The sequence below is a fragment of the Micropruina sp. genome (assembly GCF_047606365.1).
Lineage (GTDB): Bacteria > Actinomycetota > Actinomycetes > Propionibacteriales > Propionibacteriaceae > Micropruina.
The window spans coordinates 1-94,421 of sequence record NZ_JASGEN010000164.1; the positions used below are offsets into that span (position 1 = coordinate 1).

At 69.7% G+C, this 94,421-nt stretch carries 92 protein-coding genes and 1 pseudogene; 55 read left to right on the top strand and 38 right to left on the bottom strand.

Annotation, left to right across the window (positions count from 1 at the left end):
• Positions 1 to 204 precede the first annotated feature (204 nt).
• The 3 genes from QM624_RS18350 to QM624_RS18360 form a co-directional block, all read right to left on the bottom strand.
• The gene (locus tag QM624_RS18350; RefSeq protein ID WP_415094500.1) at positions 205 to 960 is read right to left on the bottom strand and encodes a PIG-L family deacetylase; all 756 of its coding nucleotides are present in this window, start codon (positions 958 to 960) and stop codon (positions 205 to 207) included.
• Positions 957 to 2,177, bottom strand: a complete 1,221-nt coding sequence (locus tag QM624_RS18355) for a glycosyltransferase (RefSeq protein WP_415094502.1) — start codon at positions 2,175 to 2,177, stop codon at positions 957 to 959. Before QM624_RS18355 ends, QM624_RS18350 begins: the two co-directional genes overlap by 4 nt.
• 68 nt (positions 2,178 to 2,245) lie before the next feature.
• Entirely contained in the window at positions 2,246 to 2,836 is a 591-nt protein-coding gene (locus tag QM624_RS18360) for a TetR/AcrR family transcriptional regulator (protein ID WP_415094504.1), read from the bottom strand.
• A gap of 68 nt (positions 2,837 to 2,904) precedes the next feature.
• On the opposite strand from QM624_RS18360, the gene QM624_RS18365 reads away from it, so the two are divergent.
• Positions 2,905 to 4,329, top strand: a complete 1,425-nt coding sequence (locus tag QM624_RS18365; RefSeq protein WP_415094506.1) for an MDR family MFS transporter — start codon at positions 2,905 to 2,907, stop codon at positions 4,327 to 4,329.
• On the opposite strand, the gene pdxT is transcribed toward QM624_RS18365, so the two are convergent.
• From pdxT to QM624_RS18380, 3 genes are all read right to left on the bottom strand, one after another.
• A complete protein-coding gene (gene pdxT / locus QM624_RS18370) occupies positions 4,310 to 4,864 on the bottom strand; it encodes a pyridoxal 5'-phosphate synthase glutaminase subunit PdxT (RefSeq protein WP_415094667.1) in 555 nt (184 codons plus the stop codon). The two genes, QM624_RS18365 and pdxT, sit on opposite strands and share 20 nt — an antisense overlap.
• A gap of 89 nt (positions 4,865 to 4,953) precedes the next feature.
• A complete protein-coding gene (pdxS, locus tag QM624_RS18375; RefSeq protein ID WP_415094508.1) occupies positions 4,954 to 5,850 on the bottom strand; it encodes a pyridoxal 5'-phosphate synthase lyase subunit PdxS in 897 nt (298 codons plus the stop codon).
• Between the two features lie 122 nt (positions 5,851 to 5,972).
• Positions 5,973 to 6,284, bottom strand: a complete 312-nt coding sequence (locus QM624_RS18380; protein WP_415094510.1) for a hypothetical protein — start codon at positions 6,282 to 6,284, stop codon at positions 5,973 to 5,975.
• A gap of 117 nt (positions 6,285 to 6,401) precedes the next feature.
• On the opposite strand from QM624_RS18380, the gene QM624_RS18385 reads away from it, so the two are divergent.
• A complete protein-coding gene (locus tag QM624_RS18385; protein WP_415094512.1) occupies positions 6,402 to 6,821 on the top strand; it encodes an HIT family protein in 420 nt (139 codons plus the stop codon).
• Here the strand turns inward: QM624_RS18385 and QM624_RS18390 are convergent.
• On the bottom strand, positions 6,814 to 8,535 hold the full coding sequence (locus tag QM624_RS18390) for a glycerol-3-phosphate dehydrogenase/oxidase (RefSeq protein ID WP_415094514.1): 1,722 nt from the start codon (positions 8,533 to 8,535) through the stop codon (positions 6,814 to 6,816). The two genes, QM624_RS18385 and QM624_RS18390, sit on opposite strands and share 8 nt — an antisense overlap.
• 214 nt (positions 8,536 to 8,749) lie before the next feature.
• Between QM624_RS18390 and QM624_RS18395 the strand changes: the two genes are divergently transcribed.
• Both QM624_RS18395 and QM624_RS18400 read left to right on the top strand, forming a co-directional pair.
• Positions 8,750 to 11,077 carry a sodium-translocating pyrophosphatase gene (locus QM624_RS18395; protein ID WP_415094516.1) on the top strand — a complete coding sequence of 776 codons (2,328 nt, stop codon included), beginning with the start codon at positions 8,750 to 8,752 and terminating at the stop codon, positions 11,075 to 11,077.
• Positions 11,078 to 11,151: 74 nt separating this feature from the next.
• Positions 11,152 to 11,313 carry a hypothetical protein gene (locus QM624_RS18400; RefSeq protein ID WP_415094518.1) on the top strand — a complete coding sequence of 54 codons (162 nt, stop codon included), beginning with the start codon at positions 11,152 to 11,154 and terminating at the stop codon, positions 11,311 to 11,313.
• A 15-nt stretch (positions 11,314 to 11,328) separates the two neighbouring features.
• Here the strand turns inward: QM624_RS18400 and QM624_RS18405 are convergent, their stop codons facing one another.
• A complete protein-coding gene (locus QM624_RS18405; protein ID WP_415094520.1) occupies positions 11,329 to 11,694 on the bottom strand; it encodes a DUF1992 domain-containing protein in 366 nt (121 codons plus the stop codon).
• Between the two features lie 144 nt (positions 11,695 to 11,838).
• Here QM624_RS18405 and QM624_RS18410 point away from each other — a divergent pair, with 144 nt between their 5' ends.
• The 4 genes and pseudogenes from QM624_RS18410 to QM624_RS18425 all read left to right on the top strand — a co-directional run bounded on the left by QM624_RS18410 (position 11,839) and on the right by QM624_RS18425 (position 15,721).
• Positions 11,839 to 12,681, top strand: coding sequence for a transporter substrate-binding domain-containing protein (locus tag QM624_RS18410; RefSeq protein WP_415094522.1), 843 nt, complete (start codon positions 11,839 to 11,841; stop codon positions 12,679 to 12,681).
• Between the two features lie 73 nt (positions 12,682 to 12,754).
• Positions 12,755 to 13,576: an amino acid ABC transporter permease gene (locus QM624_RS18415; protein WP_415094524.1), complete on the top strand. Its 822-nt coding sequence runs from the start codon at positions 12,755 to 12,757 to the stop codon at positions 13,574 to 13,576.
• A pseudogene (locus QM624_RS18420) lies at positions 13,573 to 14,331 on the top strand (amino acid ABC transporter ATP-binding protein); the annotation flags it as partial. The gene QM624_RS18415 and the pseudogene QM624_RS18420, both read left to right, overlap by 4 nt.
• A gap of 232 nt (positions 14,332 to 14,563) precedes the next feature.
• Positions 14,564 to 15,721: an MGDG synthase family glycosyltransferase gene (locus QM624_RS18425; protein WP_415094526.1), complete on the top strand. Its 1,158-nt coding sequence runs from the start codon at positions 14,564 to 14,566 to the stop codon at positions 15,719 to 15,721.
• On the opposite strand, the gene QM624_RS18430 is transcribed toward QM624_RS18425, so the two are convergent.
• Positions 15,694 to 16,191, bottom strand: coding sequence for a GbsR/MarR family transcriptional regulator (locus QM624_RS18430; protein WP_415094528.1), 498 nt, complete (start codon positions 16,189 to 16,191; stop codon positions 15,694 to 15,696). The two genes, QM624_RS18425 and QM624_RS18430, sit on opposite strands and share 28 nt — an antisense overlap.
• Positions 16,192 to 16,301: 110 nt before the next feature.
• On the opposite strand from QM624_RS18430, the gene rph reads away from it, so the two are divergent.
• Positions 16,302 to 18,926 (top strand): rifamycin-inactivating phosphotransferase, encoded by a 2,625-nt coding sequence (gene rph / locus QM624_RS18435; RefSeq protein WP_415094530.1) that lies wholly within the window; start codon positions 16,302 to 16,304, stop codon positions 18,924 to 18,926.
• A gap of 2 nt (positions 18,927 to 18,928) precedes the next feature.
• Here rph and QM624_RS18440 read toward each other — a convergent pair whose 3' ends face one another.
• Positions 18,929 to 19,318, bottom strand: coding sequence for a globin (locus QM624_RS18440; protein ID WP_415094532.1), 390 nt, complete (start codon positions 19,316 to 19,318; stop codon positions 18,929 to 18,931).
• A gap of 101 nt (positions 19,319 to 19,419) precedes the next feature.
• Here QM624_RS18440 and QM624_RS18445 point away from each other — a divergent pair, with 101 nt between their 5' ends.
• Entirely contained in the window at positions 19,420 to 20,142 is a 723-nt protein-coding gene (locus QM624_RS18445) for a hypothetical protein (protein ID WP_415094534.1), read from the top strand.
• A 12-nt stretch (positions 20,143 to 20,154) separates the two neighbouring features.
• A complete protein-coding gene (locus QM624_RS18450) occupies positions 20,155 to 20,664 on the top strand; it encodes a flavin reductase family protein (protein WP_415094536.1) in 510 nt (169 codons plus the stop codon).
• A gap of 342 nt (positions 20,665 to 21,006) precedes the next feature.
• Here the strand turns inward: QM624_RS18450 and QM624_RS18455 are convergent, their stop codons facing one another.
• Complete coding sequence (locus QM624_RS18455; protein ID WP_415094538.1) at positions 21,007 to 22,068, bottom strand: DUF1353 domain-containing protein; 1,062 nt, start codon at positions 22,066 to 22,068, stop codon at positions 21,007 to 21,009.
• Between the two features lie 67 nt (positions 22,069 to 22,135).
• Between QM624_RS18455 and tdh the strand changes: the two genes are divergently transcribed.
• The 7 genes from tdh (at position 22,136) to QM624_RS18490 (ending at position 28,256) form a co-directional block, all read left to right on the top strand.
• Positions 22,136 to 23,173, top strand: a complete 1,038-nt coding sequence (gene tdh, locus QM624_RS18460) for an L-threonine 3-dehydrogenase (protein WP_415094669.1) — start codon at positions 22,136 to 22,138, stop codon at positions 23,171 to 23,173.
• A 47-nt stretch (positions 23,174 to 23,220) separates the two neighbouring features.
• Complete coding sequence (locus tag QM624_RS18465; protein WP_415094540.1) at positions 23,221 to 23,808, top strand: sugar O-acetyltransferase; 588 nt, start codon at positions 23,221 to 23,223, stop codon at positions 23,806 to 23,808.
• The gene (locus QM624_RS18470; protein ID WP_415094542.1) at positions 23,805 to 24,341 is read left to right on the top strand and encodes a TetR/AcrR family transcriptional regulator; all 537 of its coding nucleotides are present in this window, start codon (positions 23,805 to 23,807) and stop codon (positions 24,339 to 24,341) included. Before QM624_RS18465 ends, QM624_RS18470 begins: the two co-directional genes overlap by 4 nt.
• Positions 24,342 to 24,362: 21 nt before the next feature.
• Entirely contained in the window at positions 24,363 to 25,160 is a 798-nt protein-coding gene (locus QM624_RS18475; RefSeq protein WP_415094544.1) for an aminoglycoside N(3)-acetyltransferase, read from the top strand.
• Between the two features lie 22 nt (positions 25,161 to 25,182).
• Positions 25,183 to 26,115 (top strand): ABC transporter ATP-binding protein, encoded by a 933-nt coding sequence (locus tag QM624_RS18480; protein WP_415094546.1) that lies wholly within the window; start codon positions 25,183 to 25,185, stop codon positions 26,113 to 26,115.
• Positions 26,112 to 26,912: a hypothetical protein gene (locus QM624_RS18485; RefSeq protein ID WP_415094548.1), complete on the top strand. Its 801-nt coding sequence runs from the start codon at positions 26,112 to 26,114 to the stop codon at positions 26,910 to 26,912. The genes QM624_RS18480 and QM624_RS18485 overlap by 4 nt, the downstream gene beginning before the upstream one ends.
• Before the next feature lie 168 nt (positions 26,913 to 27,080).
• The gene (locus tag QM624_RS18490) at positions 27,081 to 28,256 is read left to right on the top strand and encodes a glycine C-acetyltransferase (RefSeq protein WP_415094671.1); all 1,176 of its coding nucleotides are present in this window, start codon (positions 27,081 to 27,083) and stop codon (positions 28,254 to 28,256) included.
• Here the strand turns inward: QM624_RS18490 and QM624_RS18495 are convergent.
• From QM624_RS18495 to QM624_RS18505, 3 genes are all read right to left on the bottom strand, one after another.
• The gene (locus tag QM624_RS18495) at positions 28,231 to 28,953 is read right to left on the bottom strand and encodes an EI24 domain-containing protein (protein ID WP_415094550.1); all 723 of its coding nucleotides are present in this window, start codon (positions 28,951 to 28,953) and stop codon (positions 28,231 to 28,233) included. The genes QM624_RS18490 and QM624_RS18495 overlap by 26 nt on opposite strands.
• A 133-nt stretch (positions 28,954 to 29,086) precedes the next feature.
• Positions 29,087 to 29,926 carry an NAD-dependent protein deacetylase gene (locus tag QM624_RS18500; protein ID WP_415094552.1) on the bottom strand — a complete coding sequence of 280 codons (840 nt, stop codon included), beginning with the start codon at positions 29,924 to 29,926 and terminating at the stop codon, positions 29,087 to 29,089.
• Positions 29,923 to 30,849, bottom strand: coding sequence for a rhomboid family intramembrane serine protease (locus QM624_RS18505; protein ID WP_415094554.1), 927 nt, complete (start codon positions 30,847 to 30,849; stop codon positions 29,923 to 29,925). The genes QM624_RS18500 and QM624_RS18505 overlap by 4 nt, the downstream gene beginning before the upstream one ends.
• Positions 30,850 to 30,891: 42 nt before the next feature.
• On the opposite strand from QM624_RS18505, the gene QM624_RS18510 reads away from it, so the two are divergent.
• Together QM624_RS18510 and QM624_RS18515 are read left to right on the top strand one after the other, a co-directional pair.
• Positions 30,892 to 31,395, top strand: coding sequence for an NUDIX hydrolase (locus tag QM624_RS18510; protein WP_415094556.1), 504 nt, complete (start codon positions 30,892 to 30,894; stop codon positions 31,393 to 31,395).
• Entirely contained in the window at positions 31,392 to 31,793 is a 402-nt protein-coding gene (locus tag QM624_RS18515) for a hypothetical protein (RefSeq protein WP_415094558.1), read from the top strand. Before QM624_RS18510 ends, QM624_RS18515 begins: the two co-directional genes overlap by 4 nt.
• Before the next feature lie 18 nt (positions 31,794 to 31,811).
• On the opposite strand, the gene QM624_RS18520 is transcribed toward QM624_RS18515, so the two are convergent.
• A complete protein-coding gene (locus QM624_RS18520) occupies positions 31,812 to 32,732 on the bottom strand; it encodes a hypothetical protein (protein ID WP_415094560.1) in 921 nt (306 codons plus the stop codon).
• A 189-nt stretch (positions 32,733 to 32,921) separates the two neighbouring features.
• Here QM624_RS18520 and QM624_RS18525 point away from each other — a divergent pair, with 189 nt between their 5' ends.
• On the top strand, positions 32,922 to 33,083 hold the full coding sequence (locus QM624_RS18525; protein WP_415094562.1) for a hypothetical protein: 162 nt from the start codon (positions 32,922 to 32,924) through the stop codon (positions 33,081 to 33,083).
• 133 nt (positions 33,084 to 33,216) lie between these two features.
• On the opposite strand, the gene QM624_RS18530 is transcribed toward QM624_RS18525, so the two are convergent.
• Positions 33,217 to 33,657, bottom strand: a complete 441-nt coding sequence (locus QM624_RS18530) for a hypothetical protein (protein ID WP_415094564.1) — start codon at positions 33,655 to 33,657, stop codon at positions 33,217 to 33,219.
• 60 nt (positions 33,658 to 33,717) lie between these two features.
• Here QM624_RS18530 and QM624_RS18535 point away from each other — a divergent pair, with 60 nt between their 5' ends.
• The gene (locus QM624_RS18535) at positions 33,718 to 34,272 is read left to right on the top strand and encodes a TetR/AcrR family transcriptional regulator (protein WP_415094566.1); all 555 of its coding nucleotides are present in this window, start codon (positions 33,718 to 33,720) and stop codon (positions 34,270 to 34,272) included.
• Here the strand turns inward: QM624_RS18535 and QM624_RS18540 are convergent.
• The 4 genes from QM624_RS18540 to QM624_RS18555 all read right to left on the bottom strand — a co-directional run bounded on the left by QM624_RS18540 (position 34,241) and on the right by QM624_RS18555 (position 36,388).
• The gene (locus QM624_RS18540) at positions 34,241 to 34,993 is read right to left on the bottom strand and encodes an alpha/beta hydrolase (RefSeq protein WP_415094568.1); all 753 of its coding nucleotides are present in this window, start codon (positions 34,991 to 34,993) and stop codon (positions 34,241 to 34,243) included. The two genes, QM624_RS18535 and QM624_RS18540, sit on opposite strands and share 32 nt — an antisense overlap.
• Before the next feature lie 43 nt (positions 34,994 to 35,036).
• Positions 35,037 to 35,465: an OsmC family peroxiredoxin gene (locus QM624_RS18545; RefSeq protein WP_298132716.1), complete on the bottom strand. Its 429-nt coding sequence runs from the start codon at positions 35,463 to 35,465 to the stop codon at positions 35,037 to 35,039.
• Between the two features lie 102 nt (positions 35,466 to 35,567).
• Positions 35,568 to 36,053: an SRPBCC family protein gene (locus tag QM624_RS18550; protein WP_415094570.1), complete on the bottom strand. Its 486-nt coding sequence runs from the start codon at positions 36,051 to 36,053 to the stop codon at positions 35,568 to 35,570.
• 2 nt (positions 36,054 to 36,055) lie between these two features.
• Entirely contained in the window at positions 36,056 to 36,388 is a 333-nt protein-coding gene (locus QM624_RS18555) for an ArsR/SmtB family transcription factor (RefSeq protein WP_415094572.1), read from the bottom strand.
• 257 nt (positions 36,389 to 36,645) lie between these two features.
• Here QM624_RS18555 and QM624_RS18560 point away from each other — a divergent pair, with 257 nt between their 5' ends.
• The 3 genes from QM624_RS18560 to QM624_RS18570 all read left to right on the top strand — a co-directional run bounded on the left by QM624_RS18560 (position 36,646) and on the right by QM624_RS18570 (position 41,684).
• Positions 36,646 to 37,899 (top strand): MFS transporter, encoded by a 1,254-nt coding sequence (locus QM624_RS18560; RefSeq protein WP_415094574.1) that lies wholly within the window; start codon positions 36,646 to 36,648, stop codon positions 37,897 to 37,899.
• A gap of 274 nt (positions 37,900 to 38,173) precedes the next feature.
• Positions 38,174 to 41,308 (top strand): BTAD domain-containing putative transcriptional regulator, encoded by a 3,135-nt coding sequence (locus QM624_RS18565; protein ID WP_415094576.1) that lies wholly within the window; start codon positions 38,174 to 38,176, stop codon positions 41,306 to 41,308.
• Positions 41,286 to 41,684 carry a hypothetical protein gene (locus tag QM624_RS18570; protein WP_298132725.1) on the top strand — a complete coding sequence of 133 codons (399 nt, stop codon included), beginning with the start codon at positions 41,286 to 41,288 and terminating at the stop codon, positions 41,682 to 41,684. The genes QM624_RS18565 and QM624_RS18570 overlap by 23 nt, the downstream gene beginning before the upstream one ends.
• Positions 41,685 to 41,766: 82 nt before the next feature.
• Here the strand turns inward: QM624_RS18570 and QM624_RS18575 are convergent, their stop codons facing one another.
• A complete protein-coding gene (locus tag QM624_RS18575; protein ID WP_298132727.1) occupies positions 41,767 to 41,940 on the bottom strand; it encodes a DUF5302 domain-containing protein in 174 nt (57 codons plus the stop codon).
• 101 nt (positions 41,941 to 42,041) lie between these two features.
• On the opposite strand from QM624_RS18575, the gene dcd reads away from it, so the two are divergent.
• Complete coding sequence (gene dcd / locus QM624_RS18580) at positions 42,042 to 42,617, top strand: dCTP deaminase (protein ID WP_415094578.1); 576 nt, start codon at positions 42,042 to 42,044, stop codon at positions 42,615 to 42,617.
• 239 nt (positions 42,618 to 42,856) lie between these two features.
• Here the strand turns inward: dcd and ald are convergent, their stop codons facing one another.
• Positions 42,857 to 43,975, bottom strand: a complete 1,119-nt coding sequence (gene ald / locus QM624_RS18585; RefSeq protein WP_415094580.1) for an alanine dehydrogenase — start codon at positions 43,973 to 43,975, stop codon at positions 42,857 to 42,859.
• Positions 43,976 to 44,050: 75 nt separating this feature from the next.
• On the opposite strand from ald, the gene QM624_RS18590 reads away from it, so the two are divergent.
• Positions 44,051 to 45,157, top strand: a complete 1,107-nt coding sequence (locus QM624_RS18590) for a DNA glycosylase AlkZ-like family protein (protein WP_415094583.1) — start codon at positions 44,051 to 44,053, stop codon at positions 45,155 to 45,157.
• Between the two features lie 276 nt (positions 45,158 to 45,433).
• Here QM624_RS18590 and QM624_RS18595 read toward each other — a convergent pair whose 3' ends face one another.
• Positions 45,434 to 47,095: a glycoside hydrolase family 13 protein gene (locus tag QM624_RS18595; protein WP_415094585.1), complete on the bottom strand. Its 1,662-nt coding sequence runs from the start codon at positions 47,093 to 47,095 to the stop codon at positions 45,434 to 45,436.
• 104 nt (positions 47,096 to 47,199) lie between these two features.
• Here QM624_RS18595 and QM624_RS18600 point away from each other — a divergent pair, with 104 nt between their 5' ends.
• From QM624_RS18600 to QM624_RS18610, 3 genes are read left to right on the top strand one after another with little or no spacing between them, the layout of a single operon-like run.
• Complete coding sequence (locus QM624_RS18600) at positions 47,200 to 48,186, top strand: LacI family DNA-binding transcriptional regulator (RefSeq protein WP_415094587.1); 987 nt, start codon at positions 47,200 to 47,202, stop codon at positions 48,184 to 48,186.
• A gap of 9 nt (positions 48,187 to 48,195) precedes the next feature.
• Complete coding sequence (locus tag QM624_RS18605) at positions 48,196 to 49,839, top strand: hypothetical protein (protein WP_415094589.1); 1,644 nt, start codon at positions 48,196 to 48,198, stop codon at positions 49,837 to 49,839.
• Between the two features lie 22 nt (positions 49,840 to 49,861).
• The gene (locus QM624_RS18610) at positions 49,862 to 50,299 is read left to right on the top strand and encodes a hypothetical protein (protein WP_415094591.1); all 438 of its coding nucleotides are present in this window, start codon (positions 49,862 to 49,864) and stop codon (positions 50,297 to 50,299) included.
• A gap of 64 nt (positions 50,300 to 50,363) precedes the next feature.
• Here QM624_RS18610 and QM624_RS18615 read toward each other — a convergent pair whose 3' ends face one another.
• Both QM624_RS18615 and QM624_RS18620 read right to left on the bottom strand, forming a co-directional pair.
• Positions 50,364 to 53,552 (bottom strand): S8 family serine peptidase, encoded by a 3,189-nt coding sequence (locus QM624_RS18615; RefSeq protein WP_415094593.1) that lies wholly within the window; start codon positions 53,550 to 53,552, stop codon positions 50,364 to 50,366.
• Positions 53,553 to 53,697: 145 nt separating this feature from the next.
• Positions 53,698 to 54,753 (bottom strand): VanZ family protein, encoded by a 1,056-nt coding sequence (locus QM624_RS18620; RefSeq protein ID WP_415094595.1) that lies wholly within the window; start codon positions 54,751 to 54,753, stop codon positions 53,698 to 53,700.
• 158 nt (positions 54,754 to 54,911) lie between these two features.
• Between QM624_RS18620 and QM624_RS18625 the strand changes: the two genes are divergently transcribed.
• The 3 genes from QM624_RS18625 to QM624_RS18635 all read left to right on the top strand — a co-directional run bounded on the left by QM624_RS18625 (position 54,912) and on the right by QM624_RS18635 (position 63,810).
• Positions 54,912 to 57,383, top strand: coding sequence for a hypothetical protein (locus tag QM624_RS18625; RefSeq protein ID WP_415094597.1), 2,472 nt, complete (start codon positions 54,912 to 54,914; stop codon positions 57,381 to 57,383).
• 212 nt (positions 57,384 to 57,595) lie between these two features.
• Positions 57,596 to 63,088, top strand: a complete 5,493-nt coding sequence (locus tag QM624_RS18630) for a carboxyl transferase domain-containing protein (RefSeq protein ID WP_415094599.1) — start codon at positions 57,596 to 57,598, stop codon at positions 63,086 to 63,088.
• 209 nt (positions 63,089 to 63,297) lie between these two features.
• On the top strand, positions 63,298 to 63,810 hold the full coding sequence (locus QM624_RS18635) for a glycine cleavage system protein R (protein ID WP_415094601.1): 513 nt from the start codon (positions 63,298 to 63,300) through the stop codon (positions 63,808 to 63,810).
• A gap of 1 nt (position 63,811) precedes the next feature.
• Here the strand turns inward: QM624_RS18635 and QM624_RS18640 are convergent, their stop codons facing one another.
• From QM624_RS18640 to QM624_RS18650, 3 genes are read right to left on the bottom strand one after another with little or no spacing between them, the layout of a single operon-like run.
• Positions 63,812 to 64,903 carry an ABC transporter substrate-binding protein gene (locus tag QM624_RS18640; protein ID WP_415094603.1) on the bottom strand — a complete coding sequence of 364 codons (1,092 nt, stop codon included), beginning with the start codon at positions 64,901 to 64,903 and terminating at the stop codon, positions 63,812 to 63,814.
• The gene (locus tag QM624_RS18645; protein ID WP_415094605.1) at positions 64,900 to 65,736 is read right to left on the bottom strand and encodes an ABC transporter ATP-binding protein; all 837 of its coding nucleotides are present in this window, start codon (positions 65,734 to 65,736) and stop codon (positions 64,900 to 64,902) included. Before QM624_RS18645 ends, QM624_RS18640 begins: the two co-directional genes overlap by 4 nt.
• Complete coding sequence (locus QM624_RS18650) at positions 65,733 to 66,788, bottom strand: FecCD family ABC transporter permease (RefSeq protein ID WP_415094607.1); 1,056 nt, start codon at positions 66,786 to 66,788, stop codon at positions 65,733 to 65,735. Before QM624_RS18650 ends, QM624_RS18645 begins: the two co-directional genes overlap by 4 nt.
• A 137-nt stretch (positions 66,789 to 66,925) precedes the next feature.
• On the opposite strand from QM624_RS18650, the gene yaaA reads away from it, so the two are divergent.
• The gene (gene yaaA / locus QM624_RS18655) at positions 66,926 to 67,729 is read left to right on the top strand and encodes a peroxide stress protein YaaA (RefSeq protein ID WP_415094609.1); all 804 of its coding nucleotides are present in this window, start codon (positions 66,926 to 66,928) and stop codon (positions 67,727 to 67,729) included.
• Between the two features lie 4 nt (positions 67,730 to 67,733).
• Here the strand turns inward: yaaA and QM624_RS18660 are convergent, their stop codons facing one another.
• The gene (locus QM624_RS18660; RefSeq protein ID WP_415094611.1) at positions 67,734 to 68,099 is read right to left on the bottom strand and encodes a VOC family protein; all 366 of its coding nucleotides are present in this window, start codon (positions 68,097 to 68,099) and stop codon (positions 67,734 to 67,736) included.
• A 93-nt stretch (positions 68,100 to 68,192) separates the two neighbouring features.
• Between QM624_RS18660 and QM624_RS18665 the strand changes: the two genes are divergently transcribed.
• The 5 genes from QM624_RS18665 (at position 68,193) to QM624_RS18685 (ending at position 72,402) form a co-directional block, all read left to right on the top strand.
• Positions 68,193 to 68,501, top strand: a complete 309-nt coding sequence (locus QM624_RS18665; RefSeq protein ID WP_298130123.1) for an ArsR/SmtB family transcription factor — start codon at positions 68,193 to 68,195, stop codon at positions 68,499 to 68,501.
• Positions 68,498 to 69,022, top strand: coding sequence for an SRPBCC domain-containing protein (locus tag QM624_RS18670; protein ID WP_415094614.1), 525 nt, complete (start codon positions 68,498 to 68,500; stop codon positions 69,020 to 69,022). The genes QM624_RS18665 and QM624_RS18670 overlap by 4 nt, the downstream gene beginning before the upstream one ends.
• An 87-nt stretch (positions 69,023 to 69,109) precedes the next feature.
• Positions 69,110 to 69,724: a ClpP family protease gene (locus tag QM624_RS18675; protein ID WP_415094616.1), complete on the top strand. Its 615-nt coding sequence runs from the start codon at positions 69,110 to 69,112 to the stop codon at positions 69,722 to 69,724.
• Positions 69,721 to 70,329, top strand: coding sequence for a ClpP family protease (locus tag QM624_RS18680; RefSeq protein ID WP_415094618.1), 609 nt, complete (start codon positions 69,721 to 69,723; stop codon positions 70,327 to 70,329). The genes QM624_RS18675 and QM624_RS18680 overlap by 4 nt, the downstream gene beginning before the upstream one ends.
• Positions 70,330 to 70,470: 141 nt before the next feature.
• Positions 70,471 to 72,402 (top strand): OPT family oligopeptide transporter, encoded by a 1,932-nt coding sequence (locus QM624_RS18685; RefSeq protein WP_415094673.1) that lies wholly within the window; start codon positions 70,471 to 70,473, stop codon positions 72,400 to 72,402.
• 12 nt (positions 72,403 to 72,414) lie between these two features.
• On the opposite strand, the gene QM624_RS18690 is transcribed toward QM624_RS18685, so the two are convergent.
• Positions 72,415 to 72,726, bottom strand: a complete 312-nt coding sequence (locus tag QM624_RS18690) for a helix-turn-helix domain-containing protein (protein WP_415094620.1) — start codon at positions 72,724 to 72,726, stop codon at positions 72,415 to 72,417.
• A 34-nt stretch (positions 72,727 to 72,760) separates the two neighbouring features.
• On the opposite strand from QM624_RS18690, the gene ilvD reads away from it, so the two are divergent.
• On the top strand, positions 72,761 to 74,461 hold the full coding sequence (gene ilvD / locus QM624_RS18695) for a dihydroxy-acid dehydratase (RefSeq protein WP_415094622.1): 1,701 nt from the start codon (positions 72,761 to 72,763) through the stop codon (positions 74,459 to 74,461).
• 186 nt (positions 74,462 to 74,647) lie between these two features.
• On the opposite strand, the gene QM624_RS18700 is transcribed toward ilvD, so the two are convergent.
• The 4 genes from QM624_RS18700 to QM624_RS18715 form a co-directional block, all read right to left on the bottom strand.
• The gene (locus QM624_RS18700) at positions 74,648 to 75,085 is read right to left on the bottom strand and encodes a MarR family winged helix-turn-helix transcriptional regulator (protein WP_415094624.1); all 438 of its coding nucleotides are present in this window, start codon (positions 75,083 to 75,085) and stop codon (positions 74,648 to 74,650) included.
• Positions 75,082 to 75,744: an NAD(P)-dependent oxidoreductase gene (locus QM624_RS18705; protein WP_415094626.1), complete on the bottom strand. Its 663-nt coding sequence runs from the start codon at positions 75,742 to 75,744 to the stop codon at positions 75,082 to 75,084. Before QM624_RS18705 ends, QM624_RS18700 begins: the two co-directional genes overlap by 4 nt.
• Positions 75,745 to 75,948: 204 nt before the next feature.
• Positions 75,949 to 76,728 (bottom strand): uracil-DNA glycosylase, encoded by a 780-nt coding sequence (locus tag QM624_RS18710; RefSeq protein WP_415094628.1) that lies wholly within the window; start codon positions 76,726 to 76,728, stop codon positions 75,949 to 75,951.
• A 41-nt stretch (positions 76,729 to 76,769) separates the two neighbouring features.
• Positions 76,770 to 77,138 (bottom strand): hypothetical protein, encoded by a 369-nt coding sequence (locus tag QM624_RS18715; protein ID WP_415094630.1) that lies wholly within the window; start codon positions 77,136 to 77,138, stop codon positions 76,770 to 76,772.
• An 85-nt stretch (positions 77,139 to 77,223) separates the two neighbouring features.
• Between QM624_RS18715 and QM624_RS18720 the strand changes: the two genes are divergently transcribed.
• Together QM624_RS18720 and QM624_RS18725 are read left to right on the top strand one after the other, a co-directional pair.
• Positions 77,224 to 78,090 (top strand): exodeoxyribonuclease III, encoded by an 867-nt coding sequence (locus QM624_RS18720; RefSeq protein ID WP_415094632.1) that lies wholly within the window; start codon positions 77,224 to 77,226, stop codon positions 78,088 to 78,090.
• A gap of 135 nt (positions 78,091 to 78,225) precedes the next feature.
• Positions 78,226 to 78,828: a hypothetical protein gene (locus tag QM624_RS18725; RefSeq protein ID WP_415094634.1), complete on the top strand. Its 603-nt coding sequence runs from the start codon at positions 78,226 to 78,228 to the stop codon at positions 78,826 to 78,828.
• A 10-nt stretch (positions 78,829 to 78,838) separates the two neighbouring features.
• Here QM624_RS18725 and QM624_RS18730 read toward each other — a convergent pair whose 3' ends face one another.
• On the bottom strand, positions 78,839 to 79,333 hold the full coding sequence (locus QM624_RS18730) for a SixA phosphatase family protein (protein ID WP_415094636.1): 495 nt from the start codon (positions 79,331 to 79,333) through the stop codon (positions 78,839 to 78,841).
• Positions 79,334 to 79,337: 4 nt separating this feature from the next.
• A complete protein-coding gene (locus QM624_RS18735; protein WP_415094638.1) occupies positions 79,338 to 79,901 on the bottom strand; it encodes an inorganic diphosphatase in 564 nt (187 codons plus the stop codon).
• Positions 79,902 to 79,978: 77 nt separating this feature from the next.
• On the opposite strand from QM624_RS18735, the gene dacB reads away from it, so the two are divergent.
• The 6 genes from dacB to folE all read left to right on the top strand — a co-directional run bounded on the left by dacB (position 79,979) and on the right by folE (position 86,651).
• Positions 79,979 to 81,364, top strand: a complete 1,386-nt coding sequence (gene dacB, locus QM624_RS18740) for a D-alanyl-D-alanine carboxypeptidase/D-alanyl-D-alanine-endopeptidase (protein WP_415094640.1) — start codon at positions 79,979 to 79,981, stop codon at positions 81,362 to 81,364.
• Positions 81,357 to 82,334, top strand: a complete 978-nt coding sequence (locus QM624_RS18745; protein WP_415094642.1) for a zinc-dependent metalloprotease — start codon at positions 81,357 to 81,359, stop codon at positions 82,332 to 82,334. The genes dacB and QM624_RS18745 overlap by 8 nt, the downstream gene beginning before the upstream one ends.
• The gene (gene tilS, locus QM624_RS18750) at positions 82,301 to 83,284 is read left to right on the top strand and encodes a tRNA lysidine(34) synthetase TilS (RefSeq protein WP_415094644.1); all 984 of its coding nucleotides are present in this window, start codon (positions 82,301 to 82,303) and stop codon (positions 83,282 to 83,284) included. The genes QM624_RS18745 and tilS overlap by 34 nt, the downstream gene beginning before the upstream one ends.
• A 39-nt stretch (positions 83,285 to 83,323) precedes the next feature.
• Positions 83,324 to 83,875: a hypoxanthine phosphoribosyltransferase gene (hpt, locus tag QM624_RS18755; protein WP_415094646.1), complete on the top strand. Its 552-nt coding sequence runs from the start codon at positions 83,324 to 83,326 to the stop codon at positions 83,873 to 83,875.
• An 84-nt stretch (positions 83,876 to 83,959) separates the two neighbouring features.
• A complete protein-coding gene (gene ftsH, locus QM624_RS18760) occupies positions 83,960 to 86,086 on the top strand; it encodes an ATP-dependent zinc metalloprotease FtsH (RefSeq protein WP_415094648.1) in 2,127 nt (708 codons plus the stop codon).
• 1 nt (position 86,087) lies between these two features.
• Positions 86,088 to 86,651: a GTP cyclohydrolase I FolE gene (folE, locus tag QM624_RS18765; RefSeq protein WP_298130165.1), complete on the top strand. Its 564-nt coding sequence runs from the start codon at positions 86,088 to 86,090 to the stop codon at positions 86,649 to 86,651.
• Between the two features lie 172 nt (positions 86,652 to 86,823).
• On the opposite strand, the gene QM624_RS18770 is transcribed toward folE, so the two are convergent.
• Positions 86,824 to 87,243, bottom strand: coding sequence for a GNAT family N-acetyltransferase (locus QM624_RS18770; protein WP_415094651.1), 420 nt, complete (start codon positions 87,241 to 87,243; stop codon positions 86,824 to 86,826).
• A gap of 105 nt (positions 87,244 to 87,348) precedes the next feature.
• Here QM624_RS18770 and folP point away from each other — a divergent pair, with 105 nt between their 5' ends.
• The 7 genes from folP to QM624_RS18805 all read left to right on the top strand — a co-directional run bounded on the left by folP (position 87,349) and on the right by QM624_RS18805 (position 93,557).
• Complete coding sequence (folP, locus tag QM624_RS18775; protein ID WP_415094653.1) at positions 87,349 to 88,182, top strand: dihydropteroate synthase; 834 nt, start codon at positions 87,349 to 87,351, stop codon at positions 88,180 to 88,182.
• A gap of 21 nt (positions 88,183 to 88,203) precedes the next feature.
• Positions 88,204 to 88,575, top strand: coding sequence for a dihydroneopterin aldolase (gene folB / locus QM624_RS18780; RefSeq protein WP_415094655.1), 372 nt, complete (start codon positions 88,204 to 88,206; stop codon positions 88,573 to 88,575).
• Positions 88,572 to 89,138, top strand: coding sequence for a 2-amino-4-hydroxy-6-hydroxymethyldihydropteridine diphosphokinase (gene folK / locus QM624_RS18785; protein ID WP_415094657.1), 567 nt, complete (start codon positions 88,572 to 88,574; stop codon positions 89,136 to 89,138). The genes folB and folK overlap by 4 nt, the downstream gene beginning before the upstream one ends.
• Positions 89,138 to 89,650, top strand: a complete 513-nt coding sequence (locus tag QM624_RS18790; RefSeq protein ID WP_415094659.1) for a DUF3180 domain-containing protein — start codon at positions 89,138 to 89,140, stop codon at positions 89,648 to 89,650. Before folK ends, QM624_RS18790 begins: the two co-directional genes overlap by 1 nt.
• Before the next feature lie 9 nt (positions 89,651 to 89,659).
• Positions 89,660 to 90,202, top strand: a complete 543-nt coding sequence (locus QM624_RS18795; protein ID WP_298130175.1) for a hypothetical protein — start codon at positions 89,660 to 89,662, stop codon at positions 90,200 to 90,202.
• 386 nt (positions 90,203 to 90,588) lie between these two features.
• The gene (locus QM624_RS18800) at positions 90,589 to 90,915 is read left to right on the top strand and encodes a histone-like nucleoid-structuring protein Lsr2 (RefSeq protein WP_415094661.1); all 327 of its coding nucleotides are present in this window, start codon (positions 90,589 to 90,591) and stop codon (positions 90,913 to 90,915) included.
• A 143-nt stretch (positions 90,916 to 91,058) separates the two neighbouring features.
• A complete protein-coding gene (locus tag QM624_RS18805; RefSeq protein WP_415094663.1) occupies positions 91,059 to 93,557 on the top strand; it encodes an ATP-dependent Clp protease ATP-binding subunit in 2,499 nt (832 codons plus the stop codon).
• 65 nt (positions 93,558 to 93,622) lie between these two features.
• Here QM624_RS18805 and QM624_RS18810 read toward each other — a convergent pair whose 3' ends face one another.
• Positions 93,623 to 94,156 carry a hypothetical protein gene (locus QM624_RS18810; protein WP_415094665.1) on the bottom strand — a complete coding sequence of 178 codons (534 nt, stop codon included), beginning with the start codon at positions 94,154 to 94,156 and terminating at the stop codon, positions 93,623 to 93,625.
• Positions 94,157 to 94,421: the final 265 nt, after the last annotated feature.

Here is a 94,421-nt window from a genome sequence, read left to right on the forward strand (position 1 = left end):
AAAGCGCGCGAGCCCCCTGCCAGGGTCTGAAGGACGAAAGCAGAAGTAGGGCGAGCCAGCGCACGGGCGGGACGGGGTGCAGCCCACTCCGCGGAACCCAAACCCGACCACCAAGACCCGACCACAGAAGGAGGGAGACAAGCTCGACCAACGGGGTTGTCCGGAGTCTTGACAGCTCGGCCGGCGGTGGCGGCAGGGTGTTACTCAGGCGCGCCGGACGCCGGTGCGGAGTTGCAGGGGTTCTCGTTGTCCGCCGGAGTGGATGGCGGCGCGACCGTCGACGGTGAACTGGGACGCGTGGGCGTGCAGGGCCGGCAACAGCTGTGGCAAATGGTCCGAACGGTCGAACCAGGTGACGTCGGTGGAATCGGGCGGGGTGCCGTCCCGGGGGATCGAGATCGCTTCGGCGAAACCGATGCCGGCAAGGTCAGCCGCGGCCCTGGCGACGTGATGCATCCGCACATGGTCGGGGTGGCCGTAGCCGCCGTCGGCCTCGTAGCTGATCACCAGGTCGGCGCGCCACGACGTCAGGAACGCTGCCAGGTCGGCTGCTGCTTCGGTGACGCTTGCCGAGGTGAAGGCGTCCGGACCGGCGTCCTCGCCGGGGCCGGCGACGGTCGGCGTCACCCAGCGCATGCCCGAATCGAGGTAGCGTCGTGGCGACAAGCCGGACGCCCGGGCCGGCGGTTCGCCCAAGAAGAACGGTCCCTCGGCTCCCAGCGCCGCCAGGGCCGTCGTCAGCTCAATCTCGCGGTGGGCGTCCAGCTCGGGGCTGCCGGCCGGGGGTGCGCCCGAACCGGCGACCACCTCGCCGCGCTCACCACGGGTCGCCGTCACCACCGACACCGCCAAACCCGCCTCGGTCAGGTGCTGAATCAGCGCACCCGTCGCCAGCGTCTCGTCGTCGGGATGCGCGTGCGCGAAGACCACCCGGGCGACACCCTCGAACGGGCCGGTCATCGCAGCTCCCGGTAGTGCAGTTCGAGCAGTCGCGCCGTCCAACCCCAGTCGAATCGGCGGGCATGGATCTGTGCCACCACACCCATCCGGGCCAGCCGCTGCGGCTTGGCCAGCAGCCGGGTGATGGCGGTGCCCCAGTCCTCGGGCTGCCGCGAGTCCATCAGTTGTCCGGTCTCGCCGTGCACCACGGCCTCGCGCAATCCGCCGGCCGCGGACGCGATCACCGGCGTCCCGCAGGACTCGGCCTCGAGCGCGATCAGCCCGAACGTCTCCGAGTGCGACGGCACCAGCACGATCCGGGCTCCGCGCATCAACCCGGCGAGCTTCTCCCGCGGCTGCGGACCGATGAAGTGGACGGCGTCACTCAGCCCGTGCGCCTCGACCAGGGCATGCAGGTCGGCCTGGTAGGCGGCGAAGTCGGCCGAGACATCACCGGCGATCAGCAGGTCGGGCCGCAACTCGGCCGGCACCTCGGCGAGTGCGCCGATCGCCAGGTCGGGGCCCTTGAGCGGCTGTAGGCGGGCGGCGTAGAGCAGGTAGCCGCGAGGGTTGGTGGAGGGGGTCGAGGGAGGGGTCTCGACAAACTCGACCGGCGGGGGCGAGCCCGGGTGGAAGATCGTCCGGTCAACTCCCGGCGGCACGATCACCACCCGATCCGGATCGGCGCCGCAGCGCTCCACCACGGTGCGGGCCTCGGCGGCACTGATCGCGATCACGGCGTCCGATTCGGTGGCGACCAGCCGTTCACCCGGCACTCGCGCCGGCGACTCGGGCGGCTCGCCCTCCGACAGTGCCGAGCCGGGCAGCGCGGCCACCGAGTGGAAGCTCTGCACATGCGGGACGCCCCATGCGCGCGCCACCGGCAGCGCGGCCACGCCTGACATCCAGTGATGCGAATGCAGCACGTCGTAGCCGCCGTCCAGCCCAGCCAGCCCGGCCGAGAACTCCTCGATGTGGGCGTCGATCAGGCTCTTCGCGAGCCGTTCGGGCGGACCGGCCGGCAGATGCAGCAATCGGACGCCGTCCGACAACTCGACCAGATCGGGCTGGGCCGGGTCGCTGCGCCGGGTGATCAGGTCGACCCGGTGCCCGAGTTGGGCCAATGCGAGCGCCTGGTGGCGCTCGACGACGTTCATTCCGCCGGCATCCCCGGAACCCGGTAGATCGGCGGGTGAGGTGTGCATCGACACAAACGCGATGCGGAGCGGATCCGGCATCTGCTCAGCGTATCGATCAGTGCGCGACCTATCGATCGGGCACCACTAGGGCCGTCGATCGGGCACCACTACGGCCGCACCAATGGCAGGAACACCTCGTCAATGATGGCGGTGATCTCGTCCTCGGGTAGCGGCTTGAGGGTCATCAGGAACTCCTGGCGGACCAGGTCGACCGCGACCGTGCGCACCCGGGGGGTGAGCCGCGCGGGATCGATCTCACCGCGGCCGACGGCGCGCTCGATGACCTCGGCGAGCGCGTCGTGGTGCCGCTCGCCCAGGACGATCCGCCGGATGTCGGCCAGGGTGCGGCCCGACTCCTGGAAGTGCGCGGCGATCAGCACGCTCATCATCGGCACCAGCGGACTGCGTGCGGCGTTGAAGCGGCGCAGCAACTCGATCATGTCGCCGCGCAGACTCCCGGTGTCGGGTGCGGCCACCGGATCCTGCTGCACGACGAAGCCGAGAACCGCCTCGGCCAATGCTTCCCGGTCGGGCCAGCGCCGGTAGATCACAGAACGACTGGTGCCGGCGCGCTCGGCGACGGCGTCGATGGTGAAGGCCCCGTAGCCACGCTCAGCGAGTTGTTCCCAACCGGCCGCCAGGATGGCCTGCTCCAGGGCTCGACCGCGGCGCCGACGAACACTGTTCTCAAGATCCATTTGTGTATCTTACCGCCGCGACGTACGCTCCATATTAGATACGACAATGTCTCTTAAGGAGTTCGGACGTGACTCAGTCATCGACCGCCACCGCCGCCCCGGCGGTGCCGCGCAGCGCCATCGTCACCGCCATCGTGCTGCTGGTAGGCGGGCTGGCGGTTATCTTCGACAGCACGATCATGAGCATCGCGCTGAAGACGCTCGCCGTTGATCTAGCGGTCCCGGTCAGCACCATCCAGTGGGTCACCACCGGCTACCTGCTGGCGCTCGGCGTCGCCATTCCGGTGGTCGGCTGGGCGCAGGCACGGTTGGGCGGCAAGCGACTCTGGATGATCGCGCTGACCGTCTTCGGCATCGCCTCGATCGCCTGCAGCTTGGCCTGGGACGCGCCGAGCCTGATCGCCTTCCGCGTGGTTCAGGGCATCGGCGGCGGGCTGATGATGCCGCTGATGGCGACCCTGGCGATCCAACAGGTGCCCGGTGGCGCCGCCCTCGGGCGGTTGATGGCGATGATCAGCCTGCCCGCCGCGCTCGGACCGATCCTGGGCCCGACCATCGGCGGGCTGATCCTGAACTATCTCGACTGGCGCTGGATCTTCTGGGTCAACGTGCCGTTCTGCCTGGCCGGCCTGGTGCTGGCCTGGCGGCTCATTCCCTCCGACCCGCCGCGCGGCAAGCCGGTGTTGGACTGGGTCGGCGTGCTGCTGGTGTCGCCGGCCCTGGTCGGCATGCTCTACGGCCTGTCCAATGTCAGCCAGGACGGCGGCTTCACCCGCCTCGACGTCTGGGCGCCGGTGCTGGGCGGGGCGATGCTGCTGGCCGCGTTCCTGGTCACCCAGTTGCGGCGGCCGGAGGCTGCCCTGGTCGACGTGAGTCTGCTGCGCCGGCGCTCGGTCGCCTCATCCACGGCGGTGCTGTTCCTGTCCGGTGCGTCGCTGTACGGCGCGATGCTGCTGCTGCCGCTGTTCTTCCAGGTCGTCCGCGGCACGGACGCGCTGACCGCGGCGTTGCTGCTCATTCCGCAGGGTGTCGGGGCCCTGTTGAGTCGCTCCCTGGCCGGCAAGCTCACCGACGCGGTGGGGGCGCGGGTGGTCGCGATCGGCGGATTCGTCGTGATGGGACTCGCCACCATTCCGTTCGCCATGGCCGGCGCGGACACCGACCAGTGGTGGCTGATGGCCGTGCTGCTGGTGCGGGGTTTCGGCATGGGTGCGGTGATGATCCCGGTGATGTCGGTGGGTTTCGTCGGCCTGGAACGCGACGAGGTGCCGCATGCCAGCATCATCACCCGGCTCGCTCAGCAGCTGGGCGGCGCCTTCGGAACCGCCGTCCTCGCGGTCATCCTGGAGGGCGCGGTGAACGGGGCGGACGGCGTCGCCGCCATCGCCCAGGGATTCGGCACCGCGTTCTGGTGGGCCGTCGGGTTCACGGTGGTGGCGATCGGGGTGTGCTTCGCACTGCCGGCGAAACCGGTCAGTTCGCCGGCGGATTGACCCGTCCCGAGACCGCGTCGGCGAGCAACTGCCGATGGAAGACCGGCTCGCCGGTCAGTTCCGGATGGAACGAGATTCCGGTCACCGACCCCTGCCGGACGGCGACCACCTGGCCGTCGCGCTCGGCCAGCACCTCGACGTCCGGACCCACGCGGGTGACGATCGGGGCCCGGATGAACGCCACCCGAACCGGGCCGAGCGTGCTCTCCAACTCGGTCTCGGCGGAATCGACCTGCGAGCCGAGCGCGTTGCGCCGCACCGTGACGTCCAGGACGCCCAGCGACTGCTGCCCGGGCGCCCGGTCATCCACCTCGCGGGCCAGCAGCACCAACCCCGCGCAGGTCCCCAGCGCCGGCAGTCCCGCCGCGATCGCCGTCCGCAGCGGTTCGAACAGGCCGAACATCCGCAGCAGCTTGTCGATCGTGGACGACTCGCCGCCCGGCAACAGCACCGCGTCCACCCGGACGCCGTCCGGCCCGACGAGATCGTCACCACTGCGCAGCGGAGCCACCTGCGCACCGAGTGACTCCAGCATCAGCCGATGCTCCCGGACGCCGCCCTGCAGGGCGACCAGCCCGACCGTGGGCCCACCCGATCCGGATGAGCCAGAGCCGGAGGAGAGGGTCACCAGCCCCGCTCGGCCAGCCGGTGCGGCGCCGGGACGTCGGCCACCGAGATGCCGACCATCGCCTCGCCCAGCCCGCGGGACGCCTCGGTGATCACCGCGGCGTCGTCGAACCGGGCGGTCGCCTTGACGATCGCGGCAGCACGGACGGCCGGGTTGCCCGACTTGAAGATGCCCGAGCCGACGAAGACGCCGTCCGCGCCGAGCTGCATCATCAGCGCCGCGTCGGCCGGTGTCGCCACGCCGCCGGCGGTGAACAGCACCACCGGCAGTGCGCCGGTCTCAGCCACTTCACGGACCAGATCGAGGGGCGCCTGCAGCTCCTTGGCCGCCACGTACAGCTCGTCGGGCGACGACTTCGCCAGCGCGCTCAACTCGGCGATCTGCCGCCGGATGGTGCGGATGTGCTTGGTCGCCTCGGACACGTCGCCGGTGCCGGCCTCGCCCTTGGACCGGATCATCGCCGCGCCCTCGGCGATCCGCCGCAGCGCCTCGCCGAGATTGGTGGCGCCGCAGACGAACGGCACGGTGAAAGCGTGCTTGTCGATGTGGTGGCTGTAGTCGGCGGGGGAGAGCACCTCGGACTCGTCGATGTAGTCGACCTTCAGGTACTCCAGCACCTGGGCCTCGACGAAATGCCCGATCCGGGCCTTCGCCATCACCGGAATCGAGACCGCGTCGATGATGCCCGCGATCAGATCGGGGTCGCTCATCCGCGCCACACCGCCCTGCGCCCGGATGTCGGCCGGCACCCGCTCCAGCGCCATCACCGCGACCGCGCCGGCGTCCTCGGCGATCCGCGCCTGTTCGGGAGTGACGACGTCCATGATGACGCCGCCTTTGAGCATGTCAGCGAGGCCCCGCTTGACCAGGGGCGAACCGATCACTGTCGTCATGGGGGCAATGGTGACGATCGAGTTACGTTGCGCTCTCGCCGTCTGAGGGGCGAGACCGTCGACCGTGCCCGGTCAGATGTGCCGCTGGACGGCGTCCCGAACGCTCACCGCGTCGCGAGCGCTCACCGGGTCTCGTCCGGCAACTCCGTCAGATCGCCGTCCGCCTCCCAGGCCACCGCGCGTCCGACCTCGAGCCCGAGTTCCGGTTCGTCGCCGATCAGGGTCAGCCGGGTCTGCCAGCGGGGCAGAGTCTCGTCCGACAACCGGGTCGAGGCGGCCAGCCGCAGCAGCGGCCGCCCGCGGTAGGTGAGCGTGAGGTGATCGCCGTCGTCGGTCACCGTCCAAGGTTGCCCTTGGCGTACGGCCGCCACCGAAGCGCCCAGGTCTGTGGCCGTGAGCGCGCGCGTACTAACGATCAGCAGATCGCGCGTCATGCAGTTCTCCCGTTTTGCCTTCGGATGACCCGAAGTAGTTCCCCTTTGGGCATTCTGCCAAGTCATCGGGTCTTCTGGGAAGCGCGGCTCACCCACAGCAGCGGGCACAATGACCCGATGAGCGACCGTGACATCGCCTGCGCGATCATCGAGGGACGGCTGGACGCCGAAGTGGTGCTGCGCACCGACGAGGTGATCGCCTTCCTCGACCATCGCCCGGTGTTCAAGGGCCACGTGCTGGTCTGCCCGATCCGGCATGTCGACACGCTGCTCGACCTGCCCGACGAACTGGTGCTGCCGCTGATCACCGCCTGCCGCAGGATCGCCGCCGCCATGGGGCCGGCGTTGGGCGCGCAGGGCAGCTTCGTGGCGATCAACAACGTGATCAGCCAATCGGTGCCGCACCTGCACGTCCACGTCGTGCCGCGGTCCAAGGGCGACGGCCTGCGCGGCTTCTTCTGGCCCCGGACGAAGTACGCCGCGGACGAGCAGGCCGCTTACGCGACTTTGTTGCGCGAGGCCCTCCAGGTCAGTTGACGGCGTCCACGACCTCCGGCGCGGCCGATCGTGCCTGCGCCGCCGACGCGTCGTCCGGCTGGCTGGCGGCATCCCGCTCGGCCTCGACCCGCGCCGTGTAGGCGGCGATCTCGGCGTCGCGCCGGGCGTCGTCCCAGCCGAGCTTCTCGGCGGCCAGCGCCGCGATCTCGGGCAGTGCCGCGAGGCCGGAGTCGGCGATCTCGTAGGTCAGCCGGGTGCGGTTGACCAGCAGATCCTCCAGGTGCAGCGCGCCCTCATGGGTGCAGCCGTAGGCGAACTCGGCCCGCAGGTAGTCCGGGGCGTGCTCGACCGGCTTCGCCAGATCCTCCTGCTCGCGGCACTGCGCGATCAGGGTGTTGATCTCGCTGCCGTAGCGGTTCAGCAGGTGGGTCACCCGGGTGGCGTCCCAGCCGAACTCGCGGCCCAGCGTGTCGGCCTGCGCCGACAACACCGAATAGCCGGCGGCGCCCATCAGCGGCGTCTTCTTGGTCTGCGACGGCTTTGCCTTCGCCTGCGACTCGCCCAGCGCGAAGTCGACCGCGTCCTCGGCCATCACCCGGTAGGTGGTCAGCTTGCCGCCGGCGATGGTGACCAGACCGGGCGCCGCCTCGGTGACGGTGTGCTCGCGGGACACCTTGGTGGAGGCAGTCCCGTCACCCTTGGTGGCCGGCTGCAGCAGCGGCCGCAGCCCGGCCCAGGTGCCGATCACGTCGTCGCGGGTGATCGGCTTCTGCAGCACCACGTTGGCGTGGTCGATCACGTAGTCGATGTCGGCCTGGGAGGCGACCGGATGGACGTAGTCCTGCTCGTAGGGGGTGTCGGTGGTGCCGATCACCCAGTAGCGCTCCCACGGAATGATGAACAGCACCGACTTCTCGGTCTGCAGGATGAAGCCCACCTCGCCGTTCAGCCGCTCCTTGGGCACCACGATGTGAATGCCCTTGGACGCCAGCACCTTCAACCCGCCCTGTGCCTCGGCGAGATCCTGGGTGGCCTCGGTCCACACGCCCGCGGCGGCGATCACGTGCTTGGCCTTGATGGTGAAGTTCTCGCCGCTCTCCAGATCGGTCACCTCGGCGCCGCTGACCCGTCCGTTGGTCTTGACGAAGTCGGTGACCCGGACGCGGTTCGCGGCCAGCGCGCCGTACTCGACGGCGGTGCGCACCAGGGTCAAGGTGAGCCGGGCGTCGTCGACGCGGCCGTCCCAGTACTGGATGGCGCCGACCATCACGTCGGGCCGGACGTCGGGGAACAGCTTCTGTACGCCGGCCAGGGTGTGGTGCCGGTGGAACGGGGAGGTCGCCTTGGCGCCCAGCCGGGCCATCACGTCGTACAGCGTGATGCCGGCCGCGACGTAGGGCCGCTCGATGTACTTCTTGGTCAGCGGGTACAGGAATGACACCGGCTTGCCCAGGTGCGGCGCGAGCGTCGCGAGCAGCAGTTCGCGTTCGTGCAGTGCCTCGTTGACCAGCTTGAAGTCGAGCGCCTGCAGGTAGCGCAGGCCGCCGTGCAGCAGCTTGCTGGAGCGCGACGAGGTGCCGCTGGCCCAGTCCTGGCCCTCGACGATGCCGACCCGCAAACCGCGGGTGACGGCGTCCAGGACGATGCCGGCACCGGTGACACCGCCACCGACCACCAGGACATCCAACTCCTCGGTCGCCATCCGGCTCAGCGCGGCGGCGCGGGAGGCTGGGTTCATAGCGGTGGCAGACATGGACGACTCCTTGAGATCGGCACTGCGGACAGTCGCGATCCAACCGGACCCCCGGCAATTTCGCAAGCTCCCCGTTCAGATAATCACTCGCCGTCCCGACTCGCCGGTTTGGCTGTCGCGGGCGTCCGTTGACCCGTAGACTCCCCGGAACTTCCCGCGCAGGGAAGCCGATGGACGACACCCCGTCTCCGGCCGTCGGTCGAGGAGGAATTGCATGCTCGAGTTGGGCGCCACGAGCCTGGCCATTGTCTGGACAATCGCCGGGATCGCGGCAATCAGCCTGCTCTACGCCGTCTGGCTGCGCCGCAAGGTGCTCGCAGAGGACGAAGGCACCACCCGGATGCAGGAGATCGCCCGCGCCGTCCAAGAGGGCGCCGCGGCCTACCTGAGCCGGCAGTTCCGCACCCTCGGCATCTTCGCGATCATCGCGTTCGGGCTGCTCTTCCTGCTACCCGGTGACACGCCGGTGCGGATCGGCCGCTCGGTGTTCTTCCTGGTCGGCGCCGGTTTCTCGGCGGCCATCGGCTATCTCGGCATGTGGCTGGCGGTGCGCGCCAACGTCCGGGTAGCCGCCGCCGCGATGCGCGACAACGGCCGTATCGAGGGCGCCAAGATCGCCTTCCGCACCGGCGGCGTGGTCGGCATGAGCGTGGTCGGCCTCGGCCTGCTCGGTGCCGCCGCCGTGGTGCTGCTGTATCGCGAGCAGGCGCCGTCGGTGCTCGAGGGTTTCGGCTTCGGTGCCGCGCTGCTGGCGATGTTCATGCGGGTCGGTGGCGGCATCTTCACCAAGGCCGCGGACGTCGGCGCCGACCTGGTCGGCAAGGTCGAGCAGTCGATCCCCGAGGATGACCCGCGCAACGCCGCCACGATCGCCGACAACGTCGGTGACAACGTGGGCGACTGCGCCGGGATGGCCGCCGACCTGTTCGAGTCGTACGCGGTGACCCTGGTCGCCGCGCTGATCCTGGGCAAGGCCGCCTTCGGCGAGCAGGGCCTGGTGTTCCCGCTGCTGGTGCCCGCCATCGGCGCGCTGACCGCGGTGCTGGGCATCGCGATCACCCGCATCCGCGGCAACGAGTCCGGCCTGACCGCGATCAACCGCGGCTTCTACACCTCGGCCGCCGCCGGCGCGGTGCTGGCCGCGGTGGCCGCCTTCGTCTACCTGCCGGGCAGCTTCGCCGACTTGCCGGCCGTGCCCGACGCCGTCCGCTCGCTGTCCGGTGACCCGCGGGTGATGGCGGCGGCTTCGGTGGCGATCGGCATCGTGCTGGCCGGCGTCATCCTGTGGCTCACCGGCTACTTCACCGGCACCGACTCCAGCCCCACCATCCATGTCGCCCGCACCTCGCTGACCGGTCCGGCCACCGTGGTGCTGGCCGGCATCGGCGTCGGTTTCGAGTCGGCCGTCTACACCGCCGGCATCATCGCCGCCGCGATCTGCGGCGTCTTCCTGATCTCGGGCGGCTCGATCATCCTGTCGCTGTTCATGATCGCGCTGGCCGGCTGTGGCCTGCTCACCACCGTCGGCGTGATCGTCGCGATGGACACCTTCGGCCCGGTCTCCGACAACGCCCAGGGCATCGCCGTGATGAGCAAGGACGTCGACGAGCAGGGCGAGACGATCCTCACCGCACTGGACGCCGACGGCAACACCACCAAGGCGATCACCAAGGGCATCGCGATCGCCACCGCCGTGCTGGCCGCGACCGCGCTGTTCGGCTCGTACACCGACGCCGTCAACCATTCGCTGTCCTCGCTCACCCAGGAGGCCGGCAACGCCATCACGGCCGCCATGCTGACCTACGAGATCGTCTCGCCGATCACCCTGGTCGGGGTGATCCTGGGCGCCGCCACCGTCTTCCTGTTCTCCGGGCTCGCCATCGACGCGGTCACCCGGGCCGCCGGTGCGATCGTCTTCGAGGTGCGCCGGCAGTTCGCCGAGATCCCCGGCATCATGACCGGCGAGGGACGGCCCGAGTACGGCCGGGTGGTCGACATCTGCACCAAGGACTCGCTGCGCGAGCTGGCCACGCCCGGCCTGCTGGCGGCGTCCGCACCGATCGCGGTCGGGTTCGGCCTGGGCGTCGGCCCGCTGGCCGGCTTCCTCGGCGGTGCGATCGTCGCCGGTGTGCTGATGGCGGTCTTCCTGGCCAACTCCGGCGGCGCCTGGGACAACGCCAAGAAGCTGGTCGAGGACGGCCGCTACGGCGGCAAAAATTCCGACGCGCATTCGGCCACCGTGATCGGCGACACCGTCGGCGACCCGTTCAAGGACACCGCTGGCCCGGCGATCAACCCGCTGATCAAGGTGATGAACCTGGTCGCCCTGCTGATCGCCCCCGCTGTGGTGGCGCTCTCGGTGGGCGAAGGGGCCAACCCGGTGCTGCGCATCGCGATCGCCATCGCGGCCGGCCTGATCGCGATGGGCGGCGTCGTCCTGTCCCGCGTCCGGGCGCACAAAGCCGACCTCGAAGGACGGCTCGAGCACGAGATGCATCTGGTCGAGGACGACGATTCCCCGGCCGAGGTAACAAACGGATAACGGCTCATTTACGGCAGGTACGAAACGAGCGGTTCGTGGTTTCCTATTGGTGAACATCGACCATGGGGGGAAACATGTTCACCGACGATTCCGCCGCAATCACCGCCGCTATCCGTGCGGGCAGCATTCAGCAGATCCAGGCAGAGCCGACTCGACGAGCACCGGTCACCGCGTCCAATGCGGCGCCGCGGGTGCTGGTCGGCGCTCCTGTCGGCGGCAGGGCAGTGCGCCGCTGAGCGGATCTCCCGCTTTCAGTGACGACGCCGCCAGGCGTCCAATTCGGCTTCGACATCGACCAGTCGGACGATGATCCGCGGCCCGGGGCCGGGCCGCAGGTAATACTCGCGGATCCGTGCGTTCAGGTCGTCCAGGACTTCCCGCGCCACGCTCTCGCGCTGAACGTCGGCCAAGGTGTCCTGGATGCGTTCCACCTCGCGCCGCAACATCAGCGGGCCGGGCAGTAGCGCGCCGAGGTCCTCGCGGGCCAGCTTGGCCTTGATCCACCAGTCCTCGTCGGGGTCCAGGTTCAGCGGCTTGCCCGCGCCGGGAAGGTTGTCGAACTCCCCGCGCTCGGTCGCCTCACGGATCTGCCGGTCGATCCACGACTCGTACTGCACGCCTGCGAATCTAGTACCCCGGCCGCCCACCCCAAAGATCACGGCACGGTCTCAATCGGCGTTCCGCATTGCCGCCGTAACAAGGCTGCGCCAGTATGCGGCCATGCCGCTCTAGCGAGGAGAGCGCTCTAGCGAGGAGAGATCGTGAGTTCGAGTAACAAGCGTGTGCGTGCAGCCCTGGCCGGCGTGGCCGCACTCAGCCTGAGCATGCTGGCCGCCTGCGCCAACTACAGCCAGCCCGCCGCACCGAGTTCGAGCCCTTCGGAGAGCTCCGGGACCGCGGCGGTCACCCTGGTGCAGCCGGGGAAGCTGGTGGTGTGCACCCACCTGGCCTATAAGCCGTTCCAGTTCAAGCAGGACGGCAAGACCGTGGGCTTCGACGTCGACCTGATGGACCTGGTGGCAAACAAGCTCGGGGTCACCCAGGAGATCTTCGACATCGAGTTCGAGCAGATCACCTCGGGTGCGGTGTTCGCCGCGAAGAAGTGCGATGCGGCCGCGGCGGCGATCACGATCCGGGCCGATCGTGAGAAGGCGGCGTTGTTCTCGGATCCCTACTTCACCGCGACCCAGGCGTTGTTGGTGCCGTCCGATTCAACGGTCACCGACCTGCCCGACCTGAAGGGCAAGGTGCTGGCCGTGCAGGCCGGAACCACCGGTCAGGACTACGCCAACGAGAATGCCTCCAAGTACGGCTACACCGTCAAGGTGTTCGACGATATGCCGAGCGGCGCCAATGCGGTGCTGGCCAAGACCGTTGCGGCCGCGATCAACGACAACGGCGTGGTGTACAACTTCGCCTCCGAGAATGCGGGCACCAAGGTCGTCAAGGAATTCGATACGAATGAGCACTACGGCTTCAGCATGGGCAAGGACAACACCGCTCTGCAGACAGTCGTCAATGAGGTATTGAAGACGGCGAAGGCCGACGGCACGTACAACACCATCTACAAGAAGTGGTTCGGTACCGACGCACCCAAGGAGTGACTCACCCGCTTGCTGACCGGCCGGCCGATGGCCGGCCGGTCAGTCAGGCCCCCAATCCCGCAAGGGGGATCGCATGACGTCCACCACCGCTCCGGCCCGCAAGAAGCTCTCGCCACGCCGCCGCGCCCAGCGGATCCGCTGGATCAACTACGGAGTGCTGATACTCGGCCTGCTGGCCATCGTGTTGTTCACCGACGGACGCCAGTTGCAGTCGGTCTTCTTCCGGCCGGACATGATCGCCGAAACCGTGGGTCCGGGCCTGCTGAACGCACTGAAGAACACCATTCTCTACACCCTCGGCGCCTTCGTCTTCGGCTTGGTTCTGGGCACCGTGCTGGCGCTGATGAAGCTGTCCCAGATCGGCCCCTACCGCTGGATAGCCACCATCTACACCGAGATCTTCCGGGGCGTGCCGGCGATCATCGTGCTGCTCGCGTTCAGCCTGATCTCACTGGCCATCCCGGGTCTGCAGATCCCGTTCGATCCCTTCGGCGCGGTCTGGATGGCGCTCGGCCTGGTGGCCGCCGCCTATATGTCCGAGACCATCCGGGCCGGCATCCAGGCGGTTCCCAAGGGCCAGACCGAGGCGGCCCGGTCGCTGGGCATGCCGTCCGGCATGGCGACCCGCAAGATCGTGCTGCCGCAGGCCTTCCGGATCGTCACGCCGCCGCTGACCAACGAGCTGGTCTCGCTGACCAAGGACTCGTCGCTGATCTACGTGATCGGGTTGAGTGCGGAAGCGTTCGACCTGACCAAGTACGGCCGCGACCTGACCAACACCTACTCGAATATGACGCCGCTGGTGATCGCCGGCCTCACCTACCTGGTGATCACCCTGCCGCTCACCTTCCTGGTGCGCCGCATGGAGGCCAAGCAGCGGAAGGCGACCCGATGACGACCCCGACGATTCCGACCGGCAACCGCGACGACGAGATCCAGATCTACGACCTACACAAGAGCTTCGGCCAGATCGAGGTGCTCAAGGGCATCTCCACGATCATCCGTCGCGGCGAGGTGGTCTGCGTGATCGGGCCGTCCGGCTCGGGCAAGTCCACCCTGCTGCGTTGCGTGAACCTGCTCGAGCAGCCGACCGCCGGACGGGTGTTCATCCTGAACGAGGAGATCACCGACCTGGACGCCGACGTCGACGCCCTGCGCACCCGGATGGGCATGGTGTTCCAGCAGTTCAACCTGTTCCCGCACCTGACCGCGCTGGAGAACTGCACCATCGCGCCGATCAGCGTGCTCAAGGTCGACAAGGCCGAGGCCGAGCGCACCGCCCGGGACAACCTCACCAAGGTCGGGCTCGGGGACCGCGGCGACGCGTATCCGGCGCAGTTGTCCGGCGGCCAGCAGCAGCGGGTGGCGATCGCCCGGGCGCTGTCGATGAACCCCGAGCTGATGTTGTTCGACGAGCCGACGTCGGCACTCGACCCCGAGTTGGTCGGCGATGTGCTCTCGGTGATGCGCGATCTGGCCAAATCGGGCATGACGATGATGGTGGTCACCCACGAGATGGCCTTCGCCCGCGAGGTGGCCGACCGGGTGATCTTCATGGACGGCGGCGTGATCGTCGAAGAGGGCCCGCCCGACGAGGTGATCGGCAATCCGCAGCACGAGCGGACCCGCACCTTCCTGCGCCGGGTGCTCGACCCGACCCATGTCGACGCCGGTTCTGAGGATCAGGCGTACGCCCAACGGCATCGCGCGGACGAGGCGAAGGAGGGCATGGTTCCGCCCGGCTCCGGCTCGCACGGCGGTTCCAGCCTCGGCGGGGGAGCCTGAGCCTAAGCCCGGATCCGGGCTAAGCGCGTCCTTCGAACGTGGCGGTGTCCTCGGCGGTATCGTGCGAGTGCGACACATCGCCACCACGAGGAGGGCCATGGCGGGCGTACCGGCCGCGCGCAAGCGAGTGCTGTTCCTGTTCTCCGACACCGGTGGCGGGCACCGCTCGGCGACTCTTGCGCTGATCGAGGCTCTCGGTCTGGAGTACCCGGGGGTTTTCGACTGCAAGATGGTGGACGTCTTCCGCGACTATCTGCCGGCGCCGTTGCGCTACGCGCCCGAGATGTATCCGCCGATGACGAAGTTCCCCGAGACCTGGGCGATCTCGTACAAGGCGACCGACGGCAAGCGCCGCTCGCGGGCCGTCATCCGGGCGCTGTTCCCCTACGTGGCGCGGGCGATCCGGCGGCTCTACCGCGAGAACCCGGCCGACATCATCGTGTCGGTGCACCCGCTGGTGAACACCGGGGTGCTGCGCACCATGAAGTCGAATCCGACGCCGTTCATGACGGTGGTCACCGACATGGTCACCACGCACGCGTTCTGGTTTGACCGGCGTGCCGACCTGGTGGTGGTGCCCACCAAGGAGGCCCGTGAGGTGGCCGTCGAGTACGGCATTCCCGAGGGCAACGTCCGGGTGGTCGGGTTGCCGGTGGCCGAACGCTTCCGGGTGCCGCCCGCCGATCCGATGGCCTTCCGCGACGAGCAGGGCTGGCGCCGTGACCTGCCGGTGATCCTGGTGGTCGGCGGCGGTGACGGCATGGGTCCGATGGAAGCCGTGGTGAAGTCGATCAACGAGGCCCGGCTGAAGGCCACCGTGGTCGCGATCTGTGGCCGCAACGAGTCGCTGCAGCACCGGCTGAAGAGCCTGTCCTGGAACATGCCGCACCACATCTACGGCTTCACCACCCAGATGCCGGAGTTCATGGCGGCCGCCGACATGCTGGTCACCAAGGCCGGTCCGGGCACCATCAGTGAGGGCTTCATCGCCGGCCTGCCGCTGGTGCTGTACTCGCGGCTGCCCGGCCAGGAGGACGGCAACGTCGCCTACGTGGTGAAGAAGAAGGCCGGGGTGTGGGCGCCGCGTCCGCATCAGGTGGTGGACGCCGTCCGGCGCTGGGTCGAAGACCCGGAGGCGCTGGCCGCGGCAGCCAAGGCGAGCAGCAAGGTGGCCAAGCCGGACGCGGCCCGGCAGATCGCCCAGATCATCGCCGACCGGGCGGGCGTCTATTCCGCGCCGCTCGGTTCGAACTGACCTGACCGGGGGGCGACGCGGCGTTCGTCCCAGCGCCTCAGCATCGCCTCGGACTCGGTCCTGAGGAACTGGATGAGTTCCAGAGTCTCTTGCAGCCGCTGCCCGGCGGGGGAGTCGCCCACCGTGGCGATGCCGTCCCGCAATGCGGTTTCGCCCCTGGTCAGGACGGGATTGCCGGAAACCGTCGATTCGTACCAGGAGCCGTCGGCGACGTAGACGTGGCGCCGGCTGCCGGGTTCGCGTTCGCTGTGGATCATCCGGACCTGACTGAGGTAGCGGACGGCTCCCGAGATGCCGCCGGCGCTGGCCTGGAGGCGCTCGGCGAGTTGCGCGGCGGTCATCCGGCCCTCGTCGCTGGCCAGCAGCGCCACGAACACCCGGGCGGGCAGCCGCGGCATGCCGCCATCGGTGAGGACAGCGGCGAACCGTTCGACGAACGCGCCGACCTCGTCCGTCCGGTCCTCGTCCATGTCCCTCCTCGGTCCACCCCTGCCGCGATCTTATCCAATATGAACTTTCAGAAAATATTGAAAATAGGCATAGGCTGGGGCGGACGCGAGGAGCGGGAGAGGTGCCAGTGATGGCCGGATACGTGCGGGAGTTGCGGCAGATCGATGCGTCGATGCTGGCGCTGTGTGGAGGCAAGGCCGTCAACCTGGGTGAACTGACCCGGATCGACGGCATCCGGGTGCCGGACGGGTTCTGCGTCACCACCGACGGCTACGCCGAGGTGGTGGCCGGCAGTGCTGAGATCGCCACTCTGATGGACGAGTTGTCCGGGTCGGACGGCGATGCGGCGGTGGAGTGCGCCGCGCGGCTGCGGGCGGCGATCGAAGCCGCGCCGATGCCGTCCGAGGTCGCCGCGGAGATCGGACGGGCGCTGGACGGGCTCGGTGCGAACGCAGCGTTCGCCGTCCGTTCCAGCGCGACCGCGGAGGACCTGCCGACAGCGTCCTTCGCCGGCCAGCAGGACACCTACCTGAACGTCATCGGCACGGACGCGGTGCTCGCCCAGATCCGGCGCTGCTGGGCCTCGCTGTTCACCGACCGGGCGGTGGCCTACCGCCGGCAGCACGGCGTCCGGGCCGACGACGTCCGGCTGGCCGTGGTGGTGCAGCGGATGGTCGACGCCGAGGTCGCCGGCATCATGTTCACCGCCGACCCGGTCACCTCGAACCGCAGGGCGATCTCCATTGAGGCCGGCCTCGGGCTCGGTGAGGCACTGGTGTCGGGATCGGCCGCTCCCGACCGCTACGTGGTGCGCGACGGCACCGTCACCGGTCGTGCGATCGGTGACCAGCGGGTCGCGGCCCGGGCCGTGGCCGGCGGCGGCATCGACGAGGCGGCGGTCGAGGCCGGACGCCGACGCGTCCAGAAGCTGACCGACACCCGGATCCTGCGGCTGGCGGCGATCGGACGGCGTGTCGAGGAGCATTTCGGCAGCCCTCAGGACATCGAGTGGGCGCTGGTCGGCGACACGTTCTGGCTGGTGCAGAGCCGCGCTATCACCACTCTGTTCCCGATTCCCGGGCCAAGGGACGGCAAGAACCACGTCTATCTGTCGTTCGGACACCAGCAGATGATGACCGACGCGATGACCCCGCTCGGGCTGTCGTTCTTCCAGGCGCAGCTCGACAGCACGCCGCTGATCGCCGCCGGCGGCCGGCTGTACATCGACCTGGCGCCCGACCTCGCCGCACCGGTCGGACGCCGGATCCTGGTCGCCTCGATGAAGAGCATTGACCCGCTGATGGAGGACGGCCTGCGCGAGCTGGTCGGACGGCGCGACTTCATGGCCAACCTGGCCGGGGAGGGGCCGCGCTACCTCAACCTGGGCGGCGGTGCCGGCTACTTCTCCTGGCGGCTGCCGGTGGAGACGGCGCGGGCCTACCTGCGCGACGAGCTCGGCACAGCGGCCACGCTGAGGAGGGAACACGACGCGTCACTGGAGGCGCTGGAACGACGGCTGGCCGGACTGACCGGTGACGCGTTGTTCGACGCCGTGCTGACCGATCTGCGGCAGACCATGAAGACCGAGGTCACCGACCCGCGCGGCATGGGCATGATCTACGTCGGCCTGTACGCCATGCACTGGGTCAACAAACACGTCGAGCGGTGGCTCGGCGTCAAGGGTGCCGGCGACGCGCTGGCGCAGTTGATCGACGACGACGTCACCTCGCAGATGGGCCGGGCGCTGGGCGAGGTGGCCGCGGCGGTACGGCGGCACCCGGCCGTCCTGGACGCCCTGCCGACGCTGCCCGACGACGGCTTCCTCGACCAACTGGCGGTCATCGAGGGCGGTGAGGAGGTGGCCCGGGTGTTGGGTGAGTTCCTGGACCGCTACGGCATGCGGTGCCCGGGCGAGATCGACGTCACCCGTCCGCGCTGGAGCGAGCAGCCGTCCGCGCTGGTGCCGATGCTGCGCAGTATCGCCGCCGGCCTCGAAGCCGACGGCCCGAGCGCCGCCGAGCGGGCGCGACGCGACGCGGAGCAGCTGCGGCGCGACCTGCTGGACCGCATCGAGAGACTGCCCGGCGGGCGTCGCAAGGCGGCCCGGGCACGGACGATGATCCGCCGCATGCTGCGCTACGCCGGCTATCGCGAATACCCGAAGTACCTGATGATGCGGCACTACCGGGTGCTCAAGCAGGTGCTGCTGCGGGAAGCGGCCACGCTGGTGAGGGCCGGCGCCATTCCCGATGCCGGCGCCATTGACTACCTCACCCTGGATGAGTTTCGGACGGCCGTCCGCACCGGCGTGGTGGACCCCGAGCTGATCGCCCGGAGGCGCATCGAGTTCGAGGCCTGGACCCGGCTGACTCCACCTCGGTTGATCACCTCCGATGGTGAAGTGCCCGCCGGGGCCTACCGGACGGCGAAACTCCCCGACGGCGCGCTGCCCGGCATCGCGGCGTCCGCCGGAACGGTGCAGGGCCGGGCCCGGGTCGTGCTGAGCCAGTCCGACGCCCACCTCGAGGACGGCGACATTCTGGTCACCACCTTCACCGACCCGAGTTGGACGCCGGTCTTCCTCACCGTCCGGGGCATCGTCACCGAAGTGGGCGGCACGATGACCCACGGCGCGGTGGTGGCCCGCGAATACGGACTGCCCGCGGTGGTCGGGGTGGAGGGCGCCCCCCGGCTGATCCAGGACGGCCAGCAGATCCGCGTCAACGGCACCGACGGGTACGTCGAGCTGCTGTAGCTCTATTCCTCGAAGCTGTTCACCATGAAGTGCGCCGCGCGGATCAGGTAGTCGCGTATCTCGGCGTCCAGTTCGGGCTCGAGGTGCAGGCCGTCCAGGGCACCCAGCATGTGGTGCAGCCAGCGGTCCCGCTGGGTCGGGGTGACCGCGAACGGGGCGTGCCTGATCCGCAGCCGCGGGTGGCCGCGCTGCTCGCCGTAGGTCTTTGGGCCGCCCCAGTACTGTTCCAGGAACATTCGCAGCCGATCCGCGGCGGGCCCGAGATCCTCCTCGGGGTACATCGCCCGCAGTTCCGGATCCTCAGCCACGCCGGCGTAGAAGGCGTCGACCAGGGCGACGAAGGTGGGATGGCCACCGACCCGCTCGTAGACGGTTTGCTGAGCGGTCTCCATGTCGTCACCCTACCGGCGACACGCCGTCCTTTGGGAATATTGGTCATAGTGACTAACCTTGATCGAGGTGCGAACCAGACGAGACGTAGACGAGTGACTAAGTGACTGAGACGAAGACCGCCGAAAAGACTGAACTGACCAAGAACGCCGAAGCGACCGAAGACAAGCCCAAACTCTTCAACCTGACCCAGATCGCCGGCGGTGCGCTGGCTGCCATCACCACGGCTGCCCTGGGCTCGCGCCTGGGCTATGCGGGCACCCTGGCCGGTGCCGGCATAGCCAGCGTGCTGGCCGCGTTCGCCAGCACCCTCTACACCAAGGGCCTCGAGCGCACCCGTGAGGGTGTCAAGAAGATCGTGCTGCGCGACGCCGACGGTCGGACCGAGGTCGTCACCGTGCCCGACGATGCGGTGGACGACAACGACGGCAAGCGCTCTGCGGCGTCCGTCGGCGGTCGTCGCCGGGGTTCGCGGCGTCCCTGGATGGTGTTCGGCGGAATGCTGGCGACGGCCGCGGTGACCTTCGTGGTGGCCATGGGCATCGTCACCGGCTGGGAGTTCGGCACCGGTCAGACGTTGGACGGCCGGACCGGGACGACGATCGGCCAGGTGAGCAACAAGAAGGCGGCGCCCAAGCCGTCCGCGTCGGCGACCTCGACCAAGCCGACGCAGAGCGCGACCGCTACGGCGACGCCGACCGCCACGCCGACTCCGACCGCGACGGAAACCCCGACCGCGACCGCGACCCCGACGGCGACTCCGACCGCCACCGAAGAGGCCAGCAAGGCCCCCGCGGACGCCGGCGCCGCCGCTGTCGCGGACTGACAAACTGGCCGGGTGACCATCCACGACACCCATCCGTTCGCAGCGGGTCAGCCTCGGCGCCCGCTGCGTCGGTTTCGTGGACGGCTGCCCGCGCCGGTCACCGTCTGGACGACGCACGGCGACGCGGGGCCGAGCGGCCTCACCGTGTCGTCGATCGTGGTCGCCGACGGCGAGCCGGGCGAAGTGATCGGGCTGATCGATCCGGCGTCGGAGTTGTTCGAGGATCTGCTTCGAACCCGGCGCTGGGCGGTCAGCCTGTTGTCGTACGGCGACCGGTTGCTCGCCGACGCGATGGCCGGCCTGGCGCCCGCCCCGGGCGGACCGTTCCGGATGGGTTCCTGGCGGGACACCGCGTGGGGACCCGTACTGATCGAGTCGCCCGGCTGGCTGGGAGCGCGGCTGATCGACGAACCGGTCGAGGCCGGCTGGTCGATGCTGGTGCGCGGTGTCGTCGAGTCGGTCGAGATCGATGACGCGATGGCGCCGGTGGCCTATCTGCGCGGCAACTATCGGCAGTTGTGAACGCCCGAATTCTTGGTGAACCCCAGTCGGAGGCCGGCTGAATTTAGGTGACATCTCACCTAGTCGCGTTAACCTTCACGGCTCGTTTCCGGACGCCCGGACGCCTCGGCAATTCACCGGTATTGCTGGTTTACTTGTCCCGCAACAGGTCGAGGCGGCGGCGAAGGGGGCGTGATGAATCCGCTGTGGATGGTTCTCACCTCGTTCGCCGGGGTGATGGCGCTGAGCGGCGTGTTCGCGCTGCAGGCCGCCGCACGGCGCCGTCGTGCCGCCCGTCGGCGGCTGGCTCGCGAGGCGGGCCGGCTGCCCAGCATGGAAGCGGTGACCGGTGAGTCGACCGCCCTACCCGCGGCCGCTTCGTCCGTTCACGGTGTTCACCGGCCCTTCGGTGGTCGTCGAGAACGCATCCGGCAGCCACATCAGGGAGAGCACCCCGACCGTGATCAGCGCGACCAGCCCCACCGGGGGCCCGGCGAGCGCGAGCGTCAGCGGTAGCACCGCGTCCCGGCGGACCGGCGACCGGGCGAGATAGCCCGAACCGGCCAGGAACACCAGCAGGCCGAGCAGGCCGAGGAACCCCGGCACCCCCAGCCCGAACAGCGGTGGCAGCGGCAGGGCCGTCCAGACGGCACCGAGCAGCAGCACGATCGCGGCCGCGGCCAATCCCCTGACCACCCAGATGTCACTGGCCCGCCCCACCGGCTGCTCGCCCTCGGGCATGAATGTGGGATGGGCCGGCGTGGGCGCGACGCCCTGCGGCCGCAACCGGGCCAGCCGGGCCGCGAAGGTCCCGGCGACACCGAGCACCACCAGGCCGACCACGCCCAGGATCCAGCCGGCCAGCGGGAACGGGCGTCCGCCGACGTTCTCCGCCAGCCATCCCAGGCCGAGCCAGCCGCCCACGGTGGCCGCGGCGAGCACCCAGAAAATGCTCCGGCGATGCTGGTAGTAGCGGGCCGCCGACACCCCCGTCCAGAGCACCAGGGAGCGGAACCAGGACGCTCGATAGCGACCGGCCTCGGGGTCGCGCAGCGCCGCGTAGAGCACCTCGTCGGCCGCGCTGGCCCGGTCGAAGCGCTCGGTCTCGGGCGCCAGCTTGGCCAGGCCGGCGAGATGGTCGTGCACGATCACCGCGAGGGTGTGCCGTCCGTAGCTGGCCACCAGGCCCCACAGCACGCCCGGGACGCTGCCAAGATCGGTGCTCTCGCGCGGAATGTGCAGCCAGCGATGCTGGTCGTCCGGAGGGTTCTCGGCGTGGGGTAGCAGGGCGTCCAGCGATTCGGGGAGCGGCCGGAACGGCGCGTACCAGAACGGCGTCGTCATGGTGAAGCGGCGCGGGGTGTCGATCTGCAGCTGAACGCCGGTCGTGTCCGGTCGGGCACCGGCGGGAAGCGCGTACGGCATCCCCGACTATCAACCGGCGCGGCCTCCGATGGCAAGTGGTTGGATGGTGCCAGGAGAGGAGACGGTGGTGCGGGCGCTGGCGAAGATGGCGGCGGGACCGGGGCTGGAGCTGGTGGACCGGCCGGAACCGTCCTGCGGGCCGTGGCAGGTGAAGATCCGGGTGCTGCGGGCCGGATTGTGCGGCACCGATCTGCATCTGCAGCAGTGGGACGAGTGGGCGGCCTCCCAGGTGCATGCCCCGCAGACCATCGGGCACGAGTTCTTCGGCGAGATCGTCGAGGTCGGTGCCGAGGTGAAGGAACTCAAGCCCGGCGACAGCTGTTCGGCCGAGGGCCACATCGTCTGCGGCTACTGCCGCAACTGCCGGGCCGGACGCCGGCATCAGTGCATCCGCACCGTCGGGTTGGGTGTGAACACCGACGGTGCGTTCGCCGACTACGTGGTGGTGCCGGTGGAGAACGTCTGGAAGCACCCGGACTGGGTCGACCCCGATCTGGGTGCGATCTTCGACCCGCTGGGCAACGCCACCCACACCACGCTGCAGTGGCCGCTGGTCGGCGAGGACGTGCTGATCACCGGTGCGGGCCCGATCGGGGTGATGGCGGCGGCGATCGCCCGGCACGCCGGGGCCCGGCACGTGGTGGTCACCGACCTGGCCGACGTCCGGCTCGAACTGGCCCGCCGGGCCGGTGCCGACCTGGTGGTCAACGTCGGCACCACCCGGATCGCCGACGCCCAGCGCGAACTCGGCATGCGCGAGGGTTTCGACGTCGGTCTGGAGATGTCCGGTGCGCCGCCGGCGGTGGCCGAGATGATCGACAACATGAACCACGGCGGCAAGGTGGCGATGCTCGGGCTGCCGAAGAGTCCCTACCCGATCGACTGGGGCAAGGTGATCACCCACATGCTCACCATCAAGGGCATCTACGGCCGGGAGATGTTCGAGACCTGGTACCTGATGACCTCGATGCTGTCGAGCTCGCCCACCCTGATCGAGGCCGTCCGCTCGGTGATCACCCACCGGTTCGCCGCGCAGGACTGGCAGCTGGCCTTCGACGTCGCCCGCTCGGGGCACTGCGGCAAGGTGATCCTGGACTGGAGCTGAGCCGCACTCTATGTACGGACGTACATGATGTTGATACGATCGTACATATGCCGGACTACTTCCAGGGCGACCCTCGCACCAACCGGGAGCGGATGCTCGCCGGTGATCTCTACATCGCCGACGACCCGGACAACGCCCGGATCGCCCGGCGAGCCGTCCAGTTGGCCGACGCCTACCACCGTGCCGCGATCGCCGACGAGGGTGCGGCCCGTCCACTGCTGGAGCAACTGCTCGGCACCCTGGGTGAGGGTGCCTTCATCAAGCCGCCGCTGTACGTCGACTACGGCGAGAACATCCACCTCGGCGCCCGCAGCTTCGTCAACTACAACCTGGTCGCGCTCGACGTGGTCGCCATCACCATCGGTGAGGACTGTCAGATCGGGCCCAACGTGCAGCTGCTCACACCTACCCATCCGATCGACCCGGGGCCGCGCCGCGACAAGCTCGAGGCCGCCGAGCCGATCACCATCGGCGACAACGTCTGGCTCGGTGGCGGCGTGATCGTCTGCCCCGGGGTGACCATCGGCGACAACAGCGTCATCGGTGCCGGGTCGGTCGTCACCCGGGACATTCCGCCGAACGTGGTGGCAGTCGGCAATCCGGCGCGGGTGATCAGGGAGATCGAGCCGTCATGACCGTACGGCGGGTCGACCCCGGCCGGCGCGACCGGATCGTTGAGGCGACCCTGGAGGTGATCGCCGCAGCGGGTGTCGCCGGCACCTCGCACCGGAAGGTCGCCGCTGCTGCCGACGTCCCGCTGGGATCGATGACCTACCACTTCGCCGGAATGGACGAACTGCTCCGGGAGGCTTTCACCCGGTTCGCCGATCGAGCGGCGGACAGCTTCGACGCCCAGATGGCCGGCGCGCGCACCGTGGCCGACGCGCTGAAGGTCGTCGCGGACAGCATTGTCGCCGGGGCGGGCCAGGACGACCTGGTGCTCACCTACGAGCTGTACACCCTGGCAGCCCGCGAGCCCGGCTACCGGGCGATCACCGAAGGTTGGATGGCGCGCACCCGGGCCGCACTCGAGCAGCACCTCGATCCGCTGACTGCACGCCTGCTGGACGCGCTGATCGAGGGCCTCTCCATCCACCGGGCGCTGGACCGCGACCCGGCCGGAAGCGCGCACATCGTCGAAGCCATCCGGCGCATCACCCGGCGCTGAACCCACCACGAAAGGCGCGCCATGCCGACAGATCCCACCGCGTCCGGCCCGATCACGACCGAACGCCTGGTCGCCGACCTGCGCGAACTCGGCGTGCCGTCCGGTGCGACGGTGATGGTGCACACCTCGCTGCGCTCACTGGGCTGGGTGGTCGGCGGTGCGCAGGCCGTCCTGGCGGCGTTGCGCGAGACGGTCGGCCCGGACGGCACCGTGGTCATGCCGACCCAGTCCTGGCAGCTGTGCGACCCCGCTTTCCTGGCCGAGACCCCGCCGTCGTGGTGGCCGACGATCCGTGAGCATCTGCCGCTCTACGATCCGGCCACCAGCCCGAGCCAGACCATGGGTGCGGTCGCCGAGCTGTTCCGCACCCTCCCCGGCGCCGTCCGCAGCGCCCACCCGCATCGGTCGATCAGCGCCGCTGGGCCGCAGGCCGCCCGGATCACCGCGCGGCACCCACTCGACTGCCCCTCGGGTGAGGAGTCGCCGCTCGGCGTGCTGGTGGAGCTGGACGCCTGGGTCCTGCTGCTCGGAGTCAGCGCCGCCAAGACCACCGCGCTGCACCTGGCTGAACATCGCGCCGACTACCCGGGGAAGCGGACCATCGGCAACGGTGCCGCGATCTGCGTGGACGGGGTCCGGCGGTGGGTGAGCTGGCAGGAACTCGAGGTGCACGACGATGACTTCGTCGCGGTGACCGAGGCGTTCGCCGCCGACACCGGGCTGGTGCAGACACACTCGGTGGGCGCCGGACAGGCCTCGCTGCTGCCGATGCGTCCGCTGGTCGACTACGCGGCGGGCTGGTTCAGCACCCACCGCTGAACCACCCTGGCAGGATGGGCGGATGAGTGACCACCCCCACCCGGCGCCGGCCGTCGCGATCAGCGGCTTGGGCAAGCGCTACGGAGCGATCAAGGCCGTCGACGGGCTGAGCATGACGGTGCCGGACGGCGGCGTGCACGGCTTTCTGGGCCCCAACGGTTCGGGCAAGACCACCACGATTCGGATGCTGCTCGGTCTGATCCCGGCCGACGCCGGCACCATGCGGCTGCTCGGTGAGCCGGTGCCCGCACGGCTGCCGCAGGTGATCGACAAGGTCGGCGCGATCGTCGAGCAGCCGAAGTTCTTCGACACCTTCTCGGCCCGCAAGAACCTGGCGTTGCTGGCCCAGGCGATCGGCGCACCGCTGTCCCGGGTCGCGGAGGTGATCGAGCAGGTCGGCCTGACCGGACGCGAGCGCGGCGACTTTCGCACCTACTCGCTGGGCATGAAGCAGCGGCTGGCGGTCGCCGCCACCCTGCTCAAGGATCCGCAGCTGTTGATCTTCGACGAGCCGACCAACGGTCTCGACCCGCAGGGCATCCACGACTTCCGGGCCACCGTGCGGCAGTTGGCCGATGCCGGCAAGACGGTGCTGGTCTCCAGCCACATCCTGGCCGAGGTGCAGCAGGTCGCCGACACGGTGACCATCATCGCCCGCGGCCAGACGCTGGCCGAAGGGCCGGTGGCCACCCTGCTGGCGGCCGGCAGCGACCCCGTCCGAGTCGTCGTCGCCGATCCGCTGCGCGCGTCCGAGATCCTGCGGACGGCCGGTCTGGCCGTGCAGCCGTCCGGTCCGGGACTACTGGTCACCAGGCCGGACGGTCCGCTCGACCCGGCGCTGGTGGCGCGGGTGCTGGGCGAGCAGGGGCTCTGGGTGAGTGAGTTGAGCGTCCAGCGCCGCAACCTGGAACAGCTGTACCTGGAAGTCACCGGCCCGGTCGGCGGTGCGGCATGAGTCGGCTGATCGGTGCCGAGCTGAACCGCTGGTTCAGCCGCCGGCTGGTCTGGGTGGTGTTCGCCGCCAGTGTGCTGCTCACCCTGCTGGTGGTGGCCGGGACCGCCTACAGTGCCCGTCCGATGTCGAGCCAGGAGCTCGCCTACGCCGAGCAGCAGTACACCGAGATGAAGCAGGAGGCCGAACGCGAGGCGCAGCAATGCCTGCGCGACGGCGGCACCGCCGACGAGTGTGCCCCCTGGACCCCTGAACGTTCCGACTTCGTCCGTGAGCCGCCGCCCTATGCGGCACTGGCCGGCGGGATGGCGCAGGCCGGCACGATGATCGCCGCCTACGCGGCGCTGCTGGCCGGGGCGTCCTTCATCGGTGCCGAGTTCAAGACCGGCAACATCGGCACCTGGCTCACCTACGTCCCCTCGCGACTTCCGGTGCTGGTGAGCAAAGCGGTGGCCGCTGCGGTGGGTGTGACGCTGCTCGGTGTGGCGGTGATCGGGCTGTTCCAGGCGGGTGCGGCGGGCATCGTGCTGGCCTGGGCTGAGCCGGGCGCCCTGCAACCGGCAGCCGAGGCCTGGGCGATGGCCGGACGGGGTCTGCTGCTGGTGCTGATCGCCGGCCTGGTCGGCTTCGCCCTGGCCGGCCTGTTCGGCAGCACGGTGGGTCCGGTCGGGTTGCTGCTCGGCCTGATGGTGCTGCAGTGGGCGATCGGCCTGATCGCCCTGGTGCTGGGCGGATCGGCGTGGCTGCAGGCGGCGCTGCCCGACCCGAACATTCAAGCCTTCCTCGCCGGCAGCACCTAGATCGGCTACGTCGAACGAGGCCCGAACGGGGCGATGGTCGAGGCCACCTACACCCTCGGCCTGGGCCAGGCGTCGGCCTATCTGGGCGGCCTGCTCGCCGTGGTGCTGGCGTTGGCCGGCTGGCGCTTCACCACCCGCGAGATCCGCTAGGTTCACGCCATGTACACGCTGCGCGACGAACTCATCTCAACCCTCGACGAGATCCGCTCCGCCGGGTTGTACAAGACCGAACGCGAGATCGGCACCCCGCAGTCGGCGCACATCGCCACCGACGGTGGGCAGTCGCTGAACTTCTGCGCCAACAACTATCTCGGGCTCGCCGATCACCCGGACGTGGTCGCGGCCGCCCATGCCGGCCTCGACCGGTGGGGGTTCGGGATGGCGTCGGTGCGGTTCATCTGCGGCACGCAGACGCAGCACCGCGAGCTGGAACGGCGGCTGGCGAGTTTCCTCGGCACCGGGGACGCGATCCTGTACTCGTCCTGCTTCGACGCCAACGGCGGCGTCTTCGAGACCCTGTTCTCCGAGGGCGACGCCATCATCTCCGACGAGCTGAACCACGCCTCGATCATCGACGGCGTCCGGCTCAGCAAGGCGGCCCGCTTCCGCTACCGCAACGCCGATCTCGCCGACCTGGAACGCCAGCTGCAGGCGGCGTCCGGTGCCCGCCGGAAGGTGATCGTCACCGACGGCGTGTTCTCGATGGACGGCAGCTACGCCCCGCTGCCCGGCATCTGCGATCTGGCCGACGCCCACGGCGCCCTGGTCTTCGTGGACGACTCGCACGCCGTCGGGTTCGTCGGTGAGCACGGACGCGGCACGCCCGAACTGTTCGGTGTCGCCGACCGGGTCGACATCCTCTCCGGCACGCTCGGCAAGGCCCTGGGCGGGGCGTCCGGCGGCTACATCGCGGCGCACGCCGAGATCGTCGAGCTGCTGCGGCAGCGGTCGCGTCCCTACCTGTTCAGCAACTCGGTGGCGCCGTCAGTGGTGGCGGGTTCGCTGCAGGCGCTGGAGCTGGTGGCCGGCTCGGGCGAGGCCCGGCAGCGGCTGGCCGCCAACACGGTGCTGTTCCGCGAACTGATGGAGGACGCCGGCTTCGAGTTGCTGCCCGGCAGTCACCCGATCGTGCCGGTGATGTTCCCCGGCGAGGACGGCGCCCGGCTGGCTACCCGGATCGCCGACCACATGCTCAGCAACGGCGTCTACGTGATCGCCTTCAGCTTTCCGGTTGTGCCGCGCGGACGGGCCCGGATCAGGGTGCAGCTGTCGGCGGCGCACAGCAGTGCCGACGTCGAAGCCTGTGTGGCGGCCTTCGTCAGCGCGCGGCAAGCCTGCGGGTGAGCAGGGTGCCGGCGGCGGTCGCGATCGGGAAGACCAGCAGCGACAGCAGCGGCACCGACAACAACAGGAACGTCGGCACCCCGAAGCCGAGCACCGGCCACGGGTCGCGGCACAGCAACCGATGCCGTTCGGCCAGGCCGCGCAGGCCGCGCCGTCCGGCCGCCGACCCGGTCATCTCCAGGGCGATCATCCAGCCGCCGAACAGTGCCGACCCGACGGCGGCGAAGAACCCGCCGACGCCCGGGATCAGGCCGACCAGCAGCATCAGCGCGCCGACCGGCAGGCTGATCGCGACCACCTTGACCAGGTGGACCAGCGTCGACCAGAGCGCCTGCAGCAGGCCCTCACCCGGCGCGCTGGCGTAGCTGCCGGCATGGGCGTCGATCTCTTCGGAGATCCGGTCGTACAGCGGGGCGCCCAGCGCCAGGGTGGTGGCGGTGAACAGCAGCACCAGCAGCACGCCGCTGAGTGCGACGACCAGGATGGCGACGAAGGCACGCAAGGTGGCCACGCCCGGCCAGCCCTCGGCGAACGGGGTCAGCCAGACGGCGATCCGCTGGGAGAGGAAGCTGGCGGTGGCGAACAGCACCAGGAAGAGCACGGTGGTGATCAGCGGGGGAATCAGGCCGAGACCGAACAATCTGGCTCGGCGCAGCACAAGACCCGCCCCGGTGACCAGCAGGCCCAGGCCCGACATGAGGCCGGCCAATGGTCGCGTCCGGGTGCGTTGAGCAGCCGATGGATTACCCACGGCCCTCCCTCCCCGTCAGACCGATGATGCCTGCCACACTACGACAGGCCCGCCGATTGTTGCACGCTCAACCAAGGACTCACAGGGCGTTCACAAGGTCGGTCAGCGTTTCGGAGCAACCGGCGTCCAGCTTGATTGACGCCAGCTCATCGCCTCGGGTGCCGCCCCGGTTGACGATCGCGACCGGTTTGCCGGCCCGGGCCGCGTGCCGGACGAAGCGCAGCCCCGACATCACGGTCAGCGACGAACCGGCCACCAGCAACGCCTCGGCCGCATCCACCGCGGCGTAGGCGTCGGCCACCCGCGGACGCGGCACCGACTCGCCGAAGAACACCACGTCGGGCTTCAGCACGCCGCCGCAGGCCTGGCACGGCAGCACGACGAAGTCGCCCCAGTCGTCGACCACCGCGTCGCCGTCCGGACGCAGCCGGCCGTCGTCCATCTCGGCCCGGCCGGCGGCCAGGCTGCCCCGCAGGCCGGGGTTGGCGGCCTCCAGTCGGCGCTGCAGCGCCGTCCGTGCGGAGAGTGCGCCGCAGTCCAGGCAGATCACCCGGTCGATCCGGCCGTGCAGTTCGAGCACGTCCGGGCTGCCGCCGGCGCTGTGCAGGCCGTCCACATTCTGGGTGATCACCGAGGCCAGACCGCGCCGGGCGAGTGCCGCGAGGGCGCGGTGGCCGGTGTTCGGCAGGGCGCGGCCGAAGCTGCGGAAGCCGAGCAGCGAGCGTGCCCAGTAGCGCCGCCGGACCTCGGCCGAACGCAGGAAGTCGTCGTACTGGATCGGGCTGGTCGGCCGCGACCCGGCCCCGCGGTAGTCGGGGATGCCCGAGTCGGTGCTGATCCCGGCGCCGGTCAGGGCCACCCAGCGGCGGCCGCGCAGCAGGGTCGCCAACTCGTCCACGCGTACGCCGGTATCGATCACGCCAGCATTATCGCTCGCCAGCCGATGGCGGCGAGCGTGACTACGGTGAGTGCCAGCAGCCCGATCAGCTGTCCGGCCGGACGCCGTTCGCGCGGCGGCAGGATGAGTGCCGCCGCGGACGCCAGCCCGCCGATCAGGCCGCCCAGGTGCGCCTGCCACGAGATGTAGCCGCCGCCCATCACGGTGATCACGATGTTGAGTACCAGGAAGCCGGCGATCATCTGGTAGTTGCCGCCGAACCGTTTCGCCAACAGCAGCAGGGCGCCGAGCATGCCGAAGATCGCGCCGGAGGCGCCTACCGCGACCGAATCGGGGGCGCTCAGCCACATCACCGCCGCGGACGCGGTCAGTGCGCTGATGCCGTAGACGGTCAGGAAGCGGACCCGGCCCAGCACCTGCTCCAGCGGCGGTCCGAGGAACCACAGGGCGAGCAGATTGCTGCCCAGGTGCAGGATCTCGGCGTGGGTGAAGGCGCTGGTCAGCACCTGCCACCAGGCGCCGGTCGCCACCCCGTTCACCCAGCCGGCGTCGAGCAGCGTGGCGCATTGGGCGGGCGTGACGCCGGGGTAGTAGTTGCCGCTGCCGTTGGTCAGCAGGCACATGCCCTGCGGGCTGATCCCCAAGCGGTTGACCCACACGCTGTCCCAGCCGCCGCTGGCCAGGATCACCACGAAGACCGCCAGGTTCAGGCCGATCAGAACCAGCGAGGTGCGCCGCGGATCGGTCGAGGGCCGCCCACCCAGCGGCCCGACGCCGCTGCGGGTGGCGCGCATGCCTTCCCGCACGCATTCGGGGCATTGCACGCCGACCGGTGCGGTGGTCATGCATTCCGGGCAGATCGGACGCCGGCAGCGCTGACAGCCGATCAGGGTCTCGCGGTCGGGATGCCGGTAGCACACCGAGACCGGGGGCGGCTGAGTCACCCGGCCACCCTACCCAGGCCGGCCCTCCACTAATCTGACCGGGTGCCGGTACCCGACTTCATTCTCGATCTGCGCGCCAAGGTCGGCCACGACATGCTGTGGCTGTCCGGGGCGACGGCGGTGATCCTGCGCGACGGGCCCACCGGTCTCGAACTGCTGCTGGTGCGGCGCAGCGACGACGGTGCCTGGTCGCCGGTGTGCGGCATCGTAGACCCCGGCGAGGATCCGCACGTGGCGGCGATCCGCGAGGCCGCTGAAGAGGCCAGCGTGCAGATCGCGGTGGAGCGGCTGGCCTGGCTGAACGTCACCGAACCCGTCGTCTACGACAACGGCGACGTGACCCAGTACATCGACCACACCTTCCGCTGCCGCTGGCTCTCCGGCGACCCGGTGCCCGGCGACGGCGAGGCGTCCGAGGCGCGCTTCTTCGCAGTCGACGAACTGCCGGTGATGCCGCGCAACTACGCCGAGCGGATCGAGGTCGTGCTGGCCGACCGGCCCGAGACGGTGCTGGGCCGCGACTGGCTGCGGGACGGCCTTCGATGAGCGGCTTCCAGCCGCAGACGCCGCTGGAGCAGCGGCTGATGCGGGCGTTCGACCGTCCGACCGACGCGGTGGCCTACCAGGCCTTCGTCAGCGACCTGATGGGCGTCACGCTCGGGGTGCTGGGACGGTACGAGCCGCACGGCTTCCAGCCGTTGGTGCTGTCGCCGCTGGGCACCGCCGGTGTCTGCGTGTTCAGCCATCCGGACCGGTTCGAGACGTTCACCAACGACCTGATGCTGCCCGCGCCGGGCTGGGAGGTCCGGGCCGAGCCGTCCCGTGCGCTGTTCGAATGGACGGTGGCCAACGACCTGAGCGTGCTGCTCAACCCCGGCAGCGGCTACGGCAAGGACTTTCCGGCCTTCGAACTGCGGCGCTTCCTGGCCGGTCGCTGGCTCTGACGGCGGGGCCGGGTCGGCTCAGCGATGGGGTCGGCCGAGCTCCCAGCGGAAGCCGACCACGGTGCGTTCCAGGGTGGGGTAGTGCCGCTGCACCGACTTCTCGGCGTCCAACTCGACCGGCTCGGAGTTCGACGGCGGCGCGTCGATGGAGGGCCACTCGCTGCTCCAGACCCGCTGCGGCAACCGCAGCGGGTGGAACTGCACCCGCAGGTCGACGTTCGCCAGCCGATGGGCCGCGGCGCGCCGGAACTCCGGGGGCGGCGGCGTCCGGTACCAGAACGTGGTCTCGTACTCGACGTCGGTGCTCTGGCCGGCGCGCAGCGGCTCACTGAGCATGATGTCGACCGCGTACAGGCCCTCACCCAGGGCGTACGGTTCGCCGCACCGCCCCCCGCGCACCACCCGGATGCAGGCCGCGTCGGTGTCGAAGACGCACGGGTAGCGGTCCAGGGTGTCCTCGGCGTGGATGGTCTGGGCGGTGCGGTGTGAGGCGGGCAGGCCGTCCGGGCCGATCAGATGGCAGTCCCGCAGCGAGAGCGTCCGGTGCCGTCGCGGCGGCAGCACGCCCGGCCGGACGACGGCGCGTCCGATCACCGCGTCACCGGCATCGGCCGAGCCGGCCAGCCGCAACAGCGTGGCCGCGTCCTCGGGGGACATCTCGAACGCCTCGATGAACCACCGCAGGGTGGCCAGGCTCAGCGAGCTCCCGGCGAGCGCGCGGTACACCCGGTCCTTCAGCTTGCGCGGCAACGCCTCGTCGTCGGCCGGATGCAGATCGTTCACCCACAGATAGTTGGCGACCACCTGACAGATGCCGCTCTGATGCAACGCATGCGCTTGGCGGCGGCCGATATGGGCCTGCCAACGGCTTGCGTACTGCGGATCGAGCAACAACTCACGGAGCCGACGTGAGGTGTCGTCGAGGGCTTTCCTGTCCAACGGGTCCTTCTTAGGGGTGGTGTGAGCCGAATGCTAGTGACCGAAAGGTGAGCCCACCATGGGCATATCAGCCTTCAAGGGTGAGCTTGGCCGAAGGTCCGACGCGACACGCCTGAATCACCCGGACGGGGGTAGTGGGCGCGAGAGCTGCCGAGCAGACTCGAAAACACGAGGCGAAGGAGGTAGATCATGACCCAGCAGCAACCCCCGATTCCCCCCGTCGTGCCCACCGAAGGGCCGTCCGGCTCGGCGCCGAGCCCCGACCTGGCCGACGAGACCAGCGACCTGATCATCCAGGACACGCCGGTCATCGACGCCACCAAGGTGCACCCGGTCTCGGACGAAAGCTGACCCCATCCAGACGACCCCTGATGTCGGACGAGTTCCGACGTCAGGGGTCGTTTGCGTCCTGCCGCCTGCGTTGGCCGAGCTTGCCCGTTGGTCGAGCTTGTCGAGACCCCCTCGGCCGCCAGCGCCGGCAAGCTCACCCGGCAGCTGCGTCGGCCACGGTTGAGAAGACGCAGATCGCCAGCATCGAGAACCAGGCAAGCGCGCCGACCAGCGCGTGCAGCGCCGGAGCCGGACGCCGGAAGCTCAACACGTCGCCGCCCACGGCCAAGTAGTGCGGTCGTGTCGTGCCGGGATTCCGGGCGCGGTACGAGGCAAACATCAGCAGATCACCGAAGACCTGCCCGGCGGTGAGCACCACGAAAGCCGTCCAGGCGATCGGTACCGCGCCGGTGACTACGAACGCCGTCCAGGTCGCTATGCCGATGACCTGCAGGCTGAGGTGCGTGATGATCTTCGCCGTCGGAAGGCGGCCCGAGCCGCGATGGCGCCGCCAGGCCAGTAGCGAGGTGAGTCCGAACCCGGCGGCGACCAGCAGCAAGGCCAGGTCGATGCTCGCGAGCACGGTGACGGACATGGCGCGACGATACTACGGATGTAGTTAGATGAGAACTACGAATGTAGTTACGATGTCGCTATGCCATCCAACCGGGAGCGGGCGCTGGACGCCGCGATCGACGTCCTCGCCACCGAGGGCATCCGCGCCTTGACCCACCGGCATGTGGACGACTCCGCAGGCCTGCCCGAAGGTTCGGCCTCGAACGCCTTCCGCACCCGGGCCGCGCTGCTGCTCGGCATCGCCGAGAAGATGGTCGAGGACGAGCTGCGGATGCTCGCCGAGCCGCCGATCGCCGCCTCTTCGGAACAACTCGCCGAATCGCTCGTCGCACTGTTCGGACGGCTGACCGGGCCGCTGCGCACCCAGACGTCCGCGCGGCTGGCGCTGCTGGTCGAAGCGGCCCACGACGAGGCGATCAGAGCCATTCTGCGCAATGCCCGATCGAGGGCTGTCGAGCCGATCCGCGCCGCCTTCGTCGCTGTGGGTGCCGCCGACCCCGACCTCGCCGTCCACCTCGTCACCGTCTGTTTCGAGGGACTGTTCCTGCAGGTCATCGGGCTCGGCGTCGACCTCGACCCGCGTCCGATCATCACTGCCATGGTCAGGGGCGCTGTGGCGTCAGCCTCTGAATGAAGCGCGCCGACTCGGTGAAGATCAGCTCGGCGTCGTTGTCCAAGGTGGCCACGTGATACGAGTCCTCCAGGAAGATCTGAGTGACGTCGTCCGAGCCCACCCGCTTCAGGAAGGTCTGCCACGAGATCGGCGGAATGACATGGTCGGTGCGCGAGGTGAACAGCAGCACCGGCAGCCGCAGCTGCGGCAGGTCCTCGACGACGATCTTCCACAGCTTGGTCTGGCTGTACATGGCCCGCAACGGGTTACGGTCGTAGGCCAACTCGACGACGCCGGGCTTCTTGATGTCGCCGGCGATGCCGCCCAACGAGGGAAGGACGTGCTGCAACAGCGGCAGCACCTTCAGGGCCGGGTTGGTGTGCGCGTAGATCGGGTTCACCACGACCAGGCCGGCCAGGTCAGGCTTGTCCTGGGCGAGTTTGGTGGCCAGCAGGCCGCCCATCGACAGCCCGGCCGCGAAGACCGTGGAGCAGCGCGCGGACAGCTGCTGATAGGCGAGATCGATCGCGCCGTACCAGTCCTGCCAGCCGGTGGCGTTGAGGTCCTTCCACTGAGTGCCCATGCCGGGCAGCAGCGGCACCCTCACTGAGTAACCGGCGCCGGCCAGGTGCTCGGCCCAGCCGCGCATCGACTGCGGCGTGCTGGGGTAGCCGTGGCACAGCACCACCCCGACCTCGGAGCCGTCGACGCTGATCGGCTCCGCTCCCGGCATGATCGTCATGGCGCCATCATGGCGCACCGGGAGCGGAGCCGACAGAAATGCGTCAGGAGGCGAACGTCGCGTTCAGGGTGATCGGAATGCTGGCCAGCGCGGCCGAAACCGGGCAGCCGGTCTTGGCGTCCTCGGCGAACTTGAGGAACTCCTCCTCGGTCAGCCCCGGCACCTTCGCCACCACGGTGAGCTCGCTGCCGGTGATTCCGACGCCCGGCTGGAAGCCGACGACCGCCTTGGTGTCGACCGACTCGGGCGGCGTGCCGTTGCCGGCCAGCGCGTGCGACAGGGCCATCGAGTAGCAGGCGGCGTGGGCCGCGGCGATCAGCTCTTCGGGGTTGGTGGTGCCGGCACCGGCCTCGGCCCGCTTCGCCCACTTCAGGTCGAAGTGTGCGACGCCGGAGGTGACCAGGTCGACGCTGCCGGCGCCTTCGGTCAGGCTGCCCTCCCAGTGGGCCTGCGCAGTGCTCTGCGTTGCCATGAAGCTGCTCCTTCTGTTCGGAAATCGGCGGACGGTCGCCCGCCTGTCGTCCCCAGGCTAACGAGTGCGCCCAGGGCGACGACAGGGGACGTCCGCTCGACCTCAGGCAGCCAGCAGTTCGTCGATCTGACCGATCGCCGCGCTGGAGCCCTCGATCATGCCCATGTCGAGCACCTGCTGCAGGCCCTCGGCGCTGCTGTAGGTCGCCACGAAGGTGGCCCGGGTGCCGCCCTGGTGCGGCGCGAACGAGTAGACGTTCTGCGACTCGGGCAGGTCGGTGTTCGGGTTGAACTGCTCGTCGGCGAAGCCGTCCGCGAAGGCGAAGAAGTCGGGCTCGGAGACCTCGGTGACGCGCCAGTAGCCGCAGAACTTCTCGCCCTCGGGGCCGGTCATGTAGTAGTTCATCCGGCCGCCGGGGCTCAGCTCGTGGTCGACGAAGGTCGCCGGGAACTCCGGCGGGCCCCAGACCCGCTCGAGCTGGCGCGGGTCGGCGTAGATCTGCCAGACCCGCTGCACCTCGGCGGAGAAGTCGGCGACGATCGTCAGGGTCAGGGCATCGAGGTCGGTCTTGACGTCGACAACAGGCATGGTCACTCCTTGAGTTGATTGAGTAGGTCGTCGATCCGGGAGATCCGGCCGCGCCAGACCTCTTCCAACTCGGACAGCAGGCGGCCGGCCGAGCGCAGCATCTGCACGTCGCCGCTGGCCAGTGCCTCGCGGCCCTGCCGACGCTTGGTCAGCAGTCCGGCCCGCTCGAGCACGGCGACGTGTTTCTGCACCGCGGCGAAGCTCATCTGGTAGCTGGCCGCCAGTGCGCTGATCGAGTGTTCGCCGGCCAGCACGCGACGCAGGATGTCGCGCCGGGTGCGATCGGCGAGGGCGTGGAACAGGGCATCCGCCCGGTCCTCGTCGCTCTCGGTCATGGAACAAACATACAACCAAACGGTTGTATGTCGTCAACCCTCGGTGGCGTTTACCGGTCGTTTATGGCTGCTCGACACCCTGGTACCAATCCCGAAAGCGAGGCAGCGGGGCGCGACTGGGAGGACGCGGATCGGGGGGCTTGCGAGACGCTCGGGAGGCGTCGGTGGTGAGGAGTCGCACGGGGGGTTCGACTCCTCGCCACAGGCGTGCGTTCCGGTGCGCGTAGCATGGCGCCGATGAGAAGCGGACGGCGGCGATGAGCGAAGGCGAAGCCGGCGACCCGCTGGAGCCGATTCACACGTTCGCCTCACTGGCGGTGTTCAACTATCGGCTGCTGTTCCTGGGCTCGTTGACCTCCAACGTCGGCACCTGGATGGCGCGGGTCGCTCAGGACTGGCTGGTGCTCACTCAACTCACCGATCAGTCGGCCACCGACCTGGGCTACATCACCGCGCTGCAGTTCGCTCCCGGGGTGCTGATCTCGCCGATCGCCGGCGCCGTGGCCGACCGGTTCGGCAAGCGCCGGATCATGATGGTCACCCAATCGGGCACGGCGGTGGTCTTCGCGCTGCTGACCGCGTTGGTGGCCAGCGGTGCCGTCCAGCTCTGGCACGTCTATCTGAGCGCCACCATCGCCGGGGTGCTGTGGGGTTTCGACGCCCCGGCCCGGCAGGCGTTCGTCTCGGAAGTGGTGCCCGATCATCTGCTCGGCAACGCGGTGGGGCTGAACAGTGCCTCGTTCAACGGTGCCCGGCTGCTCGGCCCGGCGATCGCCGGGCTGATGATCGCCTGGGTCGGCATCTGGCCGGTGTTCGCGGTCAACACGATCAGTTTCATCGCGGTGCTGCTGGGGCTGTTCCTGATGCGCCCCGACCAACTGCACCCTGCCCCGGTACGACGCGGACGCGGCGCGATCCGCGAGGGCATCGCCTACGTGGCGCACCGGCCCGATCTGCAACTGGTGCTGTTCTGCATCTTCATGCTGGGCACCTTCGGGTTGAACTTCCAGATCACCAACGCCCTGATGGCGACCAAGGTGTTCGGCGTCGGACCCGAGGGTTACGGCCTGCTCGGCTCGGTGATGGCGTCCGGCACCCTGGCGGCGGCGCTGATGGCGGCCCGCCGGCGGCGTCCGCGATTGCGGCTGGTGGTGGGCGGACTGGCTGCCTTCGCCGTGGTCACCACGGTGCTCGCGTTGGCCCCGAGCTACTGGGTCTACACGGTGCTGCTGGTGCCGACCGGACTCACCTCGCTGACCGTGATGACCGCCGCCAACACCACCGTGCAGCTGACCACCGCGCCCGAGATGCGCGGCCGGGTGATGAGTCTGTACATGGCGATCTTCACCGGTGGGACGCCGCTGGGCGCCCCGCTGATCGGCTGGGTGGGTGACGCCTGGGGCCCGCGCTGGACGCTGCTGGTCGGTGCGATAGCCACCGGGATCGCCGCGCTGGTGGCCGCTGTCTACCTGTGGAACCGGATGGGACGCCCGACCCGGCTGCCTGCCTAGGGATGGGCTGATCGAGGCCCTCCATCGTCATCCCGGACTTGATCCGGGATCTCTCCCGCCTGAGATCCCGGGTCGGAGCCCGGGATGACGTGAGTGATCAGCGGCCCTTTCATCGGCCGGCGATTTACGAACGGTTTATCTGCTCGAACCACGATGGCGCCATGGGTTGATCAGGAGGTGCCCGTGGCGAACATTCAGTGGCTAGGGTGCTGGCAAGCGCCGCAGTCACTCCCGATGGCCGGGGCGCGAGTTATTCACACCCCCTGGAGGCCCGATGGCTGCGGTCGACTTCCGCGTGCTGGGCCCGGTCGGTGTGACGGTGGACTCCGAACCGCAGCGGTTGCGTCCGATGGAAGGGACCGTGCTGGCGGTGCTGTTGGCCGATCACAACCGTCCGGTCACCCTGGACGCGCTGATCGACCGTGTCTGGCGTGGTACGCCGCCGCGCACCGCGACCACCGCGATCCGGGTGCACATCGACCGGCTCCGGGCCGCGATGCGACGCCAGGAGATCTCCCGGCTGGTCTCAGCCGCCGGTGCCTACCGACTTGTGGTCGAACCCGACGAACTGGACGCCCAACGCTTCGACGACGCGTTGCGCCGCGGCCGCGAACTGGCGAGGCGGGATCCGCGCTCGGCCGGGGGGTTGCTGCGCGAAGCGCTCGCCGAATGGCGGGGGACGCCGTTCGGTGCGATCGAGGGAATCGAGTCGATCGACGTGACTCGTAGCTACCTGGAGAGCCGGCGCGCGGAGCTGCTGGTCGAACTGGCCGAGGTCGAACTGGCCTCCGGCCGGCACGCGGCCGTCATAGCCGACCTGCGCCGCTGGTGCGCCGAACTCCCCGAATCGGAGGCGCTGGCGTCCAGCTTGGTACTCGCGCTGTACCGCAACGGCGATCAGGTCGCGGCGCTGGACGAATGTCGCGCCTTCACCGAACGGTTCTCCGCCGACTACGGCCTGGACGCCGGACGCGCCTTCCGGCAGCTGGAGAACGACCTGCTCAACCAGCATCCGCGGCTTGACCCACCGGTCGACGTCACCGTGGCCGCCCCTCCCGCGCCGATCGGACGCCAGCACCTGGTCGACGCCGTCACCAGGTTGCTGGCTGCGCCGCGACCGCCCGCCCTGATCGCCTTGGGTGGACGCCCGGGCATCGGGGTCAGCACGGTGCTGAACTATCTCGCCCGGGCGATCCCGGACGCCGTGCTGCTGCCGCCCGGGGCGTCGGCCGTCACCGGCTTGGCCGAGACGCTCGGCGTTCCGCTTCCCGGCCACGCCACCACCGGCGACCGTGCCACGGCGCTCGCTGGTGAGTTGTGCCGTCCGGGTCGGGTGTTGATCGTCGACGATGTGGACGAACTGGCGCCGGACACCCTCGAACTGTTGCTGGCGCTGGCACGCTTTCCGGGCATCTGCCCGATCGTCACCGGGGGCGGATCGCGTCCGCTCGGTGAGCATCCGCTGCTCACCGACGGCTGGATCGCCGCCACCGACTGTGTGGCCCTTCAGGTGCAACCGCTGGACGACGCGTCCGCCCGAGCGCTGGCGGCGTCACTGGTGTCGGCGACCAATCCTGAGCGGGAGACGCTGGTTGAGAAGGTGGTTGCCTCGGCGGGCGGTGACCCGTTCCTGCTCGCAGCGCTGGCCCGCGAGACCGAGGCGACCGGAGGCTGGGTTGATGCGCCGGCCAGCCTGGAGGAGTTCGTCCGGCGAAGCCTGATCGGCCTGCCCGAAGGGTGTGCAGAACTGCTGGCACTGGCGGCTTCGGACACGCCGGCCGAACTCGACCTGCCGCTGCTGCGAGAGGCGCTCGGGCTCTCGAGTGCGGACTCGTCCGCACTCGCCGAAGCCGCGCTCGCGGGCGGTCTGCTGATTGAGGCGCCGCGAGGGATCGGCTTCCGGCATGCCGGCTTCCGCGAGGCGCTGGCCCGATTGGGCGCCCCGGAGACGGCGCGCCGCCGGATGATCGACGCGCTCGCAGCCCGGCCCGATCCTGACATCCCGCGCATCGCCCACCATGCGCGGCAGCTGCCCGACGCGACGGACGCCGCTGAATACACGGCGGCCGAGGCCGCCGGGCTGGTGGCGGCGGGCGCACCGCTGGCCGCTGCCGATCGCTACGCAGAGGCTGTCGGGCTGGCGCAGGATGCCCGGCTGGCGCCGAGGCTGTGGCTACCGTGGGCACTCGAGGGCGCCGCGGCGCTCACGCTGGGCGGACGGATCGAGCAGGCGATGTCCCAGGCCGGTGAATTCGCGGCGCTTGCCCGCCGGGCCGGTGAACCGACGCTGTTCGCCCAAGCCGCGTTGGCCACAGCCGGCCCCTGGGTGCCCTTGGGCGTGGACGCCCGGCGGACACAGTTGCTGATCGGCGAGGCGCTGGACTGGCTATCGGCCGACCAGACTGCGCTCCGCGTCCGGCTGGTCGAGGGATACCTGCGCGCCGGCAAGGCCGGCGACGCGACGATGCTTGCGGTCCTCGGTGAGGTGGAGCCGGAGATGGTGGAACGGGCGTCAGATGCCGATCCGGCCATTGCGCTCGATGCACTGCGCGCCCTCCACTCGTTGAGCTGGCCGACGCGGCAGCCGCCGCGCCGACGCTTGGAGTTGGCGCAACGGATGGCTGTCACCGGTGCCCGCGCGGGCAGCGCGGAGGCCGAACTGGAAGCGCTGCACCTCATGGTCAACGCGCACGTGGAGTTGGCTGATCGGCTGGGGGCAACCGCTACTGCGCACGACTACATGCAGCGTGCCGAGGCGTCCGGATCAGTGTTGCATCGCTGGTTGGCGCTGAGGCTGGCCGAGCTGCTTGCCGGCTTGGCCGGACGGACTGCGGTCGCGGAACGCCATGCTGAGCAGGCGCACACACTCCAGGCCGGCGTCGATCCGGAAACCGTGACCGTCGCCGAGCACGAACGCAGGCTGAGCGAGGCGATTCGCGAAGACCGGCTGACGGATCTTGCCCAAGCCATGGATGCGCTCGACGACGACATGTCGGGCTTCGACCCGCTTTACCAGATCGCCGGTGCCACGATTGGCACCGCGGTCGGCCGGCCCGCCACGCCGGACTACCTCGAGCAGCTTTGGGACGGCGTCCGCGGCACCTTCCGGGCCGGTGCCGCGGCGGGCTTGCTCATCATGGCGCTCGGTGCGTCCGAGCCGGACGAGCGGTTTGCCGAGGAAATGATCACCGAGTTGGCCGCCCACAGCGGCTGCTGGCTGCCCATCGGGGCGTCTGCGGGGATCGGTCCCGCAGACGCCTATCTGGCCCGATTGCTGCGGATGTGCGGGAGGTTGGAGGAAGGCTCCCGGCACGCCCGTCTTGCGACATCGGTGGCCCACAGGTTCGCACCCGCCTGGGTTCGATTCACAAACAAGGAGGCCCCCCATGCCCAAGACCGGTCTAGGTGACTACGTCACCAACGACGACACCACCCAGTTCGTTTTGCAGTGGAACGACTGGTCGACAGCCGAGCCCCGGCAGCAGCTCTATCAAGCCGCCTGGGAGGAGGTTCGGCGCGGACGCTCTGCGCTCGCCTTCATCACCGCCGTCGCAAACCAGCAGAACGTTGAGGTGCCCGACCACATTCAGCTCTACCTACGCAAACACCGTGACTTCTCTGACACGTTCCAAAAGGCGTTCAAGAAGGTGCGCAAGCACAATTGGCGGCTTGCTGTGGTCGTCGATCAGACCAATCTCTCCGAGTTTCCGCCGGCGGTCACCCTGTTGAAGGACCGGACCGCCCAACTGGTGATGTTGTACGTAGTCGGCGACGAAAACATCTGAGATCTGTCGCTGGTTGAGCTTGTCGAAACCACGTCCGGGTCTCGACAAGCTCAACCAACGGCGAGCTCAACCACGACGGGTTCTAGCCGCCGGACTTGCGGCGGAACTGCCGCTTGCCGCCCTGAGCGTGGGTGTTCTTCGCAGTGCCGCGGGCGGCGTCGGTGTGGTCGGCGCCGGAGTGCTGGCTCTGTTGCTTGCGTTCCAGCGCCGCCTTGAACGCGGCCTTGGTGTCGGCGTTCGGATCGGATTCCGGCATCGGTGCCTCCTTGGTCGCGACGAAGACACCACTGTAGGCGGTTGGTCCGATTCGCTGCCTCCCGGTCCCGGCCGATGCCTTGTCACGGTAGCCTCAGGCGCGTGCTGCTCTCCGACCGCGACATCCGCGCCCAGATCGAAGCGGGGCGCGTGCAATTCGATCCGTGGGATCCGGCGATGGTCCAGCCCAGCAGTGTCGACGTCCGGCTGGACAAATTCTTCCGGCTGTTCGACAACCACAAATATCCGGTGATCGACCCGGCGCAGGACCAGCCCGAACTGACCCGGCTGGTCGAGGTCGACCCCGCCGAGGGCTTCGTGCTGCACCCGGGGGAGTTCGTGCTGGGCAGCACCTTCGAGACCGTCACCCTGCCCGATGATCTGGCCGCCCGGGTCGAGGGCAAGTCGAGCCTCGGACGCCTCGGGCTGCTCACCCACGCCACCGCCGGCTTCGTCGACCCCGGGTTCAGCGGCCACGTGACCCTGGAACTGTCCAATGTGGCGACGCTGCCGATCATGCTCTGGCCGGGCATGAAGATCGGCCAGCTGGCCTTCTTCCAGCTCACCAGCCCGTCGGAGAACCCGTACGGTTCCGCCGTCTACGGCTCGCACTACCAGAACCAGCGTGGGCCTACCGCGTCCCGGAGCTTCCAGAACTTCCACCGCGCGGACGTCTGAGGCGCGCCGCACTCGTCCGGGGCTCATCTTTCGCACGGACGCTAAGTCGCTGATCGCGCGATCCACCACTGGTGGCGGGAAGCGTCACTGCTTTCGTGAAATATCCCGAAAGCAGTGAGCCGTTGCCGAAAGCTGTGGTCGATCGCGCGATCGGACGAACCGCGCGGCTGACGGGGCGAGCTGGCCGGTGTCGGAGCCACCGATGAGCAGAATCGCCCGCCGGGATGACGAGGGTCCGGTCAGCCGACGACGTCCGGTAGAGGGGTTGTCGGTAGGTCACCGAAGGTGGCGGAGACGCCGGGGCAGGTGATCGTGCCGGCCACCGTGTTCAGGCCGAGGGCCAGCGGTTGCGACTCGGCGCAGGCCTGCCGCCAGCCTTTGCCGGCGAGCTGCACCGCGTAGGGCAGGGTGGCGTTGGTGAGTGCCCAGGTGGAGGTGTTCGGCACCGCGCCGGGCATGTTCGCCACGCAGTAGAAGATCGAGTTGTGCACGGTGAAGGTCGGGTCGTCGTGCGTGGTCGGATGGGAATCCTCGAAGCAGCCGCCCTGGTCGATCGCCACGTCGACCAGTACCGAGCCGGGCCGCATCTGCGCCACCATCTCGTTGGTGACCAGCTTCGGGGCCTTGGCGCCCGGAATCAGCACGGTGCCGATCACCAGGTCGGCGGCCAGCACCTGTTCGCGCACGCTGAGCGCGGTCGAGACGATGCCCTGCACCCGGTTGTCGTAGCGCCAGAAGGTCATCCGGAGCTTCTCCAGATCGGTGTCCAGAATGGTCACGCTGGCGCCCATGCCGAGCGCGATGTTGGCTGCGTTCTGGCCGGCCACGCCACCACCGAGCACCACCACCTTGGCGTTCGGGACGCCGCCGACGGCACCCATCAGCACGCCGCGTCCGCCCTGGGCCTTCATCATCGCGTGCGCCCCGACCTGCGGCGCCAGGCAGCCGGCCACCTCCGACATCGGGTAGAGCAGCGGCAGCATGCCATTCGGCAACTGCACCGTCTCGTAGGCCAGCGCCGTGGTGCCGGCGCTCAGCAGCCGCTCGGTCAGCGGCCGGTCGGCGGCCAGATGCAGATAGGTGAACAGCACCAGATCGTCGCGCAGGTAGTCGTATTCGGACGCCACCGGCTCCTTCACCTTCATCACCAGTTCACCGGTCGACCAGGTCGCGTCGGCATCCGGCAGGATGGTGGCGCCCTGGTCGGCGTACTCGGCGTCGGTGATCGACGAGCCGAGCCCGGCGCCGGCCTGCACGAAGACCTCATGTCCGCGCCGGGTCAGTTCGTGCACACCCACCGGTGTGATCGCGACGCGGTACTCGTTGTTCTTGACCTCGGTGGGGACGGCGATCTTCATCGGTGCTCCTTCGGCCGCTGGTGCCAGCAGTGTAGAACCGGGGGTTGCCGCTCCAGTAGGGCATACGCTGCGGGAATGCTGACCTGGGACGAACTGGCCGCCCGCACTGTGGCCCGTCAGTTCCCCGCCGAGGCTGAGCCGGACGACGTCCTCGGCCTGCTGCGCCGGGTCGGACCGATCCAGTCCCAGACGGCGCGCTCGGTGTTCGTCGGGCTGGCCGCGCGCCGGCCCGGGATCACCCGGGACGCGATCACCGCCGCCTACGAATCGTTCGCGATCGTCCGCGGCAGCAGCCTGCGCGGCACCGTGCACACCAGCGTCGCCGAGCAGCATCCACTGTTGGAGGTGGCCACCCGGCTCGGCCAGCGGACGCTGTGGACCCGTACCCTGCGGCTGGCCGGCAGCACCCTGGAGCAGGTCTGGGCCGGCATCGAGGAATTCGCCTTCGACCACTGGCGCACTCCGGCAGAACTCGCCGAGCACCTGATGGCCTGGCTCGCCACCCACGATCCGGACGCCGCACCGGCCTTCCCCGGCACCTCCGGCCGCTACTTCGCGTTCGGACACGGCGGGCTGATCCGGCGTCCGCTGCGCGGCGATTGGGTCGGTCAGGGTGCCCCGGGCTACCGGACGGCGTCCGCGCTGCTCGGCGACCGCTCCGCGGTGCTCGCCGACACCGACGCGGCCGTCGACGTGCTGCTGCGGCACCACGTCGCCGCCCACGGACCCGCCAGCCGGCACGACCTGGCCTGGTGGTCAGGGCTGGGCCTGACCAGGGTGGACGCCGCGCTGGCCCGGCTTGGGCTGGCTGCCGAAGAGGGTCCGGACGGCCGGACCTACCTGGATCTCCCGGACGCCCCGGCACCGGTCGGGCTCGATGGCGTCCGGCTGCTGCCCGAATTCGACGCCCTGCTCTGCGGCTACGACCCGGCCGGACGGGAACGGTTCGTCGACGCCGCCCACTACGACGTGCTGTGGAAGCAGGCCAACGGCCAACTGCTGGCCCCGGTGCTGGTCGGCAACCGGCTGGCCGGGCATTGGCGGATCACCGGATCCGGACGCCGTCGGCAACTGACGGTGGAGCGGCTGCCGGGCGTCCGGGGCATTCGACGGACGCAACTTGCGGATGCGGTGGAAGCGCTGGAACTGGGCTTGGGAGTCGGGCTGGAGTTGGCTGGTTGAGCTTGTCGAAACCAGCGGGAGGGGTCTCGACAAGCTCGACCAACGGTGGGCCGACAGGCTCGACCAACGGTGCCTGAACACCGCTGTGCGCGACGCCCGGCGGCGTTCCGTCCCCCTACGGACCTGCCTGCCGGTGCGTCGCGCACCATGCGTTCCCCCCGATGAAGTCACACCGCCGGATCAGCCCCCCGACCTTCCGGGATCAGCGACTTCAACCACCATGAGGGGCTGGGCCGCGGCCTGATACAACGGGCCGGAGAGAATTTCTCTGATTCCTCAGCCGTGTAGCCAGACGGTGACGTCGGACGGCAATTTCCGGTCGGCGTCCAGGGCGTCGGAGGCCAGCAGCACCTCGCCCGCGGGCAGCTCCACCGGCTCGCTGCCGAGGTTCGTCCAGCACTGGAACCGGACGCCGTCGGCGTCCGCCGGCCGCGCGAACGCCAGCACGTTCTCGCCGCCGTCCAGCCATTCCAGGCTGCCGTCGCCGAGTTCGCCCAGCTCACGACGCAACGTCAGCGCAGCCCGGTACAGCTCCAGCGTCGAACCCGGGACGCCGTCCTGGGCGTCCGCGGCGAACGGGGCCCAGTCGCTCGGCTGCGGCAGCCAGGGAGCGGCCGCACCGTCGGGGGAGAAGCCGAAGGACTCACCCGCGGCGGTCCAGGGCAGCGGCACCCGGCAGCCGTCGCGGCCCTTGTCGGTGCCGCCGGACTGGAACCAGACCGGATCCTGCAGTGCCTCAGCGGGAATGTCCTCGGCCTCGGGCAGGCCCAGTTCTTCGCCCTGGTAGACGTAGGCGCCGCCGGGCAGCGCGAGCATCAGCAGCGCCGCCGCCCGGGCCCGCCGGCCACCGAGCGCCAGATCGGCCGGCCTGCCCTGGTAATGCACCAGGTTGCGGGCCATCGGATCGAGGCCGTGCTGGTCACGGGCATACCGCGACACCGGACGGCAGACGTCGTGGTTGCCGAGCACCCAGGTCGGCGGGGCGCCGACCGCGGCGTGCGAGGCGATGGTGGCGTCGATCACCCGGCGCAGCTCTCCGGGCAGCCAGGGCGCCATCAGGAAGTCGAAGTTGAACGCGGTGTGCAGCTCGTCCGGACGCAGGTACGCAGCCAGACGATGGGCCCGGCCCACCCAGATCTCGCCGCAGAACGCGCGCGACGGACGGTACTCGTCGGCGACCCGGCGCCACTCGCGGAAGATCTCATGCACGCCCGGCTGATCCCAGTGCGGATGGTCGTGCTCGGCATCCTCGGGCAGCGGGAACTCCAGGCCGTCCAGGTCGGGCAGCTCCCAGTCCTTGGCCATGCCGTGCGCCACGTCGATGCGGAAGCCGTCCACGCCCCGGTCGAACCAGAACCGCAGGGTCTGCTCGAACTCGGCCCGGACGCCGGGGTGCCGCCAGTCGACGTCCGGCTGGCCCGGGGCGAACAGGTGCAGGTACCACTGCCCGTCGGCCACCCTGGTCCAGGCCGGGCCGCCGAAGTTGCTCTGCCAGTCGTTGGGCGGCAGTTCGCCCGAGGAGCCGCGGCCCTCGCGGAAGATGTACAGCTCGCGCTCCGGCGAGCCGGGACCGGCGGCCAGCGCCGCCCGGAACAGCGCGTGCTGGTCGGAGGTGTGGTTCGGGACGATGTCGATGATCACCTTGATGCCGGCGGCGTGCGCCTCGGCGACCAGCGCGTCCGCCTCGCCCAGGGTGCCGAAGACCGGCTCGATGTCGCGATAGTCGCTGACGTCGTAGCCGGCGTCGACCATCGGCGAGGGATACCAGGGGCTGATCCAGATCGCATCGACGCCCAACGCGGCCAGGTGGGGCAGCTTCGCCCTGATGCCTGCGACATCGCCCACGCCGTCACCGTTGGCGTCGGCGAAGCTGCGCGGATAGATCTGATACACCACCGCGTGCCGCCACCAGTCGTCGCGTGCGTTGCGCCCGTCCATGACCTCTCCCTACTGGTATTGCCTTTACCGGTATAGTTTCTGTATCGGTAAAGGTAGTCGCGGGTGGCAACGAAGGCAAACCGGGCACCCGGCGGAAGGAGCCCATGTCACGCGTCACGTTGCAGTCCATCGCCGACCGGGTCGGGGTCAGCCGGATGACCGTCTCCAACGCCTTCTCCCGGCCCGATCAACTGTCCGCCGAGCTGCGGGCCAGCATCCTCGCGGTGGCCGAGGAGCTCGGCTATCGCGGTCCCGACCCGGCCGCCCGCTCGCTGGCCACCGGCACCAGCGGCGCCATCGGGGTGCTGTGGACCGAGCCGTTGCGGCTGGCTCTCTCCGACGCGGTCACCGCCCGGTTCCTGGGCGCGGTGGCCGACGAGCTGAGCGCCGACGGACTCGCACTCACCATGCTGCCGCCGACCGTGCCCGCCCACGACGTGGCGATGGACGGCGCAATCGCCTACTCCTGCGCGGCGGACGCCGCACCGGTGGAATGGCTGCGCCGCCGCGGGATCCCGATCGTGGCCGTCGACATGACCTGGACGGACGCCGGCGTCCGGGTGACCATCGACGACCGGGGTGGTGCGAGACGCGCCGCCGCGCACCTGGTCGAGTGGGGTCACCGGCGGGTCGCGGTGCTCACCCCGCAACCCGGTGGCGAACGGCTGGCCGGCTGGCTGGAAGGGCTGGCCGGGATCAAACCCGTGGTCGGCTTCGTCGACATCTTCGGCGACAACCGGACGGCGATCCTCGACCTGCTGCGCCGGCGCAGGCCGACCGCGGTGCTGTGCGCGTCCGACCTGGTCGCCGCGCAGGTGCTGGCCGTCGCCGGCGAACTCGGCCTGGAGGTGCCGTCGGAGTTGTCGGTGGTGGGCTTCGACGACCATCCGGTGGCGGCAGGGCTGGGACTGACCACCGTCCGGCAGGACCCGGACGCCAAGGGCCGGGCCGCCGCGCAGGCGATGAGGCAGTTGCTCGCGCGACGAACCGATCCGGACGCCGTCGCGCCGTCCGATGTCGAGCTGCCGGTCGAGCTGGTGCTGCGGCAGAGCACCGGGCCCGCTCCGGCCGGTGAGGGAACGCCTGGGTAGCATGCGGCCATGAGCGCAACCCAGTCGGCGAAGAAGCCGCGAGTCTGGGTGATCGCCCTGATCGTGCTGGCCATGGCCGCCGGAGGCGGCTTCCTGATCTGGCGCACCGCCACCGACCCGGTGCCGGGCGCCAGGAACGCGGCCCGGCGAGCCGCCGACGCCCTCGCCGCCCGCGCCATCGCCGACGGCTCGTTCGGCTCCACCGTCGGGCCGGTCGAAACCGAGGACCTGACCGCCACGCTGCGCGGCATGGGCGAGCTACGGCCCACCATCGAGGTCGTCGACGTCCAGGTGGCCGACGACCAACGCGAGGCAACGGCCCGGCTGCGCGCCGAATGGGTGATCCACGACGGCAAGCCGGCCTGGGTACAGGACGCCTTCCTGCGGCTGGTGCACGGTCCGGACGGCTGGACCGGCGTCTGGCAGCGCGACCTGATCGCCTCCGGCCTGGAGGACGGCGACCGGCTGCGCGCCGTCCGGCTGGCGCCCGAGCGTGGCGAGATCGTGGGCGCCGACGACGAGCGGCTGGTGTGGAACCAGGACGCCAAGCGGATCGGCCTGGACAAGACACTGGTCGCACCCGACGTGCAGCCGAAGTCGGCGGCGGCTTTGGCCAAGGCGGTCGGCATCGACGTCGACGGCTACGTCGCCAAGGTGGCCGGGTACGGCCCGAAGGCCTACGTGGAGGCCACCGTGATCCGCGCCGTGGGCCAGGACGAGTGGCGCATGCTGGACGCCGCCCGCCGGGTCGAAGGCGTGCGCATCCTGGACGCCGAGCGTCCGCTGGCCCGGACCAGCACCTTCGCCCGGCAGCTGCTCGGCACCGTGGGGGAGGCCACCGACGACGCCATCCGGGCCGGGCAGGGGGCGGTCCGCGCCGGTGACCTGGTCGGACTGAGCGGCCTGCAGCGTGCCTACAACCAACAACTGATGGGCGTCACCGGATTCGTCGTCCAGGCCTATCCGGACGGCCATCCGGAGGACCCCAGGGAGCTGTTCCGGGTGCCCGCGGTGGCCGGCCAGTCGCTGAAGATCACCCTGGACGCCGGCCTGCAGCGCCGCGCCGAAGAGCTGCTGACCCGCTCGTCCGGGCGGGCCGCGGTGGTCATCGTGCGCCCCTCCGACGGGGCGGTGCTGGCCCTGGCCAGCAAGCTGGGGGACACCACGGCGACCACCCAACGGGTCTATCCGGCCGATTTCGCCCCGGTCAGCGCCATCGCCGGCTCCGGCGGGGCCGCCGACGCGATCAAGGCGCTCGGCCTGACCGGCCGGTTCGGTTTGGGCGTCGAGATCTTCGGCGCCAGCACCGACGACGGTCCGCTGCGGCTGTCGCCGTTCGCGATGGCGATGGCCACCGCGTCGGTGGCCCGCGGCTCCACCATCGCGCCCTGGCTGCTGGTGGACGCCAAGCCGGCTGCGCCGGCGTCCGGGATCAGCCCGGAGCAGGCGGAGGCCGCTCGCCGAGAACTGCGTGAGCGGGCCTCCCGCGGGTCGCTGAAGCCGCTGTCGAAGATCCCCGGTGCGCCGGTGCTGGCCGACAGCGACGGCAGCCTGTGGACGGTCGCCGCTCGCGGCGACCTGGTTGCCGTCAGCTACGACTCGGCCAAGGGGTCGGTGGCGCTGATGCAGCGGCTGCTGACCGGCATCCGCTGACCGCCCTTCCTAGACTGGCCGCATGCGTCGCCTCGGTTGCCTGCTCGCCCTGACCCTGCTCAGTGCCTGTTCGATGACGCCGCCGGCCGGGCCGGAGCCACAGCCGAGCACGGCCAGCCCGCAGCAGACCCGGTTCCAGACCGCACCGCCGCTGCCGACCGCGCCGTCCGGGACGCCGACCGAACTGCCGTCACAGAAGCTGGCTGCGATCGAATCCGATCTGCGCGGCCGGGGAGTGACCGCCGCACCGACGCTGGTGAGCGCCGAGAATGTGCGGTTCAACGACGGCTCGCTGGGCTGCCCGCAGCCCGGCGTCCAGTACACCCAGGCGCAGGTCGACGGCATGCGGGTGATCGTCGAGGCCGGCGGGAAGCGCTACGACTACCGCTTCGGCCAGGGCGACGCGCCCCGGTTGTGCGAGCGCGCCGTCCCCGGTGCGCTGCGCAGCAGCACCCGCTGAGCCTGCCGAAACGCACCGACGCCCCCGGGAGATCCCGGGGGCGTCGGTGGTTGGTCGGTACCGGTCAGAACCGCGGCGTCGGTAGCAGCAACGCCTCGTCCTTTCCGGCCTTGTTGTCGAGCACGACGATCATCGTGCCCAGCGGCTTCTGCCGAGCGACCGCGGCGGGGTCGACGGCCAGCTGGACGGTGGTGCTGCCGTTGACCTTGACGGTCTCGTAGTCACCGTTCGGGATCGAAGGCGTGGACAGGTCGAAGTCGGCCCAATTGAGCATCTCGTCGCCGTAGGCGTTGTCGACGCTCGAGAGTGCCGACACCGCGTACGAGAACGTCTTGCTGGAGGCCGTCAGACCCAGCGAGCTGGCTTCCACCGGCAGCAGGATCGTGCTGCTGTCGGTCGGTGCCGTGGCCAGGTATCCCGCGCTGCTCAGCGCGTCCTTCTTGACGTCGTAGACGAACACCTCGCTCAACCCGTCCGGGTCGCCGGCTCGGACCTGGCCGGAATCGGCGCTGAAGACGATGAAGTCGGTGTCGCCGTCCCGGTCGGTGTCGATCTCCACGTCGTACTCGTTGGCGGCGGCATTGGAGTACCGCGTCCAGCTGTTGACGGCGAAGACCAGCAGGGGATTGTCGCCGTCCTCCAGCGCCTGGACGCCGGCGGCCCGCAGGTCGATGCCACCGGGGGTCTTCGACGGCTGATCCTGCTTATCGCTCTGGCCCCAGGTGTAGAAGTCGGCCGACGTGCTCAGTGCACCCTTGCGGTTGGTGAGGGTGACCTCCAGAGTCCGCGTCGCCGGTGCGTCGCTGGGCTTCGTGGTCTCGGTCGTCTTGCCGTTGACCTTGACCGTGGTGGAGTTCGGCGACTGCTGGGCCTTGAGCACCTTCTGGCTGGCGGCAACCTTGGCCTGCGCCCGCGGCACCATCAGGTACGGCACCCGCAGCGTCCCGTTGCCACCCGTGCTGGTGATCTTCACGTTGCCCGAGACCTCGTGGAAGCTGAACTGATCGTCGACACCGAGGGAGTTGCCCAGGCTGGACGCCTTCGCCCGCAGGGTCACCTTGACGGTCTTGCTCTTCTTGGCGCCCACGGTCACCTTCTTGGGGCTGAACGTCACCGACGCCGAGCTCGACTGCTTGGTCTTCTCGTTGTAGAGCCGGAAGGTGACCTTCTTGGAACCCTTGTTGACCAGCGTCAGCTTCTTGGTCGCCTGGAAGGTCGAGGTGGGCTGGGAGAAGCCGTAGCTCAGCGTCGCCTCGTAGCCCTTCCCGGCCCGGCTGGAGTAGGTGTCACCGTAGGCGTAGACCTTGGTGTTCACAGCCTGCTTGGTGTCGATCAGGCCGCCGCCCAGGGTGAGCCGGTAGCCGGCCACCTTCGACGGATCCGAGGTGCTGACCAGCGTCGAGGCGATCTCGCGAGCCTTCCAGCTCTTGTGCGCCTGGCGGGTCAGGGCAGCGACGCCCGCGACATGCGGGGACGCCATCGACGTGCCCGAGAGCACCGCCGAATCGCTGCCGGTGCCGACGCCGACCGAGCTGATGCTGACACCGGGGGCGGAGACCGCCGGACGCAGGCCGCTGTCACCGCTGCGGGGGCCGCCGGAGGAGAACGAGGCGTACGCCCGGTAGCCGGGGTTTTCCAGGTTGCTCGCGGCCAGGGTCAGGTTCTTGCCGTCGGCCTGCTTGAGGGCGGGACCGTCGGTGCTCCGGACGCCGAGGAACGGGATCGTCACGGTGTATGCCTCACCGTTGTCCGGGTTGGACAGGATCTCACCCTCGAACGGCGGGTAGTTGGCGTCGGCGTTCACCATCACCACCGCGTCGGCGCCGGCCTGCTGGCCGAAGATGGCCTTGGCGACACGGGCGCAGCTGCCGCGCTGGATGACGGCGATCTGGCCCGATCCCGCCTTCACGCCGGCCTGGGTGAAGGATTCCTTCGAGCAGCCCAGGGACTCATCGACGTCGGTGGTTGCCGGATCGTCGTTCACGTACACGACCTTGAGCGGGTCGCTGGGAAGGTCGGCACCGTTGGCGTTGATCGCCGCAATGGTGCTGCCGTCCAGCTTCAGCGAGGCGCCGGGGAAGCTCTTCGTCGAGTCGACGGCGGCGACGCTGACCACGCCGCGTCCGACACCGGGGGAGCCGGTCAGGTACGGGTTCGGCCCGCTGTTGCCGGCGGACGCGACCACGACCACGCCGGCCGCCACCGCGTTCTGCGCGGCGATCGAATCGGCATCGTCGGCCGTCCCGTAGGTGGAGCCCAGCGACATGTTGATCACGTCCATGCGGTTCTTCACGGCCCAGTCGATGGCCTCGACGACCACATCGGTCGAGCCCTCGCAACCGAACACCTTCAGCGCGTACAGGTCGACCTTGGGCGCCACACCCGGGCCGATCTTGAACTTCTTGTTCGGGGTGCTGCTGTCGTAGGGGCCGGTGTAGGCGGTGCCGTCGGCGTTCACGCCGCCGCCGCCGGTGGTGCCGGCCACGTGGCTGCCGTGACCGTTGCAGTCCAGCGGGTTGGCGTCCGGATGCGGGACCGGCTGGTAATCGGCACTGCTCGGATCGGCGTTGTAGTCGTCGCCGACGAAGTCGTAGCCGCCCTTGACCCGCGGCGACTTCTTGCCGAACCACGCCGGGTTCGGGGTGTTGCTCGCCTTGGCCTGGTCGAACGCTTCGACCGTGCCCGGGCCGCGGAAGTCGGCGTGGGTGTAGTCGATGCCGGTGTCGATGATGGCGGCCTTGACGCCCTCACCGCGGTACTTGCTCTTCTGCCATACCTGCGGCACGCCGAGGAACGGCACGCTCACCGCGTTCTCGATCTTGTAGGTGCGGGCCGCGGTCACCGACTTCACGCCGGGCAGCGCCGCCACGGCCTTGATCTGCTTGCGTGGCAGGGTGACCCGCATGCCGTTGTAGGCGGACTGCATCTGGGACTGGACCTTGCCGCCACGGGCCTGGATCTGGCGCTTGACGCCGTCCTGAGACTTCTTCAGCCGGGACCGGATCTCGGACGTGCGGCTGCTGGGCAGCGGCTTGCCGGCTTGCGCCTCAGCCACCGCGACCGGGTCGCCGGACAGTTCCACCATCACGGTGACCTTGGCGTCAGGGTTGGCCGCCGCCGGTCGGAACTGGGTGCCGACAAGGGACTTTTTCGGGGAGTCATCGAACCGGTCGACGCCGGTTTCGGCGTAGGCGACGGTCGGGACCGTGAGGGCGAGTGCGCCCGTGACGATCAGGAGTTTCCGGCGTAGCAAGATCTGCCCAGCCTTTCTGAAAAGCGGATTGCGAGCCGTGACAAAGGGAGTGGCTCTTGGCGAGCAGGCTACGGAGGCCTCCGGGGCGAGTCAACGGTGCGAAGGGGTGTAGCACTGCCCGCCGAGTGGCGTCGCGGGTGGCGGCTCAACCGTTCTCAGCCGCGTCGTCCGGCCGCTCGATTCGCAACTCCATGCCCGCTGCGAGGTGGCTCAGCCCGCGATGATTGCGGGAGCGGACGGCGAACACCAGGGTGGCCAGCGCGAGCAGTTGGCCCAGCAGCGCCGTCCCGATCAGGTCGCTGGTCAGGACGAGGTAGCCACCGACGCCGGTGGCGAATTTGATCCACCGGCTGCGGGTGCGGGCACCGTCGGCGGCCACGGGTTCGAGGCGGACGACGTCCTCGCCGACGGTCTGGCCGCGGCCCAGCACCCACCAGCCCTCGACGAGCAGCGGGACGCCGGTGAGCAGCAGTTGATCGACCCACCCGGGCAGCTCGTCGAACTGCCACTGCAGCAGGCCGAGCGCGATCACCCGCCAGCCGATGGTGAGGCTGACGCCGACGCCGGTGATCACCAGGAGGTCGACCAGCATGCCGGTCCAGCGCCGTCCGAGACTGACCTGTGTGACCGGCGGTGCGGGACGCCGGCGCTGCAGCAGGTGCAGGGTCGGCAGGGCCAGCAGGGAACCGGCCAGCGCGCCGGCGGTGTTCAGGATCAGGTCGTCGACGTCGAAGGTGCGGTAGGCGCAGTGGTACAGCCCCCAGATGCCGGTGCGCTGGGTGAACTCGATCGCCAGCGACACCGCCAGCCCGATCAGGGTCGCGGCGACCACCCCGCGCCGGGTGAGGGTGCGCAGGAAGAAACCCAGCGGCAGGAACAGCACGATGTTGAAGGCGGCCTGCAGGAAGGCCCGGTTGGTGAGCAGGCCGCGTCCGTCCGCGGCGATGTCGGCGACGAAGGCGAACGGCGTGACGTTGGCCCCCACGCAACGGAAATCGTCGTTCTCCGGAATGGGCACCAGGGTGTAGGTCCACAGCGCCATCGAGTACATCGCCACCAGCAGCAGCACGACCAGGTCGAGCAGCCGCAGCCGTCCAGCCGCGCGATAGCGGTGCGCGGCGACCGGGACGAACCCGACGACGGCGAGCGCGGCACCCAGGAAGACGGCGAGCCAGGTGCTGGGACCGAACTCGCTCAGCACGACGGACTCCTTCGGGTGGGGGCGGGAACGGGTCAGTGTAGGCGTCCGGGTCGGGACGAGCCAGGATGCCGGCCGGAACGCATGCGCTCGATTGGTGCCGCATGGTGCAATGGAAACTCCCGGACGCCGATCCGCCCCCGTGCCACCAGAGAGAGCCCATGAAGCACGCCAGTGACAGCTACGCGCAGCAGACCCGCCGGTTGACCTCCGAGGTGCAGCGCCGGCGCGACTGGGCCGGCGGTGACCCGGCCCGGATGGGTGCCGTCGCCGACGCCCTGGTGGAACTGACCGCGCACCGGCTGGCCGGCCACGGCTGGGCAGAGGCGGCGTCCGGTGTGCAGGAGGCGGTGACGCTGTCGGCGAAGGTGTTGGCTCAGCACGGTCCGGTCGGGCCCTACACACCGCGCGCGGACGCCGTCCGGTCGGTGACGGCGTTGGTCCAGTTGGCGATGATTCAGTCGGCGGCCGGCTTGCACGCCCAGGCCGGGCAGGCCCTGGCTGCGGCTTTCGGGCTGCGCGAGCAGCTCAGCCGGCTCGATCTCGACGCCGAACTGGAGCCGCGAACCGTCGCCTGGGCCCTGCTGGTCTGGGCCCGGGTGGGTCTGGCCGCCGACGAGGTGGCCGCGGCGAACGCGCGTGCCGACGCTGCGGTCGCGGTGGGTGCCGACGACGGAGAGTTCGCCGCCATCGATGTTGACCGGGTCGCGTCGGACGCCCGTTGGGCGGCCGGCTGGGCCGAACCCGCGGTGGAGTACGCGCTGCGGGCGGTCGAGCGGTACGAGGAGCACGCGCTGGAGGCGCTCGAGTCGCCCGCGCGGCTGCCGCCGGCGCTGCTGGAACGGCTCAGCGAGCCGCTGTTCGGCCTGTACAGCGATGCTGCCGACCGAGTGCTGGCGGTGGGCGCGCCCGGGTTGGGGCTGACCCTGCGGCGACGGCTGGTCGACCTGCTCGGCGCACTCGCCGTCCGGAAGCCGGAGGCCCAGCAACTGCTGGTGGTCGCCCTGACCGACCTCGCCGACGACCTGCGCGGACTGGGTCGCACCGCCGAGGCCGACGACCTGGCCGAGCTGGCGGCGTCCGTCACCGGTGATTCCGACGACGAAGCGTTGCCCCGCCGCGAGCGCACCCGGCTCGGTGAGCGGGTCTCCTGGACGTCGCTGCCACCCGAGGAGGCGTTCGGCATCCAGACCGGCGCGCAGGGGGAGCCGTCCGGACGCCTCGCGGCGTTGCGCGGTCCGGCTCACCAGGCCGAGGAGAACCGGCGGACCGAGGCCGAGGCCGAACTGGCGCGTCGGGCTCGCGAAGCCGAGGACGAGGCGACCCGGCTGGCCGCCGAGGTCGAGCAGCAGCGGGCGGAGCAGCAACGACTGGCCGCCGAGCAGGCGGAGCGGGAGGCCCGCGAAGCGGCGGAGGCAGCCGAGCAGGAACGGCTGGAACGGCAGCGCAAGCGCGCCGAACGGATCGCCGAGCACGAACGCCAGCTGGAACGTGAACGGGCCGAGGCCGAGGCCGCGTTGCGCGCCCGGGTCAGCGACGAAACCGACGAGGAGCGCGCCGAGCGCGAGGAGCTGGAGCGGCTGGCCGCCGAACTCGCCGCCCTCGAGACCGCCGAGGAGATCGTCGAGGACGAGGCCGAACACGAAGCGGTCGAGGACGCCGAACTGGCCGCCGTCGACGAGGAGCAGTCCGAACAGGAAGCCCTCGCCGAGGCCGAACGACTCGCCGCCGAGGAAGCCGAGCGCGAGCGCCTCGCCGCCGAGGAAGTGCAGCGTGTGGAGCGCGAGCGTCTCGCTGCTGAAGAGGCTGAGCGCCGGCGGTTGGCCGAGCATGCCGAACAGGAACGTCTCGCCGCGGAAGAGGTCGAGCGCCTTCGGCTGGTCGAGCTTGTCGAGACCCAGCGCCGTGCCGAGGAGGAGGCCGAGCGTCAGCGGTTGGCGGAGCAAGCCGAGCAGGAACGTCTCGAAGCTGAAGAGGCTGAGCGCCTTCGGTCGGTCGAGCTTGTCGAGACCCAGCGCCGCGCCGAGGAGGAAGCCGAGCGTCAGCGATCGGTCGAGCAGGCAGAACGGGAACGTCTTGCGGCCGAGCAGACAGAGCGCGAGCGGATCGCAGCCGAGGAAGCGGAGCAGGAGCGCGTTGCTGCCGGGGAGGCTGAACGCCTTCGGTTGGTCGAGCTTGTCGAGACCCAGCGTCGCGCCGAGGAGGAGGCCGAGCGTCAGCGGTTGGCCGAGCAGACCGAACAGGAGCGCCTTGCGGCCGAGCAAGCCGAACGCGAGCGCATTGCAGCCGAGGAAGCGGAGCAGGAGCGCGTTGCTGCCGAGGAGGCTGAGCGGCAGTTGGCTGAGCAGGCCGAACAGGAGCGTCTTGCCGCCGAGCGTGAGGCGTTGGAGCGCGCCCGGGCCGAGGTGGAGCAGGCTTCCGCGACCGGTAAGCGACGGGACGTGCGCGAGGCCAGCGAGGCGCTCGTCGATGAGTTGCGGGGCCGGTACCAGTCCGACCCGGAGCGGTATCTCGACGAGTTCCTGGAGGCGCTCGACCAACTGGCCACCGCCCGCTGGCAGGCCGGTGATTGGTGGGGGTCGCGTGGACCGTCCAAGGAGGCGAAGGCGCTGCGCAAGCAGCACGGTCGCTGATCGGGCCCACCCGCGGGCACCGGATCGTGCCGTTGTGGGAAACCGCCAAAGCTCGGACGGCTCAGTTGGCCTCTCCGGACAGCCGCGCCGCGCCGTCCGCTCCAATCTGAGGCTTGCCGCTCGAGTCGCCTCGCCTTGCGGGCCCAGAAGTGGAAGATTTCGGGGGCAGGACTGTCGACCGGCAGGCACACAGCAAGGTGAGGAGACGCCCGGTGTTCAAGCGCATCGCGATCGTCAATCGGGGCGAGGCCGCCATGCGGCTGATCCACGCCGTCCGCGACCTGAACGCCGAGCAACCGGACGATGACCCGATCACCGTCATCGCGCTCTACACCGATGCCGAGCGCACCGCGATGTTCGCGCGCGAAGCCGACGAGGCCTACCCGCTCGGGCCGGCGTCCGAACGGCCCTACCTGAACCATGCCCTGCTGATCGACGTGCTGCGCCAGGCTCGCGCGGACGCCGTCTGGGTGGGCTGGGGCTTCGTCGCCGAAGATGCCGGCTTCGCCGACCTGGTCGAAGCGAACGGCATCACCTTCATCGGCCCCTCGGGCGAGGCGATGCGCAAGCTGGGCGACAAGATCGGCTCCAAGCTGATCGCCGAAGAGGTCGGGGTGCCGGTGGCGCCCTGGTCGCGCGGTGGTGTCGACACCCTGGAGGACGCGCTGACCGCGGCGGAGCGGGTCGGCTACCCGCTGATGCTCAAGGCGACCGCCGGCGGTGGCGGACGCGGCATCCGCAAGGTGACCAACGCCGACGAACTGACCGACGCCTACCAGCGCACCCGCGACGAGGCCGAACGTGCCTTCGGCTCCGGCGTGGTGTTCCTGGAGAAGCTGGTCACCGGCGCCCGGCACGTCGAGGTGCAGATCATCGCCGACGGTCAGGGCACCGCCTGGGCGTTGGGTGTGCGGGACTGCTCGGTGCAGCGCCGCAACCAGAAGGTGATCGAAGAGTCGGCGTCCCCGCTGCTGACCGCCGACCAGACCGACGAGCTGAAGGCGTCCGCCGAACGGCTGGCGCTGGCCGTCGACTACGCCGGCGCCGGCACCGTCGAGTTCCTCTATCACCCCGGCGACAAGGCGTTCGCCTTTCTCGAGGTGAACACCCGGCTGCAGGTGGAGCACCCGATCACCGAAGTCACCAACGACTTCGACCTGGTCAAAGCGCAGATCCGGGTCGCCTCGGGTGAGCGGCTGGTCGACCGGCCCAGCGAGTTCGGGCACGCAGTCGAGGCCCGGCTCAACGCCGAGGATCCCGACCGCGACTTCGCCCCGTCGCCCGGACGGATCTCCCGGCTCGACCTGCCGGCCGGTCCCGGCATCCGGGTCGACACCGGGGTGGCCGAGGGCGATCAGATCCCCGCCGACTTCGACTCGATGATCGCCAAGATCATCGCCTTCGGACGCGACCGCAGCGAAGCGCTGGGCCGGTTGCGGCGGGCGATGAACGAAACCACCGTGGTGATCGACGGCGGCTCCACCAACAAGAGCTTCATCCTCGACCTGCTCGGCCGCCCCGAAGTGATCGGCGCCGACGGCGTCGAATGGGCAGACACCGGCTGGATCGACCGGGTTCGCGGCGAGGGCGGCCTGATAGCCGACCGGCACTCCGGGATCGCGCTGGTCGCCTCCGCCATCCAGGCCTACGAGGACACCGAAGAGGTGGAGATCGCCCGCCTGCTGGAGACCGCGCACGGCGGACGTCCGCAGGTGCAGCACGCGGTCGGACGCCCCGTCGACCTGAAACTGCGCGGCGTCACCTACCAGGTGACCGCCTTCCGGATCGGTCCGCAGCGCTACCGGGTGCGGGTGGCGCAGGGCGACCAGGCCAGCACGGTCGAGGCGTCGCTGCTGCGACTGGACGACTTCCACAGCCGGCTCCAGGTCGGTGACCAGCGCTACCGCCTGGTCACCGCCACCCACGGCCCGGTGCACCTGATCGAGGTCAACGGCATCACCCACCGGGTCAGCCGCGACGAGGGTGGCGTGCTGCGCTCCCCGGCGCCGGCGCTGGTGGTCGCCACCCCGGCCGCGGTCGGCGAGCAGCTGGCCGCCGGTGCGCCGGTGCTGGTGCTCGAATCGATGAAGATGGAAACCGTTCTGGTCGCCCCCTTCGCCTGCCGGGTGAAGGAGCTGCTGGTGATCACCGGCAGCCAGGTGGAAACGATGGCGCCGCTGGTCCGGCTCGAGCCGGTCTCCGACGAGACCGCTGTCGTCGAAGAGGTGGTGGCCACCGGTCCCGGCCTGGAACTGCCGCCGGTGCCGGCGATCACAGACCCCGAACCGCGGGCGAACCGGCTGTTGGCCGACCTGTCCGCGCTGGTGATGGGCTTCGACGCCGACCCCGAATACCGGCCGCTGGCCGGCTACCTGAGCACCCGCGACGAGCTGTGCGCCGCCGGCGCCGACGTGATGACCGGCGAGATCGCACTGATCGGGTTGTTCGCCGACGTCGCCGAGCTGAGCCGCAACCGTCCGGCCGGTGAGGACGCCAGCACCGAACTGCGGGTGCACAGCGACCGGGAACACTTCCACCGCTACCTGCAGAGCCTGGACGCCGCCCGCGCCGGCCTGCCGATGCAGTTCACCGACCGGCTGGCGAAGGTGTTCGCCCACTACGGCATCACCGAACTGACCCGGACGCCGCAGGTCGAGGAGGCGGTCTTCCGGATCTTCCTCGCCCAGCAGCGCTTCGCGTCCGACCTGAAGGTGATCACCTCGCTGCTGGAACGCTGGATCAGCGAGCCCGCCCCGCAGCCGGAGGTCGCCAGCCACGCCCGCGCCGAACTGGAACGCCTGGTCCGGGCCACCCAGCGGCGCTTCCCGGTGGTCGGTGATGTGGCCCGGTCGATCCGGTTCCGCTGGTTCGACCAGCCCCAGGTGGACGCCGAACGCGACGCGGTGCTGGCCGGCGTGGCCGACGAGGTGGCCGCGTTGGCCGCCGATCCGGACGCGTCCGACCGCGACGAGCGGATCGCGGCGCTGGCCGCCATTCCCGAGCCGACGGTTGGCTTCCTCGCCGACCGGCTGGCCGCCGGCGTCCAGGCCGAGGAGCCGATGCTCGAGGTGCTGATCCGCAAGCACTACGGCGACTTCGATCTGACCTCGCTGAGCAGGCTCTCCGTCGACGGGCGGGCCGCGGCGACCGGTGACTACCGGCTGGAGGGCCGTCCGACCCGGGTGGTGTCGACGCTGGGCCGGGTCGACGAGCTGGCCGCCGAGGGGCCGATCAGCACCCTGGTCACCGACCTGCTCGCCGTCCACGGCGGCGGTGAGGAGGCTGTCGTCGAGCTGTACCTGTCCTGGCCGGACGCGCCCGATCCCGATCAGGCCAGCGCCCACCTGGAAGAGGTGTTCTCCGGCTGGTCGCTGGGTCAGAACGTCCGCCGCATCGTGGTCGCCGTCTGCGACCACCGCTCCGAGCCGCGCTACCTGACCTTCCGCTGGACGACCTCCGGTGAGATCGCCGAGGACCAGCGGATCCGGGGTGTGCACCCGATGGTCGCCCGCCGGCTCGACCTGTGGCGGCTGCGTGAGTTCGTCCTGACCCGGCTGCCGGCACCCGAGGACGTGCTGCTGTTCGACTGCGTCGCCAAATCCAACCCGGCCGATCGTCGCCTGGTCGCCATGGCGCAGGTGCGCCAGCTGGCGCCGGTGCGCGACGAGAAGGGCCGGCTGCTCGGCCTGCCGCACGCCGAGCGGGCGGTGGAGAACTGCCTGGAGGCGATCCGGCGCACCCGGGCGGCGCGCGGCAGCGAGGGCAACCGGATGGACATGAACCACGTCTGGGTGCACGTCTGGCCGGTGATCGACCTCGATCACAAGGACATCGTGTCGCTGCAGACCAAGATCACCCCGCTCGGTGAGGGCGCCGGCATCGAAGAGGTGCTGGCCCAGGGCCGCTTCGACCAGCCGGGGCAGGGCATCATTCCGCTGGCCGTCCGGTTCCACTACCGGGCCGGTGCCGGGGTGACCGCGGTGATCGAGCCGCCGCCCACCGAACCACTGAAGCCGCTGGACGACTACACCTCCCGGGTGCTGCGGGCACGCCGGCGTGGGCTGGTCTACCCCTACGAGCTCAGCGATGTGCTGGCCGGACCGGGCGGCAGCATCGTCGAACTCGACCTGGACGGCGACGGCGCACTGGTGCCGGTGGATCGTCCGCGTGGGCTCAACAAGGCCGGCATCATCTGCGCCCAGGTGACCACGCCGTCCCCGCTATACCCGGAGGGGATGACCCGGATCGTGCTGTCCGGCGACCCGACCCGCGGTCTCGGCGCGGTGGCCGAACCCGAGTGCCGGCGGATCATCGCCGCGCTCGACCTGGCCGAGCAGATGCAGGTGCCGCTGGAGTGGTTCACGCTGAGCTCTGGCGCCCGGATCTCGATGGATTCCGGCACCGAGAACATGGACTGGGTGGGGGCGGCGCTGCGCCGGATCATCAACTTCACCCAGGACGGCGGCGAGATCAACGTCGTCGTGGCCGGCATCAACGTGGGCGCCCAGCCGTACTGGAACGCCGAGGCGACGATGCTGATGCACACCAAGGGCATCCTGGTGATGACCCCCGACTCGGCGATGGTGCTCACCGGCAAGCAGACCCTGGACTTCTCCGGCAGCGTCTCGGCCGAGGACAACTTCGGCATCGGCGGCTACGACCGGGTGATGGGTCCCAACGGCCAGGCCCAGTACTGGGCGCCCGACCTGCCGGCCGCGTTCCGCATCCTGATGAGCCACTACGCCCAGACCTACGTGATGCCGGGCGAGGACGGCCCGCGCCGCGCGCCGACCACCGACCCGTCCGACCGGGACGTGTCCAGTTACCCGCACGGTGGCGAGTTCGCCACCGTCGGTGAGATCTTCACCGCCAACCCGGACCGGAAGAAGCCGTTCGACATCCGCACCGTGATGGCCGCCGTCACCGATGCCGATCACCCGCGCACCGAACGCTGGGCCGGCATGGCCGACGCCGAGACTGCGGTGGTGATGGACGCCCGGATCGGCGGACATTCGATCTGCCTGGTCGGCATCGAGTCCAAGCCGGTGCCCCGGGCCGGGTTCCCGCCCACCGACGGCCCCGACACCTACACCGCGGGCACGCTGTTCCCGCGATCGAGCAAGAAGGTGGCCCGGGCGATCAACGCGGCGTCCGGCAACCGCCCGGTGGTGGTGCTGGCCAACCTGTCCGGATTCGACGGCTCACCCGAATCGATGCGCAACCTGCAGCTCGAATACGGTGCCGAGATCGGCCGGGCGGTGGTCAACTTCGACGGCCCGATCGTCTTCGTGGTGATCTCCCGCTACCACGGTGGTGCCTTCGTGGTGTTCTCCAAGACGCTCAACGAGAACATGACCGTGCTGGCGGTGGAGGGCTCGTTCGCCTCCGTCATCGGTGGGGCCCCGGCGGCCGCGGTGGTGTTCGCCGGCGACGTCGCCAAGCGCACCGCCGGCGACCCGCGGGTCGCCGAGTTGGAGGGCCGGCGCCGGTCGGCGCGTCCGGAGGAACGGGCCCGGCTGCAGGCCGAGCTGGACGACGTCCGGGCCGCCGTGCGGGCGGAGAAGATCAGCGAGGTCGCCGGCGAGTTCGACGGGGTGCACAACATCCAGCGCGCCGCCGAGGTCGGCTCGGTGGACAAGGTGATCAGCCCCACCCGGATGCGTCCCGAGATCATCGAGGTGATCGAGGCCTTCGGCACTCGCTGAGGTTTCGTTCTCTCGGTTTCGTCATCCCGGCGAGCGTTTTCGTCCTACCGGCGACGGTTCGTCATCCCGGCGTTTCGTCATCCCGGCGGACGCCGGGATCTCGTCGTTGGCTGTCCTGTGCGACCGAGATCCCGGGTCAAGCCCGGGATCACGGAGGATCGAGCTCGGGATGCCGGAGGGTCAAAGGTTGGCTCCGCTACGCTCCCGGCATGGCCACCCTTGTGCTCACTGTGATCGGTGACGATCGCGCCGGACTCGTCAACGCGCTCGCCGATGTCGTCACCGCCCACGGTGGCAACTGGGAGCGCAGCCAGCTCGCAGAGCTGGCCGGCAAATTCGCCGGCATCGTGCTGGTCCGGGTGCCCGATGAGCGGGCGGACGAGCTGGCGTCCGCGCTCGAACCGCTGAGTGGCCTGCTCGAGGTGAGCCTGCACGCGGGCAGCGAGGAACCGGCGGAGGCGGCGCAGCACATCCAGGTCGACCTGGTCGGCAACGACCACCCGGGCATCGTGCGCGATGTCTCCGGGGTGCTGAGCCGGCACGGCATCAGCATCGAGAAGCTGATCACCGAGACCCGGGAGGCCCCGATGGCCGGCGGACGGCTGTTCGAGGCGCATCTCACCGCGCCGGTGAGTGCCGACCAGGATCTCGTCGGCCTGCAGGCCGACCTGGAGCGCTTGGCCACCGAGATCGTGGTCGACATCACCGTCGCCGCGGGCTGAGTCAGGCAGGATCCTTGCCGGCCAGGATCAGCTTGGCCTGGTCGGCACTCAGGTCGTAGTCGAGGAAGTTCTTGTAGAACTTCTGGGTCTCGGCGACCATGTCGAGGTTCTTGAACTTCTCCGGGTGCAGCAGCTGCGCCACCCAGAGCACCTGCAGGGCCTCCTCGGCGGAGTAGCGGTCCCACGGGAAGGTGCCGCGCGGGTTGCCGTAGACCTTGCCCGCCTTGACCGCACGCAGCTGGGAGTAGGCCGGGTCCTTGCGCAGCAGTTCGAGCGCGGCCTCGCTGCTGGTGCTGCCGATGATGATGACGTCGGGGTCGGACGCCACGATCGTCTCCATCGTCACCTTTGCCAGGTTGCCCTCGGTCTCCAGCGCGTTCCGGCCGCCGGCCAGGTTGATCCACTCGTCGATCATCGACTTGCGGCCGTCCACGGTCAGCAGGTCGGTGGGGCCGGCGATGTGCAGCACCGAGGGCCGGTCGGCGTCCTTGAGACCCTTCAGCTGGGTCTCCACGGTGGCGATGTTCTTGTCCAGGTAGGTCAGGTACTTCTCGGCGCGGGCCGGGGCGTCGCCGCCCAGCACCTCGGCGGTCAGCTTGACCGTGTCACGCAGCCCGTCGAAGGTCTGGAAGTTCACCTTGACGGCCGGCAGCCCCGCGTTGCGGGCGGACTGGATCTGGGCGTCGTTGGACGACAGCACGGCGTCCGGCTTCAGCTTCACCAGTTCTTCGATCTGCAGCTCGTCACCGCTGAACGGGGCCGTCACGTCGGCGATCTTGGGATAGACCGTGGAGAACCACTTCATCTGCTTGATCACGTTGGTGGTGGCCACCAGCTTGTCGCCGGCACCCAGCACCAGGATCACCTGGTTGTTGGCGTGCCACAGGTCGGCGACCCGCTCGACCTTGGCGGGAATCTGGACGGTGGCGCCGCCCTGGTCGGTGACCGTGCGGGCGTCCGGGCCCAGCGTGGGTGCGGGGGCGGACGTCGCGGCGCTGGAGGCGGCGGGCTGCGGGGAACTGCAGGCCACCAGCCCGAACAGGGTGGTGGCGGCCAGCAGGCCCACCAGCACCTTGGGTTTCCTGGTTGTCATCGAAGAGCACGTCCTTTCATCGTTGGCTCAGATCGGGGCAATGCGGGGGTCTCGCAGACGGCGCGTCCGAGCTGCTCGACATGGACCACGCGCAGGTCGGTCTCGTAGACCTGGCTGAGCAGGTCCTCGCGGATCACCTCGGCCACCGGGCCGGTGTGGAACCGGCCGGAGCGGGTGAGGATGCCGGCGCTGCCGCCGAGCAGGATCGCGTGGTTGGGGTTGTGGGTGGTGCTGATGATCCCGAAGCCGCGCCGGGACAGGTCGCTGAGCAACTGCAGCACCCGGGTCTGGTTGCCGTGATCCAGAGCGGCGGTCGGCTCGTCGAAGACGATCAGCTCCGGGTCCTGGACGACGGCCTTGGCGATGCTGGCCAGCTGCCGCTGGCCGCCGCTGATCTCGGTGCAGGGCCGTCCGGCGAGGTCGCCGATGCCGAGCAACTCGAGCGCGTCGTGGGCCAGCGCGCGGTCGGCGTCCGACGGCTGCTGCATCAGGTTCAGGTGCGGCGCCCGACCCATCAGCACATAGTCGAGAACGGTGTAGGCGTAGCTGACCGTGCTGGTCTGCGGCACGTAGGCGATCTTCCGGGCCCGGACGCGGGGCGCCAGCTCGGCGACCTCGGCACCCTCCAGCACGATCCGTCCGTGCTGTGCCGGACGCACCGCGGTGACGCAGTTGAGCAGGGTCGATTTGCCGGCGCCGTTGGGCCCCAGGATGGTGAACAGCTCACCGCGTTCCAGCGTGAACGACAGCTCGGTGAAGATCGGGTGGCCCGGACGGTAACCGAAGCCGATGCCCTGCACATCGAGGAACGGCGCATTGAGGGACGCGGTCATGAGTCCGCCCCTCGCCGGGCCAGGATGAGCACGAACACCGGGGTGCCGATCAGGCCGGTGAGAATGCCGAGCGGGATCTCGCCCGGGCTCAGCGAGCGGGCCAGGGTGTCGATCAGCAGCATGAAGATGCCGCCCAGCAGCGCGGCGACCGGTAGTGACCGGGCGTTGTCGCTGCCGGCGAGGATGCGGGCGGCGTGCGGCACCACCAAGCCCACCCAGCCGATGCTGCCGCTGAGCGACACCGCCGCCGCGGTCAGCAGCGTCGCGCAGAGCACCACCAGGCCGCGCTCGACGCGGATGTTCACCCCGAGCGATGCGGCCTCGGCGTCGTCCAGGGTCAGCAGGTTCAGCCGCCAGCGCAACACCAGCAGCAGCACCGCGGGCAGCACGATCAGCGGTGCCATCGCGGTCACCGACGCCGTGGTCACCTTGGCCAGGCTGCCGAGCTGCCAGAAGACGATGTCGGCCAGCTGGGTCTCGGGATCGGCGACGTACTTCAGCAGGCCGATGATCGCCTGCATCAGGCCGCCGACGATGATGCCGGCCAGCACCAGGGTGACCGAAGAGGACCGCCGGATCAGCCGCGGGATCCAGGCGACCAGCGCGAGTGCCCCGAAACCGACCACGAAGGCCAGGCCCTGCACCCAGACGGTGCCGAGCCCGAGAATGATCGCGATCGAGGCGCCGACGCAGGCGCCGTGGGTGACGCCGAGCAGGTCGGGTGCGGCGAGCGGGTTGCGGAAGATGCTCTGGTAGCTGGCGCCGGCCAGGGTGAGTGCCGCGCCGATCATCACCGCGGCGCAGATCCGGGGCAGCCGCAGGTTGAGCACCACGTTGGCGATCGACGGATCCGATGGCGGCGACCCGGTCACGGCGCTGGTCAGCGCCTGGACGACCTCGGCCGGCGAGATCAGGTACCGGCCGGTGCACAGCGCCAGCACCACCGCGACCAGCAGCAGCCCGCTCAACAGGCCGACGAGGGCCGGCAGGGCGGTGGGCCGGCAGGGCGGTGTGCTGGGTGATCGGGTGGTCAGAGTCGGCGCGGCGCTCAAAGGGCAGCCTTGTATATCCGTATCTGCGGCATGGAAGGCAGTCTAGAGACGTATCAGAGACACCGAGGTGTTTTCTCCCAATAGTTCAGTTCATTGCCGCTCGGTGGGCGGTGACGGGGTCGCTATAGGCTGCGGTGGTGTTGGTTCTGCTGTCGCCCGCGAAGTCGCTGGACTTCGATTCCGCCCTGCCCACCCGCAAGCATTCCGAGCCCAGGCTGCTCGACCGCTCGGCGGAACTGACCGAGCTGATGCGCGGCAAGTCCACCTCTGAGATCGCCGGCCTGATGCACATTTCGGACGACCTCGCCGCGCTCAACGCGCAGCGCTACGCCGACTTCTCGCTGCCGTTCACCATGCGCAACGCCCGCGCGGCGGTGCTCGCCTTCGCCGGCGACGTGTACCAGGGCCTGGCGGTGCGCGAACAGTGGGACACCCGCGACTACACCGAGGCACAGAAAACGGTGCGGATCCTCTCCGGGCTGTACGGGGTGCTGCGCCCGCTCGACCTGATCCAGCCGTACCGGCTGGAGATGGGCCTGCCGCTGGCGAACGAGCGCGGCGGCAGCCTGTACGCCTACTGGGGCTCGACGATCACCGACCTGCTGCGCGCCGACCTGGCCGAGTCGCCCGGCGTGAGCGCGGTGCTCAACCTGGCGTCCGAGGAATACGCCAAGTCGGTCAGGTTCGGTGAACTCGACTGCCCGGTGATCTCGCCCCGATTCGAGGACACCAACGCCCGCGGCACCCGCAGCGTGGTCTCGTTCTACGCCAAGCGGGCGCGCGGCATGTTGGCGTCCTGGCTGGTGCGCGAACGCGTCCGGACGCCCGGCGCAGTCAAGCGGTTCGCCGAGCAGGGCTATCGCTACGACCCGGACGCCTCGACCGCGCAGCAGCCGGTCTTCGTCCGCAGCTTCGAGGACCGGCCCGCCGTCGGCCGCTGAAGCCTCAGCTGTGGCAGACGGCCTCGACGTTGTTGCCGTCGGGGTCACGGACGAAGGCGCCGAAGTAGCCGGGATGGTATTCCGGCCACTCCCGCGGTGCGTGCAGCACCTCGACACCCAGTTCGGCCGCGGCGTCGAAGAAGGCCTGGACGGCCGCCCGGTCAGCCGCGGCGAAGGCGATGTGACATTCGCGGTTGGAGCTTCCGCTGGCTGCCGAGCTGACCCAGAAATCCGGGTGGCCCTGCGTGCCATAGCCGATGGCTTCACCGAAATCCATCTGGCGGGTGAAGCCGAGCGTGCCGAGCACGGTGTCGTAGAAGCGGACGGAAGCGGCCATGTCGGCCACGTTGACGCCGAAGTGATCAATCATGGGATCAGTCTGTAGGCCGGCGCCGACAGTTTCTGAACGGCACAGCTATGCCCGGCCGTTGTATATTCCGCTAGCGGCATATAACGTACTCGCATGGACACTATCGAGGTGATCGCTGAGCCGGTCCGGCGGCGCATCCTCGATGCGCTGTTGGACGGCGAGCGGCTGGTGGGCGACCTGAGCGGCGAGCTGGGCATCGGCCAGCCGAGCGTGTCGAAGCACCTCGCCGTGCTGCGTGGCGCCGGCCTGGTCCGGGTCCGGCCGGAGGCGCAGCGCCGCTGGTATTCGCTTCGTCCCGAACCGCTGCGCGACATCGACGAGTGGCTGATGCCGTACCGCCGCCGCTGGGCGGACGCGCTCGATGCCCTCGAACTGCATCTCGATCGACAGGAGGAGACATGACCACCGAACGGCTCGGCGAGGTTCTGCACCAGGACGGCCGCTACGGCCTGCGCTACGAACGTCGGTTGCGCCACGCCCCCGAGAAGGTGTGGCGCGCACTGACCGAATCAGAGTCGCTGCGGCATTGGATGCCCGCCGACATGGTCGGCGAGCGTCGGACGGGCGCCGACCTGGTGTTCCCGTTCTGGCCGGCCCACGTGGAGCGCTTCGGCATTCCGGCCGAGCAGGTCGCACTCGCCGGCCGGATGCTGGCCTGGGAACCGCCGCGGCTGCTCGAGTACAGCTGGGATGTCGACCTGCTGCGGTTCGAGCTCGAGCCGGACGGCGACGGCACCCGGCTGGTGTTCACCACCTGGCTGGGTGAGGTCGATCAGTACCCGGCGCACGGCACGGCCGCCGGCTACCACGCCGCCCTCGACCAGCTCGCCGAGTTGCTCGATACCGGCGCCGTCGCCGTGCCGGTGATCGACGTCCCGGTGGAAGACCTGGAGCGGCGCTACGCGGCGCTGCTGGAATCGTGATCGCGTTTCCCTAGCCGCTGCTCACAGCAGCACTGCCCAGAGCAGCGCACCCTGTTGCCTCGGCGGCTGCGCGGGCAGGCTCGCGGCATGACCGACACCGCGACCGAGCCGATCCGGCTCGACCACCTATTGCACGACCGGCTCTTCGAGCAACGAACCATCGTGCTCAGCGGCCCGCTGGAGGACGACAACACGCTGCGAATCTGCAGCGCGCTGCTGGTGCTGGCCGCCGACGATCCGGACGCCGACATCCGGCTGCTGATCAACTCGCCGGGCGGCTCCGTTCCCGGCATGCTGGCGATCCGCGACTGCATGCGCACCATCCCCAACGATGTCGCCACCATCAATCTCGGCATGGCCTACAGCGCCGGACAGTTCCTGCTCTCGTCCGGCGCCAGGGGCAAGCGCTCCACCATGCCGCACGGACGGGTGCTGCTGCACCAGGGCTCGGCCGGCATCGGCGGTACCGCGATGGACATCGCGATTCAGGCCGACGACCTGCGGCAGACCCGCGACACCGTGCTGGCCTGCATCGCCGAGGACACCGGTCAGCCGCTGGAACGGGTCGAGGCCGATTCGCGCCGCGATCGCTGGTTCTCGGCGCAAGAGGCCCTCGACTACGGATTCGTGGACGCCATCGTCGAAGGCCCGGAACTGCTTCCGGCGCCCCGGGCCCGGATCGGAATGGGAGGGGTCCGATGAGCAGCTACCCGATTCCCGACGTCACCACCCGCACCGACCGCGGGGAGCGCACCGTGGACATCTACAGCCGGCTGCTGGCCGACCGGATCGTCTATCTCGGCACCGGCATCGATGACGGCGTCGCCAACACCGTGATCGCGCAGTTGCTGCACCTGGCCAGCGACAACGCCGACGCCCCGATCTCGCTCTACCTCAACTCGCCGGGCGGCTCGATCCCGGCCACGCTGGCCATCTATGACGCGATGCAGTTCGTCCAGCCCCGGGTCGAGACCACCTGTGTCGGGCAGGCGGCGGCCACCGCGGCGCTGCTGCTGGCCGGGGGAGCGCCCGGCGGGCGGCAGATCCTGCCGCACGGTCGGGTGGTGATCCACGCCCCCGCCGCGGAGGGACGCGGCACGATTCCCGACCTGATCCTGGAGGCGGACGAGGTGGCCCGCGTCCGAGCCCTGCAGGAGGAACTCCTGGCCCGGCACACCGGCCGGACGCCGGAACAGATCCGCGCCGATCTGGAACGCGACCTGATCCTCACCCCGGCCGACGCCGCCCGCTACGGCGTGGTCGACCGGGTGCTCGAATGGGAGGTCGCCGGCAAAGCCTCAACCTGAGCGCGAAGGACCTGGATCTCGCGGGGTGGCTAGGGGTTAAGGTGAGGCGCCCGGATACCGGATCGCACCCCTGAAGCGCCGGCCGGGCCCTGAGGAGGGGTTATGAGCGAGATCTCCGCACCGGCCGCCACGGCCCGCGAACTGACCGTCCGGGGGATCATCCTGGGCGGGCTGATCACCCTGGTGTTCACCGCCGCCAACGTCTATCTCGGCCTGAAGGTCGGCCTGACCTTCGCCACCGCGATTCCGGCCGCGGTCATCTCGATGAGCGTGCTGCGGTACTTCAAGGACCACTCGATCGTCGAGAACAACATCGTGCAGACGATCGCCTCCGCCGCAGGCACCCTGTCGGCGATCATCTTCGTGCTGCCCGGCCTGGTGATGATCGGCTGGTGGCAGGGCTTCCCGTACTGGACGACGGCGGCCGTCTGCGCGATCGGCGGCACCCTCGGCGTGATGTACTCCATTCCGCTGCGGCGCGCTCTGGTGACCGGCTCGGACCTGCCCTACCCCGAAGGTGTGGCCGCCGCCGAGGTGCTCAAGGTGGGCGACAGCAGCGGCGGGGCCGCCGACAACCGCAGCGGCGTCCGGATCATCTCGCTGGGCGCCTTCGCCTCGGCCGGCTTCTCGCTGCTCGCCTCGCTCAAGGTGGTCGGCAGCTCGGTCTCCGGTGCGCTGCGGATCGGCAGCGGCGGCACCATGTTCGGGGCCAGCCTCTCGCTCGCCCTGATCGGCGTCGGCCACCTGGTGGGGCTCACCGTCGGCATCGCGATGCTGGTCGGCCTGGCGATCTCCTACGGTGTCCTGCTGCCGATCCGGACGGCCGGCAACCTGCCCGCCGACACCCCGCTGCTCTCCGCCGTCGGCAGCGTCTTCTCCTCCGAGGTCCGCTTCATCGGCGCCGGCACCATGGCGATCGCGGCGATCTGGACGCTGGTGAAGATCACCACCCCGGTGGTCAAGGGCATCCAGGGTGCCCTGGTCTCCGCCCGGGAACGGCGGGCGGGCAGCTCCGTCGATGTCACCGAGCGCGATATCCCGATCACCTGGGTCGGCATCGTGGTGGTCGTCTCGCTGATCCCGATCGGCTTCCTGCTCTGGGACTTCGCCAGCGGCACCGCCATCCATCACGGTGTGCTCGGGATCGTCATCACCAGCATCGCCTTCGTGTTCGTGGTCGGCCTGCTGGTAGCGGCGGTCTGCGGCTACATGGCCGGCCTGATCGGATCGTCCAACAGCCCGATCTCGGGCGTCGGCATCATCGTGGTGATCGCCGCCGCGCTGCTGATCAAGCTCACCTTCGGCGCAGCGAACCCCGACGAGAGCCTGTCGCTGGTCGCCTACACGCTGTTCACCGCAGCGGTCGTCTTCGGTGTCGCCACCATCTCCAACGACAACCTGCAGGACCTGAAGACCGGCCAACTGGTCGGCGCCACCCCGTGGAAGCAGCAGGTCGCACTGATCATCGGCGTCGCCTTCGGCTCGGCGGTCATTCCGCCGGTGCTCGACCTGATGCAAACCGCCTTCGGCTTCGTAGGCGCCCCCGGCGCGGGTGAGAACGCACTGGCCGCCCCGCAGGCAGCGCTGCTGTCGTCCCTTGCCACCGGTGTGTTCGGGGTGTCCATCGACTGGGGCCTGCTCGGTCTCGGTGCACTGATCGGCGTCGGCATCATCGTGGTGGACGAGGTGCTCGGCAAGACGACGAAGTCCTACCGGCTGCCGCCGCTGGCGGTCGGCATGGGCATGTACCTGCCGATGGCGCTGACCCTGATCATCCCGATCGGCGCGGTGCTGGGCACGTTCTACGACCGCTGGGCTGCCAAGGGCCGTCCGGAGCGGGTCGAGCATCGCAAGCGGCTCGGCGTGCTGCTCGCCACCGGTCTGATCGTCGGCGAGAGCCTGTACGGCGTGGTGTTCGCCGGCATCGTCGGGGCGACGGGCAAGGACGAACCGCTGGCCATCATCGGCGAGGGTTTCGAGAACTGGGCCACCAGCCTCGGCGTCCTGGTCTTCGTCGGGCTCACCGGCTGGATCTACGCCCGCACCCGCCGGACGGCCGAGAACGACGGCTGAGTGCCGGCAACCTCAGGCGGCCAGGCAGACCGGTCCGCGGATCGCGCCGGCGGCGAGCCGTGAACTGGTCCGCAGGGTCAGCTCGGACACGGTCAGATCCAGGGCGCCGGCGACGGCGGCGAGTAGTTCCGAGGACGGCTCCTTCAAGCCGCGCTCCAGTTCGGAGAGGTACTGCGGAGACATCCCGGCCCGTCCGGCGACGTCGACGATCCGGTCGGCGCGTTCCAGCCGCTCGGTGCGCAACTGCTCGCCCAGTGCCTCCCGCCACAGCGGTTCGGCAGGTTCCGGTTCGCGCTCCGGCCGCAGCGGTACGACGTCTCCCATAGGCACACGGTAGTCCCAGTCCTAGACTCCGGTCATGACACAGACGTCTGATCTGAAGCCCCGTAGCCGCGACGTCACCGACGGCCTGGAGAAGGCCGCCGCGCGCGGCATGTTGCGGGCGGTGGGCCTGGGTGATGAGGACTTCGCGAAGCCGCAGATCGGGGTGGCGTCGTCCTGGAACGAGATCACCCCGTGCAATCTGTCCCTGGACCGGTTGGCCAAGGCGGTCAAGGACGGCGTTCATGCCGCCGGCGGGTATCCGCTCGAGTTCGGCACCATCTCGGTCTCGGACGGCATCTCGATGGGCCACGAGGGCATGCACTTCTCGCTGGTCTCCCGCGAGGTGATCGCCGATTCGGTCGAGACCGTGATGAACGCCGAACGGTTGGACGGCTCGGTGCTGCTGGCCGGTTGCGATAAATCGCTGCCCGGCATGCTGATGGCGGCGGCCCGGCTCGACCTGGCGTCCGTCTTCCTCTACGCCGGGTCGATCCTGCCCGGCATCGCCCGGCTCTCGGACGGCACCGAGAAGACGGTCACCATCATCGATGCCTTCGAAGCGGTCGGCGCCTGCGCGGCGGGACTGATGTCGCGGGCCGATGTGGATGCCATCGAGCGCGCCATCTGCCCCGGCGAAGGTGCCTGCGGCGGCATGTACACCGCCAACACGATGGCCTCGGTGGCTGAGGCGATCGGCATGTCGCTGCCCGGCTCGGCCGCCCCGCCGGCCACCGACCGGCGCCGCGACGGTTTCGCCCGGCGTTCCGGTGAGGCGGTGGTGAACCTGCTGCGTCGTGGAATCACCGCCCGCGACATCATGACCAAGGAGGCGTTCGAGAACGCCATCGCCGTGGTGATGGCCTTCGGCGGCTCGACCAATGCGGTGCTGCACCTGCTGGCCATCGCCCACGAGGCCGAGGTGGAGTTGACCATCGACGACTTCCAGCGGGTCGGCGCCAAGGTGCCGCACCTGGCCGATGTGAAGCCGTTCGGCGCCTACGTGATGACCGACATCGACCGGGTCGGCGGCGTCCCGGTGGTGATGAAGCTGCTGCTCGATTCGGGCCTGCTGCACGGCGACTGCCTGACCGTGACCGGCAAGACGATGGCCGAGAACCTGGCCCACATCGCCCCGCCGGACCCCGACGGCAAAGTCATCCGGGCCATGCAGCAGCCGATCCACCACACCGGCGGCATCACCATCCTGAAGGGCTCGCTGGCACCCGAGGGCGCGGTGGTGAAGAGCGCCGGCTTCGACGATTCGGTGTTCGAGGGCACCGCCCGGGTCTTTGACGGCGAACGTGCCGCGATGGACGCCGTCGAGGCCGGCACGCTCGGCAAGGGCGACGTCGTGGTGATCCGCTACGAAGGCCCCAAGGGTGGCCCGGGCATGCGCGAGATGCTCGCCGTCACCGGCGCGATCAAGGGCGCCGGGCTCGGCAAGGACGTGCTGCTGCTCACCGACGGCCGGTTCTCCGGCGGCACCACCGGGCTGTGCGTCGGCCACGTCGCGCCCGAAGCCGTCGACCTCGGCCCGATCGCGTTCGTGCAGGACGGCGACCGGATCCGGCTGGACGTCGCCAACGGACGCCTCGACCTGCTGGTCGATCCGGACGTGATGCGCACCCGGCAGGACGCCGGCGTCACCCACCCCGCACCTAAGTACACCCGCGGTGTGCTGGCCCGCTACCGCAAGCTGGTCACCTCAGCCAGCCGGGGAGCCGTCCTCGACTGAGACCGGCCACCGCTGGTCGAGACCCCTCGTCATCCCGCTGACGGTCCCTCGTCATCCCGCGCTTGCCCCGGGATCTCATCGTCGGCGTGCGGGGAGATCCCGGCGTTCGCCGGGATGACGGGTGTGGGACGACGGGGCCACCGCTGGTCGAGCTTGTCGAGACCCCTGCCGCGGGTTCCGACAGGCTCAATCGACGGCGCCGGGATGGCTCTGCCGGACGGCAGTGACGAGGTCGGTGAGCATCCGTTCCAGAAGGTCGCGCTCCTGGGGTGGCAGGCGGTCCGTGACGGCCTTGGTGGCGTCGGTCATTGGCCGGTAGAGACGCCGCAGTTCGTCGAACCGGTCGGTCGAGCGCAACTGGGCCGACCGGCCGTCGGCGGGATGCCGTTCCCGGGCGACCCATTGCTGCTGTTCGAGGCGAGCGAGCACGCCGGTCAGGGTTGCCCGTGGCAGGCCGGTCCGGGCGGCCAGGTGCGAGGGAGTGCACGGGCCTTCGCGGTCGATGACATCGAGGACGTCCAGATCGCGCGGGTTCAGGCCGGCGGCTGTGGCGATCTTGTCATTGACGATCTGGAGTTCGATCCGCAACTGCCGGACGGCATCCCTGATCGACGTATCGATCATCGGGACGTCCGGCGTCGGTTCGTGGTGGGGGATACCGCTCGGCGCAGGTGGTCGTCGCGGCCCAGCTCGGCGACCATGGCGGCGGCGAGATCGGCGCGGGTGGTGATGCCCTGGGTGGGGTGGTCGAGGTCGAGGCGGTAGTCGGAGACCTGGTCGGCATCGATGAGCCGGCCCGGTCGCATCACCGTCCAGTCGAGGTCGTCGACGGTCTGCAGGTATTCCTCCATGGCGCGCATGTCCGCGTACAGCGTGCGGCCGATGACGTTGCGGAGCAGCGGAAAGACCAGATGGTCGGCGAACCAGTTCCCTCGCGGCGGCGGATAGGTGAGCCCCGAACTGACCGCGACCAGGCGCCTGGCCGAGGGGTTGCGCCGCATCGCCTCGACGATGTTCCGAGTCCCCACGGAGTAGATGCTGACCGGATGCCGGGTGTAGGCGCAGCCGAGGGTGGACAGCACGGCGTCGGCGGTGGCGACCGCCTCGTCCAGGCCGTTGCCGGAGAGGGCATCGGCCTGCGCGACGGAGAGTTCGGGATGCGGATCGAGCGGCAGCGGATCCGGACGGCGACTCACCGCCGTCACCGTATGGCCCGCCCGCAGGGCCTCTCGGCACAGCCACAGCCCGGTGGGTCCGGCCGCTCCGACGATGGTGACTCGCACGTTGTCCTCCGATGCTTTGGGCCCGCCCCATGCGGCAGATAGTACGGAAACCGTATCATCTGGCATCGCGGAACTGCAGCGCGCCCCGTCGTCATCCCCGGCACGCGTCTCGTCGTCATCCCGGGCTTGCCCCGGGATCTCGTCGCCGGTGCGCGGGGGAGATCCCGGCGTTCGCCGGGATGACGGTGGGACGGTGGGGTCGTCTCAGCAGTCGCGCAGACGCTGCAGCACGTCGTCCAGCATCTGCTCGGTGAGCTTGCCGGTGAAGGTGTTCTGCTGGCTGACGTGATAGCTGCCGAACAGTCGCACGGTGCGATCGCCGACCCCCAACTCGGCCTCGGCGCCGTGCCCGAACCGCGGCCTCGGACGGGGCACCGACCAGCCGAGCCGGCGCGCGGCGGCCAGGGTGGCGTCCCAGCCGATCGCCCCGAGCGCGAGTATTCCCCGTAGCCGGGGCGTGATCAGGGTCAGTTCACGGTCCAGCCAGGACGAGCAGGTCGCCTTCTCGACGGTGCTCGGCTTGTTGTCCGGAGGCGCGCAACGCACGGTGGCGGTGATCCGCAGATCGCGCAACGCCAGGCCGTCCCCGGCATGGAGCGCGGTCGGCCGGCTGGCCAGGCCGGCCCGGAACAGCGCCGCGTACAGCCAGTCCCCGGAACGGTCGCCGGTGAACATCCGCCCGGTCCGGTTGGCCCCGTTGGCCGCCGGCGCCAACCCGACGATCAGCAGGGTGGCGGCGTCGTCGCCGAAGGTGGGCACCGGACGCCCCCAGTACGGCTGGTCGGCGAAGGACGCCCGGCGTCCGAGGGTCGCCACGCTTTCCCGCCAACTCACCAGCCGCGGGCAGGCCCGGCACACCGACGAGCGGGCCTGCAACTCATCCAGGCTCGCGGACGCCGCCAGTCGCGCCACGTCCGCGGCGTCCAGTGCGACCGGAGTGGCCGCCGTCGCCGGATCCCCCGGCCACCCGGTGCCCGGCGGCACCGGAGAACCGAACGGCCGCCCGGTGATCGGGTGCGGATCGGTCAACGCCGGCCGGCCAGGCGTCGGAAAACCAGGTGGGCGCAGCCGATCACCAGCAACACGATGCCGATGGCGAGCACCCGCGGGGTGCGCATCTCGGGGTCGTCCTCGGACAGCAGAAGGTACAGCAGCCCGAACAGGAGATTGAGCACCATCGGTGCCAGGACCAGGACGCCCACGGCGATCCGGATCGGATGCCGATGCGGCGTCGACGGCTTCCCCGCGGCGAGTTCCCGCGGCACCGGCCCGAGCACCTCGACAGGCGTGGTGCCGAGGTAGATCCCGGCCGCCGCGGAGTCCGGATCCTGCCCGATGTTCACCGGACGGCGCGCCGGAATCGGACCCATCGGCTGCTGATCGAAGAGCGCCATCGCCACCGCCTCCTCAGGCTCTACCCGAACGTGGCCGCAGTGTAACCCCGGCATCCGGACGGCGAACCTCACGTAGCCTGACCGGGTGCGGATCGCGACCTGGAATGTGAACTCGGCCAAACAGCGAATGCCTCGGTTGCTGCCCTGGCTGGACGAGCGGCGTCCGGACGTCGTCTGCCTGCAGGAGACCAAGCTCACCGACGACGCCTTCGCGGAGTTGTTCGCCGAGCCGCTGGCGGAACGCGGCTACGAGTTCGCCAGCAACGGCCAGGGTCAGTGGAACGGTGTCGCGCTGCTCTCCAAGGTCGGGCTGGACGACGTCGAGCGCGGCTTCCCCGACATGCCCGGCTTTCCCGGACCCGAGGCGCGGGCGATCAGCGCCGACTGCGATGGCCTGCGGGTGCACAGCCTGTACGTGCCGAACGGCCGGGAGCCCGACTCCGACCACTACCGCTACAAGCTGGACTGGCTGGCCGCGCTGCGCGCCGACGTGGCCGCCGGCCCGCAACGGGTGGCGCTGTGCGGCGACATGAACATCGCCCCGACCGACGCCGACGTCTTCGACCCGCAGGCTTACATCGGCCAGACCCACGTCACCGAACCGGAGCGCGCGGCGCTGCAGGCGCTCACCGATCTCGGGTTGCACGACGTCGTCCGCGACCGCTGGCCGACCCAGCGGGTGTTCAGCTACTGGGACTACCGGGCCGGCATGTTCCATCAGGATCTCGGCATGCGGATCGATCTGGTGCTGGCCGACACGGCGACGGCGTCCCGGGTGGCGGCGGCCTGGATCGACCGGCAGGCCCGCAAGGGCACCGGCCCCAGCGACCACGCCCCGGTGATGGTCGACCTCGACGAGGCGCCGGACGGCGACATCGGGCCGATGGTCCCGCCGCCGTCCGCACCACGCACACCACGCCGGGGAACCCGCAAGCTGCCGCAGTCGCGGTAGCTGGCCACACAGGACGCCGCGGTCGTAGTCGGAGTCCGGCACGGCCTGTGCCAGAATCGGGGCCAGTGTCCGTTCTGATCGGGAGTTTGCATGCAGTCGTGCGAGGCTTGTGGCCGACCGCTTTCCGATGACGCGTTGCGTTGCCCCGCCTGTGGACGTCCGGTTCCGGACGCCGTCCGCGACGATGCCGGGCAGTCGCAGGACGCCGAGCGAACCGGAGAGATCCCGCCGGTCCGTTTCACCGGCGACCCGGCCGGTCCCAGTGAATCCTCACCCGAGTCCGACGACTGGGATCCGGACGAGACCACCCGGTTCCGGCCCGTCGAAGACACCAGCCGCAACCGGCGCAACACGCTGGCCCTGGTCAGCCTGTCGGTGGCCCTGATCGCGGCCGTGGTGAGCCTGGCCTGGCTGATCGGGCAGACCGTCGGTGCCCGTCCGATCACCTCCGGTTCGGCGCCCGCCACCGTCACCGCCACTCCGCTGAGCAGCACGCCGCCGCGCAGCGCGGTGGTCTGCACCACCGAGGTGGCCCGCAGCACCAACACCAGCTGTGCGGTCGCCACCCGGGTGCTGTCGGCCGTCCGCACGCTGGGGACCGACCTGCCGGACAAATTCCGGGTGACCATCGTCGATCCGAACAGCCAGAAGAACGCCACCTACGTGTGCTCGATCAAGGCATGGATCGAGTGCTCAGGCCCCGGCGACGCCCGGGTCTACGTGCGCCGGCTGATCTGATCCGGCGGCTTCAGCCGGGTTCCGGAGCGATCCGCGCCGAGACCAGGCAGGCCGTCCGCAGCTTCGCCCACGACGAATGCACCGTCAGCGTCGACAGTGTCGCCGGCGGGTACCGGTAGGCGATCAGGGCCCGCGCCTCGGCGTCCGATGAGCCGTCGGCCAGAGCATGCGCCAGCGCCGGAATCCCCGGCGCGTGACCGACCACGAGCAGGCTGCTGCAGCCGCTCGGCACGGTCATCAGCTCCTCGAGGATCGACATCGCACCGGCGTTGTAGATGGCATCGCTCGACCAGATCGGCACGCCGAGGCCGAGCGCCTCGGCGGTCTGCATGGTGCGGGTGGCGGACGACGCCAGGATCAGTTCGATCCCGGCGCCGCGCAGATGTTCGCCGACACCACGTGCCTGCACGATGCCACGGGTGCTCAGCCGGCGGGCATGATCGCCGCCGGGGCCGGGCGCCTGCCATTGGGCCTCGGCATGGCGCAGCAGGTGCAGTGTGCTCACTCGGTCAGGACTCGGGCTCGGGCTCGGAGCGGGTGAACTCGTTCTCGTAATCGGTGCCCTGGGCCCGCCGCCAGCTCTCGAAGATCTCGGCCTCCGCTTCGGTGCGGCCGACCCAGACTGCGCCCTCGACCGACTTGCCGGGCTCGAGGTCCTTGTAAACGGCGAAGAAGTGCTCGATCTCGAGCAGGGTGAGCTGGGGCAGATCCTTCAGCTCGGTGAGGAAGTCCTGCCGATGGTCGGCGGTCGGGATGCACAGCACCTTGTCGTCGCCGCCCATCTCGTCGGTCATCCGGAACATGCCGATCGCGCGGCACTCGATCAGCGCACCCGGGAAGGTGGCTTCGGGAACCAGCACCATGGCGTCCAGCGGATCGCCGTCCTGGCCGAGGGTGCCCTCGATGAAGCCGTAGTCATTCGGGTACTGGGTCGAGGTGAACAGCGTCCGATCGAGCCGGATGCGGCCGGTGTGGTGGTCCATCTCGTACTTGTTCTTGGTGCCCTTGGGAATTTCGATCGTCACATCGAAATGCAGGGTGGCTGGAATCTTGGCGCGTGTGAACTCGGCCACTACGGTTCCCCTTTCGGAGGCTGTCATGATGGCGTGGTGCCACGCTCGACCCTATCGCCAACCATGCCCGCGGCAACATGCCGAAAGCGGTAGCCCGGACGGCCGCCCGCCGGGCCCGGACGGTGGTGCTGGTGCTGCTCGCGGTCGTCGTGGTGGGCGCGACCACTCTGCTGGCGGTGCCGCAATGGCGCGCCGCGGTGCTGCCGAGCGCGACCGTGGTGCGGAACTCGCCGCCACCGGCCGGCTATCGGGCACCGGTCACCGCAAGTCCGGCGGCGCTGCCGCTGGACGACCTCAGCCAAACCCCGGCGCCGGCCGCCAAGGAGCTGCTCGCCAGGCTGGCCAAGCTGCCGAAGGGGGCCGCCGGCAAGACCTCGGTGGTGGTCGCCGATCCGCAATCGGGGCAGACCCTGATCGATCGCGGCGACCGGCCGGCCGTTCCGGCGTCCACGCTGAAGCTGTTGAGCGCCCTGGTGGCGCAGGAGACGCTCGGTAACGACCGGAGGTTCGCCACCACGACGGTGAGCCCGAAGGCCGGGACGGTGGTGTTGCGCGGCGGCGGCGATCCGCTGCTGCGCGACGCCCGCGCCGACGGACGTGCCTCGCTGCAGCAACTGGCCAACTCGACCGCCGCCGAACTCGTCCGTGCCGGGACGACCCGGGTGAAGCTCGGCTACGACGCAACGCTGTTCACCGGTAACCCCTGGCACCGGCACTGGACCGACAATTACCGCTATTCGGTGGCCCCGATCACCGCACTGATGATCGACGGCGGACGCACCCGCACCGGCGAGGCCGACAAGAATCCGGCCCGCACGGCCGCCGAGAAGTTCGCGAAGCGGCTGACCAAAGCCGGTGTCACGGTGACCGCGGTCACGCCGATGAAGGCACCGGACGACGCCCGCGAACTGGCGGCCGTCCAGTCGCCCAGCGTCGAGGAGCTGATCGCGCACGCCCTGCAGGCCAGCGACAACACCGCGGTCGAGACCCTCACCCGACAGGCGGCGCTGGCCTCGGGGCAGCGCGGCGACTTCGCCGGTGCGAGCCGCACGGTGACCGACACGTTGCGCCGGCTCGGGTTGTGGGCGTCCGGCATGGTCATCGACGACACCTGCGGGTTGAGCCGGGAGAACCGGGTCACGCCGGGGGTGCTGGTGAAGGCCGTCCAGTTGGTGCTCACCGAGGAACGTTTCCGTTCCCTGCTGGAGGGGTTCCCGGTCGGCGGCGTGACCGGCACCCTGACCGACCGGTTTGACGATGCCCGTGAGCGAGCCGGACGCGGCGTCGTCCGGGCCAAGACCGGCAGCCTGCGCGACGTCACCACGCTGGCCGGCTACCTGGTCACCTCCGACGGTGCGCCGGTGGTCTTCGCCCTGGTCGCCAACCAGGTGAGCCGGCCGTTGGCCGTCCGAGACTGGATGGACACCACCACGGCCCGCTGGGCGGCGTGCGGCTGTGGCTGAATCTGACGACGGCTCGGTCGCGGTGCCCGCGGTGGACTGGTCGGTGGCCGCCGGTGTCGGACGGCGACTGGTCCCGGCCGGCCCGGAGTTGAGCCGCGACGAGGCGTCCGACGTGGTGGCCGAGCTGCGGTCCAGCGCAGATCGGGCGACGGACGCCGTGGCCGCGGCCAGCGGACTGGCCGTCCCGCCGTCCACCGAGACCCTGGTGCTGGACCGGGCCGGCTGGGTGAGCGCGGTGGTGTCGATGACCGAAGCCATGCTGCTCACCATCGGCCAGACGCCGCCGGCGACGCTGGGTGAGAAGGTCTCCGGACGTCTCGCCGGCGCCCAACTGGGCTCGGCGCTCGCCTTCGTGGCGACCCGCATCCTCGGCCAGTACGACCCTTATTCGCCGGTGCCGCGGCTGTTGCTGGTCGCACCCAACATCGTCGCCGCCGAACGGTCGATGGCGGTCGAGCCGCGCGGCTTCCGGCAGTGGGTCTGCCTGCACGAGCAGACCCATCGGTTCCAGTTCGGTGCTGCGCCCTGGCTGGCGGTCCACCTGCTCAGCCTGCTGCGTGACGTCTTCGACGACGCCGGCGAACGGTCCGGACGGCTCCGGCTGCTGTCGGTTCCGCAAGCAGCCGCGCTCGACAGGGTGACCGCGGTGATGTCGCTGCTGGAGGGTCATGCCGACGTGGTGATGGACTCCGCCGCCGACCCTCTGGTGCCGCAGGCCGCCCTGCTGCGCCAACGGTTTGAGGGCCGCCGGGACGCCGGCGGGCTGATCCAGGTGCTGTCCCGGATCCTCGGCCTGCAGGCCAAACGGGAGCAGTACCTGCACGGCGCCCGGTTCTGTCGCGCGGTGATCGCCGAGGCCGGGGTCGACGGCCTCAACCTGGCGTTCCGAGCACCCGAACTGCTGCCCACCCTCGACGAGCTGCACAACCCGGCCGGATGGCTGCGCCGGGTGCCTCAGCGGGTCGGCTGATGGCCCGCCGGGCGCTCGGGCCGGCCACCCTGGCGATGGTTGCCGCCATCGAGCGGATCCACGGCGGCGAGGACGTGCTGGTCGCCTGCTCGGGTGGTGCCGATTCGCTGGCGCTGGCGCACGGCGTCCGGCTGGCCGCGCGGCGGTCCGATTTCGCGGCGCGTGCGGTGGTTGTCGACCACGGTTTGCAAGGCGGCTCCGCCGCCCATGCCGAGGTGGTCGCGGCCGGCCTTGACCAGGCGGGGCTGCCGGCGCAGGTCGTCACGGTGCGGGTGGATGCCGACGGTTCCGGCCCGGAGGCGGCGGCACGGGAGGCGCGGTATCGCGCGCTCAGCGACGTCCGGCGGCCGGGGGAGGTGTGCTACCTCGGCCACACCCGCGACGATCAGGCTGAAACGGTGCTGCTCGGGTTGGCCCGTGGTTCCGGGCTGCGCTCACTGGCCGGCATGGCGCAGCGCCGCGACGGCTTCGCGCGTCCGCTGCTCGACCTGCCCCGGGCCACCACCCGGGAGTGCTGCCGTGAACTGGGCCTGGCCTGGTGGGACGACCCGCACAACACCGAGCGGCGGTTCACCCGGGTGCGGGTCCGTGAGGCCGTCCTGCCGGTGCTGGAACGCGAACTCGGCCCCGGCGTCGCCGAGGCGCTGGCCCGTACCGCCGCACTGGCCCGCGAGGACGCCGACGCCCTGGACGAGCTCGCCGCCGCCGTGCAGGCCCCCGATGAATTGCCGTGCGTCGTCCTCGAACAACTGCCGGCGGCGTTGCGGCAGCGGGTGCTGCGGCGCTGGCTGCTGAGCCAGGGCGCCACCGAGGTGAACCGGGGTCACACCCTCGCGGTGGCGGAGCTGGTCATCGGCTGGCGGGGCCAGCGCTGGGTGGAGGTGCCCGGCGTCCGGGTGGTGCGCCGCGACGGGCTGTTGGTCGCTCTCCCTCCGGCCGGTGTCGAGTGACGGTTCGGCACAACGCTCAGGTTTCGCTAAGGTGCGCGTGTGGACGCCAGTGACATTCGGTCCGACCTCATCGACGTGCTCTACACGTCCGACCAGATTCAGGACCGGTTGCAGGCTCTGGCCGCCGAGATCGAGACCGACTACGACGGTCGGGATCTGCTGCTGGTCGGTGTCCTCAACGGCGCCCTGATGGTGATGGCCGACCTGTCCCGAACCCTCGTCCGGCATTGCGAGATGGACTGGATGGCAATCTCGTCCTACGGCTCGGGCACCCAGAGTTCCGGTGTGGTGCGCATTCTGAAAGACCTCAACACCGATCTGGCCGGACGTCACGTGCTCGTCGTCGAGGACATCGTCGACACCGGTCTGACGCTGGCGTACCTGATCCAGAACCTGAAGTCGCGCAACCCGGCCAGCCTCGAAGTGATGGCCATGTTCCGCAAACCGGACGCCCTGAACAGCCCGGTCGCGGTGAAGTACGTCGGGTTCGACCTGCCCAACGAGTTCGTCGTCGGCTACGGCCTCGACTACGCCGGGCGGTACCGCAACCTGCGTGACGTCGCCACCCTGTCTCCGCACGTCTACTCCTGAGGCTCGGGCGGCCGGGCCCGGGCGGGAAACGCCCGTCTATCCTTGGGGATCGACGGCGGCCGCCGCGCTCAACAAAGGTGGGTAATGAAGGCTCAACGACTGTTCCGAGGACCGATCCTGTGGATCATCCTGGCGTTCCTCGGGATCGCGCTGCTTATCGACTACATCGGCAATGCCAACGGCTACCAGGCCAAGCCCACCTCCGAAGTGGTCGCGCTGATCAACAGCGACACCCCGCTGAAGAGCGTCACCCTGGTCGAGGGCGAGCAGGACATCCGGGTCGAGCAACAGGACGGCACCAAGGTCCGGGCCAAGTGGATCGGTAACCAGAGCCAGCAGATCATCGACCGGCTGAACCAGCGGATGGCCAACCACACCCTGGAGAGTTGGAGCGGCGACGTTCCGCAACAGGGCATCTGGAGCATGCTGCTGTTCACTGTCGGGCCGTTCCTGGTCATCGGGTTGATCTTCTTCTTCCTGCTCAACCAGATGCAGGGCGGCGGCAACCGGGTGATGGGCTTCGGCAAATCGAAGGCGAAGCTGGCCACCAAGGACACCCCGCGCACCACGTTCACCGATGTCGCCGGTTGTGAAGAGGCCATCGAGGAACTCCAGGAGATCCGCGAATTCCTTTCCGAGCCGGCCAAATTCCAGGCCGTCGGCGCCAAGATTCCCAAGGGCGTGCTGCTCTACGGCCCGCCCGGCACCGGCAAGACCCTGTTGGCCCGCGCGGTGGCCGGCGAGGCCGGCGTCCCGTTCTTCTCGATCTCGGGTTCCGACTTCGTCGAGATGTTCGTCGGTGTCGGCGCGTCCCGCGTCCGCGATTTGTTCGAGCAGGCCAAGGAGGCCGCCCCGGCGATCGTCTTCATCGACGAGATCGACGCCGTCGGACGGCACCGCGGCGCTGGCATGGGCGGCGGCCACGACGAGCGTGAGCAGACACTGAACCAGCTGCTGGTCGAGATGGACGGCTTCGACGTCCGCGGCGGCGTGGTGCTGATCGCCGCCACCAACCGTCCGGACGTGCTCGACCCGGCCCTGCTGCGGCCGGGCCGGTTCGACCGGCAGATCCCGGTCGAGGCGCCCGACATGAAGGGCCGGCTGCAGATCCTGCGGGTGCACGCCGCGAACAAGCCGATGGCCCCGGACGCCGATCTCGAGTCGGTGGCCAAGCGCACCCCCGGGTTCACCGGCGCCGATCTGGCCAACGTGCTGAACGAGGCGGCGCTGTTGTGTGCCCGGCAGAACCAGCGCTACCTGACCAAGGAACATCTGGACGAGGCCATCGACCGGGTGATCGCCGGCCCGCAGAAGCGCTCCCGGATCATGAACGAGCGCGAACTGCTGATCACCGCCTACCACGAGGGCGGCCACGCCCTGGTCGCCGCGGCGATGCCCGGCACCGACCCGGTGCAGAAGGTGACCATCCTGCCCCGCGGCCGTGCGCTCGGCTACACGATGGTGATGCCCGACTCGGACAAGTACTCCAAGACCCGCGGCGAACTGCTCGACCAGCTGGCCTACATGCTGGGTGGCCGGGCCGCCGAGGAGCTCGTCTTCCACGACCCGACCACCGGTGCCGCCAACGACATCGAGAAGGCCACCAACACCGCGCGGGCCATGGTCACCAAATACGGCATGACCGAACGGCTCGGTGCGGTGAAGCTGGGCAATGACTCCGACGAACCGTTCCTGGGCATGCAGGCCGGCATGGGCGGCGGGCACCGCGACTACTCCGACGCGATCGCGGCCGCCATCGACGCCGAGGTCGCCGGGCTGATCAACACCGCCCACCAGGAGGCGTTCGACTGCCTGGTGACCAACCGCGAGGTGCTCGACGAACTGGTCCGACAGCTGTTCGAGAAGGAAACCCTGGACAAGGAGCAGGTGGCCAAGATCTTCGAGCCGCTGGTGCGCTGGCCGAAGCGTCCGGCCTGGACGGGTTCCGACACCCGGGTGCCGTCCGACCTGCCGCCGGTCGATCCGCCGCCGCCCGCGCCCAAGCCGGAGCCGACCTACGGCCCGCCGCTGCTCGGACCCAACGGCTCGATCCAGGTGCCGGTGCCGACCACCCCCGGTGGTGGCGCCCCGCAGCCGCCGCACGACCCGTCCCAGCCGCAGTGGCAGCCGCCCTACGGCGGCCAGCCCCCGTACGGCCAGCAGCCTCCCCAGCAGCCGCCGGCCGGTTGGGCGCCTCCGCCGGAGCGCTGACATGCCGGTGGACCAACCACGGGTGGCGGCCGCCGTCCGCGAGATCCTCGCTGCGATCGGTGAGGATCCCGACCGGGAGGGGCTACGCGAGACACCCGCCCGGGTCGCCCGCGCCTACGCCGAGATCTTCGCCGGCCTGGACGGCGACCCCGCCGATGCGCTCCGCACCACCTTCGACATCGCCCACGACGAGCTGGTGCTGGTCAAGGACATCGAGGTGTGGAGCACCTGCGAGCATCACCTGGTGCCGTTCACCGGGGTCGCCCACGTGGGCTACATCCCGGCCGTCGACGGACGGATCACCGGGCTGAGCAAGCTGGCCCGGCTGGTCGACGTGTTCGCCAAGCGCCCGCAGGTGCAGGAACGGCTGACCAGCCAGGTGGCCGACGCCCTGGTCGAGCACCTGCAGCCCCGCGGCGTGATCGTGGTGATCGAATGCGAGCACCTGTGCATGACCATGCGCGGCGTCCGCAAGCCCGGCTCGAAGACGGTGACTTCCGCCGTCCGGGGCGCACTGCGCAACCCGGCCACCCGGGCCGAGGCGATGAGCCTGATCATCGGCTGAGTTCGAACCGCTTTCCGGCCGAAATACGGCCGCCGGCGCACCCTGTCGAGGCGTCACACCGTTTCCCGGTTGAAATCAGCGGTCTGAAAAAGTTCCTAATCAACCGGCAATTGGTTCGGGCTGATCAGTGCCGACCCCTGTCGTATAACCACCACGAAGCGGTTTGCGCGGTTCAACGCAGCCGAAAGAATGCGCGCAGCGATGGCTCGGATTCGCCGACCTCGATGAAGCCGAGAGCCTCATAGAAGGCTCGTTGGCCGGGTTCAGCGTCGGTCAATAGAACCTGTTGCCGGACCTCGCCCGGGCCCTGCAGGACCGTCTCGACCAATCGGCGCCCCAGGCCCTCGCGTCGGTGTGAGGGGTCGACCAGCACGTCCTGCAGGTAGGCGATGGTGGAGCCGTCGCCGACGATTCGGGCCAGCCCCACCAGCTTCCCGTGGGATCGAGCGGTCACCACCCGCAGCGATCCGCGAACAGCCCGGACGAGAGTGTCGGGCTGGCGGGTGTATGCCGTCCAGCCGACAGAGCCGTACAGTTCGAGCAGTTCCTCGCGGCCCGGCTCGTCGACCTCGCTGAGTATCACTTCGCTCATGAATGAGAGCGTGGCACGAAGGGTGCGGCTCCTGGTGCCCCGGACGGTTTGGTAACAACCAGAAGCAGGGTCGAACCAGCCGGGCGGCTGGATAGGCTGCCGCGGGTGAGGCAGTTGCAGAGCGCTGGGCGGACCCTGGTGATGGGCATCGTCAACGTCACGCCGGACTCGTTCTCTGACGGCGGCGACTTCCTGTCGGCTGAGGCGGCCATCGCCCGCGGACGGCAGCTGCTGGCCGAGGGCGCCGACCTGATCGACGTGGGCGGCGAGTCGACCCGGCCCGGGGCGGCGCGGGTACCGGTGCAGGAGGAACTGCGCCGGGTGCTGCCGGTGATCGCCGAACTGGTGGCCGCAGGGGCCGCGGTCAGCATCGACACCACCCGTGCCGAGGTGGCGAAGGCGTCGGTGGCCGCCGGCGCCGAACTGGTCAACGACGTCTCCGGCGGCCTGGCCGATCCGGCCATGCTGGACGTGGTCGCCGAACTGGGCGTGGGCTACGTCGCGATGCATTGGCGCGGCCATTCCGACGTGATGCAGCAACTCACCCACTACGACGACGTGGTCCGCGACGTCGCCGCCGAACTTGCGCAGCGCCGGGACGCCGCGCTGGCAGCGGGTATCGCCCCGGATCGGCTGGTGCTCGACCCGGGGCTCGGTTTCGCCAAGACCCCCGACGCCAACTGGACGCTGCTGGCCCGCCTGGAAGAGCTGGCCGCACTGGGTCAGCCGCTGCTGATCGGCGCTTCCCGCAAACGCTTCCTGGGCGAACTTCTCGACGGACGCGAACCGCGGCAACGTGACGATGCCTCGGTGGCACTCACCGCGCTGTGCGCCGAGCGCGGTGTGTGGGGCGTGCGCACCCACACCGTCCGGGCGCACGCCGATGCCGTCGCGGTGGTGGCCAGGCTCGCGCAGGAGCGCCGCGGTGGGGTGCAGTAGGGTCTTGTCGGAGGTGAGCGCATGGCAGAGCCGAGTCCCGACCGGGTCCGACTGACCGGAATGCGGTTCCGGACCACCCACGGGGTCTATGACTTCGAACGGGTCGAGCCGCAGGATTTCGTGGTCGACGTGACCTGTGATCTGGTTCCTCGCGCCGCCTCCGACGAACTCGCCACGACCGTGGACTACGCCGAACTCTCCACGGCGATCGCCGGCGATGTCACCGGCGAACCGGTGAACCTCATCGAGACCCTCGCCGAGCGGATCGCGGCCACCTGCCTGAGCCGTCCGCTGGTGTCGGCTGTCGAGGTCACCGTTCACAAACCGCAGGCCAGAATGCCGGTCGAACTGGCCGATGTGGCTGTCACCATCACCAGGAGGCGCACCGCGTGACCGACTTCAACCCCAACGTCCACCTCGATCTCGATGTCGACACCCTGTCGGGCATGGTGCCGCTGCGTCAGGTGATCTTCTCGATCGGCTCCAATCTCGGCGACCGGCTGGCCTACCTGCAGGGCGCCGTCGACCTGCTTCGCAACACCCCGACGCTGAGCATCGCCGACGTCTCCGGGGTGTACGAGACGGCACCCGTCGGGCCGGTGCAGGAGCAGCCGGATTTCCTCAACATCATCGTCCGCGCCGACAGCACCCTGGCGTCCCTGGTGCTGCTGGAACGCGCCCAGGCCATCGAGAAGAACTTCCTGCGCACCCGCGAGGTGCCGGGGGGAGCCCGCACCCTCGACGTCGACCTGATCACGGTCGGCAACCGGATCAAGGAAACCCCCGAACTGACGCTGCCGCATCCGCGGGCGCATCAGCGCGCGTTCGTGCTGGTGCCCTGGCTCGACATCGACCCGGACGCCGCCCTGCCTACCCTCGGACGGGTCGCCGACCTGCTCAGTGACGTCGACACCTCAGGCGTGCGGCGCCGCGACGACCTCGTCATCGATCTGTGATGTCCGAGCCTCGGCCGAGCGTCGAGCGAACCAGCCGTACCGTGCTGGTGATCGCTGCGGTCGTGGGTGCCGGGCTGGCTTGGATCGTGCTGTCCAGTACGGAGAGCTTCGGCTGGTCGATCCCCTTGGTTCCGCCGTTCACCGCGGTCGCGGTGGCCGTCCTCGCCGTGGCGACCTGGCTGGCCGCTCGCTGGATGCACCGCACCGTGCAGGTGCGCCGGGTACCTGTCGAGCCAGCGCGGGCGATTGCCCTGCTGCTCGCCGGCAAGGCGGCGTTGATCGGTGGCACCGCGCTGGCGGCCGGCTACGCCGTGATCGCATTGCGCTCGCTGCCCAACCTGGACGCCGCCCTGCCGCGCGAGCGGGTCATCTCGGCGGCCGTGTCGGCGGTGCTCAGCGTGGCGCTGGCAGTGGCCGGATCGGCCCTCGAGCGGGCCTGTCGGGTGCCTCCGGACGATGAATCCGGCGACGCGCCAGGGGCTGAGGACGGCGAGAGCGGCAGCCCCGGTTAGGCTTCGGCCGTGAAGCCGCACCCGGGACGTGTCCGTCGCCCCACCCGAGCCCGGGTGGTGTCCTGGACGACCCTTGCCCTGGTCAGTTGTGTGGCGGTGCTCGCCTATCTCTTCGGCGACCAACTCGGTCGTGGCCTCGGGCTGGTCGCACTGCTGGCCGGCGCCGCCCTGGCCTGCCTGCTGGCCTGGCGTGAGAATCGGACGGCGCAGCGGCTTCGTGAGGCTCGTGCCCTGCACCAGGTGCTGGTGCACGCCGAGCAGCTACGCGCCGAACGTGCTCGTCAGCGTGCGGTGGTCGAAGTCCTCGGCTCGCGCGTGGAGGCGCTGCACCGGCAACTCGAGACCTCCGGTCGGCGGGTGTGTGCGCTGCGCCAGGAGGTTTCCACCCTGCGCGGCAACTACGAGGCGCTGCGCGTCGAGCTGGAACTTCAAGCCGTGCTGGAATCCGATGCCCGCATCGTCGAACTCGGCCGCTCCGGCCAGGTGATCGATCCGTGGGTGACCGCCCGCGAACTGTGGAGCCGCGACGAGAGTGTTCGTCGGCTCGCCTAGCCTGGACCGGGGCTGAGCCCGGATCCACCGATCTGCGGCTACTGCGCGACCCCAGCTGGGGGCAATGGCTGTGCCGGGCATGCTCGCCGGGCTAAGAGATTCCGCGGCTGGGTAAGTCGCTTGGTCACCCGACGCGTACCCGACACCTTCTGTTTACTCTTCTTAGTCGTGGTCAGTACTCATGTACGCACCTCAACGACGCCCAACTCGACAGCCCGCACCGCGAACCTCTAATCAGATTAGGTGTCGAGAAATCCCAATTCTCGGTTAAAGCGAAGACTCGGAATGTTTTGCGGGCGTATTGATTTCCTGTAGTGTGGAGCACAGTCGACCGATCGGGGGAGCGGTCGCGAAAGCAAAGGCACTCACACTGGGAGGATTTACTGATGGCGCAACGCATCGTCTATCGGCTCGAGGACGACTTGGACAACACCGAGGCAGCCGAGACCATCGTTTTCGGTCTCGACTCGGTGAGCTACGAGATCGACCTGTCCGATGAAAACGCCGCGAAGTTGCGTGACCTGCTGGCGCCTTATGTGGCGGCCGGACGTCGGGTCGGCGGCAAGCGCAAGGCCGGCGGACGCCGGCGCGCGGGCGGCAATAATTCGGCAACCGAGATTCGGGCCTGGGCGACCGAGAACGGCTACACGGTGTCGAGCCGTGGCCGGGTGCCCGCCGAGATTCGCGAAGCCTACGAGCGGGCTCACGCCTGAGCACACGCATCACGTCGGACGGCCCCGGGGATCTTTCCCGGGGCCGTTCGCCGTGGGCGAAGCTGGAACAGATGCCCGGACAGCCGGGTTGAATACACTGAGGGTGCCTGGGGCCTCCCCGGCGCCGACGTGAGGAGTGCGGAATGTTCGACCGGTTCACCGACCGAGCACGGCGGGTGATCGTCCTTGCCCAGGACGAGGCGCGCATGCTGAACCACAACTACATCGGCACCGAGCACATTCTGCTCGGCCTGATCCATGAGGGTGAGGGCGTTGCCGCCAAGGCGCTCGAAGCGCTCGGCATCTCGCTGGAGGCCGTCCGCGAGCAGGTCGAGGAGATCATCGGGCAGGGCCAGCAGGCGCCCACCGGGCACATCCCGTTCACGCCGCGGGCCAAGAAGGTGCTCGAACTGTCGATGCGCGAGGCGCTGCAGATCAATCACCCCTATATCGGCACCGAGCACATTCTGCTCGGCCTGATCCGCGAGGGTGAGGGCGTTGCCGCGCAGGTGCTGATCAAGCTGGGCGCCGACCTGAACCGGGTGCGCAACCAGGTGCTGCAACTGCTCAGTGGTTTCCAGGGCAAGGAGGCCGCCACCGCAGGCGCCCCCGAGACCGGGCCGCAGCAGCAGGGCTCGTCGATCCTCGACCAGTTCGGCCGCAACCTGACCCAGGCCGCCCGCGAGAACAAGCTCGACCCGGTGATCGGGCGCGAGAAAGAGATCGAGCGGGTGATGACGGTGCTGTCCCGGCGCACCAAGAACAACCCGGTGCTGATCGGCGAACCCGGCGTCGGCAAGACCGCCGTGGTCGAGGGCCTGTCCCAGGCGATCGTCCGTGGCGACGTCCCCGAGACGCTGCGTGACAAGCAGATCTACACCCTCGACCTGGGTGCATTGGTGGCCGGTTCGCGCTACCGCGGCGATTTCGAGGAGCGCCTGAAGAAGGTGCTCAAAGAGATCAAGACCCGTGGCGACGTGGTGCTGTTCATCGACGAGATCCACACCCTGGTGGGTGCCGGTGCCGCCGAGGGCGCGATCGACGCGGCGTCCATCCTGAAGCCGATGCTGGCCCGCGGCGAGCTGCAGACCATCGGTGCGACGACCCTCGACGAGTACCGCAAGTACATCGAGAAGGACGCCGCGCTGGAGCGTCGCTTCCAGCCGATCCAGGTGGCCGAGCCGTCCATCGCGTTGACCATCGACATCCTGCGCGGCCTGCGCGATCGCTACGAGGCGCACCACCGGATCACCATCACCGACGCGGCGCTGATCGCGGCGGCCCAGCTGGCCGACCGGTACATCTCCGACCGATTCCTGCCCGACAAGGCCATCGACCTGATCGACGAGGCCGGCGCTCGGTTGCGGATCCGCCGGATGACCGCGCCGCCCGACCTGCGCGAGTTCGACGAGCGGATCGCCAAGGTGCGGCTCGAGAAGGAGGCCGCGATCGACGCGCAGGACTTCGAGCGCGCCGCCCGGCTTCGTGACGACGAGCGCAAGCTGCTGATCGCCCGCTCCGAGAAGGAGGAGGCCTGGAAGGTCGGCGATTCCGACGTGCCGGCCGAGGTCGGCGAGGAAGAGATCGCCGAGGTGCTCAGCTCCGCCACCGGCATTCCGGTCTTCAAGCTGACCGAGGAGGAGTCCTCCAGGCTGCTGAAGATGGAAGAGGAGATCGGCAAGCGCTACATCGGCCAGCACGACGCGGTGAAGGCGCTGTCGCGCTCCATCCGGCGTACCCGTGCCGGGCTGAAGGACCCGAAGCGGCCCAGCGGCTCGTTCATCTTCGCCGGCCCCTCGGGCGTCGGTAAGACCGAGCTGACCAAGGCGCTGACCGAGTTCCTGTTCGGCGACGAAGACGCTCTGATCACCCTCGATATGAGCGAATACTCCGAGAAGCACACCGCCTCGAGGATGTTCGGTTCGCCCCCCGGCTATGTCGGCTACGAAGAGGGCGGCCAGCTCACCGAAAAGGTGCGTCGCAAGCCGTTCAGCGTGGTGCTCTTCGACGAGATCGAGAAGGCGCATCCGGACATCTTCAACTCGCTGTTGCAGATTCTGGACGAAGGGCGTCTGACCGACGCGCAAGGCCGGGTCGTCGACTTCAAGAACACCGTGATCGTGATGACCACGAACCTGGGGACGCGCGATATCTCCAAGTCGGTGAACCTCGGCTTCAGCCAGTCTTCGGACAGCGCCAGCAGCTACGAAAAGATGAAGGCAAAGGTCTCCGACGAACTCAAGCAGAACTTCCGTCCGGAGTTCCTGAACCGCGTCGACGAGATCGTGGTGTTCCACCAGTTGTCGCAGGCCGATATCGAGCGGATCGTCGACCTGATGGTCGCCGAGATCGAGTCCCGGCTGCGCGACAAGGACATGGGCATCGAGCTCACCCACGCGGCCAAGGCGCTGATCGCCAAGCGTGGCTTCGATCCGGTGCTGGGTGCTCGTCCGCTGCGTCGCGCGATCCAGCGCGACATCGAGGACATCCTGGCCGAGAAGATCCTCTTCGCCGACATCCACCCGGGCGAGATCGTCGTGGTGGACGTGGCACCCGAGGGTTCGGAGCTGGCGTTCACCTTCAACGGCGTCCCGAAGGCACAGATGCCGGACGTGCCGGCCGAGCTGGGTCAGACCAGCTGAGCCAGGGCACAGGGCAAGCGTGACGGGGCCCCGGGGAGAACTTCTCCCCGGGGCCCCGTCGGCGTCTAGGTGAGGGCGACCAGCAGGATCGCGAGCAGGATCAGCCCGACGAACAGCATCGAGATCACCGAGCCCACGATGCCGAGCGCGTAGCCGGCGGTCAGCGTGCCGGAGGGGCGGTACCGGCCCGGCTCGTTCCGCATGTCGCGGCGGGCCTTCGCGCCCAGGTACCAGGCGACCGGGCTGATGAACGGAAAGGCGACGAACATGGCCGCGAGGCCGACGATGCCCAGCACCAGGGTGGTGATGGCGTTCGGATGCTCGGGCAGCTCGCCGGCAACCCCGTACGGCATCTGCTGGCCGAAGGTGTAGGCGGCACTCGGCGACGGGTACTGCGGCTGCGGCACCAGCGCGCCGAACTGCTGCGGCTGCGACCACCCGCTGGGCTCGGTGGGGTCGTGCGGCTGCGGGGTCGGATTCGTGTAGTACGCCGTAGTCGGCTGCTCACGGGTCGGCGGCTCCTCGGACCGCGCCGGTTGCGGACGCGGGGTGCCGAAGCCGTCGCCGCTCGCCCAAGGCGAATACTGCTCATTGCTCATGGGTGCCCTCCTGAATCTCTACCAGGATACGAGGCGGTGGTGGCGGTCCTGAGACAGGCCCGGTGGCCCGGGTGCTATGAGGTTCCGCTAAAGCCGGTAGCCGTCCGCCTCGGCGATGACCAGTCCGTCGGCGACCAGCGAGCGCAACGCCTTGCTGGCCTGCGCGGCGTCCGGCCAGTCGGCGGTCAGCTGGTCGGCAGACGCCCTGTCGCCGGCATCGCGGTTCCGCAGCCGGTGCAGCACGTGGCCGCGGGCCGCGCGGTCG

Bases quoted from the DNA above. Each gene is read 5' to 3' on its own strand.
- QM624_RS18390 (WP_415094514.1), bottom strand. From the start codon at position 8,535: ATGTCTGCCACCGCTATGAACCCAGCCTCCCGCGCCGCCGCGCTGAGC.
- QM624_RS18395 (WP_415094516.1), top strand. From the start codon at position 8,750: ATGCTCGAGTTGGGCGCCACGAGCCTGGCCATTGTCTGGACAATCGCC.
- QM624_RS18675 (WP_415094616.1), top strand. From the start codon at position 69,110: ATGACCGACACCGCGACCGAGCCGATCCGGCTCGACCACCTATTGCAC.
- QM624_RS18400 (WP_415094518.1), top strand. From the start codon at position 11,152: ATGTTCACCGACGATTCCGCCGCAATCACCGCCGCTATCCGTGCGGGC.
- QM624_RS18770 (WP_415094651.1), bottom strand. From the start codon at position 87,243: ATGAGCGAAGTGATACTCAGCGAGGTCGACGAGCCGGGCCGCGAGGAA.
- folE (WP_298130165.1), top strand. From the start codon at position 86,088: ATGCCGGTGGACCAACCACGGGTGGCGGCCGCCGTCCGCGAGATCCTC.
- QM624_RS18495 (WP_415094550.1), bottom strand. From the start codon at position 28,953: ATGTCGGGCCTGGGCCTGCTGGTCACCGGGGCGGGTCTTGTGCTGCGC.
- QM624_RS18540 (WP_415094568.1), bottom strand. From the start codon at position 34,993: ATGACGATCATGCCGGGAGCGGAGCCGATCAGCGTCGACGGCTCCGAG.
- QM624_RS18810 (WP_415094665.1), bottom strand. From the start codon at position 94,156: ATGAGCAATGAGCAGTATTCGCCTTGGGCGAGCGGCGACGGCTTCGGC.
- QM624_RS18465 (WP_415094540.1), top strand. From the start codon at position 23,221: ATGCCGGACTACTTCCAGGGCGACCCTCGCACCAACCGGGAGCGGATG.
- QM624_RS18600 (WP_415094587.1), top strand. From the start codon at position 47,200: ATGTCACGCGTCACGTTGCAGTCCATCGCCGACCGGGTCGGGGTCAGC.
- QM624_RS18590 (WP_415094583.1), top strand. From the start codon at position 44,051: ATGCTGACCTGGGACGAACTGGCCGCCCGCACTGTGGCCCGTCAGTTC.
- QM624_RS18380 (WP_415094510.1), bottom strand. From the start codon at position 6,284: ATGACGCGCGATCTGCTGATCGTTAGTACGCGCGCGCTCACGGCCACA.
- QM624_RS18595 (WP_415094585.1), bottom strand. From the start codon at position 47,095: ATGGACGGGCGCAACGCACGCGACGACTGGTGGCGGCACGCGGTGGTG.
- QM624_RS18670 (WP_415094614.1), top strand. From the start codon at position 68,498: ATGACCACCGAACGGCTCGGCGAGGTTCTGCACCAGGACGGCCGCTAC.
- rph (WP_415094530.1), top strand. From the start codon at position 16,302: ATGGCCGGATACGTGCGGGAGTTGCGGCAGATCGATGCGTCGATGCTG.
- QM624_RS18430 (WP_415094528.1), bottom strand. From the start codon at position 16,191: ATGGACGAGGACCGGACGGACGAGGTCGGCGCGTTCGTCGAACGGTTC.
- QM624_RS18550 (WP_415094570.1), bottom strand. From the start codon at position 36,053: ATGCCTGTTGTCGACGTCAAGACCGACCTCGATGCCCTGACCCTGACG.
- QM624_RS18680 (WP_415094618.1), top strand. From the start codon at position 69,721: ATGAGCAGCTACCCGATTCCCGACGTCACCACCCGCACCGACCGCGGG.
- QM624_RS18555 (WP_415094572.1), bottom strand. From the start codon at position 36,388: ATGACCGAGAGCGACGAGGACCGGGCGGATGCCCTGTTCCACGCCCTC.
- pdxS (WP_415094508.1), bottom strand. From the start codon at position 5,850: ATGACGACAGTGATCGGTTCGCCCCTGGTCAAGCGGGGCCTCGCTGAC.
- QM624_RS18660 (WP_415094611.1), bottom strand. From the start codon at position 68,099: ATGATTGATCACTTCGGCGTCAACGTGGCCGACATGGCCGCTTCCGTC.
- QM624_RS18385 (WP_415094512.1), top strand. From the start codon at position 6,402: ATGAGCGACCGTGACATCGCCTGCGCGATCATCGAGGGACGGCTGGAC.
- QM624_RS18545 (WP_298132716.1), bottom strand. From the start codon at position 35,465: ATGGCAACGCAGAGCACTGCGCAGGCCCACTGGGAGGGCAGCCTGACC.
- pdxT (WP_415094667.1), bottom strand. From the start codon at position 4,864: ATGCTGGAGTCACTCGGTGCGCAGGTGGCTCCGCTGCGCAGTGGTGAC.
- QM624_RS18440 (WP_415094532.1), bottom strand. From the start codon at position 19,318: ATGGAGACCGCTCAGCAAACCGTCTACGAGCGGGTCGGTGGCCATCCC.
- QM624_RS18470 (WP_415094542.1), top strand. From the start codon at position 23,805: ATGACCGTACGGCGGGTCGACCCCGGCCGGCGCGACCGGATCGTTGAG.
- QM624_RS18355 (WP_415094502.1), bottom strand. From the start codon at position 2,177: ATGCCGGATCCGCTCCGCATCGCGTTTGTGTCGATGCACACCTCACCC.
- QM624_RS18515 (WP_415094558.1), top strand. From the start codon at position 31,392: ATGAGCGGCTTCCAGCCGCAGACGCCGCTGGAGCAGCGGCTGATGCGG.
- QM624_RS18560 (WP_415094574.1), top strand. From the start codon at position 36,646: ATGAGCGAAGGCGAAGCCGGCGACCCGCTGGAGCCGATTCACACGTTC.
- QM624_RS18605 (WP_415094589.1), top strand. From the start codon at position 48,196: ATGAGCGCAACCCAGTCGGCGAAGAAGCCGCGAGTCTGGGTGATCGCC.
- QM624_RS18425 (WP_415094526.1), top strand. From the start codon at position 14,564: ATGGCGGGCGTACCGGCCGCGCGCAAGCGAGTGCTGTTCCTGTTCTCC.
- tilS (WP_415094644.1), top strand. From the start codon at position 82,301: ATGGCTGCGCCGGGTGCCTCAGCGGGTCGGCTGATGGCCCGCCGGGCG.
- QM624_RS18530 (WP_415094564.1), bottom strand. From the start codon at position 33,657: ATGTCCGTCACCGTGCTCGCGAGCATCGACCTGGCCTTGCTGCTGGTC.
- QM624_RS18640 (WP_415094603.1), bottom strand. From the start codon at position 64,903: ATGACAACCAGGAAACCCAAGGTGCTGGTGGGCCTGCTGGCCGCCACC.
- QM624_RS18525 (WP_415094562.1), top strand. From the start codon at position 32,922: ATGACCCAGCAGCAACCCCCGATTCCCCCCGTCGTGCCCACCGAAGGG.
- QM624_RS18485 (WP_415094548.1), top strand. From the start codon at position 26,112: ATGAGTCGGCTGATCGGTGCCGAGCTGAACCGCTGGTTCAGCCGCCGG.
- QM624_RS18690 (WP_415094620.1), bottom strand. From the start codon at position 72,726: ATGGGAGACGTCGTACCGCTGCGGCCGGAGCGCGAACCGGAACCTGCC.
- QM624_RS18415 (WP_415094524.1), top strand. From the start codon at position 12,755: ATGACGTCCACCACCGCTCCGGCCCGCAAGAAGCTCTCGCCACGCCGC.
- QM624_RS18645 (WP_415094605.1), bottom strand. From the start codon at position 65,736: ATGACCGCGTCCCTCAATGCGCCGTTCCTCGATGTGCAGGGCATCGGC.
- QM624_RS18665 (WP_298130123.1), top strand. From the start codon at position 68,193: ATGGACACTATCGAGGTGATCGCTGAGCCGGTCCGGCGGCGCATCCTC.
- QM624_RS18635 (WP_415094601.1), top strand. From the start codon at position 63,298: ATGGCCACCCTTGTGCTCACTGTGATCGGTGACGATCGCGCCGGACTC.
- QM624_RS18565 (WP_415094576.1), top strand. From the start codon at position 38,174: ATGGCTGCGGTCGACTTCCGCGTGCTGGGCCCGGTCGGTGTGACGGTG.
- QM624_RS18575 (WP_298132727.1), bottom strand. From the start codon at position 41,940: ATGCCGGAATCCGATCCGAACGCCGACACCAAGGCCGCGTTCAAGGCG.
- QM624_RS18700 (WP_415094624.1), bottom strand. From the start codon at position 75,085: ATGATCGATACGTCGATCAGGGATGCCGTCCGGCAGTTGCGGATCGAA.
- QM624_RS18570 (WP_298132725.1), top strand. From the start codon at position 41,286: ATGCCCAAGACCGGTCTAGGTGACTACGTCACCAACGACGACACCACC.
- QM624_RS18480 (WP_415094546.1), top strand. From the start codon at position 25,183: ATGAGTGACCACCCCCACCCGGCGCCGGCCGTCGCGATCAGCGGCTTG.
- folB (WP_415094655.1), top strand. From the start codon at position 88,204: ATGGCAGAGCCGAGTCCCGACCGGGTCCGACTGACCGGAATGCGGTTC.
- QM624_RS18535 (WP_415094566.1), top strand. From the start codon at position 33,718: ATGCCATCCAACCGGGAGCGGGCGCTGGACGCCGCGATCGACGTCCTC.
- QM624_RS18475 (WP_415094544.1), top strand. From the start codon at position 24,363: ATGCCGACAGATCCCACCGCGTCCGGCCCGATCACGACCGAACGCCTG.
- QM624_RS18800 (WP_415094661.1), top strand. From the start codon at position 90,589: ATGGCGCAACGCATCGTCTATCGGCTCGAGGACGACTTGGACAACACC.
- QM624_RS18790 (WP_415094659.1), top strand. From the start codon at position 89,138: ATGTCCGAGCCTCGGCCGAGCGTCGAGCGAACCAGCCGTACCGTGCTG.
- ilvD (WP_415094622.1), top strand. From the start codon at position 72,761: ATGACACAGACGTCTGATCTGAAGCCCCGTAGCCGCGACGTCACCGAC.
- QM624_RS18350 (WP_415094500.1), bottom strand. From the start codon at position 960: ATGACCGGCCCGTTCGAGGGTGTCGCCCGGGTGGTCTTCGCGCACGCG.
- dacB (WP_415094640.1), top strand. From the start codon at position 79,979: ATGCCGAAAGCGGTAGCCCGGACGGCCGCCCGCCGGGCCCGGACGGTG.
- QM624_RS18360 (WP_415094504.1), bottom strand. From the start codon at position 2,836: ATGGATCTTGAGAACAGTGTTCGTCGGCGCCGCGGTCGAGCCCTGGAG.
- QM624_RS18625 (WP_415094597.1), top strand. From the start codon at position 54,912: ATGAAGCACGCCAGTGACAGCTACGCGCAGCAGACCCGCCGGTTGACC.
- QM624_RS18610 (WP_415094591.1), top strand. From the start codon at position 49,862: ATGCGTCGCCTCGGTTGCCTGCTCGCCCTGACCCTGCTCAGTGCCTGT.
- ald (WP_415094580.1), bottom strand. From the start codon at position 43,975: ATGAAGATCGCCGTCCCCACCGAGGTCAAGAACAACGAGTACCGCGTC.
- QM624_RS18805 (WP_415094663.1), top strand. From the start codon at position 91,059: ATGTTCGACCGGTTCACCGACCGAGCACGGCGGGTGATCGTCCTTGCC.
- QM624_RS18715 (WP_415094630.1), bottom strand. From the start codon at position 77,138: ATGGCGCTCTTCGATCAGCAGCCGATGGGTCCGATTCCGGCGCGCCGT.
- QM624_RS18455 (WP_415094538.1), bottom strand. From the start codon at position 22,068: ATGCCGTACGCGCTTCCCGCCGGTGCCCGACCGGACACGACCGGCGTT.
- ftsH (WP_415094648.1), top strand. From the start codon at position 83,960: ATGAAGGCTCAACGACTGTTCCGAGGACCGATCCTGTGGATCATCCTG.